Consider the following 115343-nt stretch of genomic DNA (forward strand, 5'->3'; position numbering starts at 1 on the left):
CCGATCCGCCGACCATCGACGAACTCGTGGACGTCGCGGTGCACATCTTCGGCAGATCACTGGGAAAACCGTGACACCTTGATCACAGTCCGCGAGTAGCGGTCTTATTTCGGGCCGGATTCTATATTCCGGTGCACCCGAAAGGCGCCTTACCGGAAACAGTGAGAGCGGGCAGCGGCTGATCGCTGCCCGCTCCGATATGTCGCCGCGTACGGCGTCGTGTCAGGCCACCGCCGCCTGCTGTGCCTCGACGGAAAGAACCCGATTCAGCCGGGTCACCGCCAGCACCCGCATGATCCGCGGTGGCACCCCCCGAAGGACGAGGCGGCGTTGCGCGCTGAGCGCGAGCCGATGCGTGCCCACCAGCACTCCAAGTCCGGTGGCGTCGATCATCTCCAGCTTGGAGAGGTCGACGATCAGGTCCCCTTCGCCGGCCTGGACGGCTTCGTGCAGGCGCGACCGCACGCCCGCCGACGTGCCCGCGTCGAGTCGCTCCCCGATCCGCACCACCTGTGCTCTTGGATTGCCCCGGACGCGCATGCCACCTCCTCAGTCACGCCGCGCTGTCGCACGCGGCGTGGTCGCTCTCTCTCGCGCAGAGCATCAGCCGAGGTAAAATCCCGGCAGTTACCCCCTACCCAGCTATCGGCAGCGACACGACCGCGCGGAGAAGAAACTCTCCGTCACCCGTCGGGCCGGCCGTGAACTCGCCGCCGACGTCCGCCACCCGTTCGGCCAGGCCGGCCAGGCCGCTGCCCAGATCCTCGCCGCGCCAACGATCGACCCCGTCATTGCGCACCCTGATCTCGGCCTCCTCATCGGTGAAGCGCACGAGGATGTCGCACTGGGTGGCCGCGCTGTGCTTGAGCACGTTGGTCACCGCCTCCCGGATGACGTAGGCGAACACCGGCGACACGCCTTCGGGAAGCTCGCCGAAGGGCAGACGCGTTTCGCATCGGACGCCCGCCGCTTCGAGGACGCCTTTAACGCTATTCAGCTCAGCGTTCAAGTCAAGCTCGCGGTAGCCGCGCACGGCCTGGCGCAGCTCCCGCAGCGCCTGCCTGGTCAGCGTGTTGACCTCGGACATCTCCGCGCCGGCGGCGGCGGCGTCACCGTCCGTCAGCTTGACCGCCAGCGCGGCCTTGACCGCGATGGCGGACAGTTGGTGCCCGACGAGGTCGTGCAGATCCCTGGAGAAGCGCAGCCGCTCCTCGGCGACCGCCAGCCGGGCGTGCGCCTGTTTGCCCTCCTGCGCCTGGACCGCGAGCTGCCAGATCCAGATCCAGACCCGGTTGGTCGGCGGGAAGCAGGCACAGAAGACGCCGTAGAGAACGGTGACGTAGAGCAGGACGCGGCCAGGGCCGTGCTCGCCGACGAGCACGGTGGACGGCTCGATGAGGTAGTTGCCGAAGCTCACCCCGACCCCGACCGCGAACACGCCGGCCGAAAGGACCGTGGCGGTCACCGCCGGCACGCCGAGCACCGCCACCGACAGCCAGGTGACGAGCACCATGCCCCAGCTCATCGGGTCGCCGCCACCGACCACGGCGGCGGCCAACGCCAGCGCGCCCGCCGCCACGACCTCTCTGGTGGCGTACCGGCTCACCAGCACGGCGACCACGATGCGCCGATAGAGCCAGGTGAAGCCGGCGGACATGAGCAGAGCGGGCACGACACGCAGCCAGTTCAGGTCCTCTCCGTTGATGGAGCGGAGGAGCAGTCGGATGACGATGAACAGCCACATCATCACGACGATCATGCTCAGCATGCGGAGGCTGTGCTGCCGTGCCCGTTCGATCGGATCCATTACCTGGCGCGCAGCACTTCGCCGAGCTTGACCCGGGCACCGGTGCGCAGCACGGCGCGCTCGTACACCTTCGCGCCGAAGGCGAGCGTGCCCGCCACGGCCAGCGCCATCAGCCCGACGGAGATCCCGACCTGCCACATCGGCACCTCGGTGGCCGCCATCCGCACCGGCATCACCATCGAGGAGAACGGCGGGATGAAGGAGACGATGGTGGCGACCGTGCCGGTGGGGTCGTTGGTGGCATAGAAGGCCACGAAGTAGGACGCCATGATGAGCATGGTCAGCGGCGACATCACGTTGCCGACCTCCTCCTGCCGGGAGACCAGCGAGCTGAGCGCGGCCGCCAGCGTGGCGAAGAAGGCATATCCGAGGATGAACCAGAGCAGGACACCCGCCACGATGCCGACCATGCCCGGCGGGAAGTCGGCGGCGAACCCGGAGGCGAACGAGGCCCCGAGCCCGACCACGAGGATCGTGGCCAGGTTGATCAGGCCGAGCACCCCGAGACCGATGATCTTTCCGCCCAGCAGCTGCCACGGCCGGACCGCGCTCAGCAGGATCTCCACGATCCGGCTGCCCTTCTCCTCGACCACGCCCATCGCCACCATCATGACCTGCCCGATGATGAGCATGAACAGCACCAGGACGAGGACCACCGCGATGCCGGTCCGCGCGGCCTCGTAGCGGGTGTCAGCGCCCACGGACTCCATCTGCAGCGGCTCGACCCGCACCCCCGCCGCGCCCAGCTTCGTCTCCCGGTGAATGCTCTGCATGAGCACGCCCAACTGGGAGTCGATCTCGCCGTCGGTGATCACCTTGGTGCCGTCGACGAGCACCGCCTCGACGTCACCGTCGAGCACCGCCTTGGTGGCCGCCTGCTCGTCCGGGAAGGAGCGCCACTCGAACTTCGCGTCCGGCGCCGCCGCCTCCAGCGGAAGCTGCTGGGAGTTCACGGTGCCCAGCGTGTATTCGTCGGGCCCGTCGAAGAACTTCGGCGCGAACGCCAGCGCCCCCACCAGCACGGCGGTGATCGCCAAGCTGATCAGGAACGCCTTCGTACGAATCTGCGTGCTTATCTCACGCCTGGCGACGAGCATCAACCCGTTCACGCCACGGCCTCCTTGAAGATCTCGGTAAGGGACGGCTGCTGAACGCCGAAATGCTCGACCCGGCCGGCCTTCACGGCGCGGCGCAGGATCTCCTGGTCGTCGCCGTGCGTGGTGAGCAGCACGTGCCGGTCGCCGGTGACGCTCACCTCACCAGGCAGGCCGTCGGCCCAGCCGGGGAGCGCCTCGCGGACCACGACCCGCAGCGTGCGGCTCTCGGCGGCGCGCAGGTCCTCGACCGTGCCGCTGGCCACCATCCGGCCCGCCGAGACGATGCCCACCGAGTCGCACAGCCGCTCGACCAGTTCGAGCTGGTGACTGGAGAAGATCACCGGCACACCGCCGCGGCAGCGCTCCTGCAGCACCGTGGCCAGCGCGTCCACCGCGATCGGGTCGAGCCCGGAGAACGGCTCGTCGAGGATGAGCACCTCGGGCTCGTGCACCAGTGCCACCGCGAGCTGGACGCGCTGCTGGTTGCCCAGGGAGAGCGACTCCACCGAACTGTTCCTGCGCTCGGTGAGCCCGAGCCGCTGCAGCAGATCGTCGGCGGCCTGCTTGGCCGCGCTCTGGCTCAGCCCGTGCAGCCGGCCGAAGTACTCGATCTGCTCGCCCGCCCGCATCTTCTGGTAGAGCCCGCGCTCTTCGGGCATGTAGCCGAACTTCTGCCGGTCGGTGTACGTCAGCGGCCTGCCCTGCCAGCTCACCGAGCCGGAGTCGGCCTTGAGCACACCCATGACGATCCGCATGGTCGTCGTCTTGCCGGCCCCGTTCGCGCCGACGAATCCGAACATCTCGCCCGGCCGTACGGCGAAGCTGATCCCATCGAGGGCGAGCTTGCCTTCCGGCGAGTCGGGGCCTCCGGCGAAGCGCTTGCGCAGTTCGCTGATCTCGAGCATCAGATCTTCTCCTCTGTCATGGGATAGATGGTGCCGTACGTGGCATTCGCCCTGGTAGTCGCGGAAATCAGCGGCCGGGGATGCGCTGCGCGTCCGTTCTGGATGACATTTGTCATTACGCTGAACTCATGACGCGCGCAGACAAGGACAAACCTGTCGTTCTCTCCCGGATCTACACCCGTACGGGCGACGACGGCACGACGACGCTGAGCGACCTGAGCCGCACGTCGAAGACCGATTCCCGGCTGGCGGCGTACGCGGATGTGGAGGAGGCCAACGCCCACCTGGGCCTCGCGATGTCACACGGCACCCTGTCCGCCGACCTCGTGGCGGTTCTCGTACGGGTCCAGAACGAGCTCTTCGACCTGGGCGCCGACCTCGCCACCCCGATCGCCGAGAACCCGGAGTTCCCGCCGCTGCGGGTCGAGCAGTCCTACGTCGACTGGCTCGAAGAGCAGTGCGACCGCTTCAACGAGGACTTGAAGCCGCTGCGCAGCTTCATCCTGCCGGGCGGCGACCCCGCCACCGCGGCCCTCCATCTGGCCAGGGTGACCGTCCGCCGGGCCGAGCGGACCACCTGGGCCGCGCTGCAGACGCACGAGGACATGAACCCGCTGACGGCGAGATACCTCAACCGCCTGTCAGACCTGCTGTTCATCCTGTGCCGGGTCGCGCACGCCGGCAGCGAGATCCTGTGGAAGCCGGGCGGGACCAGATAGGCACCAGCGACGCCCAGCCGGCGCAGGCGACGTCCAGATAGGCGCTGGGTGATGCCCGGACGGCGCTAGGCGACGTCCAGATAGGCGCTGGGGGGTGCGGACTCCAGCCAGGCGAGGAAGCCGGTCAGCGCGTCGTCGCTCATCGCCAGCGACAGATCGCGCGTCGAGCCCGAGCAGTCGATCGCGACCAGTCCACCGTCGAGCTCACGACGCCGGGAAACGACAAGGCCGCGCCTCGCGATAGCGTGGCGCGGCCGAAGTCGCACTCCCAGAACCGGGGTCCAGTGAAGCTCCCCGTCGGCGTAGCGGGCTATGCCACTGCGCCAGGCGCCGTCACCCACCCGGATGCGACAGGGGACGCTGCCACGACGGGCCAGCAGGAGATGGCGCGCGACCAGCAGGGCGGCGGCAAGCAGCACACATATCACTATCGTCGCTACCATGCCGCCCCCTAGACTCGCGATGATCAGACCTCTTCGCCCGCCGCACGCAGCCGGGCCCTCGCCCGCTTGGCCTCGATGGACGCGTCCGCGTCCTCCTGGTTGGCCTCGATCGAGGCCTGAGCCCGGTCGAGAGCGTCACGAGCAGCCGCGACGTCGACCTCGGAACCGAGCTCGGCCACCTCGGCCAGCACCGACACCTCGTTCTCGGCCACGGAGATGAAACCGCCGTGCACTGCGGCGACGAGGTCACCCTCGCCCTCCCGCTTCACACGCAGCACGCCGCCCTCAACGAGAACACCGAGCACAGGTGCGTGTTGCGGCATAATACCGATCTCGCCGTCCACGGTCTTGGCAATCACCATGTCGGCCTCGCCCGACCAGATCTCACGCTCGGGTGAGACAACCCCTACGCGTAGCTTCGCCACTTGTGTAGGTTCCTTTCCGATCAGGTGGTGGCTCGGCTGCGAACCGTGCCACCACCGTGTGGGGCGACTTAGCGGCGCTCGAGTTCCTTGGCCTTGGCCACGGCCTGCTCGATGCCACCGACCATGAAGAACGCCTGCTCAGGCAGGTGGTCGTACTCACCCGCGCAGAGGCCCTTGAAGGAGGCGATGGTCTCGTCCAGCGGCACGTTCTCGCCAGGCTGACCGGTGAACGCCTCGGCGGCGTACATCGGGTGCGACAGGAACCGCTCGATGCGACGGGCCCGCTGCACCGTGACCTTGTCCTCTTCGGACAGCTCGTCGATACCGAGGATCGCGATGATGTCCTGGAGCTCGCGGTACTTCTGCAGGATCCGCTTGGTCTCCTGGGCCACCCGGTAGTGCTCCTCGCCGACGATCGTCGGGTCGAGGATCCGGGAGGAGGAGTCGAGCGGGTCCACCGCGGGGTAGATGCCCTTCTCCGAGACCGGCCGCGAGAGCACGGTCTGCGCGTCGAGGTGCGCGAACGCGTTGTGCGGAGCCGGGTCGGTGATGTCGTCGGCGGGCACGTAGATCGCCTGCATGGAGGTGATCGAGTGACCACGCGTCGAGGTGATGCGCTCCTGGAGAACACCCATCTCGTCGGCCAGCGTCGGCTGGTAACCCACGGCCGAGGGCATGCGGCCCAGCAGCGTGGAGACCTCCGAACCGGCCTGCGTGAAGCGGAAGATGTTGTCGATGAAGAGCAGCACGTCCTGCTTCTGCACGTCGCGGAAGTATTCCGCCATCGTCAGAGCCGACAGCGCGACCCGCAGACGGGTGCCCGGGGGCTCGTCCATCTGACCGAAGACGAGCGCGGTGTCCTTGAGGACGTCCGCCTCCTCCATCTCCAGCCAGAGGTCGTTGCCCTCACGGGTGCGCTCGCCCACCCCGGCGAACACCGAGGTGCCACCGAAGTTGCGGGCGACCCGGCGGATCATCTCCTGGATGAGGACGGTCTTGCCCACACCCGCGCCGCCGAACAGGCCGATCTTGCCACCCAGGACGTACGGGGTGAGCAGGTCGATGACCTTGATGCCCGTGACGAGCATCTCGGTGCGCGACTCGAGCTGGTCGAACGGCGGCGACGGCCGGTGGATGCCCCACTTCTCGGTGATCTTGAGCGTGGCGGTCGGCACGTCCAGCGACTCGCCGAGCGTGTTCCACACGTGGCCCTTGACGACGTCGCCGACGGGCACCGAGATCGGCGCCCCCGTGTCGGCGACGGCCATCCCACGGACGACACCGTCGGTGGGCTGCATGGAGATGGCCCGGACGAGGTTGTCACCCAGGTGCTGGGCCACCTCCGCGGTCAGGGTCTTGGCCTCGCCACCGAGGGTCACCTCGAGGGTCAGCGCGTTGTAGATCGCGGGCATCGCCTCGACGGGGAACTCCACGTCGATGACGGGCCCTGTGACGCGAGCCACGCGGCCGACACCGGCCACGGGGGTCTCAACAGTCTCAACAGCCTCTGCAGTCATTTCACTCTTTCCCCGCTGCGGCGTCAGCGAGCGCGTTGGCGCCACCGACGATCTCGCTGATTTCCTGGGTGATCTCTGCCTGGCGAGCCTGGTTCATCTGCATGGTGAACACGCGGATCAGCTCGTTGGCGTTGTCCGTGGCGGACTTCATCGCCCGGCGGCGCGCCGCCTCCTCCGAAGCCGCGGACTCCAGCAGCGCCGTGAAGATGCGGGACTCCACGTAGCGCGGCAGCAGCGACTCCAGCACGTCGGCCGCGGTCGGCTCGAACTCGAAGTACGGAGGGATCGTCTCGGTCTCGGTCGCCTCGGTCTCCTCGACCTCCAGCGGCAGAATGCGCTTGACCACGACATTCTGCGTGAGCATCGAGACGAACTCGGTCGAGACGATGTGGATCTCGTCGATGCCGTTCTCGTCCTTGAAGGACTCGATCAGCGTCTCGGCGATCTCCTTGGCGTCCTTGTAGGCCGGAGCCCTGGAGAAGCCGACCCACTGGCCGCCCATCTCCCGGCTGCGGAAGCTGTGCCAGGTGACACCCTTCCGGCCGGTGACGAACGGCACCACGTCCATGCCGCGGCCCGCCAGCAGCCCGCGCAGGGCCTCGGCCTCGCGCAGCACGTTGGCGTTGAAGCCACCGCAGAAGCCGCTGTCGCTGGTGACGATGAGGACGCCCGCCTTGGCGGGGTTGTCCTTCGCCACGGTCAGCGGATGATCGACGCTCGCGGCGTTGCTGACGACGCCCGTGACGGCGCGAATGATCTCACGCTCGTACGGCAACGCCGCCTGCATCCGCATCTGCGCCTTCACGATCCGCGAAGAGGCGATGAGCTCCTGGGCGCGCGTGATCTTGGCGGTCGACTTGACCGACTTGATCCGCCGCCGCAGCAGCCTTAGCTGGGCACCCATCGGCTACTTCTTCTCCGCCGAGCGAACGACCTTGCGGATCTTCTCCTGGCCGACCTCTTCGGCCGCCAGAGGAGCCACAGGCTCGTCCTTCACCAGCAGTTCGCCGGAGGAGGTGGTGAAGCCCTTCTTGAACTCCGTGATGGCGTCCTTGAGCACGGTCACCGTGTCGTCGCCCAGCTGCCCGCTCTCGCGGATGCCGTCGAAGATGCCCTTGTGCGAGCTCTGGATGAACTCCAGGAACTCACTCTCGAAGCGCCGGATGTCCTCCACCGGAACCTCGTCGAGCTCGCCCGTGGTGCCCGCCCAGACCGACACGACCTGGTGCTCGGTCGGGAACGGGGAGTACTGGGGCTGGATGAGCAGCTCGGTCAGGCGCTGGCCGCGGTCGAGCTGGGCGCGGGAGGCCGCGTCCAGGTCGGACGCGAAGGCCGCGAAGGCTTCCAGGTCGCGATACTGCGACAGCGACAGCCGCAGCGTGCCCGCGACCTTCCGCATCGCCTTGGACTGCGCGGAGCCGCCGACTCGGGAGACCGAGATACCGACGTTGATCGCAGGCCGGATGCCGGCGTTGAAGTAGTCGGTCTCCAGGAAGCACTGGCCGTCGGTGATGGAGATGACGTTGGTCGGGATGAACGCCGAGACGTCGTTGCCCTTCGTCTCGATGATCGGCAGACCGGTCATCGAGCCGCCGCCCAGGTCGTCGGAGAGCTTGGCGCAGCGCTCCAGCAGCCGGGAGTGGAGGTAGAAGACGTCACCGGGGAACGCCTCGCGGCCCGGCGGGCGGCGAAGCAGCAGCGAGACGGCGCGGTAGGCGTCGGCCTGCTTGGTGAGGTCGTCGAAAATGATCAGAACGTGCTTGCCCTGGTACATCCAGTGCTGGCCGATGGCCGAGCCGGTGTAGGGGGCGATGTACTTGTAGCCGGCCGGGTCGGACGCCGGGGCGGCGACGATCGTGGTGTATTCGAGTGCGCCGGCCTCTTCGAGGCGGGAGCGCACCTGCGCGATCGTCGAACCCTTCTGGCCGACGGCCACGTAAACGCAGCGCACCTGCTTCTCGGGGTCACCCGAGGCCCAGTTCTCGCGCTGGTTGAGGATGGTGTCCACGGCGATCGCGGTCTTGCCGGTGCCACGGTCACCGATGATCAGCTGGCGCTGGCCACGGCCGATCGGCGTCATGGCGTCGATCGCCTTGATGCCGGTCTGCAGCGGCTGCTTCACCGGCTGACGCTGGACGACCGAGGGCGCCTGGAGCTCAAGGGCGCGAAGGCCCTCGGACTCGATCGCGCCCTTGCCGTCGAGCGGGTTGCCCAGGGGGTCGACCACGCGGCCGAGGAAGTTGTCGCCGACCGGCACGGACAGGACCTCGCCCGTCCGGCGGACCGTCTGACCTTCCTCGATGCCGCTGAACTCGCCCAGGACCACGGCACCGATTTCACGGGTGTCGAGGTTAAGTGCCAGGCCGCGCGTGCCGTTCTCGAACTCGAGCAGCTCGTTCGCCATCGCCGAGGGAAGGCCGGAGACATGGGCAATGCCGTCGCCGGCGTCGACGACGGTCCCGATCTCCTCGCGCGCGGCGCCTTCCGGTTCGTACGCCTGGACGAAGCGCTCAAGCGCGTCCCGGATCTCGTCCGGCCGGATCGTAAGCTCCGCCATCTCTACTCTGTCTCCCTATTCGCCTAGCCGGCCAACCGGCGGCGGACTTCTTCGATTCGTCCCACAATGGTGGTGTCGATGATTTCGTCGCCGATGCGGACCGAGAACCCACCGAGCACTCGTTTGTCCACCTCGACATTCAGGTGCACGTCGCGGCCGTAAGAGGAACGCAGCCACGCGATGAGCCGCTGCCTCTGCGCCTCCGACAACTCGACGGCGCTGCGCACCACCGCCACCAGGCGCTGACTCTGCTGCGACACGAGCCGGCCGAACTCTTCCAGGCCCGTTTCCAGGTTACGTCCTCGCGGATGCACCGCCACCTGCGTGATCAGGCGCAGGGTGGTCGGTGCCACCTTCTCCGCCAGCAGGTCGCGCAGCAGGTCCCGCTTGTCCGTCTCCGGGGCACCCGCGTCGGCGAGTGCGCTTCGCAGCTGCGGGTTGGCGGCCAGGATGCGGCCGAAGCGGAAGAGCTCGTCCTCCACCTCGTCGAGCTTGCGCTGGCCCTCGGCCTCGGCCGCCGCGGCGATGACGCCGAGACGCTCCAGCACGTCGGCCAGGTCACCGGCGCGCGACCACTTGGCCGAGACCGCGGCCTCGACGGTGGCGATCGCGGCCTCGCTGACCCGGCCGTCGAGCAGCGCGCGCACGGTGCGCGCCTTCTGCTCGGCGGGCCTGGCCTGGTCGGACAGGGCCCGGCGCAGGCCGTGCTCCCGGTCGAGCAGATCCGCGGCGGCGAACAGCTCGTCGGAGAGCGTGCCGAGGTCGGCGCTGCCGGCGACCACGTTGAAGCGCTCCTCGACCTCTGCCAGCGAGGTCCTGCTCAAGCCCCGCATCAACCCACCGCCTGCGCGTTTGAGCTCTCCAGCTCGTCAAGGAAGCGGTCGACGGTGCGGCGCTGCCTGGCCTCGTCCTCAAGGGACTCGCCCACGATCCGGCTGGCGAGGTCGGTCGACAGACGACCGACCTCGTTGCGGAGCTGGGCGAAGGCGGCCTGGCGGTCCGCTTCGATCTGGGCGTGCGCCGCCTCGACGAGACGACGGGCCTCGGCCTGCGCCTCCTCGCGGAGCTCAGCCTTGATCTGCGCGGCCTGCTCACGAGCTTCCTCGCGCAGGCGCGCCGCGTCGCGGCGGGCCTCTTCGAGCTGCTCGCTGTACTGCCGCTGCAGAACCTGCGCCTGCGCCTGGGCCTCCTCCGCCCTCTTGATGCCGCCTTCGATGGCGTCGGTGCGCTCGGCCAGCGTCTTCTGGATACGCGGGACGAGAATCTTGCCGACGACGAAGAGGACGACGAAGAACGAGAAGATACCGACGACGAGCTCGTAGGTGTGCGGGATCAGAGGGTTGGCACCCTCCTCCGCCGCCGCGAGGAGCGTAGCTGCCGTTTTCATGGATGCAGCCTTTCGTCAGGGATTCTTCTGGTCGTCAGATTGCCTGGAAGATGAACGGCGCGACCAGGCCGATCAGGGCGAGGGCCTCGGTGAGGACGAAGCCGAGGAGCATGTTCTGACGGATCAGGCCGTAGGCCTCGGGCTGACGCGCGATGGCCTGCACGCCCTGACCGAAGATGATGCCGACGCCGATGCCGGGGCCGATGGCGGCGAGACCGTAACCGATGGCGGTTACGTTGCCGGAGACCTCAGCGAGAACGTTCAGGCTGCTCATTGCTCGTTTTCCTTTACTGAACGGCCGGTGAAGTGGAGTCTCACCGGTCATGGATATTCCGGTATGTGGTTCTCAGTGATCCGCGTGCAGCGCGCCGTTGATGTACATCGCGGCCAGCATCGCGAAGAGGAATGCCTGCAGGAACTGGATGAACATCTCGAAGCCGGTGAGCACGATCGTCATGATCACACCGAGCACGCCGATGGGCGCGCCGAGCGGGGTCAGCGCCTCGAACAGGAACCAGAAGCCCACCATGCTGAAGAACGCCAGCAGCATGTGGCCGGCGAACATGTTCGCGAACAGTCGCACGGCGTGCGTGAACGGCGCGATGATCATGTTCGACAGGAACTCGATCGGGGCCAGCAGCGCGTAGATCGGCTTCGGCAGTCCCGGCGGGAACATCATGTTCTTGAAGTAGCCGACCGGGCCCTGATGCTTGACGCCCAGGTAGACCTTGAGCACGTAGATCGAGATCGCCAGCACGAGGGGGAAGGCGATGTGCGAGGCGACCGGGAACTGGAGCACCGGGATGACGCCCATGAGGTTCCAGACCAGCACCAAGAAGAACAGGGTGAGCAACAGCCCCATCCACCGGTCGGCGTCCTTGCCGAGGAAGGGCCGGGCGACCTGGTCACGCACGAACATGTAGCCGTATTCGGCGACGTTCTGCACACCTCTGGGCACCAGCTTGGGCTTGGCGAAGGCCGCCCAGCAGAAGACGATCACGATGACCGAGGCGAACAGGGCGAGCAGAACCGGCTTGGTGAACCAGTCGACCCCGGGAATGATGGGGGGCAGCGTGAAGAGCTCGTCAGGCGTGGGCGCCCCGAACTCTCCCGGTGGTGCTAGGACCGTCAGCGTACTCACGCGGCGTTCCCTTCAACGTCGTAGTTGATCACAACAAGAGTTTCCTCAGAGAAGCGGTCGCTGCGTCGGGCTAGCGACCGTGCCTCCGGTAGACCGCATAGCCGGCGAGCACCAGCCCCAGGACGATGCCTATGGGGAAGAACGCGGACCAGTCCAGCCACCGGTCCAGCAACCACCCGATGCCGCCGTAGACCGCCATCCCGGCGAGAAGATAGCTGGGGACCGACCACATGGCGTCGGCGAAGTCGCGACCGTCTGTTTCCGGTCGACGTTCTTGTTCGCTCATCGCGGCCCTGACGATAGCAGGCGAGTAGAGGACTAGTCATATCGGACCCCGTCCTGTTAGTAAGCCTCATCGGTCGCCCTGACCGGGGACCGTGGCTTCGGGGTCGACGTACAGCATCTTGGTCTTGATGAAGGCCCGGACCTCGAAACCGGTCCAGACGATCGTGCACACCACCACCGACCAGGCGAAGACCTGGGGGTTCCAGAGCGTGGTGTCACCGAACGTGACCAGCATCACCATGATGACGATGACTTTGACGAGATAGCTGACCATCGCGGCGATGGCCATCATCTGGGGGGACACCCGGGCGGCGTAGGAGATCGCCACCACGCTGATGCTGAAGAAGACGGCGACGAGCAGGGTGCCGATCAACGCGCCCAGCGCTCCTGCGCCACCGACCGTCAACTGGGCCACCACCACGGCAACCACTCCGACCGCCAGGGTCGGGATCGCGGCGCTCTTGAGTACGCGCACGTCGTTGGCTTGCATCGGTGCTCCATCAGCGTGTTATCAAGCGAGCGTTTGCTACCCCCTGAACTTGTGCATCCGGGGGCCCCTGCTCGTGAAAGATATCACAAGCGCACGGAAGACCGCTTTTACCTGCCGTTTCTAGTTCCCTGTCAAGGACGACTCGGAAAGGCAGGAATGACCGGATTATGCTCGGCGCTCGCCCGCTCCTGCGTCGGCCCGGACTCCGGCGGCATCCGCCGCCTGATCTCGGTCTCCGGCACGATCGGCGGCATCGGGCCGGTGGGCGGCCCGTCATCGTCGCCCGCCTGGTCACGCGCCGCCCTGACCCGGCGGCGCCACCGCGGCGCGGCCATCATCACCAGCACGCCGAGGGCGAGCAGGATCATCGGCGGGAACAGCAGCACCGGCACGCCGATCGTGGACATCGCCACGATGCCGAACGCGAACAGGAACGCCCACGCGTACATGATCAGCACCGACTGCCGGTGCGAGTGCCCGATGTCCATCAGCCGGTGGTGCAGGTGGCCCCGGTCCGGGGCGAACGGCGACATGCCGTAAGAGGTGCGCCGCACCACGGCGGTGATCAGGTCGATGAGCGGCAGCACCAGCACCGCGGCGGGCACCAGGAGCGGGGTCAGCACGCCGAACTTGTTGATGCCCTCGATGACCGACGGGTCGACCGGCGTCACCGTGACGATCGAGGAGGCGAGCACCAGCCCGATCAGCATCGCACCCGTGTCGCCCATGAAGATCTTGGCCGGGTGGAAGTTGTGCGGCAGGAAGCCCAGGCAGGTGCCGATGAGGACGGCGGCGATGGCCGCGGTCGTGGTGATGCGGTCACCGGTGATGCTCTGCTTGAGGAAGATCGAGTAGGCCCAGGTGGCCATGGCGGCGATGCACACGATCCCGGCGGCGAGGCCGTCGAGCCCGTCGACGAAGTTGACCGCGTTGATGGCCACCACCACGACGAGGATCGTGATGATCGTGCTCAGGGTGTAGTCGAGGCTGGTGGAACCGCCCCAGTCCTTCGGCAGCGGGATGTAGGTCAACCGCAACCCGAAAGAGACCAGCAGCCCCGCGGCGGCGATCTGACCGGCGAGCTTGATGAAGGGGTCCATGCCCCACCAGTCGTCCAGGAAGCCGGTCACCGTGATGACGCCGCCCGCCACGATGAGCGCCAGCACCGGGTCGCCCTCGGAGTCGGCGAGCGCCGCGCCGGTGTTGGTCAGCTCACCCGCCACCAGCAGGCCCGCGACGAGCCCGCCGTACATCGCCAGGCCGCCCAGCCGGGGCGTCGGGGTGGTGTGCACGTCACGTTCACGGATCTCCGGCGCGGCACCGATACGGATGGCGAAGCGACGCACCAGCGGAACGAGCAGATAAGTCACCGCGGCCGCGATGAGCGCCATGAACATGTATTCGCGCACAGACCTAGTTTCCAGGATGTTCCGGCCGCCTGTGACCGGAAAACGACTCAGAACAGCTTAATCTTCGCTGAGATATGGCTGATGGATGGACAGCAGCGCAGCCACTCTTGCCTGCACGTCCTCCACGGCTTCGGGCTTTCGGATGGCTCTGGCCACCAATGTGCCAATTTCCGCCATTTCCTGGGGCCCCAGCCCCTGGGTGGTGACACAGGGCGTGCCGACGCGGATGCCCGAGGTCACGGCCGCCGGCTCCGGATCGTACGGAATCGCGTTCCGGTTGAGGGTGATGCCCGCCGCCGCGCACCGGCGCTCCGCCTCGGCGCCGGAGATGGCCAGGTCGCGCAGGTCGATCAGCGCCAGGTGCGTGTCCGTGCCGCCGGAGACCGGCCGCATCCCTTCGGCGGCCAGCGACCGGCACAGGGCCTGCGCGTTGGCCACCACCTGCCGCGCGTAGTCGGCGAACTCCGGCCGCAGCGCCTCCCCGAACGCCACCGCCTTCGCCGCCACTGCGTGCATCAGGGGGCCGCCCTGAATGAACGGGAACACCGCCCGGTCGATCCTGGCGGCCAGCTCCGCCGTGCACAGGATGCCTCCGCCGCGCGGCCCGCGCAGCGACTTGTGCGTGGTGAAGGTGACGACATCCGCGTACGGCACCGCCGACGGTACGGCGCGGCCCGCCATCAGGCCGATCGGGTGCGCCGCATCGGCCAGCAGCCAGGCGCCCACCTCATCGGCGATCCCCCGCAGCACCCCGTAGTCGATCAGGCGCGGATAGGCCGTCGCGCCGCAGACGATCACCTTGGGCCGGTGCCGCAGCGCCAGGTCCCTGACCTCGTCGTAGTCGATCAGCTCGGTGTCGCGCCGCACCCCGTAGGCCGCCACGTCGAACCACCGGCCAGAGAAGTTGACCTTGGAACCGTGGGTGAGATGCCCGCCGTGCGGCAGCGCCATGGCCAGCATCGTGTCGCCGGGCTGCAGCAACGCCGCGTACGCGGCCAGGTTCGCCGACGCGCCGGAGTGCGGCTGGACGTTGGCGTGCTCGGCGCCGAACAACGCGCGGGCCCGCTCGATGGCCAGCCGCTCGGCCCGGTCCACGACCTCGCAGCCGCCGTAGTAACGCTTGCCCGGGTAGCCCTCGGCGTACTTGTTGCTCAGCGTCGATCCGAGGGCGGCCAGCACGGCGGGCGAGGTGAAGTTCTCGCTCGCGATGAGCTGGAGTCCGGCGCGCGCCCGCTCGACCTCGTCGAGCAGGATCCGCGCCAGCTCCGGGTCCTGCCGCTGGAGCTGGCCGAAGTCGGGGCCGTAGGTGGGTTCGACACCCATGACTCCACTGTACGAGCACGCGTCCGGTTTTTTCCAGGATGTCGGGACAGGTGGTGTTCAGGAGAACGCGTGTGGCGCTCCGATGGCGCTGGGGATCCACCGCGGGGTGTCGGCCGCCTCGTCGCTGATCGACGTGAGCACGGCCTGGCGGTACTGGCTGAGCCGGGTGCGCCACTCCTGCAGGTCCTCGACGTAGCGGGCGCCGACCGGCGCGTCCCACGTCTGCGGGCTTCTGGCGAGCTGGTAGGCCTTGTCCAGCGACGAGGTGAGGCTTTCCAGCAACGGCAGGACGCTCTGCCAGGCCGTCACGAGCCGCTGGTACTCGGGGTTGAACTCCCAGGCCCTCGGCTGACTGTCCAGCACGCCGCCGGACGTCGACGGCGGATTCTCCCCGGGCTGGCGCGGGCGTGGCGCGGGCGGATCCACGTACATCAGGCACTCCTCTCCGGTGTCTCCGGATCGACCGACCCATGCGGTCCACCGGGCTCGATGTCCACAGGGACCCACACTCCCTCTCGCCACTCCCCTGGCATCTCCACGTTCTGGACGCCCTGCGCGTCCCCGATCATCAGGCGGATCGCATCCGCGGTGAGCGGATCGACGTTCACCGACACCACGTCACCGCTGTCGTTCGCCCAGGCGCTCACGGCCGCCGGGGCGCCGGGGACCTCGTTCGCGCCCGTGCCGCCGTAGGTGGGCGGACTCTGCGTGCCCACCGGCTGGGTGGCGCTGTCCGGCGGCCGGGTGCCGCTGGCGGTGTCGGGCGGCCGGGTGCCGGTGGCGGTGTCGGGCGGCTGGGTGCCGGTGGCCGGTGGCGGGGTGCTGGTAGCGGTGTCCGGCGGCGGAGTCGGAGGCACCACCAACCCAGACCCATCGTTACGCGGCACCTGCCCTACACCGTCCTGCCTGCCGTTGTCCTGCCTGCCGTTGTCCTGCCTGCCGTTGTCCTGCCTGCCGTTGTCCTGCCTGCCGTTGTCCTGCCTGCCGTTGTCGTCTCGGACGTTGCCGTCCTGTCTTGCGTTGTCGTCCCGGCCGCCGTAGCCGTCCTGCCTGGGGTTGCCGTCCGGCCCGACATTGCCGTCCTGCCTGGGGTCGCGTACGTCCTGGTCGCGCGGCTGAGCGTCGCGTGAGGTCCCGCTGTCGCGACCGCTGCCGTTGTCCGAGCAGCCCTCCGACCCATCGGAGGCAGGTGGCTGCGTGGCCGACGGCTGATCCGTACCGGACGGCGGCGCCGTGCCGGTGGGCGGGTCAATGCGGTTGGGCTGGCCAGTGCCGGTGGGCGGATCATTCCGTACGGGCTGATCCGAACCGGTCGGCGGGTCGTTCCGGATGGGCTGATCCGAACCGGTCGGCGGGTCGTTCCGGATGGGCTGATCCGAACCGGTCGGCGGGTCGTTCCGGATGGGCTGATCAATTCGAGGGGACTGATCGTTGCCGGAGGGCCGATCCGGGTAGCCGTCCACCTGGCCGGACCTGCCATCCACTTGCGGCATGTCTATCGGCTGAACTTTGTCCAAATTCTTGAGCAGGCTGTCCAGCTGAGTGGCCGTCGGCGGGTCGAGCGGCACTTGGATCACTTTGACCCCGTCTACTTCGACGACCTGCGGCCTACTCGGATCGCGGTCATCCGGGTGATCCTTCGCGGGAGTGTCGGTGATTCCCCGATCCCGCACATTGTCATCGCAGACGTTCCCGTCCGGCTTACCGTCGTCGGTCTTGCCGTCGGGCTTACCATCGCCGACCTTGCCATCGGGCTTATCGTCGCCGACCTTCCCGTCCGGCTTACCATCACCGACCTTGTCGTCCGGCGTGCCGATGTCGACCCTGCCATCCGGCTTACCATCACCGGTCTTCCCATCAGGCTTACCGTCATCGACCTTGCCATCGGGCTTACCGTCGCCGGTCTTCCCGTCATCGACCTTGCCGTCCGGCTTTCCATCTTCGACTTTGCCGTCCGGCTTACCGTCGTCGATCTTCCCGTCCGGCTTACCATCACCGACCTTGTCGTCCGGCGTGCCGATGTCGACCCTGCCATCCGGCTTACCGTCGCCGGTCTTCCCATCGGGCTTACCGTCGCCGACCTTGCCGTCCGGCTTACCGTCATCGACCTTGCCATCAGGCTTACCGTCTCCGGTCTTTCCGTCGGGTTTGCCGTCGCCTGTGGGAGGGGGATCGTAGTCGTTTCGCTTGGGGTCGTCCGGGGTCGGGCGGGTGGCGTCGCGGTCGGTGACGCGCTTTTCCAGCACCCCCAGGCGAGCCGTGACGTCCTTGACCATCTTGTCCGCCGCGTCCGCCACCTGTGCCGGGCGGTGGGTGGTCTGGGTCGCCAGGCCGGCGCCGGTCATGATCTGACCGACGCGCCCTTCGACCCTGCGCAGCTCCTCCGCCGCCCGCTTGGCCTCGCCCAGCAGGTCGCGGACCAGCTTGGGATCCATGCCGTCGAACTTGCCCATGGGTCACTCCCGGACGTCGCTGCTCCGGGCTTCACCGTAATGTCGACCCGGCCGCTCGCGCAGCCGGGATAAGCAGACGGTATACGTCACTCGTCGGTGGCGACGTACCCGATGATGCCGCGGAGCTTCCCGACGGGGATCGCGCCGCTCCTGAGGAGACGGGGAACGGCCGTCGTCAGGTCCAGGATGGTGGACGGGGTGCTGTCGGTGGTCTTGCCGCCGTCGAGGTAGACGGCGACGGAGTCGCCGAGCTGCTCCTGCGCCTCCGCGGCCGTGACGGCCGCGGCCGAGCCCGAGCGGTTGGCGCTGGAGACCGCCATCGGGCCCGTCTCCTTGAGCAGGTCGAGCGCGACCGGGTGCAGCGGCATGCGCAGCGCCACGGTGCCCTTGGTGTCGCCCAGGTCCCACGACAGCGCCCGGTTGGCCTTGCAGACCAGCGTGAGCGGCCCGGGCCAGAAGGCGTCGATCAGGTCCTGGCCGTAGGGGCCGAGGTCCTCCACGAGCGCGCTGGCGGCCCGGACCGTGCCGACGAGGACGGGGGGCGGCATGTCGCGGCCGCGCCCCTTGGCCTCGAGCAGCGCGGTGACCGCCGCGGGCGTGAAGGCGTCGGCGCCGATGCCGTAGACGGTGTCGGTCGGCAGCACGACGAGCTCGCCGCGGCGGACGGCCGCGGCAGCCTCGACCAGGCCTTCGGCCCGCTGTTCGAGGTCGGTGCAGTCAAAGCTTCTTCCCACGGCGTGCATCCTAGTCCTGGCCTAGCTTGGCGGTGACGAAGCGGTCCCTGCGCGTCAGATCCTGGCGGAGTCGTACGTCACGCCAGCCGTTGTCCTCAGGGAAGGTGAGGTAAGCCGACCTGCCCTGCTCGTCGGCGTGCTCGACGACCACCCAGCCGCCGGCGCGCAGCAGCCGGCGGGCGGTGCGCTCGACCGCGCGCACCTCGCCGAGGCCGTCGTCTCCGGTGCCGTAGAGGGCGCGGGCGGGGTCGTAGTCGCGGACCTCGGGGTCGCGCGGGATCGCGCCGGGCGGGATGTAGGGCGGGTTGGAGATGACCAGGTCGACCTTGCCGTTGAGCTCGGGCAGGGCTTCGGCGAGGTCTTCGGGGTGCAGGTGGGTGCGGCCCTGGCCGTGCTCGGTGATGTTGCGCTTGGCCCAGCTGTAGGCGTCGGGGTCGACCTCGACGGCGTGCACCTCGGAGAGCGCGACCTCCTGGGCGATGGACAGCGCGATGGCGCCCGAGCCGGTGCCCAGGTCGACGACGATGGGCGCGGTGACGTCCATGGCGCGCAGCGTCTCGATGGCCCAGCCCGTCATGACCTCGGTCTCGGGGCGGGGGACGAAGACGCCCGGGCCGACCGCGAGCTCCAGGTAGCGGAAGTAGGCGTGGCCGGTGATGTGCTGGAGCGGCTCACGCGACTCGCGCCTGGCGACGCCTTCCCAGAACAGCGCGTCGAAGTCGGCGTCCTTGACGGTGTGCAGCTCACTCCTGCGCACGCCGTGGACGAACGCCGCGATCTCCTCCGCGTCCGTGCGCGGGGACGGCACACCTGCCTCGGCCAGCCGCGCGGTGGCGAGGGCGATCTCGTCCAGCAGAAATGTCATGAGTGTTGTGCGAGCTTCTCCGCCATTTCGGCGTCGATGAGGGCTTGGGTGACGGCATTGAGCTCACCGTCGAGAACCTGGTCGAGGTTATACGCCTTGAAGCCGACCCGGTGGTCGGAAATTCGGTTCTCGGGATAATTGTAGGTGCGTACGCGTTCGGAACGGTCGACGGTGCGCACCTGCGACTTCCGTTCGGCCTGCGCGGCGGCGTCGGCCTGCTCCTGGGCGATGGCCAGCAGCCGGGCGCGCAGGATGCGCATCGCCGACTCCTTGTTCTGCAGCTGGCTCTTCTCGTTCTGGCAGGAGACCACGGTGCCGGTGGGCAGGTGGGTGATGCGGACCGCGGAGTCGGTGGTGTTGACGCTCTGGCCGCCGGGGCCGCTGGAGCGGTAGACGTCGATGCGCAGCTCGTTGGGGTCGATCTGGACCTCGACGTCCTCCGCCTCGGGGTAGACGAACACCCCCGCGGCGCTGGTGTGGATGCGGCCCTGCGACTCGGTGACGGGCACGCGCTGCACCCGGTGCACCCCGCCTTCGAACTTGAGCCTGGACCACACGCCGTCGTCGCCCTTGGCCTTGATGGCGACCGCGACGTCCTTGTAGCCGCCCAGGTCGGAAGGCTGGCTGTCGATGATCTCGGCCTTCCAGCCGATGCGCTCGGCGTAGCGGAGATACATGCGCAGCAGATCGCCCGCGAACAGCGCGGACTCCTCGCCGCCCTCGCCCGCCTTGATCTCCATGATGATGTCCTTGTCATCATTGGGATCACGCGGGATCAGCAGATGCTTGAGCCGCTCCTCCAGCCGGGGGATGCGCTTCTCCAGCTCGGCGGCCTCCTCGGCGAACCCCTCGTCCTCACCGGCGAGCTCCTTGGCGGCGGACAGGTCGTCGCGGGTCGCCTCCAGCTCGCGGTAGGTGCCGACGACCGGGGTGAGCTGGGCGTAGCGTTTGCCGAGGGTGCGGGCCCTGCCCTGGTCGGCGTGCACGGCGGGATCGGCGAGCTGCGACTCCAGCTCGGAATACTCCTTGAGCAACTCGTCGAGGTTCACCGTGCATCCTTCGTCTTGCGTGTGGGCGGGGCCGTTTCACCAAGAACGCCGACCCGGCGCACGCGAGGGTGCGGCCGGATCGGCGTCGGTGAAGCTAGTTGCCCGAGGGCTTCTTGCCGAAGCGCTTCTCGAAGCGCGCCACCCGGCCACCGGTGTCCAGGATCTTCTGCTTGCCCGTGTAGAACGGGTGGCAGGCAGAGCAGACGTCGGCGTGGATCGCGCCGTTCTTGGCGGTGCTGCGGGTGGTGAAGGTGGCGCCGCACGTGCAGGTGACGTGCGTGACGTGATAATCGGGGTGAATGTCGCGCTTCATGGCTGTCCTTTCGGGTGCGGTCGCCGGGTCGCCAGCTGGTGCGTCAGATGCGCATGGGCGGGAGCCGGTACCGCAAAATTCGGTCAGCTACCAGTGTGCCAGATGGTTCAACCACCCAGGGCCACCAGCCATTCCCCCGGTCTTTATGGCGTCGGTCGCGGCGGTCACACTAGGCTCCGCCGCACCAAACATCACTTTTTCCGACTAAAAGGATCATTCATCTGATGAAGAGAAGGGTGCGGTCGCTGCTCGCGACCGCCACGGGGGTCGCCGTTCTTTTCGGAGGCGCAGGCCTCACCACCACCGGCAGCGCGTACGCCGCACAGCACGCGCTGACCACCGGGCCGGACTTCATGGGGGATGTCTCGGCCAGCGCGTACGTGCCGGTCCAGGGCGAGGCAGGAGCCAGCGTGACGCTCAAGCTCAGGGACCCGGCGACGGTCAGGCGGGTCACCGGCGTGATCGCGGCGCCGGGGAAGCCCGACCGGCCGGTCACGTTCGACTTCGAGCGCGACGCCGTCATCACCGGGAAGTGGACGATCGGCGAACGCGACCCGGCCGGCCGGTGGAAACTGACGGTCAACGTCGTCCGCCAGACCACCCAGGTCAACGACTTCACCGTCAAAGTGGCCGGCAAGCAGCGCATCACCTCCGCCTCCGTCACCCCCGACCCCGTCGCGCTGGTCCGCGGCAAGGACGTGAAGGTCCTGGTGGAGAGCACGATCGAGGGCTCCGGCATGGTGTCGGCCAAGCTCGTCAGCGACAGGAGCAGTCAGTACTACGACCTCGGCAACCTGGCTCTGGAGCCCGGCGGCCGTCACCGCGGCACCGCCTACTTCGGGGACGACAGCACCGCCGGCGCGTGGACGCTGGAGATCTACGCCACCCGCGGCGGCGAGGTCCTCAAGGGGGTGTCGCCCTTCACGGTGAAGGCGGCCGCCCAGGGCGCCTCCGGGAAGGCCGGGGCCAGGGTCACGATCGGCGCGGCCAAGAAGGTCAGGAAGGGCGCGTACTTCAAGGTGTACGGCAGGGCCTACCGGGGTGCCAAGCCGTACGCGAACAAGAAACTGAAGATCCACTTCAAGGCCAAGGGCGGCAGCACGTACAAGCTCGTCGCCTTCGTCAGGACGAACCGATCCGGCAGGTACGCCAAATCCCTCAAGGCGGGCGCGGACGGCTATTTCCGCGTCACGTCGCCGGGCACGCGGGCGACCCGCGCGGCCCTGTCCCCCCAGCGCCTGGTGGACGTGCGGTAGAACGGCCCGGAACGCGAAGAAGCGGCGGGGCGAACCCCGCCGCTTCCTCACCTCGCGCGCACTAGTCGCGGTCGTTGCTCACGGTGGTCTTCTGGACCTGAAGCAGGAACTCCGCGTTGGAGGAGGTCTCCTTCATCTTCTCCAGAAGAAGCTCCAGAGCCTGCTGCATGTCGAGGGCGTGCAGCACGCGGCGGAGCTTCCAGACGATCTGGAGCTCGTCCTTGGCCATGAGGATCTCTTCCTTACGGGTGCCGGACGCGTCGACGTCCACCGCGGGGAAGATCCGCTTGTCGGCCAGGGAGCGGTTGAGCTTGAGCTCCATGTTGCCGGTGCCCTTGAACTCCTCGAAGATGACCTCGTCCATCTTGGACCCGGTCTCGACCAGGGCCGTGGCGAGGATCGTCAGCGAGCCGCCGTTCTCGATGTTGCGGGCGGCGCCGAAGAAGCGCTTGGGCGGGTAGAGGGCCGTGGAGTCGACACCACCGGACAGAATGCGCCCGGAGGCCGGGGCGGCCAGGTTGTAGGCGCGGCCCAGACGGGTGATCGAGTCGAGCAGCACGACCACGTCGTGGCCCAGCTCCACCAGGCGCTTGGCGCGCTCGATGGCGAGCTCGGCGACGGTGGTGTGGTCCTCGGCCGGCCGGTCGAAGGTCGAGTGGATGACCTCGCCCTTGACCGAGCGCTGCATGTCGGTGACCTCTTCAGGCCGCTCGTCCACGAGCACGACCATGAGGTGGCACTCGGGGTTGTTGCGGGTGATCGCGTTGGCGATCGACTGCAGCACCATCGTCTTACCGGCCTTGGGCGGCGAGACGATGAGACCGCGCTGGCCCTTGCCGATGGGCGAGACGAGGTCGATGATCCGCGTGGTGAGGATGTTCGGCTCGGTCTCCAGGCGCAGGCGGTCCTGCGGGTAGAGCGGCGTCAGCTTGTTGAAGTCCGGCCGGTTGCGGGCCTGCTCCGGGTCCATGCCGTTGACGGTGTCGAGGCGGACCAGGGCGTTGAACTTCTCGCGCCGCTCGCCGTCGCGCGGCTGGCGGACGGCGCCGGTGATGACGTCGCCCTTGCGCAGGCCGTTGCGGCGGATCTGGGCGAGCGAGACGTAGACGTCGTTGCTGCCCGGCAGGTAGCCGCTCGTCCTGACGAAGGCGTAGTTGTCGAGGATGTCGAGGATGCCGGCGATCGGGATCAGCACATCGTCGTCGCCGATCACGGGCTCGGTGCTGTCGAAGCGCTCGCGGCCACGGCCACGGTTGCGCTCCCTGAACCGGCCACGGCGCCCGCGTCCGCCCCGCTCGTCGTCGTCGCCCGCGCCACCGCGCGGGTCGCTGCCACGACCGCCGGAGTCGGCAGCGCGCTCGCGCTGGTCGGTACGCCCGTCACGGCCGTCACGACCGCCATCACGGCCACCGTCGCGACCGCCGTCACGACCGTCCCGGCTGTCACGCACGTCACGCCCGCCATCACGGGAGCCGTCACGCACGTCACGCCCGCCGTCACGGGAGCTGTCACGGCTCTCGCCGCGACCCTCGCCGCGGTCGCTGACGCGGTCGCCGGCGCGGTCGTTGCCGCCACGCTCGCCGCGCTCACGGCGCTCGCCACGGCCGCGGCGCTCCCGGCGGCTCTCGCCACGGTCGCCACGCGGGTCGCCCTGCTGGGTCTCGGTGGACTGGGCCGGCTGAGTGGTCTGAGTGGCCGCAGGGGCCTGCTCGACGACCGGCTCGGCCGCGGCCACGACGGGCTCGGCGGCCGCGACCACCGGCTCGGCGGCGGCCTGTGCGACCGGCTCTTCCACGGTCTTGGTGCGGGAACGTTCCCGACGGGTGCGGGTGGGCCGCTCCGCGGCGGGAGCCGCGTCGGCGGCGACAGGCGCCTCGGTCGCGGTTGCCGTAGCGGGCGCGGCGTCCCCGATGCCGCCACCCTGCTTCTCCTGGATGGCCGCGATGAGCTGGCTCTTCCGCATGCGCCCGGTGCCGCTGATGCCCAGTTCGGCGGCCATCTTCTGCAGCTCGGGCAGCACCTTGGCGGACAGGCCGGTGCCGGAGCGACGCGCACGCGGCTTGGCCGCGGCACGGGTGGGGGTGTCGCCGGTCGCAGCAGGTGTGCCTGGTGCGTCGGAGAGGAGTTCGGTGGTGTCGCTCAACTAAAAGGTCCTTCCCAGGGGTCGGGCGCCGGATTCATTCGCCGGGCGTCCCGGATGTGCTTGCGATCCGGCGGGACAGACCGAACCGGGCTGCACTTTTGCGATCTTCGGCCGCCGCTGGGGACGGTCGCCACTCTTGGCAAGGGGCTCGTCCAGGTCGCCACAGGACGGTGACGAGTGGATGACAACCCCTAAGATTGCTGCCGCCAGCCGGATGTCGAGGTGATTCGAACGCGTGGATCCCCGTCGTCGCCGCCTCACGTTGGGCCTACCGGGTGTGGGCCAACCGGAGGCAACGGATTCCGGGGAGACAGCCGCGCTACTCACGCCTCGCGACGTGAAGCATGATGCAGCGATGTACGGCTGACAAGCACGCGCACCCAACAAGGGGGCATCTGGTGCGGCTATCAGCCTAACATCACCAGCGCACACGGCTATTCCCTGAAGGTCTAAAGAGGTATCAGCGTGTCTCGGGAACCTGAACGTTCGCGCCAACTGGATCGACGTCCATTAGCTGGATGTGCCAGTCATTACCCACTTCTGGCGCGATCAAATCCTGCGAATCCGATGTCGAAAACGCGAGGATCGTGGGACCCGCTCCCGAAACGACCGCGGGCACGCCCACTGCACGCAGACGTTCTACCAGATCCGCGCTCTCGCGCATGGCAGGCGCGCGGTAATCCTGATGGAGACGGTCCTCCGTGGCTGCGAGCAGCAACGCCCGCTCTGGCCGCTGGGTCAGCGCGGCGATCAGCAACGCGGCCCTGCCGGCATTGAAGGAGGCGTCCTTGTGGGGCACATCCTTCGGCAACAGGCCCCGGGCGGTCTCTGTGGCCAGCCGCGTCGCCGGAACGATCACTACAGGCCGGATACTCGCATCGGGAACCAGTTTCACCATACGTGGTGCGCCGCTGTGCTGCGTCCAGGCGATCGTCAGCCCGCCGGCCAGGCAGGGCGCGACGTTGTCCGGGTGCCCTTCCATCTCGTCGGCCAGCGCGAACACCTCATCATCGGTCAGGTCGCCGTTCCGCGAGAGCGCCCGTGCCGCGAGGATCCCCGCGCAGATGGCCGCGGACGAGCTGCCCAGGCCGCGGGCGTGCGGAATCCTGTTATGGCACCGCAACCGGATCCCGTCCGGCTGCGGCGTCCCCATCCGGTCGAAGGCCGCGCGCATCGCCTTGACGACGAGATGCCCTTCACCGGTGTCGAGCTCCCCGGCCCCCTCGCCGGTCACCACAACCTCTACGCCGCCGCCGTCGGCGAGTGAGGCGTCGATGTCGTCGTAGAGGCTCAGCGCCAGTCCCAGGGCGTCGTACCCCGGCCCCAGATTGGCCGACGTCGCCGGCACGCGGATGTGAACGGTCGTCATTCGTGAGCCTTTCTCGCCATTGTCCGCGTCATTCCTCTGTGAGGCCGCGATCAATTTCTCTATGGGCGTACGGAAACCCACCCATCGCGTACGGCAGCCGTACCCGGGAGGAGGTCACCGGCACGAGGGCGGCACATCCGCCCGCACGGTCAGGCGAGGCTGAGAGCGGCCGCGGCCGCGTGCACGTCGATGGGGATCGTGACCGGAGCCGGAGCGCCGGAGATGGCCCAGTCGGGGTCCTTGAGTCCGTTGCCCGTGACCGTGCAGACGATCCGCTGCCCGGGGGCGACGAGGCCGTCGGCGTGCGCCTGCAGCAGGCCGGCGACGCTCGCCGCCGAGGCGAGCTCCACGAAGACGCCCTCCTCCTGGGCCAGCAGCTTGTAGGCGGCGGCGATCTGCCGGTCGGTGACGGCCTTGATGACGCCGCCGGACTCGTCGCGGGCCGCGGTGGCGAGCTGCCAGGAGGCGGGGTTGCCGATGCGGATGGCGGTGGCGATGGTGTGCGGGTGCGTGACCGGCGCGCCGTCGACGATCGGGGCCGCGCCGCTGGCCTGGAAGCCGAACATGCGGGGGCGCGTGGCGGAGATGCCGTCGGTGGCGTATTCCTGGTAGCCCATCCAGTAGGCGGAGATGTTGCCGGCGTTGCCCACCGGGATGCAGTGGATGTCGGGCGCGTCCCCGAGCGTGTCCACGATCTCGAAGGCGGCGGTCTTCTGGCCCTGCAGCCGGAACGGGTTGACGGAGTTGACCAGCGCGATCGGGTAGTTCGACGAGAGCTTGCGGGTCATCTCCAGGCAGTCGTCGAAGGAGCCCTCGACCTGCAGCAGCGTGGCGCCATGGACGAGGGCCTGGGCCAGCTTGCCCATCGCGATCTTGCCGCGGGGCACCAGCACGGCGCAGGTGAGCCCGGCGCGCACGGCGTAGGCGGCGGCCGAGGCGGAGGTGTTGCCGGTGGAGGCGCAGATGACCGCCTTGGCGCCCTCCTCGACGGCCTTGCTGATGGCCATGGTCATGCCGCGGTCTTTGAAGCTGCCCGTCGGATTGGCGCCCTCGACCTTGAGGAAGACGTCGCACCCGGTGATGGCGGAGACGCGGTGCGCGGGCACCAGCGGGGTGCCGCCTTCGAGCAGCGTGACGACGGGCGTCTGCGGAGTGACCGGCAGCCGATCGCGGTACTCCTCGATGAGGCCACGCCAGGACCTGCCCATTGATATCTCCCTACCTGCGCTGTTGGGCACCGAGTCTACGGGGTCGGCAGGGTGGGCGCGGTGCCGCGTCCAGTGCGTGGACAGCGTCCGGAAGAACGTCATTATTCAGGAAAATCTCAGCATCTCTCGCTAGGGTTTCGCGGCAGGGGGTCACACGATGAACACGCGTCCTGCTATGCCGCAGAACGACTATTCCGCTCTGGTTCCGCCAGAGCTCGGCGCCTGGTCGCCCACCCTGTCCGTGAGCGTGGTCATCCCCGCGCACGGCGGGCCGCACCTGGATCTGACGCTGGCGGCGCTCGCCGCGCAGACCTACCCCGGCCACCTCATGGAGGTCCTGGTCGTGGACGACGGCAGCGAGCCGCCCATCCGCCTGCCGGAGCTGCGGCCGGACAACATCCGGGTGGTCCGGCCGGAGACCGGCTGGGGCATCTCCAACGCCGTCAACACCGGCGCGAAGGCCGCCGACGGCGAGATCATCCAGCGGCTCGACGCGGACATGGTGGCCTGCCGCGAGCACATCGAGGCGATGGCCCGCTGGCACCACGTGACCGACTACCTGGTCACCATCGGCATGAAGAAGTTCGTCGAGGCGCCGCCGCTCACCCCCGGCGAGGTCCACCGGGCCGGGCACCTGGGCGAGGTGTTCGACCTGGCGCAGGCCGCGAGCAGCTCCACCGAGGCGACGATCGCCAAGACCGACGGGCTACGCAAGAGCCGCAATCCTTACCACGTGTGCACAGGGCCGACCATCGCCCTGCCGAGAGAGATCTTCCACGCCGTCGGCGGCCTTGACCCGGGCGTGACCCGCGGCGGCGACACCGAGTTCGCCTACCGGCTGGCCATGCAGGGCGTGGTGTTCGTTCCGGAACTGGAGGCCCAGGCCGTGCACCTGGGGCTGCCGGCCCAGCACCGGGACCGGGAGCGCGCCGTACGGGCCGTGGAGCCGCACCTCGCGCAGCGCATCCCGCTCCGGCGCGACCTGCGCAAGGACCGGGGCCGCCGCTGGCTGGTCCCGTACGTCGAGATCGTGCTGGACATCGCCGGCACCGCCGAGTCGGTGGTCCGGCAGGCGGTGTCCGCGGCGCTCGACGGCAAGCTGCAGGACGTCGTCGTGACCCTGGTCGCGCCCTGGTCGCGGCTGCGCGACGGGCGGCGCTCGGTGCTGGAGGACCCCAGCTTCGACCTGCGGATGATGCGGGAGATCTACACGCACGACGACCGGATCAGGCTCATCGACGAGGCCGCGCCGACGCCCGCCCCCACGCCGTTCCGCTACCGGGGACCGGTGGACGTGCCGCTGCACCGGGCGACGCTGGAGCGCATGATCGAGACGGTGCAGAAGGACCTGACGGGCGTGCTGATCGTGGACCTGCCCGACGGCCGCACCGCCCGCCTGGAGCGGACCTCCGCACTGGCCCGCGCGCGGTTGCTCGCCGACCCCGGCGACGACCTGGACGACATCATCGACACCACCCATGGTGTACGGCATGTGCCCCCGGACCGCTATTGGCCGAAGCCCGCGCCGCCCCAGGCGCCGGCCGCGACGGCCCCCGCCCCGGAGCCGTTCGCCGTCGCCGCGGACACCGGCGAACGCACCCTGCTCGGCCGCCTCAAGTCCGCCCTACGCCCCAACTGAGCCCCGCCGCGCGCATCCCACGCTCAAGGGCGGTCCGGCCCGACGGATCCCGCCCCTCAAGACGGTCCTGGCCGTCCCGCGCCTCGGGACCGTCCCGGCCCGGCGGAGCCCACGCCTCGGGACCGTCGCGGCCCGGCGGAGCCCACGCCTCGGGGCGGTGTCATCTGCCGGTCCTCCGGCCCAGGGCGCGTCTGACCGTGGCCGTCATGACGGTGCGCAGGCTGTCCTGGGCGCGGTGGGCGGCGGCCAGTTGGCGGCGTAGCTCGGAGACCTCCTTGCGCAGGGCGCCGATGTCGCGCCGGTAGTCGACGGCGTCCTTGCGCCAGGTGCCCGCCTCCTCGCGCCACTTGGCGACCTGGGCCCGCAGCCGCTCGTTCTCCCCGGTCAGCCGTTCGACGTCGGCCTCGGCCTGGACCCTGGCGTTGTAGGCGCCACGGCGGCCCAGCGGCTTGGCCGGCTCGCGGGTGAAGCCGTAGGTCTCGCCGTCGACCCAGGTGACGGAGGAGACGTCGTCGACGACGTCGTCCAGGTCCTCCCGCGGCCCGGCGACGAGGCGGGCGCGGGCGAAGGCGGCCGGGCGCTCCAGGCGGGCGGCCACCACGCCGGCCGACGACTCGTCGAGCAGCACGTTGATCAGGCCGTGCTGCTCGGTGCGCGCCAGATCGAGCAGGCTCGCCAAGGAGTCCTCGCCGGGCGCCCAGCCGGGCGGCAGGCGCAGGACGTACGGGACGGCCAAGCCGACCTCGTCCGTGCCGGCGAACCGTACCCGGCTCTCGTGCTCGAAGTGGCCGTGCACCAGGACCAGGTCGAGGTTGGGGTCCTTGAGCGGGGCGCGGCGGTCCCGCTCCAGGCCGTCCCACGGGCCGACGATGACCACGCGCAGGTCGTGCTGCGTGCCGGCCAGGAGCGCGTCGACGGTGGCGCGCACGCTCTCGTAGCCGGCCGTGCCGTCCACCACGGCCTCGACGTAGGGGATCTTCCACTGGCGGCCGGGGTGGGAGCGCAGCCAGCGGTAGAGCGGGATGCGGTCGCCCACGAACGCGAAGCTGACCCGGTCGATGCGCTCCTTGTGCCGCATCCGCATGGTCGGGCCGAGGTGGTAGGCACGGGCTCGCGGCTCGGGTACGAAGACCGCGCCGGCCTGCCCCAGCCGGTAGCCCATCTCGGTGTCCTGACCGAGGATCAACTCGTCGTCCATGGGGCCCGCGAGCTCGAACAGCCGGGCGTTGACCGAGGTCGCGCCGCCCACGTGCAGGCTGAAGGGGCGCGGGGTGCGCTGGGTGAGCCCGTCGGTGCGCGCCAGCAGGTCGATGATCCAGCGGTGCGGCTCGGCGGGCTCGAAGTAGGACTCCAGGTCGTCCGGCAGCTCGGCGGGCAGCGGGGCCTCGCTGAAGCGCATGAACCCGCCGACGACGAGGTAGGGGGCGGTGTGGTGCCAGCGCATGTGGGCTTCGAGAGCCCCGGGGGTGAGCACCACGTCGGAGTCGAGCCAGTGGATGACGTCGCCGCCGGCCTCGGCCAGCCCGGCGTTGCGGGCGCTGGCCCGGCCGGGCGTCTCGCAGCGGATCAGCCGGGCGCCCGGCGGGCGGGTGGCGGGCAGCCGCAGCGGTGGCGTGCTGCCGTTGTCGACGACGATGACCTCGGTCAGCTCCGCCGGATAGCTCTGCCTGGCGAGCGCGGCCAGCACCAGGTCGAGCTTGTCCTGGCCGCCGAAAGCGGGCACGATCACACTGACGCGCAGCTCCGGGGTGAACCACTCGGGCGGGTCGAGGACGCGATAGTCGTTGCCGCGCACTCTCATGCGGTCTCCAGCAGGGTCGGCTCCATGCGTGACTCCGTCAGCAGGTCGGGCTCCATCAGCAGGCTCGGGCGAAAGCCGTACCACTGGTTGGTGGCGACTTTGAGGAAGTGCGCGAGCGGGAGCTGCCAGGTGTGCTGGTCGCTCAGCCCGCGGCGCAACATGTATCCGAGGCCGTGGGTGCGGTAAATGCGGGCTCCGGCCTCACGTGCGGCCTTGAGGAATTCGCGGTCCACCGCCCGAGGAAGCCCCGGAAATCCTCCAATATCGCGAAATTTCGCCACGGGCACCATGATCGTGCCGCCCGCGATGTGATCGGCCCACACCTCGCTCGGATAGGCCGCCCCGGACGCGAACGTCGTGCGCCTGATCGTGGTACGCAGCGGCTCCAGATAGAAGAACTCCCCCGAGGCGCCCACCACGTCGGCGCCCGAGTGATCGACCGCCATGATCAGGTCGGCCAGGTGGTCGGGGCCGTACCAGTCGTCGTCGTCCCACTTGGCCAGGTAGTCGCCGCCGGCCAGGGCCGCCGCCCGGTTGAGCACCTCGCCGAACGGCGTCTCGGCCCCGGCCTCGATCCAGCGCAGCGGCAGCGGGCACGCCTCGGCGGCCTGCCGGACCTCGTCGTAGGCGACCCCGTGCAGGCCGAGGATCACCTCCACCTCGACCCCGCGCTGCCGCGCCATCTGGGCGAGCGCGCCACCGACGAACCCGGGCCGCTTGGTCGCCATGACCACGCTGACCTTGGCGGTCGCGACCGGCTGAGCGGCCACCCTGCGCAGCCGTACGCTGTGCTCCTCGCGTCGCAGGTCGGCCAGGCAGCGCACGCTGTCGTCCGCGATGTGCTCGAGCCAGCTCCGGTCGGTGAGCAGGGCCGCCAGGTCGACGGGCACCCAGGCCGGCGCATAGGAGGCCGTCAGCGGCACCCCGGCGGCGGCCAGCCGCGCGAGCCCGCCGAGCGCGTCCTCGACCCCCGGCCACTCGGCGTCATGCGCCCCCTCGGCCCCGGACCGCGCGACGTCATGCGCGCCCCCCGATGGACGCCCGCTGTCGGGCACGCCCTCGGCGGTGGGCCAGTCGATGTCGAGGCCGCGCAGGGGGCGCAGCTGGGCGAGGTCGAGCGCCTGACCGTCGACGGCCCAGGCGCCCTGGTGCCAGTGCAGACGCGCCAGCCCCTGCTCCGGCGTGCGCAGGAAACCGGCTGGACTGAAGGTCATGCGTGCTGCTCCTTGACCTGCGGGACTTCGATCGGCGCCCACCCTACGCCGTTTTTACACGCGCGTAGACCCGTGGTTCGCTTCGCCATGACAAAGCGGTGATCATCACCCGCTCGACATTCCCCACGTAGGCATCTCGCCACATATGCCACGTTAGTGGCCGATGTTGTCTGAGGTGCCGCTTATGCCGTGCTTTATGGAAGTCGCTGCACGCGAAAGCCGCCGAGGGCGGACCCCGGTGAGAGCTACTCGTCGCCCTCCACCCGCATGACGCTCGCCACCGCCCGGACCACGTCCAGCTCGCGCAGGCCCTCCATGGTGGCCGTCAGGTCGGCGTCGGTGGCGCGGTGGGTGACGATGACGAGCTGGGCGTCGTCGCCGTGGCCCTCCTGCCGGACCGTCTGGATGGACACGTCGTGCTTGGCGAACAGCTCGGCCACCGTGGCCAGGACGCCGGGCTTGTCGGCCACGTCCAGCGCCACATGGCACCGGGTGACCGTCTCCCCGATCGGGTGCACCTTCAGGGAGGCGTAGGTGGACTCGTCGGGCCCTCGGGTGCCGGCCAGGCGGTTGCGGGCCACGGCCACCAGGTCGCCCAGGACGGCCGAGGCCGTGGGCGCGCCGCCCGCGCCCTTGCCGTAGAACATGAGCTCCCCGGCCGACTCGGCCTCGACGAAGACCGCGTTGTAGGCCTCCCTGACCCCGGCCAGCGGGTGCGTCCTGGGGATCATGGCGGGGTGGACCCGGACGCCGATCGAGCGGCCGTCATCGGAGCGGGCGCAGATGGCCAGCAGCTTGATGACGTAGCCCATCTCCTTGGCGGAGGCGACGTCGGTGGCGGTGATCTCGGTGATGCCCTCCCGGTGCACCTGCTCGGCCGTGACCCGGCTGTGGAAGGCGTGGCCGGCCAGGATGGCCGCCTTGGCCGCCGCGTCAAAGCCCTCGACGTCGGCGGTGGGGTCGGCTTCGGCGTAGCCGAGGGTCTGGGCCTCTTCCAGGGCGTCGGTGAACGACGCGCCGGTGGAGTCCATCTTGTCCAGGATGTAGTTGGTGGTGCCGTTGACGATGCCGAGGACGCGGTTGACGTGGTCACCGACCAGGGACTCGCGCAAGGGGCGCAGCAGCGGGATCGCGCCGGCGACGCTGGCCTCGAAGTAGAGGTCGCCGTGGCCGGTGCGGGCGGCCTCGTGCAGGGTGGCGCCGTCCTCGCCGAGCAGCGCCTTGTTGGCGGTCACGACGGACTTGCCCCGGGACAGGGCGGCGGTGATCAGGGTCCGGGCGGGCTCGATGCCGCCGATGACCTCGATGACGATGTCGATGTCGTCCCGGGTGACCAGCGACTCGGCGTCGGTGGTGAGCAGCGCGGGGTCGACCTCGACGTCACGCTTGCGGCCCAGGCGGCGGACCGCCACCCCGGCCAGCTCCAGCGGGGCGCCGATACGCGCGGCCAGGTCGGCGCCCTGCTCGTGGATGAGCCGGATGACCTGCGAGCCGACGACTCCACAGCCCAGGAGGGCCACCTTCAACGGTTTGCTCACAGTTGCCCTCTCAACAGGTCGTCTTCGGTCTCGCCCCGCACGATCACGCGGGCCTCGCCGTCCGCGACGGCGACCACGGCGGGCCTGGGCAGGTAGTTGTAGTTACTCGCCAGCGACCGGCAGTAGGCGCCGGTCGCGGCGATCGCGATCAGGTCGCCGGGAGCCAGGTCGGCGGGCAGGTAGCAGTCGCGCACCACCATGTCGCCGCTCTCGCAGTGCTTGCCGACGACACGGCTGAGCATGGGCGGGGCGGTGCTCTCGCGGCTGGCCAGCACGGCGGTGTACTCGGCGCCGTAGAGGGCGGTGCGGACGTTGTCGCTCATGCCGCCGTCGATGCTGACGTAGGTGCGCAGCCCTTCGACGTCCTTGACGGTGCCGACCTCGTAGAGGGTGATGCCGCCGGGGCCGACGATGGTGCGGCCGGGCTCGACGGCCAGGCGGGGCACGGGCAGCCCGGCGTCGGTGCAGACCTTGCGCACGATCTCGCGCAGCCCGTCGGCGACGAGCTTGATGTCGGGGGCCTCGTCGTCCTCGACGTAGGCGATGCCGTAGCCGCCGCCGAGGTCGAGCTCGGGGAGCACGACGCCGTGCTCCTCCTTGATCTGCACGAGCAGCGAGGCCAGGCGGCGGGCGGCCACCTCGAACCCGGCGGTGTCGACGATCTGGGAGCCGATGTGCGAGTGCAGGCCGACGAGCTCCAGCGAGGGCAGCGCCAGAATGCGGCGCACGGCCTCGGCGGCGGCGCCGCTGTTGAGCGACAGGCCGAACTTCTGGTCGTCGTGCGCCGTGGCGATGAACTCGTGGGTGTGCGCCTCGACCCCGGTGGTCACCCGGACCATCACCTTGGGCCGCTTGCCGTGCCGCTCGGCGAGGTAGCCCAGCCGGGCGATCTCCTCGTAGGAGTCGACGACGATGTGCCCGACGCCGGCCTCCAGCGCCCTGGTGAGCTCGGCGGCGGACTTGTTGTTGCCGTGCAGGGTGATGCGCTCGGCGGGGAAGCCCACGCTGAGCGCCACGGCCAGCTCGCCGCCGCTGGCGACGTCGACGCCGAGGCCCTCGTCCTGGAGCCAGCGGACGATCTCCTTGCACAGGAACGCCTTGCCGGCGTAGTGCACCTCGGACCCGGCGAAGGCGGTGGCGTAGTCGCGCATGCGGGAGCGTACGTCGTCCTCGTCGAGGACGTAGAGCGGGGTGCCGAACTCGCGGGCCAGCTCGCGGACGTCGAGGCCGCCGACCGTGAGCGCGCCCTCGACCCGGCTCGACGTTCGCGGCCAGATCGCGGGGTTGATCCGGTTGAGGTCGGCGGGCGCCAGCGGGGGGCGCTCGTGGGGCGGCGTCTCAGCGTGACGGTCCCCGGCAGGATGGGCGAATCGACTCACCCGAACGAGGCTATCCGAACCACCGTTCGCCCCGGACACGCTGCCCACGTATCGAGACACGATCACCGTACACGAGCGGATTTTTTACGCTTTTTCGCCGTTTGACCGAATATTTTTTATCTTTCCAAGGCTGACAGAAAGCCCTGACCTTCGGGCCGGGGGGTGAATGCGGTTCCCGTCAGGGGATGGCCCGCTGGTGGGCGGGGGTGGCGAGGAGCGCGTGGCGCGGACCACGAACGGTCAGGTTGATCGGCGCTGTTGGTCGATGTATGCCGCGTCGGTATTCGCCTAGCGCGGCCACGGGAGCAGTCGTTATTATGTTCGAGTTCGCTGAACGTATGCGGCCCATTGCACAGGGTTAGCAGTCGTGTGGTGCAGTCATGGAGGGGGTGGTGTTCGGTGAAGCTGCGCTACAACTACCGGTTGTATCCGGACGCGCCCCAGCAGGGGGCTTTGGCTCGGTTGTTCGGGTGCGTCCGGGCGGTGTGGAACGACGGGCTCGCCCGGCGTAAGGCCGCGTGGAAGAGCGACCGGAAGCGGATCGGCGGCACGGAGCTGCAGAAGCTGTGCATCACCGCCGCCAAGCGGACTCCTGAGCGGGACTGGCTCGGACAGGTGTCGCCGGTGCCGTTGCAGCAGTCGCTACGGGACCTGGACGTGGCCTACACGAACTTCTTCGCCTCGGTGTCGGGCAAGCGCAAAGGCCCGAAGGTGGGCCTGCCGGTGTTCAAGTCCCGCCGTGATCACCGCCAGTCGGCCCGGTTCACCCGCACCGCGTTCAGGCTCCGCACCGGCAGCCCCAGCGGTGGCATGCTGTATCTGGCGAAGATCGGTGAGATCGAGGTGCGGTGGTCGCGCGAGCTCCCCACCGCGCCGTCCAGCGTGACGGTCGTCAAGGACGCGGCGGGCCGTTATTTCGCATCCTTTGTCGTCGACGTGCCGGACGACGGCAAGATCCTTCCTCGCTGTGATGCGGAGACGGGGGTCGATCTCGGCCTGACCCACTACGCGGTCACCTCCAACGGCGAGAAGATCGCCAACCCCAAATGGCTGCGCCGCAGGGAACGCACGCTAAAGAAGCTCCAGCGTGCCCTGGCACGTAAGAAGAAGGGCAGCGCCAACCGCACCAAAGCCCGCATCAAAGTCGCCCGTCAGCACGCGAAGGTCAGCGATGCCCGCCGGGACTTCCTGCACCAGACCAGCACCAAGATCGTCCGCGAGAACCAAGCGGTGGCGGTCGAGGGCCTGGCCGTGCGGGGGCTGGCGCGGGGCAGGCTGGCCAAGAGCGTCAACGACGCCTCCTGGGGCACCTTCCTGCGCCTGCTGGAAGGCAAAGCCGCCCGCTACGGCCGCACCTTCATCACCATCGACCGCTGGTATCCCTCCTCCCAGCTGTGCCCCTGCTGCGGCCACCGGATCGGGAAACCCGGCCTGGACGTCCGCGCCTGGGACTGCCTCTCCTGCGGCGAACACCACGACCGAGACATCGCCGCCGCACTCAACATCCTGGCCGAAGGTATCCGCCTGAACGACTTGAACGATGTGAGGTCGGTGCATGACGTGGCCGCCGGGCTGGCGGACACCCGAAACGACTGTGAAGGGCAGGTAAGACCAGGTAAGGCGATCCCGACCCTGGCCCCGCCCGAAACCTCCACCGCGCACGCGGCGTAGAAGCAGCAGTAAACACCCCGCCGCGAGACGGGAGAACCCCGCCATCCATGGCGGGGAGAAGTCAAAACCGATCCGGCCCCACCAGCACATCCTGTACGGCCTGAGCCAGCCGCACCCTCGCCCCGTGCACCGCGCTGGGCTGCTCGTCCCCGATCGGCGCCGCCGGGGCGTGCTCGTGCGCGTCATGGTAGGCCAGCGCCAGTCGCACCAGGTAAGCCTCCCACCCCGGATCCCGGCTCGCCAGCCGCCCCGGCAGCTCCGCCAGCACCCTCAGCACGGCCCGGTCGTACGGATCGTCGAGCAGTTCGGGCCGGAAACCGCCCATCGGCACCCCGAGCTCCCGGGCCCACCGCCGCGCCGCCACCGCGCGGGCATGCCCGTAGCGCACCACGAAACCGGGGTTGTCCCAGGTCCGGGGGAAGTCCGGCCAGCCGGGATCCGGCAGGCCGAGCGGCTCGACCTCGGCCAGCAGCGCTCCCGGCACCGCCACCACGATCCGCAGGAACCCGTTGGGCCGCACCGCCACCTCCGCGACGCCGGGCAGCGACCGGACCCGCCCGGCCAGCTCGGCGGGCGGGATCCGCCGCCGCAGCGCGGCAGCGGACACGAAGGCGGCCTCGGCTTCCCACGTCCCCTCCGGCACCGCCGGCTCCCCGAGCACCACAGCCAGCCGCCCAGGCGTCACAGGGCCGGACTCGCCGGGAACCCCGGACATCACGGCGTCAGATGAGCGCGTGCGGCTCGGCGGAGCCGTACTCGACCAGGTGGGCGGCGCCGAGCAGCCAGCGGTCCTGCTCGCGGACCCGTACGTAGCCGAACCGGTCGGCGGAGAAGACCTTGATGCCGTCCTGGCGGCACTGGCGCATCATCACCTCGTCCCAGCCGTCGGTCAGGTCGGCGAAGCCCACCTCGCGCAGGGCGTTGCGGCGCGCGAGCAGCGTGGCCCCGGCGATCTCCGGCAGGTAGGCGTACTCGGCGTCCGGCTGCTTGAGCAGCGTGGCCTGCGGCTTGCGCAGGTGGGCGTAGAAGGCGGCCTTGCCGACGATGTCGGCGGTGCTGAAGAGGAAGGCGCGGCGCAGGTCGGCCAGGTAGTGGCCGCCGTAGACGTCGCGGGGGTCCATGACCGCGACCAGGTCGGCCTCGCACAGGTCGAGCCCGTGGCCGAGCATGGCGCCGACCGTCAGGTCGGGGCGCAGGCGGCGGAAGACCACCTCGGCGTCCGGCAGCATGTCGCGGGCGCGCTGCTCGGCCTCGGCGGGGCCGATGACGATGGCCTGCACCACCCCGCTCTGCCGGGCGAGCTGGGCCAGCGCGTGCTCCATGCGGGTGGCGTCGGGGATGACGAGCAGCACCGAGACGTCCAGCGTGGCGCGGGCGCCGGGCAGGCCGACCGCCTCCAGCATGGCGTCGATCCGGTCGCTCATCGTGCCGCCGCTGTAGGCCCGGCGCAGGGCCACGTGCGCCCGGCGGGTGTCGGGGTCGTCGCCGATCGGGGTGCCGCAGGCGGCGAGCTCGGTCAGCCGCCACTGCGGGGTGCCGGGCGGGCAGTCGACCGCGGCGGGCCAGCGGTAGGAGGTGAGCACGTCGGGGTAACTCAGGTGGCCGGGCAGCAGCTGGTCGAGGGTGAGCACCCGGTCGATGCGGCCGCCCGCCAGCGGCAGCGGGTTGTGCACCCGTGGCTGGACGCCGAACTGCAGGCGTGGCCAGCCGACCGTCAGATCGGTGGTGAAGCGGTGCTCGAACAGCTCGGCCGCGGCGGCGTAGGTGGCGACGTCGCCCTGCGTGTGCCAGAACACGGTGCGGATGCCCCGCTCGGCGCACCAGGCCAGCAGTGCCTTGAGCCCCTCCCCGGGCTCGCCCCGCAGCTCCTCGGCCCAGGGCCCCTGGCTCACGGACTCCACCATGAGCAGGTGGGGCACCTCCTGGGGCAGCACCCTGGCGAAGTCGCGCGGGGTGAAGCCGGTGCTCTGCCGCCACTCGTAGCGCAGCAGCGCCTCGACGTGCGGCTCGGCGATCACCGCCGCCGTGATGTGCGGCCGGGTGTTGGGGCCCGTCGGGACGCGGAACGGCTTGAGCTTGAACGAGGCGCCGCCGAGCGTCCTGGTCGAGGTGGTGGCCTGGAAGGCGGCGCCGGGGCGCTCCTCCTTGGCCTGACCGCCGGCGACCGGCTTGCGCTTGGGGGCGACGGGGCGTTTGACCGGCCTGGTGGCGCCCTTGAGCCCCTTGGCCAGGCGCATCGGGTTGCTCTTGCCGCTCTTGATGGCGTCACCGAGGCGGTTCCAGCGGGCCACCTTGATCGAGGAGAGCTTCCAGTTGGCCACCTCCGCCTGGTAGCGCTGCTCGGCGAGCTCCTTGCGGAGTTTGTCCACCGCGGCGCGTTCGTCCTCCAGCCGTTCCTCGGCCTCACTCAGCTTCTCGGACAGCTCCTTGGCCTCTGTGGCCCGGCTCTCCGCCTCGGCCAGCCTGCTCTGGGCGGCGGCCAGCAGCCTGGCCAGCTCCGCGGCGTGCTCTGCCTCCGCGACAGCATCTCGCAACGCCCTGCGCGTGCTTTCCAGCTCGATGGACACGTGGACCTCCGTCTCTCAGCCCGGCAAAGGATACTCTTTTGCCGGAAGCGGCTCGAAGGGATGAGATCCGGTGCAGTTCAACGTGCGGCCCTACATCTGTGGCGCTCTGGGCCGGGTCGACGAGGCCCTGCTCGGCAAACTGTCCGCCGCCGGGCCCCGGGTCAGGCCCGCCCTCCAGACGGCCGAGGCGGCGCTCTACAGCTCCACGCCGCTGCCGCCCTATCAGCGGGCCGGTGCGGCCTTCGCGTTCTCCTGGGGCGAGCGCAGGCCCGCTCTGGAGCGCGGCCAGCGCGTCGAGGACTGGATGTCGGTCGCGGAGACGTACGAGACTCCCGGTCTGATCGGCGACGGCTCCCGGATCACGCTGCACGCGGGCGCGCTGGGGCTGGTCGACGTCTATTACGTACGGGTCGGCGAGGCGGTCTACTTCTCCTCCCTGATCCAGCCGCTGATCTCGCTGGTCCCGATCGCGATCGACTGGTCGGCCTGGGCCTCGATCCTCCAGGTGACCTTCCCGCTGGGCGAGGCCACCCCCTACGCGGGCATCAGCCGGCTGCCGGGCTCCGGGGCGCTGGTGTGGGACCAGGGCAGGCTGGCCACCGAGCGCAGGCTGCCGCGCTGGCTGCGGCGCGAGCCCTACGAGGCGTGGACCAGCGCCGGCGAGATCGTCGAGCTGCTGCACGAGGTCTACAAGGACTACGACGGGCGCAAGCTGCTGGTGCCGATCAGCGGCGGCTACGACTCGCGGCTGCTGGGCAGCGTGGCCATGGCGCGCGGGTTCGACGTGGAGTCGTGGACGACGAGCCCCGACGACGGCAACGACACCGACATCGCCTTCGCCCGCGCCATCACCCGCGAGCTGGGCATCCCGCACCGGGTGATCATGCAGGACGCGGCGGACTACCCGCAGGACGCGCGGGAGGTGGCCCGCAGGCTCGAATACCTGACGCCGCACCACGCCTGGTACGCGCCGTTCGCCCAGCAGGTGCACCAGGCCGGCCGGGTGCTGGTCGACGGCCTGGCGGGCGGCCCGCTGCTGAAGAACTTCATGGTCAGCGGGGCCGCGCTGGAGGCGACCACACAGGCCGAGCGGTCGGCCGCGGTGCTGGGCTCGCTGAGTCTCGGGGCGCCGTCGCAGCCGATGCTGTCCAAGGCCGCCGCGCAGTGGATGGCGGAGACGGTGCAGGAGCAGTTCGCCGCCGCCACCTCGATGCTGCACGGGCACCGGGCGGAGCTGCCGCTGTCGGTGCTGCACACGCGGACCGTGCGGGGCATCGCGCGCTCGGCGGTCAACCTGGTGGGGCCGGAGTCGTCGTTCGCCGCGCCGTTCATCCATCCGGACTTCTTCGACGCGGCGCTCTCGGTGGGCGTGGCCCGCAAGGACAAGGGCCGCTTCTACCGCGAGGTGCTGCACGCGGCCAACCCCCGGGTGGCGGCGCTGCCGTCGACGAACGTGATCAAGCAGCCGCTCCGGCGCGTCCCGCTGCGCTCCACGGCCGCTCCCGCGCGCGCCTACTCGCACGAGATGCTGAGCGTGGTCGCCACGCGGGTGCCCGGCCTGCTGTCGGACGAGCTGCACGAGGTGATCGCGGGCGGGCCCGACGCGCTGACCCGGTTCAGCGGCTGGAACGACCGGTTCTGGGTGCGGGGGCTGGTCCTTTTCGGCCTTTGGCTCAATGACCACGAATCCGACCTGGACGACCTGTCTGCCCCCTTCTAGTTACAGGGAGAAGAACGGTCGGTAACATCACGATTACGCAGAGATCTCTTGGGTATTACAGCTCGCACAGCACAAGCGGGTTCCGGAAAGCCAACGGGCTGGTAGTGTTCGGCCCGTAAGCGCCGCACAAGCGGGCACCGGGTCACAAATCCGGTCCTGTCAAGGGCATGGGTTCGCAGGGATGACGACCCCAAGCGGCGCGGTCACCAGATAACAACGCCGGGGAAACCGGTGACTTCGTCCTGCCCACATCTCCTTCTGTGAGCGACATTATGATCAACGCATCCCCATCGCCGGATCCGGTCGCCGAGACCTTCGTCTCGGAGGACCCCTCCTGGTACAAGCGGGCGGTGTTCTACGAGGTTCTCGTCCGGGGGTTCAAGGACTCCAACGGAGACGGCACCGGAGACCTGCGCGGTCTCATCGACCAGCTCGGCTATCTCGAGTGGCTGGGAGTCGACTGCCTGTGGCTCCTGCCGCTCTATGAGTCGCCGCTGCGCGATGGCGGCTACGACATTTCCGACTACATGAAGATCCTCCCGGACTTCGGAGACTTGGGGGACTTTGTCCAGTTGATCGAGGCCGCGCACGAGCGCGGCCTGCGCATCATCACCGACCTGGTGATGAACCACACCAGCGACCGTCATCCCTGGTTCCAGGCATCCCGGCACGACCCCGAGGGGCCGTACGGCGACTTCTACGTCTGGGCGGACGAACCGACCGCCTACGGCGACGCACCGATCATCTTCATCGGCGCCGAGGAGTCCAACTGGACCTACGACCCGGTCCGCAAGCAGTACTACTGGCACCGTTTCTTCCACCACCAGCCGGACCTCAACTACGACAACCCGGCCGTGCAGGAGGCCATGCTGGAGGTCCTGCGCTTCTGGCTCGACCTCGGCATCGACGGTTTCCGCCTGGACGCCGTCCCCTACCTGTTCGAGCGGGAGGGCACCGCGTGCTCCGGCCTGCCGGAGACGCACGCGTACCTGAAGAAGGTGCGCGCCGAGGTGGACCGTCTCTACCCCGACCGGGTGCTGCTGGCCGAGGCCAACGGCTGGCCGGAGGACGTCGTCGAATACTTCGGCGATCCGACCGTCGGCGGCGACGAGTGCCACATGGCCTTCCACTTCCCGCTGATGCCGCGCATCTACATGGCGGTCAAGAAGGAGACGCGCGAACCGATCTCCGAGATCATGTCGCGCACTCCGAAGCTGCCCGACAGCGCCCAGTGGGGCATCTTCCTGCGCAACCACGACGAGCTCACGCTCGAGACGGTGACGGAGGAAGAGCGCGACTACATGCACAACGAGTACGCCAAGGACCCGCGCATGCGGGCCTACCTCGGCATCCGCCGCCGGCTGGCGCCGCTGCTGGACAACGACAGGGACCGCATCGAGCTGTTCACGGCCCTGTTGCTGAGCCTGCCGGGCTCGCCGGTCATGTACTACGGCGACGAGATCGGCATGGGCGACAACATCTGGCTGGAGGACCGGGACTCGGTGCGCACGCCGATGCAGTGGAGCCCGGACCGCAACGCCGGCTTCTCCACCGCCGACCCGGGGCGCCTCTACCTGCCCGCCGTGATGGATCCGATCTACGGCTTCCAGGCGGTCAACGTGGAGTCGCAGCAGCGCAATGAGGGCTCACTGCTCCATTTCACCCGCAGGATGCTGCAGATCCGCCGCAACCACCCGGTCTTCGGCGTCGGGGCCTACACCGAGATGTGGTCCTCCAACCCGAGCGTGCTCACCTACGTCCGCGAGGACGGCGACGACGTGATGCTCTGCGTCAACAACCTGTCGAAGTTCCCCCAGCCGGTGGAGCTCGATCTGCGCAGGTTCGAGGGCATGACGCCGATCGAGGCACGCGGCGGGGTGCACTTCCCCGAGGTAGGGCCGCGGCCCTACCTGCTCACGCTGCCGGGCCACGGCTTCTACTGGTTCGCGCTCAAGCGTGAGGGCGGCGTCAACGTGCCGTAACCGGCACCTGGGCACGGGCCGCGCGACGGGCCGGGATGAGCGCCACGGCGAGGGCCGTGCCCACGGCGACCAGCACGGCGATCGACAGGGACAGACCAGAGGGTGGGCGGCCGATTCCGGCCCCCACCCCACTGGTGTGTCCCTGCAGGTCGATCAGCCAGGTCACCACCGACGCGCCGGCCGCCGCCCCTACGGCGACGCCCAGCACCACCAGCAGGCCGGTGCCGGTCACCAACGTGGCCATGACCTGCCGCGGCGTCAGCCCCATCGCCTTGAGCACGGCCAGGTCGAAGGCGTGGTCGCGGAGCCCGAGCGCACTGGCGGTGAGCAGGTTGGCCAGCCCGATCAGGGCGAGCACCGCGATCAGCGCCACGATGAGCACCCGGATGATGGCCAGCCGGTCGGCCGGGTTGACCACCGCCTGCACGTCCAGCCCTTCGCTCGACTGGGCGAGCAGCCTGGCCGCCACCTCTCCCCGGTCCGCGCCGGGCTTCAGCGCCAGCGCGTAGAACTCGGGCGGCACGGAGTCCTTCGGCGCCAGGCTGTCCAGCCCCACCGACAGCACCTCGCCGTCCAGGTCCGGCTCGATGGCCCGGCCCACGATCCGTACGATCAGCGGCGAACCGCCCACGGTGAGCCGTACCCGGTCGCCGATCCGCACACCGAGCAGGTCGAGCAGCCCCTGACCGGCGACCGCCTCCCCCGGCTCGCCGTACATCCGGCCTTCGACCACCGGGAAGGGGTACGGGTCCGCCGAGCCGCCGATGGCCCGCACCCGCACCGAGCGGCCTTCACCGGCGGCCAGGGCGTTCACGTCGGCGGCCGGATAGACGGCCCGCACATCCTTGTCGGCCTTGACCAGCTGTTCGGCCGCGGCCGATTCGAGCTTGCCCGGTCCGACGTGCAGGGCGGCGTGCTGGCCCACCTGGTCGGGGTGGTTCGCGAAGTTGTCCAGCGTGGCCCACACGCCCAGCCCGATGGTAATCATCATCATCGGCACGGCGAGCCCGAACGCGGTCAGGAACGCGGGCACCCGTCTGGTGAAGGCGTCCCGGCTGCCCAGGACGAGCGCGGGCGGCAGGCGTACCAGCAGAGCGAGCTTGGCCAGGCGGGACAGGTGGCCGCGCAGGGGTTGCGCGGGGGCGGCCGGGATCGGCGGGGTGCGACCGCCGCGCCAGGCGGGCAGCCCGACGGCGGCGAGCACCACCAGCGCGGTGCCCGCGACGATGGACAGGACCGGCATCGGCGCGACGGAGGTCGCGCCGAGCAGCGCCACCGCGAAGCCCCAGCCGGCCAGCGTGCCGAGCGCGAGGCCGAGCAGGCCGAGCGCGCCGTGCTCGACCACGAGCAAGAGGGCCACCTGCGCGGCGGTGAAGCCCATGGACTTGAGCGTGGCCAGGTCGCGGAGCTGGCCGAGCACCCGGCCGCCGGCCGCGTTGGCCAGCGCGAGCGCGGCGGCCACCAGCCCGACCACGCCGAACAGCGCCAGCAGCGTGCCGAGCAGCCGGTTGTCCAGCTCCATCGCGGCCCGGACCTCACGCCAGGTGTAGAGGCGCTGGACCTGGTCGTCCAGCGTGACGACGACCCGCTGGGAGACCACCTGGGCGGCCTCGGCGTCGGCCAGCCGCAGCCCGGTCACCCATTCGCTGCGGCCCAGCATCGGCTCGATCCGGTCGAGCGTCTGGGGCAGCACCCAGGCCAGGCCGGGCGCCCACGCCGGGTAGAAGCCCTGCTCGGCGGAGTCGGCGATGCCGCGTACGTAGAGCGGGTGGCGTTCGCCGCTGAGGGCGATGATGGCGAGCGGCTCGCCGATCCGCAGGCGCAGCGCGCGGGCGAAGGAGCGCTCCACCACCACGCCGTCGGCCTGCGCGGGGTCCAGCCAGCTGCCCTCGGCCACCACCGGGTGCGCCACCTGAGGGGGTGTGGCGGGCATCGCGCGCAGCGCCGCGGGCTGCTTCTTGCCGTCCCGCACGACCGTGACGGGCGCCGACCGGTAGGGGCCGGCCATCTGGGTGACCCCGTCGAGGCTCCGGGTGCCCGCCACCTGGGCGGAGTTGTCCTTGGTGTAGAACCAGACGTGCGCGCCGTCGGTCTGGGCGAACAGGCTGCGCCATGGGTTCGTGCCGTCTTCGAGCAGGGTGACGGCGGTGATCAGGGCGGCCACGATGCCGGCCACGGCGAGCACGGTCAGCGTCGCCTGGCCCCTTCTGGCTCGCAGGTCGGCCCGGATCCAGCGGCCGCCCGCGCGTGCTGTGCTCATCGGAGGTCGATCACCGCGCCGGCCGTCCCGGTGCGCCGGCGGGCGATCCGGCCGTCGTCCACGATCTCTCCGTCCAGCAGGCAGATCACCCGGTCCGCCAGGCCGGCCACCCGGGCGTCGTGGGTGACCATGATGATCGTCTGGCCGTCCTTGTGCACCTTGCTGAGCAGGCGGAGCACGTCGCGGGTGTTGCGGCTGTCGAGGTTGCCCGTGGGCTCGTCGGCCAGCAGCACGCTCGGCTCGTTGGCCAGCGCCCTGGCCAGGGCGACCCGCTGCTGCTCGCCGCCCGAGAGCTGGGCGGGCGAGGCGTCCGCGCGGTCGGTGAGGTTGAGCGCGCCGAGCAGGTGCTCCCTGCGCTCGCGGGCGACCCGGGGCGAGGCCCCGCCCAGCAGTGCGGGCAGCTCGACGTTGTCGGTCACGGTCATGTTGGCGACCAAGTTGAAGAATTGGAAGACGAACCCGATCTTCTTCCGGCGTAAGAGCGCCCACGCGCTCTCGGAGAGGGTGTCGGCGCGCTTGCCGTCGACCCAGATCTCGCCGCTGGTGCGCGCGTCCAGCCCGCCGAGCATGTGCACGAGCGTGGACTTGCCGGACCCTGACGGGCCCATCACGGCGATGAACTCCCCCGGCTCCACCACCAGGTCCACCCCTCGTACGGCGTGCACGGGGACCGCGCCGCCGGAGTAGACCTTGACGAGATTGACCGTCTTCAGCACGGCATGGGTCATGCCAGGTCCTCCTGACACCGTTCGAGCCACTCGAGATCGGCTTGCAGGTGCAGCATGGCACCTTCGATCAGCAGTGTCGCCACCCGATCGTCCGGCTCGGTCTCGTCGAGCAGGGCGTTGAGGTCGCCCATGAGCGACAGGTAGTGGCGGCGCTGGCGGTTGATCAGCGCCATCCGGTCCGCGATGCCGGTGAGCGGGGCCAGGACCAGCTTCATGAAGAACTCGTCGCGGACCCGCGGACCCTCCGTAGGCTCATCCACCCATAGAGTGAGCACGTCGCGGCCTTTGGCGGTGAGGTAATAGACCTTCTTGTTGGGCCGGTTGGACTGCTCGACGTCCACGGCCCTGATGAGGCCGTCCTTCTCGAGCCGGCCCAGCGTCACATAGATCTGCCCGATGTTGGGCGATGGATAGGCGCTGCCGAAGGTCTGCTCGAGCGCCTGTTTGAGCTCATAGCCGTGGGCAGGCTCCTTCGCCAGAAGCGCAAGCAGGTGAAGCCGCACACCTCACCTCCCCGTGTGTTACGGATGCGTTACGTGGACACCCGTTGACCACCAGATTACTAGCTGCCTAACATGAATGCATCTACCTAACATGTATGTAATAACCAAGAAACCGGAGCTCAATCGGGTGATTCGCTCGTTGTCAGTCGCGATGGCCGCCCTCCTGGCGGCAGGATGCTCGACGGCGGGCCAAGATGGCGGCAGTGCGACCGGAGCCAGCGGAACCGGCCCGATCACCTTCGCCACGGGGCGCGACACCACGGCATACCTGCAACCCTTGCTGGATCGCTGGAACCAGGCCCACCCGGCCGAAAAGGTGACGCTGCTCGAACTACCCGAGGTCGCCGACGAGCAACGCGCTCAGATAGCGGCCAACCTGCAGGCCCACAGCAACCGCTACGACGTGCTCGGACTGGACGTCGTATGGACGGCGGAGTTCGCCGACAACGGCTGGATCATCCCCTTGGAGCGCGGGTTGTTCCCGCTCGACAAGTTCCTGCCGCCTGTCGTGGACACCGCTATCTATCAGGACAAACTCTGGGCGGTCCCCTATACGAGCAACGCGGGCCTGCTCTACTACCGCACCGATCTGGTGAAGAAGCCGCCGCGCACCTGGGCGGAACTTCGCCAGCAAGCCCTAGCAATCACGAAAAAGCATGACATCGAGGGTTACGCCGGGCAGTTCCTCGCCTACGAGGGCCTGACCGTCAACTTCTCCGAGGCTGTGCAGTCGGCGGGCGGGCAGATCCTCAGCCCCGACGGCTCCACGGTGACCCTCGACCCCGCCAAGGCCGCCATCGCGCTGGACTTCCTCAAGCAGGGCCTGCGCGAGAAGTGGATCCCCGAGGAGGCCTTGGACTACAAGGAGGAGGAGTCCCGCCTGGCCTTCCAGGAAGGCCGGCTCGCCTTCGCCCGCAACTGGCCGCACGCCTATGGCCCGGCCAGGGTCAGGCTCGGCGACAAGGTGGCGGTGACCAGGCTGCCCGGGCTCAACGGGCCCGGATCCAGCGCGCTGGGTGGCAGCAATCTCGCCATCAGCGCCTTCTCCAAGCACCAGCACACCGCACAGGAGTTCATCCGCTACTTCACGAGTCTGGAGAACGAGCGCCGCGTGCTCACCGAAGGGTCCTTCCCGCCGGTGTGGACCGAGCTCTACGACGATCCCGAGCTGATCGAACGCTTTCCGTACCTGCCCGTACTCAAGGAGAGCATTCTGGCCGCCAAGCCGCGTGCGGCGGGCGCCAACTACAACCAGCTCAGCCTGGTGATCGCCAGCACGGTCGCCAAGGCGCTCAAACCCCAGTCTTCCGAGTCCGCCGATGATGTGGCGGCCTCGTTGAAAGCCGAACTCGAAGAGATCATCAAAACCCAGTGAGGCAGCAATGCGAAAAGGCAGAGCAGTAGCGATCCTGGCGGGGTTGGCGGTCGCCGTCACCGCTTGTGGCGGTAACGCGCCGACGACCACCCAGCCGTCGGGAGAGGCGTCGCCCACCCAGGCGGCCGCCAAGACGCTCGAGGGCGTCTCACTCGAGGTCGCCGCCAAGTGGACCGGTGAGGAGCAGAAGAACTTCGAGCAGGTGCTCAAGGCCTTCTCCGACAAGACCGGCGCCAAGGTCACCTACGCCTCCACCGGTGAGGACACCGGCGCCTACCTCGGCCCGCGCATCCAGGGCGGCAGCCCGCCCGACGTGGCGATCCTCCCGCAGCCGGGCCTGGTCCAGCAGTACGCCGACCAGAAGGCGCTCAAGCCGCTCACCGGGGACGTCACCAAGGAGATCGACGCCAACTACACGCCGTACTGGAAGGAGCTGGGCTCCGCGGACGGCCAGGTCTACGGTGTGCTGATCAAGGCGGCGCACAAGTCGCTGGTGTGGTACCGCTCGGCGGCGTTCGAGGACGCCGGCGTGCAGCCGCCGACCACCTGGGACGAGCTGATCAAGGCCTCGCAGACCATCGCCGACTCCGGCACTCCGCCCTTCTCCTTCTGTGGCGCCTCGGGCTGGACGCTGACCGACCTGTTCGAGAACGTCTACCTCTCGACCGCGGGCCCGGAGAAGTACGACCAGCTCTCCAAGCACGAGATCCCGTGGACCGACGCCAGCGTGGCCACCGCGCTGGAGAGGATCGCGGACATCACGGGCAAGAAGGAGTTCCTCGCCGAGGGCAACAGCGGCGCGCTGCAGACCGACTTCCCGACCTGTGTGACCAAGGTCTACGGCCAGGACAAGGCCGCCATGGTCATCGAGGCCGACTTCGTGGCCGTCACCGCCGTCGAGTCGGGCGCGAAGGTCGGCGAGGAGGCCAAGTACTTCCCGTTCCCGAAGGTCGGCGACACCGCCCCCGTCGTGCTCGGCGGCGACGTCGCGGTGGCCATGAAGGACTCCCCCGGCGCCATGGCGCTGCTGCAGTTCCTGGCCTCGAAGGAAGGCGGCGAGGTCTGGGCCAAGCTGCCCGGCTACCTGTCCCCCAACAAGAACGTCTCGCCTGACAACTACCCGGACCCGCTGACCAAGGCCCTCGGCCAGACGATCATCTCCGCCGGCGACGCGGTCCGCTATGACATGTCCGACCTGGCGCCGAGCGCGTTCGGCGGCACCGACGGCAAGGGCGAGTGGAAGGTTCTGCAGGACTTCCTGCGCAAGCCGACCGACATCAAGGGCGCCCAGGAGGCGCTCGAAGCCGAGGCCAAGAAGGCCTGGAAGTAAAGAGGGTAAGGCCGTGACCGAAAGGTTGGACGGCCCGCAGGCCCCGCCCGAGGAAACCTCGGGCGGGCCCGCCTCGGGACCCGCTGATACCCCCCGTAAGCAACGACGCCTCGGCCCATCCCCGATGATGGCCGTCGCCTTCCTGCTTCCCGCCGCCCTGCTGCTGGGAATCTGGGTGGTCTATCCGATCGTCTACTCCATCTTCCGCAGCCTGTTCGACGCGCCCGGTGACGGGTTCGTCGGGCTCGGCAACTATGTGACGATCTTCACCGATGACGGCATGCTCAAGACCATCCGGAACAACCTCATCTGGGTGGTCGCCGCGCCGATCATGGTCACCGCACTGGGTCTGATCTTCGCGGTCATGACCGAGCGCATCAAGTGGGCGACCGCGTTCAAGCTGATCGTCTTCATGCCGATGGCCGTCTCCCTGATGGCCGCCGGCGTGATCTTCCGCCTCGTGTACGACGAGGACCCGGACAAGGGCGTGGCCAACGCCATCCTGACCACCGTGCACGACACGTTCTCCTCCTCCCAGGGCTACCCGGGCGCCCGGCCGCGTGAGGGCGACCAGTCCGCGGTCGCCGCGGGCGACGACGGCGCGGTCGTCACCAAGCAGCCGGCGCAGGCCGGCCAGCCGGTGCTGATCCCGATCGTCGGCGTCAAGCCGGAGTTCATGCCGGCCGCGGCTCAGCCCGCCGCCGCCGTCACGGGCGGCGACGAGCTCTCCGGCACCGTCTGGTTCGACTTCACCCCCGGCGGCGGCGGCGTGAGCGGCGCCGTGGACACCACCGAGAAGGGGCTGCCCGGCATGACCGTGGAAGCGGTCAGCAACGGCCAGGTGGCGGGCACCGCCACCACGGCCGAGGACGGCTCCTTCCGCTTCGAGGGCCTGCCCGCGGGCTCCTATGTCGTACGACTACCGCAGGCGAACTTCGAGGGCGCCTACAACGGCCTGACCTGGCTGGGCCCGACGCTCATCACACCGGCGATCATCGGTGCGTTCATCTGGGTCTGGGCCGGCTTCGCCATGGTGCTGATCGCGGCGGGGCTGGCGGCCATCCCGCGTGATTCGCTGGAGGCCGCCCGCATCGACGGCGCCACGGAATGGCAGGTGTTCAGACGCATCACCGTGCCGTTGCTCTCACCGGTGCTGCTCGTCGTCTTCGTCACGATGATCATCAATACGCTGAAGGTGTTCGACCTGGTGTTCATCATCGCGCCGGCGTCGGTCCAGCCGGAGGCGAACGTGGTCGCGCTGGAGATGTGGCGCGTGGCGTTCGGCGGCGGGAACAACCAGGGGCTCGGCAGCGCGCTGGCCATCTTCCTGCTCATTCTGGTCCTGCCCTTCATGATCATGAACATTCGCAGGTTCAGGAGGGAAGACACATGACGACCGCGACGGCCCCGGCTCCCGCGCCGACGCACGCGGGAGCGCCACAGAGAGGCCTGGTCGGCCGGATCGTCGACCGTCTGGGCGGCGGCGCCCTCCAGGTCGTGATGGTGCTGCTCGGCCTGTTCTGGCTGGTGCCCACACTCGGCCTCCTGGTGGTCTCGCTGCGCACACCGGAGGTCAACGCCGCCGAGGGCTGGTGGACGATCTTCACCAAGCCGGCCGAGATCACCTTCGAGAGCTACAGCAGCCTGCTGGCCAGTGGCTTCACCGCGTCCTTCTGGAACACGGTGGCGATCACGGTGCCGACCACCGTCCTGGTGATCGGGATCGCCGCGATGGCGGCCTACGCGTTCGCCTGGATGGACTTCAAGGGCCGCGACACGCTCTTCCTGATCGTGGTCGGGCTGCTCATCGTGCCGATCCAAATCGCGCTCATCCCGGTGGCCGTGATCTACGGAGGCGTCGGGATCTTCGGCACGATCCCGGGCGTGGTGCTGTTCCACGTCGCCTTCGGGCTGCCGTTCGCGATCTTCCTGCTCCGTAACTTCTTCGTCGGCATCCCGTCCTCGCTGCTGGAGGCGGCGCGGATGGACGGCGCGCCGGAGTGGAAGATCTTCGTTCAGATCGTGTTCCCGCTGGGCAAGCCCGCCATCGCCTCGCTGGGGATCTTCCAGTTCCTCTGGGTCTGGAACGACATGCTCATCGCTCTGGTCTTCGCCAACACCGAGAGCCAGCCGATGACCAAGGCCCTGCAGTCTCAGATGCGGCAGTTCGGCACCAACATCGACATCCTGTCGTCCGGTGCCTTCATGTCACTGATCATCCCGCTGATTCTGTTCTTCGCCTTCCAGCGCTACTTCGTCCAGGGCATGATGGCCGGCTCTGTCAAGTAGCCCCTGTGGGCGCCCGCTTCCCCCGGGGGCGCGGGCGCCCACCTTTATGATCATTCTCCCCTGTTCGGTACGCATGCCGTACCAGAGCTGACTAAGCTCACCGGCCATGACCGGTCGTCCCCTGAACGAAGTCGTCGAAGCCGGATGGGCCGAGGCTCTCGCGCCCGTGTCCGAGCGGATCTCCCAGATGGGCGAGTTCCTGCGCAAGGAAATCGCCGAAGGCAGGCAGTACCTCCCTGCGGGCGCACATGTGCTGCGCGCCTTCAACCAGCCCTTCGACGAGGTGAAGGTGCTGATCGTGGGCCAGGATCCTTATCCCACGCCGGGCCACCCGATCGGCCTGTCGTTCTCCGTCGCCGCCGACGTGCGGCCGCTGCCGGGCAGCCTGCTCAACATCTACAAGGAGATGGAGAGCGACCTCGGCCTCCCCCGGCCGGCCAACGGCGACCTCACGCCCTGGGCCGAGCAGGGCGTGCTGCTGCTCAACAGGGTGCTGACCGTGATGCCGGGCAAGCCCGCCTCACACCGCGGCAAGGGCTGGGAAGAGGTCACCGAGCAGGCCATCCGCGCCCTCGTGGCCCGCGACAAGCCGATGGTGGCGATCCTGTGGGGGCGCGACGCGCGCAACCTCGCGCCGATGCTCGGCCAGGTGCCGCGCATCGAGTCGGCCCATCCGTCGCCGCTGTCGGCCCGCAACGGCTTCTTCGGCTCCCAGCCGTTCAGTCGCGCCAATCACCTTCTCGTCCAGCAAGGCGCGGCTCCTGTGGAGTGGAAGCTGCCCTAGGCTCGTCGCCATGAGTGATGCACAGAAGTTCCTACGCCTCACGGTCGAGCTGACCGTCGAAGTGCTCGACGTTGACGCCCTCCAGGCCGCGGCACTGGCCGAGATCCGGCACCCCGATGCCGAGCTCACCGACGAGGAGCGCGCCGAGCAGGCGGAGCTGGTCTCCGCCGACGAGACCGGCGCCTCCGCGCTGCAGTGGCTGATCGAGCCCGAGCATGTGCTGCAGCTCGTCGAGCACATCGACGAGATCGAGCCGCGCGAGGCCGTGCTCGGGGTCGAGCCCTCCGATGGTCCTAGCGAAGAAGAGGAAGAGGAAGAGCACATCCACGATTGACCGGTCCGCGCGCGTTGTGGCGCCGGCCCGGTCACCCGCCGAGGCTGAGCGGGCCGGGGATGTCGGCGTCGTCACCCGACTCCCCGGGACCGGACCCTCTTGCCGTGGAGCCTCTCGCCACGGGCCCTCTGGCCGTGGAGCATCTCGCCCCGGAGGCCGGCCGTACCGGAGCTGACCTAGGCCACCCGTACCGGAGCTGAGCGAGGTCGGCCGTACACCGGAGCTGAGCGAGGTCGGCCGTACACCGGAGCTGAGCGAGGTCGGTCGGCGGGTGCTCGCTAGGATCGAAGATCTTCAGGGCCAGCTGAGTGCCGCCGGCCTCGCGCAGCCGACCGCCGATGAGCAGGAGCGGCTCGGGCAGCGGCTCCTGGCCTTGCTGGTCGGCGCGGACGGTCCGTGCCGGGAGCCTCAAGGGGGCGCATCGTGATCGTGGCATTCTCCATCACCCCGCTCGGCGTCGGCGAAGGCGTCGCCGAGCCCGTCGCCCGGGCCGTCAAGGTCGTACGTGAGAGCGGCCTGCCCAACCACACCGACGCCATGTTCACCACGATCGAGGGTGACTGGGATGAGGTGATGGGGGTGATCAAGAACGCCGTGGACGCCGTGGCCGAGGTGGCGCCCCGCGTGGGGCTGGTGCTCAAGGCCGACATGCGCTCCGGGGTCACGGACGGCATGACGAGCAAGGTCGAGTCACTGGAGCGCCACCTGAGCTGAGCGACGCCTCCTCTCTCCCATCTCCTATAACGCGATATGTCGTGAATCAAGACGCGATATGTCTTGACCGTCTGCTGAGACGCGACATATCGTTTCTTCGTCAACGCGATATTACGCGTACCGGAGGTAGGAGATGCAGAGACACCAGCGAGTGCCCGTGCTCGTCGTAGGCGGCGGTTACGCGGGGTTGAGCGCGGCGATGATGCTGGCCTGGCGCAAGGTGCCCGTCATGCTGGTCGAACGGCATGCCGGCACGGCGATCCAGCCCAAGGCGTTCGGCGTGGGGCCGCGGGCCGTCGAGCTGATGCGGCCGGTCCCCGGCCTCGAGCGGACGCTGAGCGAGATCTGGGCGGGCATCGGCGACACCATGCGCATCGCCATCGCCACCGACCTGAGCGACCCGAACCCTCAGATGATCATCAGCGATGAGAAGGAGGCGTTCGCCTTCCTCGCCGACGCGACACCCGCCGCGCAGGTCGGCGCGCCGCAGGCCGAGGTGGAGCGCGTGTTGCGCGCCAAGGCGGAGGAGCTCGGCGCCGACCTCCGCTTCTCCACCGAGCTGATCTCCCTTGAGCAGGACGGCGACGGCGTGACCGTGATGATCCGCGCCGGCGGCGAGGACACCCTTGTGCGGGCCGACTACGTGGTGGCCGCCGACGGCTTTCGAAGCCCGCTGCGCCAGGCCCTCGGCATCCCGGTCGAGGGGAAGGGTGAGCTGGGGGAGATCTGCTCGATCATGTTCGACGCCGACCTGTCCGGGCTGGTGCGCGAGCGCGAGGTCACGCTCTGGTACCTGCAGAACGACGCCTTCACCGGAGTGATCGTGACCGGCACCGGGGTGGGTGCGCATGTCCTGGGCGTCAACTACTCGCCCACGGCGGGCCAGAACGAGGACGACTTCACCCCGGAGCGCTGCGCCGAGCTGGTCCGGCTGGCCGTCGGCGTCCCGGACCTGGACGTACGGGTCCTCGACAAGACCAGTTTCGCCATGGCGCACATTCTCGCCGAGCGTTACCGCGAAGGCCGGGTGTTCCTGGCCGGCGACGCCGCCCACACCATGCCGCCGACAGGCGGGCAGGGCGGCAGCACCGCGCTCCAGGACGGCTGCGACCTGGCCTGGCGCCTCTGGCTGGTGGTCACCGGTCAGGCCGGCCCGGACTTTCTTGACACCTACGACGCCGAACGCCGCCCGATCGGCGTCCTCACGGCCGACGCCCAACTGGCGAACCTGGGACAGCGCATGCCCCCGTCCGTCCGCATCGGCTACCCGGAGCCCCTCGAAGACCCCCTGCGGGCGATGCTCGGCTGCCGCTGTCACTCCACCGCGATCATCGACGAAGCCGGCGACGACGGGTCCCTGCTGGAGGACTCCCTGAACCCGGTGGGCCGCCCGGGCAGCCGAGCCCCGCACCTGCCGCTCGACCGGGAGGGTCAGCGGATCTCCGCCATCGACCTGTACGGCTCGGAGTTCGTCCTGCTGGCAGATCGGCAGTCGTGGGCGGAGTCGGGCCGCCTGGTGGCGGAGCGGCTGGGCGTACGGCTTCGGACGATCGTGCTCGGCGCGGAGGTGGTGGACGTCGAGGGGCGCTGGCGGGAGCGCTACGGCGTCGGTGAGGGCGGCGCCGTGCTGGTCCGCCCCGACGGCTACATCGCCTGGCGCTCCCCGGCACCGGACGCCGCCCCGGCGGACACCCTGGAGAGGGTGCTGCGGCAGATCCTCAGCCGCTGACACCTGACGCTCCCGGCTGGTCAATTAAGTTCCCAAAAGAGACTTATCCGGATATATTCGCCAGATGAGCCGGCAACTGCGTGCGCAAGATGCCCAATGCTCGATCGCCCAGGCAGCCGCCGTCATCGGCGACTGGTGGAGCCTGCTCATCGTGCGCGAGGTGGCCCGCGGGCACCGGCGCTTCGAAGATCTGCTCGGGGAGCTCGGCATCTCCCGCAAGGTCCTCACCGAACGGCTGAAACACCTGGTGGAGCATGGGGTGCTGACCCGCGACCCCTATCAGACCCGGCCAGTACGCCATGAGTACGTCCTGACGGACACCGGCTGGGCGCTGGCCCCTTTGCTCATCACCATGCAGGACTGGGCGGACCGCTGGCTCCTCGGCGACGGCACCCTCACCGCCCTACCGGAAAGCCACGACACCGAGACCGCCCGCGTCCACGGCCTCCTCGGCACCCGCATCCCCACTCCCCTCCTCCTCCCGGCCACCCGCCCCTCCCCGCCGTCCACCGAGCCCGGCCACCGTGAAGCAGCTGAACTCAACCCACAGGTCCACCCCCAACCAGCCCACACCTCGCCAAACCTCCACCCCGGCGCAACACCGCGCCCGGACGGCAGGGCGCAGGTCGGTTCAGGGGTGGTCGGCGTAGCGGGGGCGGGGTGGAGCGGGGCGAGTGATGTGGTCGCCGATGCGGGAGCCACGGTGTTGTTCGGCTATCCGGCGACGGGTACGCCCGGCGCCCTGCCGCCGCATTGGGGGGACATCCCCGGCACGATGGGGTGCACTCTGGAGAACCGCCTCTTCCGTGACAGGCTGCCCGAGTTCGCCGTCGAAGGGATCGCCGTACACGGGGTGAGCACCCAACGGCCCGACGAGCAAGCCGCCTTCGCCGAGGCCGAGGGCATCACGTTCCCGCTGCTCTCCGACATGGACCTGAGGCTGGCGGCGGCACTCAGGCTGCCCACCTTCCGCGCAGGTCAAGCGATACGCCTCAAACGCCTCATTTTGGTGGTGGACCGGCTGCGCGTCGTACGCCATGTCATCTTTCCCGTGCTCGACATCCCCACGGCCATCACGCAGTCCCTGACGGCAGCCCGCGCCGTCACCCAAGGCCGCCACACGCACTGAAGGACGCAGGCAGCGATCAGCAGCTCCTTTCCTGGCCTCGCGTGCCATCGCGCATCTCCAGGCTCCGCAGGACACCGGCGCAGCCTTTCGCCTTGGCTGGAAATGGTGCACGAACGACCGTTCGCGGACGTTCCGCACCAGGCCTAATAAGCCGGGTCGCAGGTGGTGACTTCGCTGAGCTGGTTTGTCGGCGGAGTCCTCTAAGCTCCGTAGCCTGTGATCAACTATGAGGGCGAAGGCAGGTCCGGTGGCACGTCTCATCCGTGGTCTCGACAACACGGTGCTGGTGGAGTTCGGGGAGCTCGCCATCTTCTTCGAACGCAACGACGGTGACATCCTCCTGGAGAGTCCTGGCGACGGCGATCTAGCCCACATTCGCCTGGAAGCCTGGGACTCGCCACCACCTGAGCCGGACACCGCCTGGGTCCCCGTCGAGAACACCACCATCGAGGGCGGCACCGGCTTCGTGGCCGTCGGCTCGGTCGCGGAGGACGCGACCGAGCGCTTCGTCATCGGCCCACCCCACTTCCTGTACGGCCTGACCGCGCACTCCCAGCCCGCGGGGGAGCTTCCGGCGACCGGATCGGAGGAGGAGTTGGAGCAGGCGTACGAGAGCCGGGAGCCCGAGCGGTGGCTGATCAGGTTCTGGCCGATCCGGGATGCCTTCGACCCTGCCAGACACGCCCGCCCCGACCACGTCGACAGCCTGCCGACCGCAGACGCAGACCCCCAGGACTTCCCCCCGAACGCGACACCCCCGACTCCCCAGTCACAGAGCTTCCTCCCCGACCTGAAACCGCCGACCCACCAGGCAGCCTCAAGGGTTCCGGCCACCGACGTACAGGTCTTTCCTCCACACGCGAGAACCCCGGCCTCCGACCTCCAGATCCGCCCACCGACCCAGGGAGCTCCGACACCAGGCTTACCGGACCAACCGCCGGTCCAGGGAGTCTCGACACCGGGCCTACCCGACCTCCCACTGACCCAGGAGGCTCGGGCACCAGGCTTACCGGACCATCCGCCCGCCCAGGGGGGTCCGACACCGGGCCTACCCGACCTCCCACTGACCCAGGAGGCTCGGGCACCAGGCTTACCGGACCATCCGCCCGCCCAGGGGGTTTCGGCATCGGGCGTATCGGACCACCCGCCGACCCAAGGAGTTCCGGCATCAGGCTCACCTGCCCTCCCGCCGGCCCGGGGGGTTTCGGCATCGGGCGTATCCGACTTTTCGCAACATGCGAGGACCTCGGCTGCTGAGGGGCGGGACTCCTCGTCGGACATGTGGACTCCGGCCGTTCCGCCACGTGCTGCGGTGCCGGGGGGAGACGCCGTGCCTTCAGCGGGCCTCGACGGCGTAGAGCAGCGGCCTCTACCGGTCAAGGTGCCGGTCTCTGAGGCGGCGGACTGGCCGGCGGCTCGGGTCGCGCGCGAACAGGCCGTGCTGGAGGAGCAGCTCGCGGAGCAGGGGGCGACCATGGCCGATTTCTTGGCCGCCAAAGGGCTCCCTCCGGACACGCCGTTCGACCGGATGGCGAAGACGGTGCGGCAGCGGAGCCTGGGTGAGATGGCGGAGCGCGAAGGGTGGCCGGACTGGTGGAGGGCGCTGGCAAGGCGATATCCCGACCTCGGCCCGCAGTGGCGGTCGAACTCGCATGAAGCTGTGGACTGGCCTGTTGAGCGCCGCCATGAGTTGGCACGAGCTCTGGTCGCCCGCATCCGTACCTCCACGATCCTGAATCGGGACGATGCCCGTACGTTCGTCACTGACATCCGCGTCAACAAGGCCGAGCCCGGCGACACCTGCCGAGGCTGGCGCTGGGAGAGCGCTGGAGCCCCGGACCACGAGACGCTGACCGTGAACCGCCGGGTGGTGTACGAGGACGTGATGAGCGGCACGACCCTGGTCACCGGCATCGTCACCGTCCTGTGGCGTGACCAGGAGGGCCATCACGTCCGCGACGCCGAGCCGGTCGAAGCCGCTCGTCTCATCTGCGCCGAGGCAGTCTGGGCAGCCTCCACCCAAGGCCCCGCCAACCGTGAATGGCGCACCCCCTCCACGACCACCCACCTCCCGGCCACACCTCACCCCCCGCAAACCGCCCAACCACCCGTCGAAGATGGATCCCCTGTCCCGAGACAGCCCTCCCCCACAGCCCAGCACCCCGTAACGAGGCAACCCCCGACCACAGCCCAACACCCCGTGGCAGGGCAGCCCCCCACCACCGGCGAGCGCCCATCACCGCACGGCCCTCCGCCACAGACGGGCACCCCGCCGCAGACGGGCACCCCGCCGCAGACGGGCACCCCGTCACAGGCGGGCACCCCGCCGCAGGCAGGCCCTCCGCCGCAGGCGGGCACCCCGTCACAGCAGAACTCCCCGTCACCAGCGCCAAGCGCCCCGCCCGAAAGCAGTCCCCAGGCCACCGGCCAGCGTCCCGTCACGGGGCAGCCTCCCGCCGCCGGCGGGCGACCGGTCACGGAGCAATTCCCGCTACCGGCGAGCTTTCCGTCGCAGGGCGACCGCCAGGCGAACGTCCAGTAGCCGGGTGGCCTCATTGGGCCGGCCCAGTTCAACGGGCGGGCCTATGCGGCGAGGGCCGGTGATGGGTGGCAGTCGATGGAGGCCAGGGAAGCTCGACTCGTTTCCGGGAGCCAGTCGTTGAGGCCGTCTGGGAAGTCCGGGGGTGGGGCGACTTTGAGGCAGGTGGTCTGGTCGGTGCCGTCTGCGGGGGCGACCTTGAGGCGGGTGGTGACGCCGGGGCGGCCTGGCTCGGGGGAGCCGGTTTCGCAGGGGGTGAGGCGGACGGTGAAGGGCGTTGGGTCGTGGTCGCCGGGCGGGGAGGGCTCTATCCGCAGGTGGTCGTCGATGGTGCGCTGCCTGGCGTCAGGGTGCGCGGTGACGAAGGCCAACTGGTCGGCGACCAGGCGGTGGGCGACCAGGCGCAGCAGGCCGGTGGCGCACTCGCGGTGGGTGCAGGCCGCGCCGTCCAGGGTGATCTCGGGCAGGGCGAAGCGCCGGAGTCCTCGCGAGGTGACGCTCAGGCCATCCCAGGCGTCTGGCTCAGCTGCGCGAGGGCCCCAGCCCGGCTCCGGTCCTTGAGAGTCCCGGTCCCGCCCCAACCCACGGGAGTCAAGGTCCAACCCCAACCCACGGGGGTCAAGGTCCGACCCCAACCCACGGGGGTCAAGGTCCAACCCCAACCCACGGGGGTCAGGGTCCGACCCCAACCCACGGGAGTCCCGGCGCGGCTGCAGCCCTTGGGGGTTCCAGGCTGGCTCTGATGTGTCGGTGCTTTGGGGTGGGGTGTTGGCCCAAGGGGGTGGAGGGGGGTAGGGGAGGGTGTCTTGGGAGTGGATGGACCAGCTCAGCCAGTTGTCGCCCAGATCGAAGTCCACCGGCTCCCCCTCCGCCCTTTCGCAGGCGGGCACGGCCGTGCTGCTCAGGGGGTCGATCAGCAGGCCGTCGTACTCGCGGGCCAGGGCGCGGGCCGTCGCGCGGGCGAGCTGCAGGCTGCCGGGCAGCTCGTGCGGTGCGGCCGTCGTCGAGATGACAAGGTGCTGCCCGGAGCGGCGCGGCAGGCGCCGCTCGGCAGGCGTGAGGCTGGTCCAGCCGGGTCTCCATGGTGTCGGATGGTGGGTGACCAGCAGCGCCGGGCTGCCGATCGCTCTTATGGCAGCCCTTCTGTGGGATGCGCCCACCCGCCATGGCACGGCTGTGACGTCGAACGGGATCCGCTCGGCGACGACGACGAACAGGGACGTCAACGCGTAGGGCAGCGAAAGGACGATCTTCATAAGAGCCTCCGGCGTTCGATGAGGCACTCAGGATCGGCAATGCCCGGTCAGCGGCGTGGCGCCGAACGGCGTTCTGTGGATGACGAGAGGTTGTCCACAGCCAACCGGAGGGACGGTCAGCGTGCCCACATGGGGCCGAGGTACGCGCCGCCGGTCGCGTCGAGCACGTTGCCGGTGATCCAGCGAGCGTCGTCCGAGGCGAGGAAGGCGACCGCGTCGGCGATGTCGGCCGGCCGGCCGATCCTGCCGAGCGCGGTCAGATCCGTCAGGACGGCACGGAGCTCCGGGCTGCGCAGAGTGTCGTTGACCTCGGTGTCGGTGCTGCCGGGGCGCACCGTGTTCACCGTGATGCCGCGTCCGCCGAGCGCGTTCGCCAGCGTCCGGCTCATGACCTCCAGCGCGCCCTTGGTCATCGCGTACGCGATCTGACTGGGCAGGGCGATCCGGGTGGCGAGCGAGGAGATGTTGACGATGCGCCCGCCGTCGGGCATCAACGGCAGCGTCGCCTGGACGAGGAACAGCGGCGCCTTCACATTGATCGCGAAGACCTCGTCGAACCGCTCGGACGTCAGCTGGTCGACCGACCCGGCCGACCACACCGTCTCCAGGTTCCCGCAGGCCGCGTTGTTGACCAGGATGTCCAGCGGCCGCCCGCGCAGGCCGGCGGTCAGGCCGGTGAGCAACGTCCCCACGTCACCGTCCGTGCCGAACTCCGCCTGGACGGGGAAGGCTTCGCCACCGGCCTGTTCGATCGCGGCCACCGTCTCCTTGGCCGCGTCGGCGTGCCGGCTGTAGTGCACCGCCACCAGCGCGCCGTCCGTGGCCAGTCGCTGGGCGATGGCTCGGCCCATTCCCCGTGAGGCGCCGGTCACCAGCGCGGTCTTGCCCTTGAGGTCCGCCCTGCTCTTGAGGTCTGTCATGCCCTTGAGGTCCGTCATGTCGGTCTCCCGTCAGTGATGAGGCGATGACCACGAGGCTGGCGGGGACCGCTCACCATACGGTCACCATCCGCACACCGGCCCTTCACCGCCCACGGGCGTCGACCGCGGCCAGAGCGTCGGCCGAGGCGGCGGTGCTCGGGAGATCTCCGTACGCGCGCGCGATGGCGAGGGCCTGCCGATAGCACGAGCGGGCCTGGTCGGCGTCCCGTTCGGCCTCCGCGACCCGGCCGAGGCCGAAGAGGATCCGGTAGCGCGTCAACGCGGCGCCCATCGAGGCCCGGCCGCAGCCCCGCAACGCCCGGTCGTACAGGTCACGGGCGGCCGGCAGCTCGCCGCGCAGGCGCGCGAGGTCCGCGAGGCCGCGCAGGGCGCCGGCCTGGGTCTCGGGCGTGCCGGTACGGCGGGCGAAGTCAACGGCGCGCTCGTACTCCGCCTGCGCGGGGAGCAGCCGACCGGCGTCGGTCAGCCTGTCGGCGTTCCTGACGAGCAGCCTGGTCAGGTCCTCCACCGCGCCCAGCCGCCCCGCCAGGTCGATGGCCTCTGCCATCAGCGCGGTGGACTCCGTCTCGTCCGCCAGTCCGGCCAGTTGCTTCAGTACGGTGAGGACTCCCCATCGGTCCCCGATCTCCCGGAATCCCGCCAGCGCGGCGCGCAACGCCGGCTCGGCGGTGTCCCGATCGCCGCCGAACAGGCCCTTGACCCCCGATTCCATGCTGGTGAACGCTCGCGACCATGGATCGGCGGGCGTCTCCTCGTCCACGCGGGGACCGTTCATCATGAAGCGCAGGACGCGCAGGAACGGGTATCGGAGAGGCTGATCGGCGAGGCGCTCCAGCCGATCGCGCAGGAGCTGATCGTGCGCGTTGTCGGCGGCGGCGGCGTGCGCCACGCAGAGCGTGTACTCCTCTTCGAGACCCGCGGGCGGCTCGTCGCCGATCGTCACGAGCAGGCCGGCGGCCACCGCGGTCCGCTCGCCGGGCAGCCCGCGCAACTGTCCCTGCCACGACAGAGCGGCGAGCAGGCGGAGCCCGAGCGTGGGGTCGGCCGCCGCCGCCCAGTGGAGCGCCGCGTGGAAATTGCCACGTTCGGCGTCGAGGCGGGCCAGCCACTCCAGCTGATCAGGGCCGCGCAGGCACGGCTCGGCGGCCTGGGCCAGGTCGAGGAAGTAGGCAGCGTGGGCGGCGCGCACCTGTTCCCGCTCGCCGTCGTCGGCCAGCCGCTCGGCGCAGTACGCATGGACGGTCTCCAGCATGCGGTATCTGCCTCCGCCCGCCTCCACCAGGGACTTGTCGACGAGGTCGGCGAGCAGTTCGACGGCTTCGCCCTCGGACGGCCCGCAGACCCGGGCGGCCGCGTGCAGCGATGCGCCGCCGCTGAACACCGTCAGCCGCGCGGCCAGCGCCTGCTCGGGGCGGCTCAGCAGATCCCAGCTCCAGCCGACGACCGAGCGGAGCGTCCGGTGCCGGGGCGCCGCGGAACGATCGCCGCGCGACAGGAGCCGGAACCGGTCGTCCAGCCGGGCCTCGACCTCTTCGAGTGTCAGCGACCGCAGCCGCGCGGCCGCGAGCTCGATCGCCAGCGGCAGTCCGTCGAGTGCCCGGCAGATCCGTGCCACCGCGTCGGCGTTGGCGTCGCTGACCAGGAACCCGGGCCGCACGGCGGCGGCCCGGTCGGCGAACAGTCGCGCGGCCGGATGGCCGCCGCCGTCCAGGGGCAGCGGCGGGACAGGGTGCAGCGTCTCCCCGGTGATGCCCAGCCTCTCCCTGCTGGTGACCAGGATCCGCAGGTCCCGGCAGGCCGCCAGCAGCCGGCGGGTGAGCGCGGCGACCTCGGCGACGACGTGTTCGCAGTTGTCCAGCACGAGCAGCACCCGGCGTTCGGCCAGCCCGGCGATCAGCCGCTCCACGGGGTCGAGCGGACCGGACAGCGAAGGCACCAGCCCGGCCTCGCGCAGGCCCAGCGCGTTGATCAGCGCCTGGGGAACGGCCGCGCCGTCGGCCAGGGCGGCAAGGTCGACGAAGCGGACCTCATCCTGTTCCCGTCCGGCGGCCTCGACCGCCAGCCGGGTCTTACCGACTCCGCCCGGCCCGGTGAGCGTGACCAGGCGTCGCTCGCCGAGCAGCGCGCGGACGCGTTCGAGGTCGCCGTCGCGCCCCACGAAGGTGGTGAACTGCGCCGGGACCCCGCCTCCCACCGCTTCGGCGGGCGCGGGCCCGGCGCGCAGCATCGCCAGGTGCACATCGCCGAGCTCCGGGGAGGGATCGACGCCGAGCTCCTCGGCCAGCGTCCGCCGCGCGTCTTCGAACACCAGGAGCGCCTCGGCCTTGCGGCCGCTTCCGTACAGGGCCCGCATGAGCTGTCCGCGCAGCCGCTCCCGGAGCGGATGGGCCGCTACGATCTCCGGCAGCTCCGCCGCCAGGTCGTGGTGCTCACCGCGCGCCAGCCGCGCCTCCACCAGGTCCTGGAGTACGGCCAGCCGCAGCTCCTCCAGCCGGGCGGCCTGCTCCCCGGCGAAGGGCGCGTCGATGACGTCGGCCAGCGCCGGCCCCCGCCACAGCTCCAGGGCCTCGCCCAGCAGCCGGGCGGCGCCTTCGTGGTCTCCGGCGGCGAGCGAGCGCCGCCCTTCACCGGCGAGCCGCTCGCATCGGTGGACGTCGACGTCATCGGGATCGGCGAGCAGCAGATACCCGGCGGGACCGAACTGGAGCCGATCCCCGGTCTCGCCCGCGGCCCCGAGCCGGCGACGCAGCCGGGACACCTGGGACTGCAGGGCGTGCGCCGCGCCACTCGGCGCCCCCGGGCCGTACAGGCCCTCGACGAGTGGTCGCACGGCCACCGTCCGGCCCGCGTTCAGCAGCAGGATCGCCAGCAGCGCACGCGAGCGCGGTCCGCCGACGGCGACCGTCTCGCCGTCGGCCGACCACACCTCCACGGCCCCCAGGACCCCGAATCGCACGGCAGGCGGTCAGGAGCCGGGCAGGTCCGTGGCGCGGGGAAGGGCGCATTCCCCTGTCCGGGCCCTGTGCCGCACGGTCACCACTCCCCCGTCGATCGGTCTGTCGCGCAGCAACCCTATGGCCGGTGCTCAGGTGTCGGGGCGGTGGATCACCAGGGACTGGCCCGGCAGGCGGGCCCCCTCCGGCGTCTCGGACATGTTCTCGTCGGAGGCGAGCAGCACCACGCCCAGCGGGATCGGCAAGGTGAGGGACTCCGGGGAGAAGTTCACCGACACCGCCAGCGACCCCCGCCGCATGACCAGCCATCGGTCGTCCGGGTCGTGGTCCACCCGGACCCGGTCCAGGCGCGGGTCCGACAGCTCGGGCAGCGCCCTGCGCAGGGCCGTCAGGTCGCGGTACCAGCACAGCAGCGACCAGTGCTCCTCGTCCTTCAGCTCGGACCAGTCGAGCTTGGAGCGCAGGAACGTCTCCTCCTCCGACGGGTCGGGCGCCTCCCAGGCGTAGCCGAAGCCTTCGAACTCGCGCTGCCGGCGCCCGCCCTCGCTGTCGCGCAGCTCCGGATCGACATGGTCGGAGAAGAACAGGAACGGCGCCCTGGCCCCCCACTCCTCCCCCATGAACAGCATGGGCGTGAACGGCGAGGTGAGCAGCAGCCCGGCGCCGAGCTTGAGCTCCGGGATCGGCAGCCGGTCGCCCATGGGCCGGTTGCCGATCTGGTCGTGGTTCTGCAGGCAGGCGACCAGCCGGTGGCCGGGCACGCCGGCGAAGGACCGGCCGTGGGCGCGGCCGCGGAAGCTCGAATGGCCGCCGTCGTGCATGACACCCGAGGTCAGCACCTTGGCCAGGGCGGACAGCCCGGCGAAGTCGGCGTAGTAGCCGTGGTGCTCGCCGCTGACGGCGGTGTGCAGCGCGTGGTGCACGTCGTCGTTCCACTGCGCGGTCATGCCGTACCCGTCGGCGTCACGCGAGCGCACCATGCGGGGGTCGTTCAGGTCGGACTCGGCGATCAGCGTGAGCGGCCGGCCGACCGAGCAGGACAGGACGTCCACCTCGTCGGACAGCTCGGCCAGCAGGTGGGTGGCGCGGCGGTCGTGCAGCGCGTGCACCGCGTCCAGGCGCAGCCCGTCGACGTGGTAGTCGCGCAGCCACTGCAGGGCGTTGTCGATGAAGTAGCGGCGCACCACGTCGGATCCGGGCCCGTCGAGGTTGACCGCCTCGCCCCAGTAGCTGCCCGCGAATCCGGAGAAGTACGGACCGAACGGGTGCAGGAAGTTGCCCGACGGCCCCAGGTGGTTGTAGACGACGTCGAGGATGACGCCGAGGCCGGCCTGGTGGCAGGCGTCGACGAGGGTCTTGAGCCCGTCGGGGCCACCGTAGGTGTGGTTGACCGCGTAGAGGTCGACGCCGTCGTAGCCCCAGTTGCGGCTGCCCGGCACCGGCGCGACCGGCATGATCTCCACGAGGTCGACGCCCAGCTCGGTCAGGTGCTGGAGTTTCTCGGCGGCGGCCTCGAACGTCCCCTCCGTGGTGAACGTGCCGATGTGCAGCTCGTAGATGACGCTGCCGCGCAGGTCGCGGCCCTTCCAGCCGTGGTCGGTCCAGGTGAAGTGGGCGTGGTCGTAGACGGCGCTGGGGCCGAAGATGCCCTCGGGCTGCCAGCGTGAGCGGGGGTCGGGGTAGGGGCCGTCGCCGTCGAGCACGAAGCCGTACCTGGTGCCGTGCCCGGCTTCGGGCACCGCGGCGGACCACCACCCGTCCTGGCCGGGGGACATCGGGCGCCGTCCGCCGGGGACGTCGAGCTCGACTGCCGTGACCGTGGGTGCCCACACCTCAAAGATCATGTCTCTCCAGGAGTGCGACGGGATGCTTGCCGAGCAGGTGAGCCAGGGGGGTCAGCCCGGTGTGCTGACCGCCGCCGAGCAGGTCGCGCCAGTGACCCGGGGGCAGCGCCAGCGTGGTGGCGCCCCATCCGCTCTCGGCCAGGCGGACGGGCAGGCGGGTGGCGACCGCGACGGCCTGCGGCCCGCCGCTCTCGCCCCGGACGAAGGCGATCACGTGCTCCGCCGCCTCGCCTCGCGCCTGCAGCGGCGTGTACGGCGCGGCGTGGCCAAGGCGCCGGCGCAGCCGCAACGCCTGACCGGTGACCAGCAGCTTGACCCGGTCCCAGTCCGAGGCGGGGGTGCGCGGGAAGGTGACGGGACGCCGGTTGTCCGGGTCGACCAGGGAGAAGTCGGTCGTCTCGTTGCCCTGGTAGACGTCCGGCACCCCCGGCATCATGAGCTGGAGGAGTTTGGCGCTCAGCGAGTTGGACCTGGCGAAGCCGTCGATCCGCTCGGTGAAGCGGCCCACCGGCAGCCGGACGGCGGCCGCGGCGAAGTCGCGCAGCCCCTGCTCGTAGCCGGGGTCAGGACGGACCCAGGAGATGGCGGTCTTGGCCTCGCGCGCCGCCTTGAGCAGGTAGTCGGCGAACCGCTCGGCCGAGATCGGCCAGGCGGCCATGAGGTTCTGCCAGGCGAGGTAGTCGAGGTGCGGATCGAAGCTGAGCTCCGCCGACCACTGCGACACCGCCTCGGCCCACTCCTGCGGCATCTCCGACAGCACGGCCAGCCGGGCCCGTACGTCCTCCGACCGTTTGGTGTCGTGGGTGGACAGGGTGGTCATCGACTCCGGTCGCATCTCCGTACAGAACTGGTGGAACTCCTCCACCGAAACGCCGAACCGGTCCGGCTCGCCGCCCACCTCGTTCAGGCAGGACAGCGGGAACCACCGGTACAGCGCGGTGTCCTCCACCCCCTTGGCCATGACCGGCCCGCAGGCCTGCTGGAATCGGGTGATCACCTCGGCCGATCCGTACAGGACCTGCTGGACGAGGGGCCGGACGGCGGGAGAGCAGGTGGCGGCGGCGGCTTCGACGATCTTGACGGACTCGGGCGGCGGCGGCTCGCCCGGCACCACGTAGGCCCGGTAGACCGGCATCGCGGCCAGCAGTTCGGCGACCGCCTCGGGCGGGCAGGCGGCGGCGCGGGCCAGCCGCCTGACCTCGGCGCCGAAGAACAGGTCGATGACCTCGCGCTTGGCCCGCATGACCACGGGCAGGTAGTCGTCCGGCTCCCCGGTCAGCCGGCTGAACAGCTCGATCAGCGGCGTCTTGCCCTCGGGGTCGACGAACAGCCCGTTGACGCGGTTGAGCACCTCGTAGCCGGTGGTGCCGTCGCACGCCCAGTCGTCCGGCAGCCGCTCCTCGCCGATGAGGATCTTCTCCACGACCGTCCACACCCCGCCGGACCTGGCGCGCAGCCGGTCGAGGTAGCCGCGTGGGTCGGCGAGGCCGTCGGGGTGGTCGATCCGCAGCCCGTCGGCCAGCCCTTCGTCGAGCAGCCAGAAGATCACCTCGTGCGTGGCGAGGAACACCGCCGGGTCCTCGACGCGTACCCCGATCAGGGTGGACACGTCGAAGAAGCGCCGGTAGCCGGGCCCCTCGCGCCAGTCGACGAGCCGGTAGTGGCCGGGGTGCGGGAAGGTGTGCTCGTGGTAGCGCAGCAGGTCGCCGTCGACCACCGGCTCGGTGTCGTCGCCCAGCACGGGCAGCGCCACCTTCCCACCGCCGCCCTGAACGTTGTCGTCCCAGTCGATGTCGAACCAGCTCGCGTACGGCGAGCCCCGGCCGTCCCGCAGCACCGACCAGAGCTGGGCGTTGCCGGTGTTCATGTGGTTGGGGACGAGGTCGAGGATGACGCCCAGGTCGAGCGTGGCCAGCTGCTCAGCCATCTCGCGGAAACCCTTGGCGCCGCCGAACTCCTCCCGGATCCTGGAGTGGTCGGTGACGTCGTAGCCGTGCCGGGACTCGGCGGTCGCCTGGAGGATCGGCGACAGGTAGAGGTGGCTGACGCCCAGCTCGCGCAGGTAGCCGGCGGCCTGCGCCACCTGGGCGAAGCCGAAGTCCGGGGTCAGCTGCAGGCGGTAGGTCGAGATCGGCCTAGACACGGCGCAGCACCCGCATGCTGCGTCCGGGCACGTCCACGCCCTCACCGGCCCGGCACATCCGCACGTCCAGCCCGATCGGCATGGCGGTGTCGATCTCGGTCTGCCACATCTCGCCGTAGTCCTTCGGGATCGTGAACTTGATGGTGTCGTGGTGGGCGTTGAACAGCAGCAGGAACGAGTCGTCCCGGATCGGCCTGCCCCGCCGGTCGGGCTCGGTGATGGCCTCGCCGTTGAGGAAGACGGCCAGCGACTTGGCGTAGCCGACGTTCCAGTCGCTGTCGGTCATCTCCTCGCCGGTCGGGGTCAGCCAGGCGATGTCGCTCAGGCCGCGCACCGGCTTGCCGTAGAAGAACCTCCTGCGCCGGAAGACCGCGTGCTTCTTGCGCAGCGCGGCCAGACCTTGGGTGAACTCCAGCAGCAGCCAGTTCTCCCGGACGTCCGACCAGTCCACCCAGGTCAGCTCGTTGTCCTGGCAGTAGCCGTTGTTGTTGCCCTGCTGGCTGCGGCCCAGCTCGTCGCCGTGGGAGAGCATCGGCACGCCCTGCGACAGGAAGAGCGTGGTGAGGAAGTTGCGTTTCTGCTGCTCGCGCAGCGACTCGGTGGCCCAGTCCGCCGGGCCTTCCGCGCCGCAGTTCCAGGACCGGTTGTCGTCGGTGCCGTCGCGGTTGTTCTCCTTGTTCGCCTCGTTGTGCTTGTGGTCGTACGAGACGAGATCCTGCAGGGTGAAGCCGTCGTGGCAGGTGACGAAGTTGATCGAGGCGGCGGGGCGGCGGCTGTCGGCCTGGTAGAGGTCGCTCGACCCGGTGAAGCGGGAGGCGAACTCGGGCATCGTGGCCGGCTGGCCGCGCCACAGGTCGCGGATGGTGTCGCGGTAGCGGCCGTTCCACTCGGTCCACCGCGACGGGAAGTTGCCCACCTGATAGCCGCCCGGCCCGACGTCCCACGGCTCGGCGATGAGCTTGACCTGCGACAGCACCGGGTCCTGCTGGACCAGGTCGAAGAACGCGCTCAGCCGGTCGACCTCGTGCAGCTCGCGCGCCAGGGTCGAGGCCAGGTCGAAGCGGAAGCCGTCGACGTGCATCTCGATGACCCAGTAGCGCAGCGAGTCCATGATCATCTGGAGCACGTGCGGGGAGCGCATGAGCAGGCTGTTGCCGGTGCCCGTGGTGTCCATGTAGTAGCGCTTGTCACCGTCGACCAGCCGGTAGTAGTCCGGGTTGTCGATGCCCCGCAGGCCCAGCGTCGGCCCCAGGTGGTTGCCCTCGGCGGTGTGGTTGTAGACCACGTCGAGGATGACCTCGATGCCCGCCTCGTGCAGCGCCCGGACCATCGCCTTGAACTCCAGCACCTGCCCGCCGCGCTGCCCCTGGCTGGAGTAGCGGTTGTGCGGGGCGAAGAAGCCGATGGAGTTGTAGCCCCAGTAGTTGGCCAGCCCGCGCTCCTCCAGGATGTGGTCGGTGACGAACTGGTGCACCGGCATCAGCTCCAGCGCCGTCACGCCGAGCTTGGTGAGGTGGTCGAGGATCTCCGGGTGGCCGAGCGCGGCGTACGTGCCGCGCAGGTGCTCGGGGATCTTGGGGTGGCTGATCGTCAGGCCGCGCACGTGCGCCTCGTAGAGCACCGTGTCGTGGTACGGCGTCGCGGGCGGCCGGTCGTGCCCCCAGCCGAAGAACGGGTTGATCACGATGGAGCGCGGCACGTAGGGCGCCGAGTCCATGTCGTTGCGGGTGTCCGGCGAGCCGAAGCGGTAGCCGTAGACCGCCTCGTCCCAGTCGACCCCGCCCTCGATCGCCATCGCGTACGGGTCGAGCAGCAGTTTGGCCGGGTTGCACCGCAGCCCGCGGGCCGGCTCGTAGGGGCCGTGCACGCGGTAGCCGTAGCGCTGCCCCGGGCCGATGCCGGGCAGGTAGCCGTGCCAGATGAACCCGTCCACCTCGGTGAGCTGGACCCGTGACTCCCGGTTGTCGTCGTCGAACAGGCACAGCTCCACGGAGTGCGCCACTTCGGTGTAGAGCGAGAAGTTCGTCCCCGCGCCGTCGTAGGTCGCCCCGAGTGGGTACGGGTCCCCCGGCCACACCTCGATCATCGAAGCTCCCTCACGGTCTTTCCCATGGTGTGTCCTCTCGCTCCACCGGACAACCCCGGTTTCGTACGCCCGCCCGACGGCAATCTCTTACCTTCCCCGCGCCTCGCACCGATCACGCCGCACCCCCTCGGGACCGGCTGACCGCCGAGGTCTTTACCTGCCCCCACGATCGGCGTTTGACCATCTCTTGACCCGCTATATTCCGATGCCATGGGCGGATTCAAGAACCTCATTCTGCGTGGCAACATCGTGGAGCTGGCGGTCGCGGTGATCATCGGGGCCACGTTCAGCGGGCTCGTGCAGGCGTTGGTCACCGACCTGGTGACGCCGCTGATCGGCGCCGTCACCGGCGGGCGGCAGCCGAACTTCGCCGAATACTCCTTCACCGTCAACGGCAGTGAATTCATGTACGGCGACTTCCTCAACCACCTGATCACTTTTCTGATCATCGCGGCGGTGGTCTACTGGCTGATCGTGCTGCCGATGACCCGGCTGATCGGGCTGCTCGACCGGAACAAGTCCGCCACGACGAAGCAGTGCCCCGAGTGCATCAGCGACGTCCCGGTGGAGGCGCGCCGCTGCATGTACTGCACCGTCGAGCTGGTCCCCGGTTCGGAGACACCGTCCACCCCCTAGCCCGCCCATGTCCGTACTTGGCGGGATCGGTGGGCGGGAGCGCCACGCGGGTGAGGGTCTGGTGGGACGAGGGTTTCGCGTTCTTCCGCCCCCTACCTACGCAGATGCGGCGCGGGTTCGACAAGATGGACGCGTGAGCGTTGAGTTGATGGTCTGGGACGAGCCCGCGCCGATCTCCAGGGACCAGGCGCGAGCCGCCTACCTGGAGGTCAAGAAGACCGAGCCCGTCACCGGGCAGTTGCCGGACCTCGCCAAGGAGCTGCCCGGACTCGTCACCGTCTACCAGGATCAGGTGCTGGTGACGATGGATCTGGACGCGATGGACGAGATGTCCGGCCAGGTGTTCACGCTCGCCCGCGCGCACGGGGTGGCCTGTTACGACCCGCAGCGCGACCTCGTGCACAACGTCGCGCCGCTCGGCGTATATGAGGGGATGCAGCTGCACACCGGCGACGGCCTGATCGTGACCGACCCCGACCTGGGCCTGGTGCGCGACGTGCTGGCCACCATGTCGCCGCAGAACCCGTTCGTCGCCCTGGTGAACTTCGGGCGGCACTTCATCCAGGTCTCGCCCGGTTACGAGCTCGAGTACAAGGAGAAGGGGCTCATCAGGACCGAGGTGGCCGAGCTCGACGAGGTGCAGCGGGCCTTCCAGGAGTACGCCACGGGCGAGCGCGGCTTCCTCGGCCGGCACGAGTGGACGGCCTGAGTGGACGACCCGACGCGCTAGGCGCGCGGAGCGAGCGCCGGCACCCGGGCGCGGACCAGCCGGACGACCGGCGTGACGGCGCCGACCAGCAGGAGCGTGAACAGCGGCGCGAGCAGCAGGCCGATCAGCGCCCCGGCGAGCACGTCGTGCGGGTAGTGCACGCCGACGAAGACCCGCGAGAACGCCATGACCGCGGCGAGCGGGAAGACCACCCAGGCCAGGGTGCGCCAGATCAGCGTGAGCGTCGCGGCGGCGCCGACGGCGATGACCGAGTGGTTGCTCGGGAACGACCAGTCGCCCACGGGCGGGCAGGCGGCGATGGTCGCGACCCCGCCCCGGCACGGCCGCTCCTCCATGATGAAGATCTTCAGGATCTCGCTGCTGACGTACGCGCACACGATTCCCGCCGGGCCGGCGAGGGCGAGCGCCAGGTCTCGGGCCGGGGCGTACCGTGCCCGCCACCACGCCAGCACGAACAGCGCCGCGAAGAGGAACAGCCCGGCGTCGGTGCCGACTTCGGCGAGCGTGTGCAGCCATCCGGGCGTGGTGAGAGCGAAGTCGACGATGTCGCGGTACAACGGGTGTCCAATCTGTTAACAGCCGATGGACAAGACCTTACGAGTGGATCTTTGTGGATGCCTCGTTCTTTCGGCTGTTTACCCCTTGTGCGACCCGAGGAATGCTGCGTATCCCCACCCCAGAGCGGGTATGGGGGCTCTCGTGATCGGAGGGCAGGTGATCGTCGGCTACACCGACGATTCAGGCGGGCGGGACGCGCTGGCTCTGGGCGCCGCCATCACCCGGGTCACCGGCGGCGAGCTCACGGTGGTGGCGATCTACCCGCCGGGCAGCCCCGGCCTGGCGGTCGAGGCACAGGCCAGCCTGGCGAACGCGGCGGTCAACCTGGAGAACGTACCGGCCGAGTTCATGGCGTACGAGAGCAGGGGCGCCGGTCGCGGGCTGGCGGTGCTGGCCAGCCGGATCAGGGCGGATCTCGTGGTGGCCGGGTCGGCGGACGGCGGGGCGCACGGCCGCATCCAGCTCGGCAGCACCACCGACCATCTGCTGCATCTGTCGCCGGAGGCGGTGATGCTGGCGCCCGCCGGCTATCTGCCGCCGGACGGCCCCACCCGGCTCACCCTCGCCTACGTGCACCGCCCGCAGTGCGACGCCGCGGTCGCGCGGGTGGCGCAGGCGGCGCTCCGGCTGGGGGTGCCGCTCCGGCTGATCACGTTCGACCTGCGGACCGAGGACCGGGGACGGCTCAGGGACGATCTCGCCCTGGCCGTCCGGCAGGCGTGGGAGGACAGCGGCATCGAGGCCGAGGCGGAGGTGGCCGAGGGACACGACGTGGCCGGCGCCGTGGCCGCGGCCGAGTGGCTGCCCGGCGAGCTGCTGGTCTGCGCGGCCAGCGAGGACGCGCAGCCGCACCGGGTGTTCATCGGCGAACTGGCCATGAAACTGCTGCGCGCCTCACCGTGCCCCGTCGCCGTCCTGCCCCGCGGCTTGGCCTGACTCCGACGCCCACGCCTGCTCGTACGACTCCGGAAGGCCGCCGGGCTAGCGGCTGCGGCGGGCCACCTGCTCGTACATGTCCAGGTAGCGGTCGGCCATGACCGCCGGGGAGAAGCGGGCCCGGGCCTCGCGGCGGCACTCCTCGGGGTCGAGCTCGTCCACCCGCAGGACCCACTCGACCAGCTCCTCTTCGGTGTCGGCGAGGAAGCCGGTGCGGCCGTGGTCGATGATCTCGGGCATGCAGCCGCGGCTCAGCGCGACCGGCGGCACGCCGAGCGCCATGGCCTCCACCACGGCCGTGCCGCCCGGCTCGTCCCACTGGATGGGGAACAGGGCCGCGCGGGCCGTGCCGTAGAGGGCGTCGCGCTCGTCGCCGCCCAGGGAGCCGACCCACCTGATGAGGTCGCCGTCGAGGTAGGCGCTGAGGTGGTCCAGGTAGTAGCGGACGTCGGCGTGGCCGTGCAGCGGGTGGTAGGGGTCCTGGGTCACGACGTCCAGCTCGGCCTGGCTGTCGAGGCCGCTCACCGGACCGGCGAGCACCAGCGGCAGGCCGAGCTTCTGGCAGACCCGGGCGGCCACGTGCTGGCCCTTGAGCCCGCAGACGCGGCCCATCACCACGAGGTGCTCGCCCCGCTCGAACCGCAGGTCACGGTCGGCCAGCGGGGTGGCCAGGTGCACCGCGCCGAGCGCGACGTCCCGCACCGCCCGGGGCGCGCGGGCGAGCTGGGAGTGCGAGACGCCGTTGACCGCGATCGACTGCGGGAACGACCGGTAGAAGGCGGCGTGCTTGCGCAGGTCCCAGTGCAGGGTGTGCAGGACGGGCGGGCCGCCCAGGGCCGACAGGACGCCGGGCCCGACGACCTCCAGGTGGTCGTGCACCAGGTCGATGTCGTCGCGACGGCTCAGCTCCGCGGCCACCCGCGCCTGGTGGGCGTGCGCGATGCCCATCACCTGGTTGTACGGCTTCTGCAGGTGGGCGAACTGCCCCTGCTCGAAGACGCTGATCAGCTCGTCCACGTCGAGGGTGCTCGACCCCACCGAGGCCAGGATGATCCGGACCCCGCGTTCGCGCAGTGGCGGGATCAGCGTGGCGACGACGTTCTCGATCCCGCCGTAGCCGGGCGGTGGGACCGACAGCCAGGGTCCCGCGTTGACCAGGACGTTCATGCCACATCCTCCTCCAGCACGAGGGAGGCCAGGGGAGGTCGTTCGGCCACGGCCACGTCCACCAACTCGGCGTCCCCGTCGAGCCCGAACTGCAGCAGCGAGTGGGAGGGCGGCTCCGAGGTGAGCACGCGCCCCTGGCGCTCCAGCCGGGACCAGGCGGTGGCCATGATCTGCCCCGCCATGCGGCCCAGCGCGGCCACCGACTGGTGGCTGTGGGTGCGGGAGCCGAGGTCGACCTGCGCCATGGCGTCGAGCCCGACCAGGTGCAGAAGGTCGACCAGGAGGCCGAACTCGACGCCGTACTCGGTGACGAACGGCACCTGCTCCAGGATCTCGCGGCGGGCGGCGTACTCACCGCCGAGCGGCTGGGCGAAGCCGGACAGCTCCGGCCAGAACATGTTCAGCAGCGGCCTGGCGACCAGCTCGGTGACCCGGCCGCCGCCACCGCGCCTGGCCACGCCGTCCTCGCCGATGAAGGGCCGTTCGTAGGCGGCCTTGACGAACTGGATGTTCCGGTTCATGAGCAGCGGCCCGAGCAGGCCGGAGACGAAGTGGGAGCCGAAGTTGCGCAGGTCGGCGTCCACGAAGACGATGATGTCCCCGCGGGCGGCGGCCAGGCCCTTCCACAGCGCCTCGCCCTTGCCGGTCAGGGGTGGGAGCTGGGGCAGCACCGCGCCCTGGGCCACCACCCGCGCTCCCGCCGCGGCTGCCCGCACCGCGGTCGCGTCGGTGGAGTTCGAATCAACGACGATGATCTCGTCCACGAGCGGGGTACGCTCCACGAGGTCACGGCGGATCACGGTGACGATGTCGCCGACGGTCGACTCCTCGTCACGCGCCGGCAGCACGACGCTCACCGTGGTCGTCCCCTTGGCGGGGAGCAGGGCCTCGAGCGGCCATTGCATGGCCGTGCTCGAATGCGGCCCATACCACTCCCTGACCCTTGCCAAGGCGCGCAGATCTGTCTCCATGCATTCATCCCCGATCTTTTCAGGTCACGGTCGGCGACATCTGCCCTATTCATGCGTCTTCGAACATGGTTGTTTGTTTTCTGCTGACCGTGGGATATGCCGGGTTATGATCCCCATTACCCGTATCGGCATGGTAGGTGCCGGTAATGTCGCGGCCAGGCATGCTGAGGTCCTGTCTGGTTTCGGCGACGTTAAAATCGTCGGAATCGCTGACACAGATCCGCGCAGGGCCGAAACACTGGCGTCGAAGCACGACTCCCCCGCCTACGGCGGCTACACCGACCTCCTGGAGGCCGGTGGCCTGGATGCCGTTTACGTCTGTGTGCCGCCTTTCGCCCACGGCACCCCGGAACTCGACATCCTGGCCTGCGATATCCCACTTTTTGTGGAGAAGCCACTTTCGCTGGACCTTGCCACCGCGGAGAAGATCGCCGACGAGATCGACCGGCGCGGGCTGCCGTCCGCCGTCGGCCACCACTGGCGTTACCTCGACATTCTCGACCAGGCACGGGAGCTGCTGGCCGGCCGGCCGGTACGCCTGGCCATGGGCCACTGGCTGGACAAGGTGCCCCCGGTCGGGTGGTGGCTGGATCCCATGATGTCCGGCGGCCAGACCGTCGAGCAGGCGGTCCACGTCCTCGATCTGGCGAGACTGCTGGTGGGTGAGGTGAGCATGGTGCACGCGGTGCCCGCCGAGAACCGGGTGGACGGCGAGATCGACCACGCCACGGCGGCGGTGATGCGGTTCACGGACGGGGCGACCGGGCTGCTGGCCACCACCTGCCTGCTGCGGCACAAGCACCGGGTGGGGCTGGAGGTGCACGCCGAGGGCATCGCGCTCGACCTGAGCGAGACGGAGCTGGTCGTGGACGGCGAGCGGCAGGTTCAGGACGGCGGAAAGGCCAAGACGATGGTGGACCGCGCGTTCGTGGACGCCGTCCAGGGGAAGGAGGCCGACGTGCGGGCCCCGTACCGGGAGGCCCTGAAGACCCACCGGCTGGCGCTCGCGCTGGCGCGGTCGGCACGGGAGCGGGAGCCGGTGATGCTCGATGGGTGACCAGGGCGCGCGGCCTGCGATCGGCAAGTCGATGGGCAGAGTGTTGAGCATCGACGGGCCCGGCGAGGTGACGCTGGTCGAGGACAAGCTGGCCGAGGTGCCCGACGGCGGGTTCCGGGTCGAGACGAGGCACAGCGGGATCTCGGCCGGCACCGAGCTCACCTACGTCAAGGGGGACAATCCCTACCTGACCTCCACCTGGGATCCCGCGCTCGGGCTGTTCCGTGAAGGCACGCCCTCGGTGGCCTATCCCGTGCGCGGCATCGGATACATGCAGGTGGGCAGGGTGGTCGAGACCCGGACGCGGGCGGTGCGCGAGGGCAGCACGGTGGCGATGGCCTACGGGCACCGCACCGGCTACGTGGCCGACCCCCTGCAGGACCGCTTCGTGGAGCTGCCGGACGACCTCGACGCGCTGCTCGGCATCTACGTCGCCCACATGGGCCCCATCTGCGCCAACGGCCTGCTGCACGCCGCCGCCGACCTGCACGGCCCGAACGTCCGCCGGCTCGGCGACGGCGTGCACGGGCGGCGGGTCGTGGTGATGGGCGCGGGCGTGGTCGGGCTGCTGACGGCGTCGTTCGCCATCGCGTACGGCGCGGCGGAGGTCGTGGTCGTGGACGAGACCCCCGACCGGCTCGCCGTCGCCGCGGCGCTCGGCGCGAACGTACTGGCCGCCGACGACGACCCGGCCGTGGAGCTGAAGCGGCGCTGGCGGCACGGACCCAACGACCGGGGCGCGGACGTGGTGTTCCAGTGCCGGGGGCAGGCGCGGGCCCTGGCGCTGGCGCTGAAGCTGCTGCGCCCGCAGGGCACCGCGGTCGACCTGGCCTTCTACACCAAGGGCGCGGACGAGGTCCGGCTGGGCGAGGAGTTCCACCACAACGGGCTGTCGCTGCGCTGCGCCCAGATCGGCCGGGTGCCGCGCGGGCTGGCGCACGCGTGGGACAGGGAACGCCTGTCCCACGAGACGATCGGCCTGCTCAGGCAGCGTGGCGGCCTGCTACGCCGGCACGTGATCACCGATGTCGCCGGCTTTGCCGAAGCTCCCCGCCTGCTGGCCGAGCTCGCGAGCCGGCGACGCCACGCCGTGCAGGCCGTGCTCAGCCACCACGTCGAGGATGAGGGCGGCTGACCAGCTGAAGTCGCGAGATCCGTGCCCCCGCAGGGTGACCGGGTCGAAGTATTCACGGAAGCCGGACCGTACGACCGCGTTGATCATGTTGTCGGCGAGCGAGGCGGCCAGGTCGGACCGGCGGTCCTTGAGGCCCTGCCAGACCAGCCAGGTGAGGTTGATCCAGCTCGGCCCGCGCCAGTAGCGGACCGGGTCGAACTCCGGGGCGGTCGGGGCGAAGCTCGGCAGCACCCCGTCCTTGAGGCCGAAGTGGTCGAGCCCGGTGCCGATCAGCGCGTGCGCGATCTCGCGCGGCAGGCCGGGCAGGATGAGCGGGACCAGGCCGGCCGCGCTGCTGGAGCGGATCAGGTAGCCGGTGCGCAGGTCGCGGGACTGGAAGATGCCGTCGTCGTAGAGGTGCTCGACCATGGCGGCGGTGATCGCGGCGGCTTCGGCGCGGTGCGGCTCCGGGTCCAGCCCGCACGCGGCCGCGATGTCGGCCAGCGCCAGCTCGGCGGCCCCGTACGCGGCGTTGAACAGCGGGTCCTCGACGTGGAAGGCGCCCGGCTCGCGGTAGCCGGAGTCGCGGTAGGCGGTGGCCAGCGCGGTGTAGCGGTCGTAGTCGCGGTCGGTGGGCCGCTCCTCGGCGCTGACATGGGTCAGGTCCCTGCGGCGGTAGCCGGTGGCGTCCGTCTCGACGGCGCTGAGCGGCCGGTCCCAGGCGGGGCTGTTGTCCATGCCCGACTCCCAGGGGTGCACGATCGAGATCAGCCCCTCCGGCGAGCGCCTGGCGGTGCGCAGGAACTCCTGCTGGGCCACCAGCTTGGGATAGATCCTGCGCAGGAAGGCCAGGTCGGGCTCGGCCTGGTGGACCCGCCAGGCGGCCAGCGCGTGCACGGGCGGCTGCACGATGCCGGAGGTGGCCGCGCCGGAGGGCGAGCGCGCCTGCCAGAACTCCGGGCCGGGGAAGTAGGCGCCTTCGGGCACCGCGGGGTTGAACACGATGTGCGGCACCCTGCCGTCGCTCCACTGCGCCCCGAACAGCGACAGCAGCTCGGTCCTGGCCCGCCTGGGCGACAGGTGGGCGTTGCCGATGGCGATGAAGGCGGAGTCCCAGCTCCATTGATGGGGGTAGAGCCGGCGCGAGGGGACCGTGTGCCCGCCGTCCCAGTTGTCGATCAGTACACGCACCGCATCGCGGAGGATCATAGGAACTTCCTGATGAAGGCCGCCGTCTGGGGAAGAACGATCTCGGGCTCACCGCGCAGGCGGCATTCGAGCGCCAGGTAGCCCTCATAGCCGACGGCGTCGAGGGTGGCGAGCTGCGCGCCCCAGTCGAGGTGGCCGGTGCCCGGCTGGTTGCGGTTGGACTCGCTGATCTGCATGTGCGCGAGGTAGGGGGCGGCCTCGATCAGCGAGCGGCAGGGGTCGTCCTCCTCGATGTTCATGTGGTAGGTGTCGCCGACGACCCGGATCGAGTCCTGGGCGCAGTAGGAGACCGCGTCGGCCAGGGTGTTGACCATGTGGTTCTCGTAGCGGTTGAGCGGCTCCAGCATGATCAGGACGCCGTTGCGCTGCGCGTGCTCGCCGAGGATGCCCAGCGCCTCCGCCAGCACCTCACGGTCCTCCTGGGCGCTGCGCGGCGGGACGAACGGCGGCAGCCGCAGCGAGAACTGGCCCCAGGAGGCCGGGGTCATCACGCCGACGCCGCCGAGCTCGCCGATGACCGAGAGCTGCGACCTGAGCTGCTGGATCGCGTCCGTGCGCTTGGCCGGGTCGAAGTCGCCGATGAAGTGCGGCATGTCCACGCACACGGTCGGCATGACGACGCCGTCCGCCAGCGCCCGCTTGAGCTCGGTCAGCCGGCCCGCGAAGTGGAAGTCACCCTTTCCGCGCAGTTCGATGGCGTCGAACCCGGCCTCGACCGCGAACGCGAACTTCTCCTGCAGGGACCGGCCGGGCAGGAGCTGCTCCTGGGCGGCGAGCTTCACTGTGACTCCTCGAAGGTGAAGACGAGCTGGAGCACCTCTGACGGGTGCTTGTCGATCAATTCGAAGGCGGCGGCGGCGGCGTCCACGGGGACGACGTGGCTGATCAGGTCGGTGACGTCGATGTCACCCCGGTGCACCGTCTCCATGAAGGTGCGCTGCAGCCGCTCGACGTCCCAGCGGTGGGCGAGCCAGGAGGCGACCCCGCCGATCTGGGAGGAGACGAGCTGCACCTGGTTGTGGTGGAACTCCTCGCCGAGCCGCAGCCCGACGCCGTCGCCCTGGTAGAAGCCGGCGGCCACGACCCGGCCGCCCTTGCGGACGGTCCTGACGGCCTCGTGCAGGCCCAGGCTGCTGCCGCTCAGCTCGATGGCGGTGTCGGCGCCCTCGATCCGCTTGCGGATGAACTCGGCGACCGATCCGGACCGCACGTCGAACGTCTCGGCAGCGCCGTACTGACGGGCGAGCTCCAGGCGGGCCGGGATGGCGTCGGCGGCGACCACCCGCGCGCCGCTCAGCACGGCCAGGCGGGTGGCGAGCAGACCGATGACGCCCTGGCCGAAGACGGCGACCTGGTCGCCGAGGTGGATGTCGGCGGCGTGCACGGCGTTGAGCGCGATGGCGCCGACGCGGGCGAAGACACCGGCGATCGGGTCGGCGCCGGGTGGCAGCACGTGGCCGACGAGCTTGGCGGCGGGGACCACGGCCTCGCCGCGGTGGCCCCAGATGCCCCAGACGAGGCTGCCGACGGGCGGGTCGGCGACGTCGGGCGCCGCCTCCACCACCTCACCGACCTCCTGGTAGCCCCAGCCGCTGAGCGGATAAGCGTGGGTGTTGCCGTCGAGGAACAGGCGCTGGTCGGTGTCCCACTTGCGGTTGAGATAGGGGTTCGTCCCCCGATAGGCGGTCAGCTCGGTGCCGGCGGAGACTCCGGAGAACAGCGTGCGCACCCGCACGCTCCCCGGGACAAGCTCGGCGGGCTGTTCCAGGCTGACGGAGACAAGGCCTGGCTCTTGAAAGGTGATGACGCGCATTTCCCACACTTATGCCTATTGATCAAACAAAAGTCGATCAATTACGGGTTGTTGGCAAACCATAGTCGCGCCCGGAACACTCGTAAGTCTACGACTTCCGTCGAGTCTCCTGACGAAAATGGGGGTTCAGACGGTGTGTCTTCTGGAAAGGCACCTTACCCGGCATACAACCCCAGGTCATGCGCCTAGATTCCTTACGCGACATCCTTCGCAAAGAGGTGACTCCCGCTTTGCCTGCGCCGTCGGCATCCTGAACATTCCGCGCCCCGCCAAAGAGACGCAGGTGAAGCCCGATGTCGGCGTGACCACCGGGAAGCCGTGGACGACCGGGCGCACGCACCGCACGTTGCGCCGTCTTCTCCGGGGGTACGTGCGGGCGTATCCCCGTTCAGAGGAGCGTGCCATGCCGAAGCGGGTCACCGCCGTCCTCTCCGCCGCCCTGCTCGCGACTACCTGCCTGGCTGCCTGTGGCGACGACGGCCAGCAGGCGGCCGGCAACCAGATCACCGTCTGGACCGAGGAGAACCTCGAAGACCGGATGGCCGTCCAGAAACAGATCATCGCCGAGTTCACCCGGAAGACCGGAATCAAGGTCGACCTCGTCGGAGTCGCCGAGGACCAGTTCAGTCAGGTGATCACCTCCGCCGCCGCGGCGGGCGAGCTGCCCGACGTGATCGGGGCGCTTCCCCTCGCCTCGGTCCGCGAGCTTGAGGCCAACGACCTGCTCGACACCGAGACCGCCGGCCGGATCGTCGACCGGCTCGGGCGCGACACGTTCTCGCCACGCGCCCTGGAGCTCGACAGCGCGGCGGGCAAGCCGCTGGCCGTGCCCAGCGACGGATGGGCGCAACTCATCCTCTACCGCAAGGACCTGTTCGAGCGGGCCGGACTGCGCCCGCCCGACACCTACGAGGCGCTGCAGGCCGCGGCCGCGAAGCTGAACACCGGCGGGATCGCCGGCATCACGCTGGCGGTCGCGCCGAAGGACGCCTTCACCGCGCAGAGCTTCGAGCACGTCGCGCTGGCCAACGGCTGCCAGCTGGTGGACGACGCCGGCAACGTCACCCTCGACTCGCCCGCGTGCGTCAGGGCCTTCGAGTTCTACGCCGGCCTGGCCAAGAACTATTCGGTCAAGGGCATCCAGGACGTCGACTCCACCAGGGCCACCTACTTCTCCGGCAAGGCCGCCATGATGATCTGGTCGTCGTTCGTCCTGGACGAGCTGGCCGGACTCCGTAAGGACGCCCTGCCCAGTTGCCCCGAATGCCGCGAAGATCGGCAATGGCTGGCGAAGAACACCGGGGTCGTCACCGCGCTGAAGGGCCCCGACGGCAGCGCGCCCGCGCAGTACGGCGAGATCGTCTCCTGGGCGGTCCTACGCGACTCCGCCACCGACCCGGCCACGACCTTCGTCTCCTACATGATGAACGAGGGCTACGAGCGCTGGCTCGGCATGGCGCCGGAGGGCAAGTTCCCCACCCGCAAGGGGTTCGCCGACAAGTGGACCCGGCTCCCCGCCGGCGTCGACACCAAGAAGCCACTGGCCGACATCTATCCGGCCGAGGTGCTCGACGCGCTGCGCACCAGCCCCGACACGTTCGAACGCTGGGGCATCCCGCAGGGCCAGGGCAAGCTCGTGGGCGCCACGATGGGCGAGCTGCCGGTGCCCACGGCGCTGAGCGGCCTGGTGGACGGCTCACTCACCGCCCAGGCCGCGGCCGCCCAGGCCAAGACCGAGGTGGAGACCATCAAGCGCGGGATCCGCGAGTGATGCGCGGGCGGACGCTGCGCGAGCAGGAGGGCCGGGCCGGGCTGGCGCTGATCTCGCCGACCCTGGTCATCACGCTGGTCGTGGTGGTCCTGCCGCTCCTGTGGGCGATCATGCTGGCGTTCCAGGACGTACGGCTGATCAACATCCGCCAGGTGGGGCTCTTCGGCGGCTACACGCTGGAGAACTTCACGTACGTGCTGGCTGAGCCGGGATTTTGGACCGCCCTGGTCAACACCATGATCTACACCGTGGCGGGCACCGGGCTGTCGATCGTGATCGGGCTCGTCGCCGCGCTGGCCCTGCGCGACAGGTTCCGGGGCAGGACCCTGGTCAGGGCCTCGATCCTGATCCCGTACGTGGCGCCGGTGGTGGCGGTGACGTTCCTGTGGCAGACGATGCTGAGCCCGCAGTACGGCATCGTGAACACCTGGCTGAGCGAGCCGATCGCCTTCCTCACCCAGGCCAGGGGCACCTTCCTCGGCGTCGAGGTGCCGGTGGCGCTGCTCACCGTGATCGCGTTCGAGGCGTGGCGTTACTTCCCCTTCGCCTTCCTGTTCATCCTGGCCAGGATCCAGGCGCTGCCCGCCGAGCTGGACGAGGCCGCGGTGGTGGACGGGGCGACGCCGACGCAGCGCTTCCGCTACGTGATGCTGCCGCAGCTGTGGCGGATCATCGCGCTGCTGGCGGTGCTGCGGTTCGTGTTCACCTTCACCAAGTTCGACGACGTCTATCTGCTGACCGGCGGCGGCGCGGGCACGGAGGTGGTCAGCGTGCGCGTCTACAACTTCCTGACCGCCCGCGACGACATCGGCGCCTCGGCCGCCCAGGCCATCGTGCTCGCGGTGGTGCTGGTCGTGTTCCTGGTCATCTATCTGAAGTTCTTCGCGGGAGGCGAACGTGACCAGGGATAGGTTCGAGCGCGCCCTGTTCAGGGCGCTCCGGCCGCTGGTGATCGCCGTGCTCTTCGCGATCACCGCGTTTCCGCTCTACTACATGGTGATGCTGTCCTTCCGCGACATCCAGGAGCTCATCCTGGAGCCGGGCTCGCTGTGGCCGCGTGACTTCACCCTGGACACGTACACGAACGTGCTGGGCCGGCAGGGCTTTCTGATCTTCATGCGCAACAGCGCGATCGTCGCGGTCGTCTCGGTCGCGGTCACGCTGCTGATCTCGATCCCCGGCGCGTACGCCGTCGCCCGGCTGCGCTTCTTCGGCCGCCGGCAGGTGCACTTCCTGTTCCTGGCCGTCTACCTGTTTCCGGCCATCGTGCTGGCCATCCCGCTCTTCGTGCTGTTCACCATGCTCGGGCTGCGCGGGTCGCTGTTCGGCCTGATCCTGGTGTACATCGCGCAGACCGTGCCGGTCACGGTATACATGCTCCGCAACTACTTCGAAACGGTGCCGCAGAGCGTGGAGGAGGCGGCCGCGATCGACGGGTGCACCCGCCTGTCGACCATCTGGCGGGTGGTGCTGCCGCTGTCCAAGCCCGCGCTCATGGCCACCGGACTGTACGCGTTCATGATCGCTTGGAACGAGTTCCTGTTCGCCCTGCTCTTCCTGGTGGAAAAGCGGGACAGTTGGACCGTTTCCCTGGGACTCTCGCAGCTGGCGGGCAGCATCGAGATCCCGACAACGGTTCTCATGGCGGGATCCGTGGTGCTGACACTGCCCATCGTGGTCGTGTTCTTCGCCGGCGAGAGACTGCTGACGGAGGGCCTCACCGCAGGGGCCGAGAAGGGATAGACCATGCTGACGGCAGGGCAGGTGCTCCAGCTCATCCGCGACGGCTCCTGCCCGACGCGCAGAGAACTGATCGAGTTCACCGGTCTGTCCCGGTCGACCATCACCGACCGGGTGGACCGGCTCATCGAGGCCGGCTTCATCCACGAGTCCGGCGTCGGCACCTCCGGCGGCGGGCGGCCGCCCTCGGTGCTCGACATCGACGCCACCAGCCGCCTGGTGCTGGTGGCCGACCTGGGGGCCGGCCACGCGCGGGTGGCGCTGACCGACCTCGCGGCCCGGCCGATGGCCGAGGAGCACACCGAGATGCGCATCGAGCTCGGGCCGGACGCCGTCCTGTCCTGGGTGCGCGAGGCCTTCGAGCGGCTGCTCGACCGCGCCGGCCGGACCGCCGAGCAGGTGTGCGGCATCGGCCTGGACCTGCCCGGCTCCCTGGACCACGGCACGGGCCGGGTCATCAGGTCGTTCCTGATGCCCGGCTGGGACGACCACCCGATCAGGGAGCTGCTGCGGGAGCGGTTCGACGTGCCGATCCTGGTGGAGAACGACGCCAACGCGATGGCGCTGGGCGAGTGGTGGTCCTGCTGGCGCTCCTGCGAGTCGCTCATCCTGGTCAAGGTGTCCACCGGCATCGGCACCGGCATCGTGCTGGGCGGGCGCGTCTACCGGGGGGTGGAGGAGGCCGCCGGCAACATCGGCCACGTCCGCCTGCACGAGACCGACGACCGCGTGTGCACCTGCGGCTCGCGCGGCTGCGTGGCCTCGCTGGCGAGCGGCTCCGCCATCGCCGCGGACCTGGGGCAGAGCAGCAGCCGGGACGTGGTCCGGCTGGTGCACGCGGGAGACCCCGCTGCCATCGCGCGCACCCAGGAGGGCGGCCGCACCCTGGGCGTCGTGCTGGCCACCGCGGTCAGCCTGCTGAACCCGGGCGTGCTGGTGCTGGCCGGTGACATGGCGGCGACGGGAGAGCACTATCTGACGGGCATCAGGGAGAGCGTCTACCGCCGGAGCCTGCCGTACACCACCCGCAATCTGGAGATCGTGCCGAGCTCGCTGGGCGAGCGGGCGGGCATCGTGGGGACGGCCGTCACCGTCATGGAGCACGTGCTGTCCCCCACGGCCGTCGACGCGGCCCTGGCCGAGCTCACCCCGTCACGCGGGCGTGCCAGGACCAGCGCGGCCGGCTGAGAGCCCGGCCGAGAGCGCCGCCTCCAGCGCGGGCCTGGCGGCGGTGAGCGAGGGACCGTACCACGTGAGCAGTCGCCCGCTCACCAGCGCGCAGGGCAGGCCGGGGAAGGACTCAGGGCCGTCGGTGGCGGAGAAGGCGTACGGCTCGTCGGGCAGCACCACCAGATCCGGGCCGGCCGCCACCAGTTCCGGCAGCGGGATCTTCGGATAGCGCTCGGGGTGGCCGGCGTAGAGGTTGTCCACGCCCAGCCTGGCGAGCACGTCACCGGTGAAGGTGTCGCGGCCCGCCACCATCCACGGGCGCCGCCAGATCGGGATGACCGCGCTCCTCCTCGGCCCGTCGTACGGCGCCCGCCAGCTCTCCTCGGCCCGGTCGAGCCAGCCGGGACGGCCGGTCCGGCAGGCCCCGGCGAACATCCGGGCCAGCGAGGCGAAGGCCTCCTCCAAGGTCTCGATCCTGGTCACCCAGACGGGCACGCCCGCCGCGCGCAGCGCCTCGATGTCCGGGGCGCGGTTCTCCTCGGCGTTGGCCAGGACGACGTCCGGGCGCAGCCGCCTGATCAGCTCGACGTCGGGGTTCTTGGTGCCCTTGACCCGGGTGACGTCCAGGTCGGCGGGGTGCGAGCACCAGTCGGTGACGCCCACCAGGGCGCCGGGGAGCGTCGCGGCCACCGACTCCGTCAGCGACGGCACCAGGGACACGATGCGCGTCACGGTCTCGGGGACCGGCACGACCGCGCCGGTGTCGTCAACTTGTTCGCTTGACACGGAAGAACTCTATGCGTCACGACCATGGACTGGGAGATTGCCGGGAATTGCGCTACAAGTGAGGATAGAGATCCGTAGAATCCTGAAAAAGAATCACATTCTCTTGAATCGGGGGATCGTCGGTTGGAGCGAGACTCGCTGGGCTTTGATCCGAACACGCCCAACGTCGCCCGCCTGTACGACTACTACCTTGGGGGCAAGGACCACTTCCCGGCGGACCGCGAGGCCGCCGAGAAAATTCTCGCGGTGGCCCCCGAGTTGCGAGCCGCCGCACGCGCCAACCGGGCCTTCCTGGGGCGAGCCGTACGGTTCCTGGCGGGCGCCGGGATCCATCAGTTCCTGGACATCGGCACCGGGCTGCCCACGCAGGGGGCCGTGCACGAGGTCGCCAACGAGATCCTGGGCAACAGCAAGGTCGTCTACGTGGACGTGGACCCGGTGGTCCTGGTCCACGCTAGAGCGCTGCTCGAATCGGCCGAGGACACGAGGGCGGTGGAAGGCGACCTCAGAGCACCCCAGGAAATCCTGAAAAATCCGGATGTCACGGAGGTCATCGACTTCACCAAGCCGGTCGGGATCCTGCTGGTCGCCGTCATGCACTTCATCGACGAGGCCGACGACCCGCAGCAGATCATCCGTACCCTGCGCGAAGCCATGGCGCCGGGCAGCTACCTCGTGCTGTCCCACGGCACCAGCGACGCCCGCGCCGCGGCCGTCAGCAAGGGCACCGAGGTCTACAAGAACGCCACCTCGCGGCTCTTCCTGCGCGACCGCAAGCGGATCGAGGCCCTGTTCGAGGGCTTCGAACTGCTGGAGCCAGGGCTGGTCTGGCTGCCGGAGTGGCGGCCCGACGAGGCCGACCGGATCGACTTCATCGAGCACCCGGAAGCCTCGCTCGTCGTGTGCGGCGTGGCCAGAAAGAGCTGACGTGCGGATCGGCCTGGCGGTTCCCCAGTACGGCCGGTTCGCCTCGCTGGGCAGCCTGCGCCTGGTCGCGTGGGAGGCCGAGGCCATGGGCTTCGACTCCCTGTGGGTGGGTGACCGGCTGCTGACGCCGCTGGAGCCCAGGGACCGCTATCCGGGCGGCGACGGATTGATCCCGAAGGAGCACGGCGTCTTCCTGGACCCGTTCGCGGTGCTGACGGTCGCCGCCTCCCTCACCTCCCGGGTCCGGCTGGGCGCCAGCGCGCTGAACGCCTGCTGGTACGCTCCCCCGCTGCTGGCCCGCTCGCTCACCACCATCGACCGGCTCAGCGACGGCCGGCTCGACGTCGGCCTCGGCCTCGGCTGGTCCTCCGACGAGTACGCGGCCGTCGGCGTGCCGTGGCAGTCCAGGGCCGCCCGCTACGAGGCCACGCTGGACGCGCTGGAGGCGATCTGGCACAGCGATCCGGTGGCCTACTCCACCGAGCTGTGGACCGTGGCGCCCAGCCACATCCACCCCAAGCCCGTCGGCCGCCCGCCGCTCTACCTCGCCGGCTTCGCGCCCGACGCGCTCTCCCGCATCGGGCGCAGGGCCGACGGCTGGCTCACCGCCGCACTGCCACTGCCCATGCTCATCCCGATGTGGGATGCCGTACGGCGCAGCGCCGAGGCCGCCGGCCGCGACCCGGAGGCGCTGCGGATGGTGATGCGGGCCAACCCGATCATCACCCGTGCGGGCCAGGGGACGCCGCCGGTGAGCGGCACCGTGGCGCAGATCGCCGGCTATCTGGCCGAGGCGGCGGCGGCCGGGGTCCACGAGATCTTCCTGGACCTCCAGCTCACCGCCAGGGACGACCAGCACCTGCTCAAGCTGGCCGAAGAGTTCAGGTCCCACCTGACCTGACCACTCCGGAGCCGCCCGCCGACCCTCGCGCCAGGGCCGCTCCGGCGTCGTCAGACGTTGCGCCTGTACTGGCCGCCCGCTTCGAACAGGGCCTCGGTGATCTGGCCCAGCGAGCACACCCGGGCCGCCTCCATCAGCACCTCGAAGGCGTTGTCCTCGGACATGGCCGTCTCGCGCAGCCGGGCGAGGGCGGCGGGCGCCTCGTCGCGGTGACGCTCGTGGAAGGCGTGCAGCCGGTCCAGCTGGGAGCGCTTCTCCTCCTCGGTCCCCCTGGCCAGCTCCAGCTGGTGCGGCTCCTGCTGGTCGGCGCCGTCCGGGCCGCGGAAGGTGTTGACCCCGACGATGGGCAGCGAACCGTCGTGCTTGCGGGTCTCGTACAGCATGGACTCGTCCTGGATGCGGCCGCGCTGGTAGCCGGTTTCCATCGCGCCCAGCACGCCGCCCCGGTCCGACAGCCGCTCGAACTCGCTCAGCACCGCCTCCTCCACCAGGTCGGTGAGCTCGTCGATGATGAACGACCCCTGCAGCGGGTTCTCGTTGCGGGCCAGACCCCACTCGCGGTTGATGATGAGCTGGATCGCCATGGCCCGGCGCACCGAGTCGGCCGACGGGGTGGTGACCGCCTCGTCGAAGGCGTTGGTGTGCAGGCTGTTGCAGTTGTCGTAGACGGCGATCAGGGCCTGCAGAGTGGTGCGGATGTCGTTGAAGTTCATCTCCTGGGCGTGCAGGGAGCGGCCCGAGGTCTGGACGTGGTACTTGAGCTTCTGCGACCGTTCGGCCGCGCCGTACCTCTCCCGCATGGTGACGGCCCAGATGCGGCGGGCCACCCGGCCGAGCACGCTGTACTCGGGGTCCATGCCGTTGGAGAAGAAGAACGACAGGTTGGGCGCGAAGTCGTCGACGTTCATGCCGCGTGCCAGGTACGCCTCCACGTAGGTCAGGCCGTTGGCCAGGGTGAAGGCGAGCTGGCTGATGGGGTTGGCGCCGGCTTCGGCGATGTGGTAGCCGGAGATCGACACCGAGTAGAAGTTGCGCACCCTGCTACGGATGAACCACTCCTGGATGTCGGCCATCATCCTGAGCGAGAACTCGGTGGAGAAGATGCAGGTGTTCTGCCCCTGGTCCTCCTTGAGGATGTCCGCCTGCACGGTGCCCCGGACGGTGGCGAGCGTCCTGGCCCGCAGGTCACGCGCTTCTTCTTCGTACGGGGCCCGCCCGTGCTCGGCCTGGAAACGGTCCATCGCCTGGTCGATGGCGGCGTTGAGGAAGAAGGCGAGGATCGTGGGGGCCGGGCCGTTAATCGTCATCGACACCGAGGTGTTGGGCGCGGCCAGGTCGAAGCCGTCGTACAGGGCCTTCATGTCGTCGAGCGTCGCGATCGACACCCCCGAAGTGCCGACTTTTCCGTAAATATCGGGGCGCAGGTCGGGGTCGTTCCCGTACAGCGTCACCGAGTCGAACGCGGTGGACAGCCTGGTCGCGGGCTGTCCCTCCGACAGCAGCTTGAAGCGCCTGTTGGTGCGGAACGGGTCGCCCTCGCCGGCGAACATCCTGGTCGGGTCCTCGTCGTCCCGCTTGAACGAGAACACCCCGGCGGTGAACGGGAACCTGCCCGGCAGGTTCTCCGCCCGCAGGAACCGCAGCAGCTCGCCGTGGTCGGTGTAGCGGGGCAGGGCCACCCGGGGAATGCGGTTGCCGGAGAGCGTCTCGCGCCACAGCGGCGTGTGGATCTCCCGGTCGCGCACCTTCACGACCAGCTCGTCCGCGGTGTACTGCTCCTTCGTCGCGGGCCAGGAGTCCAGCAGCGCCCGGCTCTCCTCGCTCAGCTCCCGCTCGGCCCGCTCGCTCAGCTCGGCCAGCCGGGCGTCGGCCGCGCCCTCCCCGTCCCCGTTACGAGCACCGTCACCGGCACCGTCCAGCAGCGCGCGCACCTCGGTGAGCTGCTGCCGGCGGCGGGCGACCTCCGCCTGCGCCCGCGTCTCGGCGTGGTAGCCGCGCACCGTCTCGGCGATCTCCGCCAGGTAGCGCACCCGTGACGGCGGCACGATCGCGGCCGACGCCTGCGAGGTGCGGCCGCGCACCGCCGCCAGCAGTCCCGGCCCGGCCGGCAGGCCCTTGTCCACCAGCAAGTCCTTGAGATGGTGGTAGAGGGCGGTGACGCCGGCGTCGTTGTAGCGGGCCGCGATCGTGCCGAAGACCGGCATCTCGTCCGGCGAGACGCCGAACGCCTCGCGGTTGCGGACGAGCTGGCGGCGCACGTCGCGCAGGGCGTCCTCGGCGCCGCGCCGCTCGTACTTGTTGATCACGACCGCCTCGGCGAAGTCCAGCATGTCGATCTTCTCGAGCTGGGAGGCCGCGCCGAACTCGGGCGTCATCACGTAGATGGGCACGTCCACGTGCGGCACGATCCCGGCGTCGCCCTGGCCGATGCCGGGCGTCTCCACCACGACCAAGTCGTACCCTGCGGCCCGGCAGGCGGTGATGACGTCGTCCAGGCAGGCGGGCACCTCGTTGGGGGCGCCTCGGGTGGCCAGCGAGCGGAAGTAGGTCTGCGGGCTCAGGCTGTTCATCCTGATCCGGTCGCCGAGCAGCGCGCCGCCGCCGCGCCTGCGGGTGGGGTCGATCGCGATGATGGCGATGCGCAGCTTGTCGTCGTTGTCCACCCGCAGCCGGCGGACCAGCTCGTCGGTGAGCGAGGACTTGCCCGAGCCGCCGGTGCCCGTGATGCCCAGCACCGGCGCGGAACGGCCCGCCGCCCGCAGCCCCTCGACGAGCTCGGCGGGGGCCCGGCCGGACTCGATCAGGGTGATCGCGCGGGCCAGGGCCGGCTGGTCGCCCGAGACCACGGCCTCCACGGTGGGCGCGCCCCCCGGCTCGACGTCGCACTCCTCGATCAGCTTGTTGATCATCCCGGGCAGGCCGAGCCGCTGGCCGTCCTCGGGCGAGAAGATCCGGGTGACGCCCCGGGAGTGCAGGAGGTCGATCTCTTCGCGCACGATGACGCCGCCTCCGCCGCCGTACACCTTGACGTGGCCGGCGCCGCGCTCGCGCAGCAGATCCACCAGGTAGGAGAAGAACTCCACATGCCCGCCCTGGTAGGAGCTGATCGCCACGCCCTGCACGTCCTCCTGGATGGCGGCGGTGACGATCTCGTCCACCGACCGGTTGTGCCCCAGGTGGATCACCTCGGCGCCCTGGGTCTGCAGAATCCGTCGCATGATGTTGATCGCGGCGTCGTGGCCGTCGAACAGCGCTGCCGCTGTGACGAAACGGACCGGATGGACGGGAACGTGCACGCCTGATCACTCCTTCACGGGGCCTACAACCGAAGATACTAGGACGTCCTACTATTTCCCAAGGGCTGATGGGTAGTAGTGCCCTCGGAGGTGAGGCCATGCGTGCGATCACGCTGATTCCCGGCAAACAGGGCACGCTCGGGGTGACCGAGGTGCCGGAGCCGGAACCCAAGCCGAGTCAGTTGCTCGTCCAGGGTCTGGCCCTGGGCATCTGCGGGACCGACCGGGAGCTGAACTCCGGGGAGTACGGCTGGCCGCGGGCCGAGCCCATGATCCTCGGTCACGAGTCGCTCGGGCGGGTGCTCCAGTCGCCGGAGGGCTCCGCCTACTCCCCCGGCGACCTCGTGGTGGGCGTGGTCCGCCGGCCCGACCCCAAGCCGTGCCCCGCCTGCGCCAGGGGCGAGTTCGACATGTGCCGCAACGGCGAGTACACCGAGCGCGGCATCAAGGAACTGGACGGCTACGGCAGCGAGCGGTGGGTCGTCGAGGCCGGCTACGCGATCAAGATCGACCCCGCCCTGGGCGGGCTCGGCGTCCTGGTCGAGCCCGCCTCCGTGGTGGCCAAGGCCTGGGAGCACATCGAGGCCATCGGCTCGCGGGCCTGGTTCGGGCCGCAGAACGTGCTCGTCACCGGCGCCGGGCCGATCGGGCTGCTGGCCGCGCTGCTCGGCAAGCAGCGCGGACTCGACGTACACGTCCTGGACCGCGCCACCGAGGGCATCAAGCCCGCCCTGGTGGCCGCCCTGGGTGGCACCTACCACTCGGGGGACGGCATCGAGTCCATCGGCTTCAAGCCGGACATCATCGTCGAGGCCACCGGATCACCCAAGCTCGTCGTGGAAGCCATGCTCAACACCGCGGCCGCCGGCATCGTCTGTCTCACCGGCGTCTCCAGCGGCGGGCGGCTCATCCGGACGGACGCGGGCCAGATCAACCGGGACATCGTGCTGGAGAACGACGTGGTCTTCGGCACCGTCAACGCCAACCTGCGCCACTACCGCGCCGCCGCCGCCGCGCTGGCGAAAGCGGACCAGGACTGGCTGTCCCGGCTCATCACCCGGCGCCTGCCCCTGGACCAGGCCCCGGCGGCCTTCGAGCCGGGCGAACACGTCAAGGTGGTCATCAACCTGGAAACCTGACCGACCCCCGCACCGCTCAGTCTCTCGGTTCGTACGGTCTGCGTCTCGTGGGGGTGCGGGCCGCCGGGGGCCGGGTCTTGGTGGCCACCGGGCCGGAACGCGGCTCAGGGGCCGCAGGAGTGCCCCTCGACGCACCGGCCTCGGTGCGGGCGCGGGTCCGTGGGCGCGGGACTTCAGGCGGGAAAGGCCGGGCCGGGGGCGGCGTGGAAGATGGCTCGTTCCAGGGCCAGTGGAAGCGGCGGTGGTGACCACGGCGACGGCCGGCGAGGCGGAGCGAGACCACGACGGTGGTGGCGACCATGACCACCAGCAGGGCCAGCGGCGACCCCAGGACGTCCAAGGGTGAGCTCTCCCGTGCCCCTGAGCGCTCGCCCAGCGGGAACGGCTGATCGGTGGACCGGATCTCCTCCGGGGCGGCGTTGGCCTTGACCACGCGCGGCAGGCCGTACCCGACGACCTTGTCCGTCTCGCGGACCTTGCGCTTGAGCCAGACGCGGTCCACGTTCGCCTCGATGGTGTGGATCTTCTTGCCCTCGACCCGCTCGACGATGCCCACATGGTCGATGCCCTTGTAGCTCTTGCCGCCCTTCCAGTCGAAGAAGACCAGGGCTCCGGGCTCCGGCCGCTGGGACCAGGCGTCCTTCTTGATGAACCAGACCGCGTGCGAGGGGGTCCAGGCGAACTGACCGACATAGTCGGTGACGCCCGCCTTGTCGGCGGCCCAGGCGATGAACATGTCACACCACGGCGCGTCTTGATACTGCGGATCCTTGAGGCGGTCCGCGTACCAGTGGCCGAACTTGGTGTGTTCGCCCTTCTTCTCCCGGTAGCCGAGTTCTTCGCGGACCGTTTTCAATAACTCTTCAGCGATCGGGTCCAGCTTGACTCCCCCCAGAATGTGGCAGATCACGATGAACTGTAATAGCGGCATCGCGAACGTGCGCGGGACACACGGAGAGTGTCAAGCTATGAGCCGAAATATCGGTCTTGGGGCTGTTGGGGGTGGTGAGACAGATGGTGCGGTCAGCAGCCGGCGCCCACGCGGAAGATGTGCGTGTCGCCCGCGCCCGGCGTGACCACGTCCGCGACGATCACCGTCACGTTGTCCGGCGAGCCGCCCTCGTTGGCAAGGTCGATGAGCCTCTGGACGGCCAGGGCCGGGTCTGTCACCGTGGTCAGCACCTCGTGCAGGACCTCGGGCCCGAGCACGGTGGTGAGCCCGTCGGAGCAGAGGAGGTAGCGATCATCCGGCTCGGCCTCGCGCAGCGCCATGTCAGGCTCCGCCCTGCCCTCGCTGCCCAGCACCCGCAGCACCATCGAGCGGCGGGGGTGCACGGCGGCTTGGTCCTCCGTGATGCGCCCTTCGTCCACCATCGACTGGACAAGTGTGTGATCCTTGGTCATCTGATAGAGCGCACCATCGCGAAGCAGGTAGCCGCGGGAGTCACCGAGATGAGCAAGGGCGAACCGGTAACCGTCCCAGAGCATGGCGGTCACCGTGGTCCCCATCCCCCTGCGCGCGGGGTCGATGTCGGCCAGCTCGACCAGCCTGCGCGCGGCCTCGTGCACGGCGCCTTCGAGCACGGACTCAAGGTCGGTGCCCGTCTCGGGAAGCGTGGCATCCAGCTCGCGCATCACGGCGATGGCCGCCGAGCTCGCCAGCTCACCGGCCGCATGCCCACCCATCCCGTCAGCCACCACGAGCAACCGGCCGGACGCGTAGCCAGAATCCTCGTTCTGCTCCCTGCGGCGGCCCACGTCTGATCCGGCGGCATAGCGGATGTTCTGCTTCATAACCAGCAGTAAATCACTGGTTGAAAGACTTCACAAGCAGATGCGCTGAAGACTGGGTTGAACTACTGTGGCCTTCATGAGCCACGACCCGACCCTGAACGCCGGGGACATCGCCCGGCTCGCCGGTGTCGGGCGCGCGGCGGTGAGCAACTGGCGCCGCCGCCACGACGACTTCCCGCCGCCGGTCGGCGGCACCGCCCATCAGCCCCTCTTCTCCCTGCCCCAGGTCGAGGCCTGGCTGCGCCGCTATGGGAAGTCCTACCAGGTCTCCCTGGGAGATCGGGCGTGGCAGCGCCTGAAAGCCGCAGGCGATTTGCGCCTCGGCGCGGCGGTCGCTCAGGCGGGGGCGCACCTGACCACCGGCGAGAGCAACCTGGAGCCCGAGCTGGCCGCGCTCGTGTCGGAGTTCGCGGACCGGCACGGCGCGCTGACGGCGTACGAGTTCCTCGTCGAGCGCTACCTCGAAGCCCACTCCCGGCAGCTCTCCGTCACCCGCGACGACATCGCCGAGCTGATGGTCCGCCTGGTCGACATCGCCCCCGCCAACAGCCCTCCCCCGGCCGCCGGCCATCCCGAGATCCTCGACCCCGCCTGCGGGGTGGGGACGCTGCTGCTCGGAGCCGGCTCGGCGCGGGTGCTCGGGCAGGAGCTCAGCGAGGCGTCGGCGGGGATCGCGGCGGCCCGGCTGCGGCTGCGCGGCGCCGAGGCGGCGATCGTGACGGGCGACGCCATGCGCTACGACGGCTTCGCCGGGCAGAAGGCCGACGCCGTGGTCTGCGACCCGCCGTTCAACGAGCGCGCGTGGGGTTACGAGGAGCTGGTCGGCGACCCTCGCTGGGAGTACGGCCTGCCGCCGCGCGGGGAGCCCGAGCTGGCCTGGGTGCAGCACTGCCTGACGCACGTCAAGCCCGGCGGCCTGGTCGCGATCCTGATGCCGCCCGCCGCCGCCAGCCGCAAGGCGGGCCGCCGCATCCGCGCCAACCTGCTGCGCGCCGGGGCGCTGCGGGCGGTGGTGGCGCTGCCGGGCTCCGACCTGTGGCTGCTGCGCCGGCCGGCCGCCGGCGAGCGCCCGCCGTCCGACGTGCTGATCCTGGACGCGGCGGCCGACCTGGCGGTCGTCGAGCCGGCCTGGCGCGCCTACCTGGAGGACGGTTCCGGCCAGTCCGTCCGCATCATCGACCTGCTGGCCGACGAGGTCGACATGACGCCGGCCCGTCACCAGCGCCGCGACGACCTGGGCCGGGCGTTCACCGAGACCCGCGAGCGCTTCCTGGCCGCCGCCGCTCTGCCGCCCGACCTCAAGGTCCTCGACCAGCCGCTCGACCAGCCCGTCACCACGGTCGGCGACCTGATCAAGGAGGGCCTGGTGACGGTGGTCCAGGCGCCGCCCAGGATGGCCGTCGGCGACGGCGACGTCCCGGTCCTCACCGTCGACGACGTGGCCAACGGCACGCCGGCGTCCGGGCTGGCCTCGCTGTTCAAGGGCCTGGTCACGGTCCGGCCGGGCGACGTGGTGGCCTCCTACTCCAGCGTGCGGGTGATGGCCGAGGGAGGCTACGCGCTCGGGCCGCATCTGACCCTCTACCGGGTGGACGCGCGCAGGCTCGACCCGGACTTCCTGGCGGGGTTCCTGCGGGCCGCGGGCAGCCGCGCCTCCACCGGCTCCAGCAGGTTCGACGTACGCCGCACGCGCCTGCCCAGGCTGTCACTCAAGGAGCAGCGCGCCTACGGCGAGGCGTTCAGGCGGCTCGCGGTGCTGGAGGACGCGCTGCGGGAGACGTCGGCGCTGGGCCAGACACTGATCCGGCTGGGGCTCGACGGGTTGACCGACGGCCACCTGCACCCGCAGTCCTGACGGTGTAGTTTTTCCGAAAGACGGCGGGAGGGGGCTAATGGTCATCGGGGACCGCTATGCGCTCGATGCCCTTCCCCTCGGGCAGGGCGGCATGGGCGCGGTGTACGCCGGCCATGATCGCCATCTGGACCGCAGGGTCGCGGTCAAGCTCCTCAGGCTGCCCAGCGGCCCTGACCAGGAGCTGGAGCGCAGGTTCATCCGCGAGGCGCGCATCCTGGCCAGGCTGGAGCATCCCGGCGCGCCCGTCCTCTATGACTTCGGCACCCACGAGCAGCGGCTCTATCAGGTGATGCAGTTCATCGAGGGCGTCACGGTGGCCGACGTGGTGAGCGAGCACGGCCCGCTGCCGGTGCCCTGGGCCGCCGCCATCGCCGCCCAGGCGTGCGCGGTGCTCTCGGCCGCGCACGCGTTGTCGATCTGCCACCGCGACCTCAAGCCGACCAATCTCATGCTCTGCCCCGACGGCAGCGTCAAGGTGCTGGACTTCGGCCTGGCCATGCTGCGCGACGCCGACGTGACGACCTTCACCAGGGTCGGGCAGATCCTGGGGACGCCCGCGTACATGGCGCCCGAGCAGATCCAGCACGGCGTCGCCGAGCCGCGCAGCGACCTCTACGCGCTCGGCTGCGTGCTGCACGAGATGCTGACCGGGCGGCAGCTGTTCACCGGGCCCACGGACTATGTGGTGTTCGAGAAGCAGGTGAAGCAGCGCCCGCCGGCCGTTCCCGGGGTCCCCCGCGAGCTGGGCACGCTGCTGGCCCAGTTGCTGGAGAAGAAGCCGGGCGATCGGCCGGCCGACGCCGACGAGCTCTATCGGCGGCTGGAGCCTCTGGCGGTGTCGCTGCCGATGCTGCCGGGATTCCTCACGCAGGCGCCGAGTCCGGGCCGGATGTACGCCCGCATGGTCGGCCGCGTCCTCAACGGCTAGGGACCACCGTCCCGGCCGGAAACTCCCTGCTCATGTGGGAGCGCTCCCCACCCGGAGAGTTTGAGAGACCGCTCTCTCGGTAACGGCGATTGTTATCGCACAATCGTTGACAGCCCCTGGTTATGGCCGCGAATCTGGCGAGAGAGCGCTCTCTCAGTCACCCCCTTGGCACGAATCCAGGAGAGTTCCATGACCTCCCGTTTCCGGCGAATCGCCGTACCCTTGATCACCGCGTCGGCACTCGCGCTCGCGACCGCCGCGTGCGGCGGCAGCGACACCGCGTCCGGCCCCGCGTCCGACGGCGCCGCCGCGTCCGCGGAGAAGATTCAGCTGAAGGTCGGGCTCTTCGGTGACCTCGGCTTCAAGCCGCTGTACGAGGAGTTCAAGAAGACCCACCCCAACGTGGAGATCGTCGAGAACATCACCCAGTTCAACGACCACCACAACAACCTCGTCAAGCGCCTGGCGACCAACGCGGGAGCGGCCGACGTCGAAGCGGTAGAGGTCGGCTACATCAGCACCTTCACCGCCCAGCCGCAGAAGTTCCACGACCTCAAGCAGTACGGCCTCGACAAGCGGCAGGGCGACTACCTCGACTGGAAGTGGCAGCAGGGCCTGAGCAAGCAGGGCGGGCAGGTGCTCGGCCTCGGCACCGACGTCGGCGGGCTGGCCATGTGCTACCGCAAGGACCTGTTCAAGAAGGCCGGGCTGCCCGAGGACCGCGAGAAGGTCGCCGCGCTCTGGCCCACCTGGGAGGACTACATCGCCACGGGCAAGAAGTTCGCCGCGGCGGACGTGGCCGGCGCCAAGTTCGTGGACGCCCCCGGTGAGATCTTCCGCGCGATCGTGAACCAGGCCCCGACAGGCCTGTACGACCCGCAGGACAACCTCGTCGTGGACTCCAACCCGGACGTCAAGAAGGCCTGGGACCTGTCCAACCAGATCACCGCCGAGGGGCTGACCGCCAAGCTCGCCGCCTTCACCCCGCCGTGGAACACCGGCTTCGCCAAGGGCTCGTTCGCCACGATCATCTGCCCGGCCTGGATGACCGGCTTCATCCAGGAGCAGGCCAAGGACGCCACCGGCAAGTGGGACATCGCCACCGTCCCCGGCGGATCGGGCAACAGCGGCGGCTCCCACCTGATGGTGCCCAAGCAGAGCAAGCACCCGAAGGAGGCCGCCGAGCTGGTCGACTTCCTCACCACCAAGGACGCCCAGGCCCAGATCTTCAAGGAGGAGGGCATCTTCCCGTCGATCCCGGCGCTCTACGACGACCCGTCGATCCAGAGCTTCACCAAGCCGTTCTTCGGTGACACGCCCATCGGCAAGATCTACTCCGAGGCCGCCAAGGCGCTCAAGCCGCAGCACCTCGGCCCGAAGGAGGCCGACGTCCGCACGGCCATCGGCAACGGCCTGGGCCGGGTCGAGCAGGGCAAGCAGACCCCGGACGAGTCGTGGGCGCAGGTGCTCGAGGACGTCAAGAAGATCAAATGAGTACTTTCCCCCTCGCGGTCACCCGACCACGTAGGCGGAGCATGCGGCACACCCTCGACACGAGGGTGTCGCCGTACGCCTACGTCGCCCCCTTCTTCCTGCTGTTCGGCGCGTTCGGCCTCTTCCCGCTGTTCTATACGGCCTGGGTCAGCCTGCACGAGTGGACGCTGCTGGACGAGGAGCAGACGTTCATCGGGCTGAAGAACTACGAGACGCTGCTGGCCGACGGCTACTTCTGGAACGCCACGTTCAACACGCTGTCGATCGGCGTGCTGTCGACCGTGCCGCAGCTGGTGCTGTCCATCTGGCTCGCGCACCTGCTCAACCGGCGGCTGCGCTTCCAGACGCTGTTCCGGATCTCGCTGCTGCTGCCGAACGTGACCAGCGTGGTGGCCGTCGTGGTGATCTTCAGCCAGCTGTTCGGCCGGGACTTCGGGCTGATCAACTGGATGCTGTCGCTGGTCGGCGTCGGTCAGATCGACTGGGCCGCCGGGACCGCGACCTCGCACATCGCGCTCTCCGTGATGATCATGTGGCGGTGGACCGGCTACAACGCGCTCATCTTCCTGGCCGCGATGCAGGCCGTGCCACGGGAGCTGTACGAGGCCGCGACCCTGGACGGCGCGAGCGGCGCCACCCAGCTGCGCCGGATCACCATCCCGATGATCCGGCCGACGATCATCTTCGTGGTCATCGTCTCCACCATCGGCGCCATGCAGGTCATCGCCGAGCCGATGCTGTTCGGCACGAGCAGCGGCGGCGGCGGCGGCCTGGTGAGCGGCGGGCCGGACCGGCAGTTCCAGACGCTGGCGCTGTACGTCTACGAGCAGGCCTTCACCGTGTTCGACTTCGGCTACGCCTCGGCGGCGTCGTGGGTGATGTTCCTCATCGTGGTGCTGGTCGCCGGCGTGAACTTCCTGCTCAGCAGGCGCGTGAAGGGTGGTCTGCTGTGAGACTGCGCTATCTGACGCTGACCGCGGTGGCCTTCTTCTCGGCCTTCCCGCTCTACTACAGCGTGGTCGTGGCCTCCCGGCACAACTCGGCGCTGGCCGAGGTGCCGCCGCCGCTGCTGCCCGGCGGCAATTTCTTCGCCAACGTGGCCCGGGTCTTCGACACCGTGCCCTTCGGGCTCGCGCTGCTGAACTCGGTCATCGTGGCGGGGTCGATCTCGCTGGCGGTGATGTTCTTCTCGACGTTGGCCGGGTTCGCCTTCGCCAAGCTGCGCTTCCGGGGCAAGAACGTGATGCTCGTCATCACGGTCGCGACCATGATGGTGCCCGCCCAGCTCGGCATCATCCCGCTCTACATGCTCATGATCAAGCTGGAGTGGACCGGCACCAACTACGCGCTGATCGTGCCGGCGCTGGTCAACGCCTTCGGCGTGTTCTTCATGACGCAGTATCTGTCCAGGGCGCTGCCGAACGAGCTGCTGGAGGCGGGGCGGGTCGACGGGTGCACGACCTGGGGGCTCTTCTGGCACGTCGTGCTGCCCGCCGCCCGGCCCGCGGCGGCCGTGCTCGGCATGCTGACCTTCATGTCGGCCTGGAACGACTACTTCTGGCCGCTCGTCGTCCTCACCCCGGACAATCCGACGGTCCAGGTGGCGCTGTCGACACTCGCCAGCGGGTACGTCAACGACTACGTGCTGGGGCTGGCCGGGACCGCGATCGGCACACTGCCGCTCGTCCTCGTCTTCGCCCTGTTCGGTAAGCAAATCATCGGCGGAATCATGCAAGGAGCGGTCAAGGGATGATTTTCCCGGAAAACTTCGTCTGGGGCGCCGCAACGGCTTCCTACCAGATCGAGGGGGCGGTCAAGGAGGACGGGCGCGGCCAGTCGATCTGGGACACCTTCTCCCATGCCCCCGGCAACGTGGCGGACGGCGACACAGGGGACGTCGCCTGCGATCATTACCACCGTTACCAGGACGACGTCGAGCTGATGCGTGAGCTGCGGCTGGCGGCCTACCGGTTCTCGGTGGCCTGGCCGCGCATCCAGCCCGACGGGCAGGGGCCGGCCAACCCGCGCGGGCTGGCGTTCTACGACAAGCTCGTGGACAAGCTCCTGGAAGCCGAAATTTCGCCGTACATCACGCTTTATCACTGGGATCTTCCCCAAGCGCTGGAGGACCACGGCGGCTGGGCGAACCGCGACACCGCCTACCGCTTCGCCGACTACGCCCAGCTCGTCCACGACCGGCTGGGCGACCGGGTGCACGACTGGGCGACCCTGAACGAGCCGTGGGTCGCGGCCTTCCTCGGCTACGGCAACGGCGTGCACGCCCCCGGCCGCAAGAACCCGGCCCACGCCCTGCGCTCGGCCCACCACCTGATGCTGGGCCACGGCCTGGCGGCGACCCGGCTGCGGGAGCTCGGCGCGCGGAGCATCATGCTGGTGGTCAACTCCTCCCCGGTGCTGACCCCGGCCCAGGTCAACGACCCGCAGGCGGTCGCGAGCGAGGCGGACGCGGCCGCCGTCGACCGCATCCACGCGCTGCTCACCAGGCAGTTCCTCGACCCGGCGGTCTACGGCCGCTACCCCGAGGAGGTGCTGGCCGCAGCGGAGCGCAACGGCGGCACCGAGCACATCCAGGACGGCGACCTCAAGATCATCAACGCACCGATCGACCTGGTCGGGATCAACTACTACAACCCGTGCGTGGTGCAGGCCGGTCCCGGCCGGCCCGCCGACGCGGCCTGGCCGGGCTCGGAGGACGTCGAGTTCGCCGCGGCGGACGCGCCGACCACCGCGATGGGCTGGCCGATCGTCCCCGACGGCCTGTCCCGGCTGCTGGTACGGCTCTCGCAGGACTATCCGCAGGTGGGCCTCATGGTCACGGAGAACGGCGCGGCCTTCGACGACGTCGTGCAGGACGGCCGGGTGCACGACGTGGACCGGGTCTCCTACCTGCGCGGACACCTGCACGAGGTGGGCCGGGCCATCGAGCAGGGCGCCGACCTGCGGGGCTACCTCGTCTGGTCGCTGCTGGACAACTTCGAGTGGGCGGAGGGCTACCGGCGCCGGTTCGGCATCGTGCACGTGGACTACGCGACGCAGACCAGGGTGCCCAAGGACAGCGCGCTGTGGTACCGCGACGTGATCGCCGCGAACGGCCTGTAGATTCCTTCCGTGCTCTCCTGTTTGATGCAGTCATGAGACGTCCGACCCTGGAGGCGGTCGCCGCCCGGGCGGGCGTCTCCCGGGCCACCGCCTCCCGTGTCGTCAACGGCCAGACGACCGTGGCGCCGCAGATCCGCGACGCGGTGCAGCGCGCGATCGACGAGCTGGGCTATGTGCCCAACTCGGCGGCGCGCAGCCTCGTCACGCAGCGGACCGACTCGATCGCCCTGGTCGTCTCCGAGCCCCCCACCAGGGTGTTCTCCGAGGACCCGCTGTTCTCCACGGTGATCCGCTCGGCCAGCTACGAGCTGGAGGCGGTCAACAAGCAGGTCGTGCTGATGCTCGCCTCCTCGGCCGAGAGTCACGCCCGGGTGGAGCGTTACATCGCCGGCGGGCACGTGGACGGCGTCATGCTCATCTCCATGCACGGCGCCGACCCGCTCCCGTCCGCGCTGTCCCGCCTGCGCGTCCCGGTCGTCTCCTACGGCCGTCCCGCCGTCCCCGTCGAGATCCCGTACGTCGACAACGACAACGTCGGCGGGGCCGAGACCGCGGTGCGTCACCTCGTCGGCCTCGGCCGCCGCCGGATCGCCACGATCGCCGGCCCGCAGGACATGATCGGCGGCCAGGACCGGCTCACCGGCTACCGCAACGTGCTGCACGACTCCGACCACCGCTCGATCGTGGCCGTCGGCGACTTCACCCGCGAGTCCGGCGCGGTGGCCATGCGCCAACTCCTGCGCGACGACCCGTCGCTGGACGCCGTCTTCGTGGCCAACGACCTGATGGCGGTCGGCGCCCTGCAGTCGCTGCGCCAGGCGGGCCGCCGGGTGCCCGACGACGTGGCGGTGGTGGGCTTCGACGACATCGAGGCCGCCCGCTACACCGAGCCGCCGCTGACGACCGTGCGCCACCCGATCGCCGAGCAGACGGCGGCCATGGTCGGCCTGCTGCTGCGCCTGTTCGGCGAAGGCCCCGCCGTCCCGGTGATCCTGCCCACCGAGCTGATCATCCGCGAGTCGGCCTGACCAGGTGGGCGCGTTCGGGCGCGCGGGTCATGCCAGCCGAGAAAGTCCAGGTTGTCGGCTGAGATCCCGGGCACGGCCAGGCGTTGGGCCTCTCCTTTGGAGCAGCTGACGAACGAGGTCCGAACGACGGATTCGGCAAGGGCTACGACAGGCCACCATAACCTCAGCCTTTAAAGCTCTCTAGAACCATAATGCGACTATATGTCCCACCAAAACCCGGCCCCATCTTGACTTGCAGGACACACCCAGTTTCGGCCAAAGTCATCCGGCCGCCTAACCTGCCGAAACGGCAGCCGGAGAGATCAATCCATCCGGATGGACGCGAACACCTTCATCCATATTTGGGCGCATACAACTTCTGCACAATTCAGGAAGGTAATTCTCGTATAGTTTAGTGGCATGTGTGGGATCAGCGGCCACCTGGCCAGACGTGGTACCGCGCGTAGCGACCTCGTGCGCACGATGACAGAAGCACTGAAGCACCGCGGGCCCGATGGCATGAACTTCTACGACACACCCGAGGTGTCACTGGGGTTCAACCGTTTGGCGATCATCGATCCTGGCGGGTCCTGGCAGCCATTCATCAACCACGACTCCACAATCGTCCTGATCGTCAACGGTGAGATCTACAACTATCGGGAGCTTCGGAAGGATCTCCTCAGTAAGGGGCACGTCTTCCGGAGCGAAGGGGACTGCGAAGTCATCCTGCACCTCTATGAGGAGCACGGAACGCTGTTCCTCGATCGACTTCGCGGAATGTTCGCACTCGCGCTATGGGATGAACGGATGGGGCGGCTCCTCCTGGCGAGAGACCGCATGGGAGAAAAACCGTTATATCTGCGCGAGTCCCCTGACGGACTCCTCTTCGCCTCGGAGGCCAAGGCGCTGATCGCAGCGGGCGTCGATGTCGAGTTGGAGCCGCGAAGCGTCAACGCGTACTTTCATCTCGAATACGTTACCGAGCCCGACAGCATCCTGCGCGGCGTGCGAAAGGTTCCCGCCGGCCACCTCATCACTGTGCACACGAAAGACTGGGCGATCCACGATCGTCCGTACTGGCTGCTCAATGCGGCCGAAGCGCGCGCGGACAGGCCGGATCACGTCATCGCCGATTTGCTGCGGGAGCTGTCACCACTCGTTGCCCATGCCGATCAACCGATCGGAGTCGCGCTCAGTGGTGGGATCGACTCAAGCATCGTGGCCGCATTGGCCGCGCGAGACGCCGATATCCGCCCGAAGGCCTTCAGCGTCGGATACACCGGCCACCGCGGTATCGACGAACGGGAACTCGCCCGATCCTTCGCCAACGAGCTCGATATGGAGTTCCACGAAATCGAACTCGGGCCGGCCTCGGTTGTTCGGCTGTTCCCCCAGGTCGTCGCCGCGTGGGATGACCCGATCGCGGACATGGCCGGAATCTGCTACTTCGCCGTGATGCGCTCCGCCCGGGAGGCGGGCGTCCGTGTGATGTTGCAAGGTCAGGGTGCTGACGAGCTGTTCTGGGGCTATCCCTGGGTGCGTGAGGCGATGCGACGCGCCGACCGTGGGAGCGCGCCCATCTTCTATGAGCTGGATCCCGATTTTCGCGAAGCCCGAGATGACGGCCCGCGATATTACGGCGAGGCCATGCGGGGACTCACGCCACCGCTCTTCCCGCCCACGCCCCCCGATCAGTTGATCATGTCAACCTATCTCCGCGAGAACGGGATCGCTCAAGGTGACCGGCTGAGCATGGCCAACTCGGTCGAGCTCCGGCTGCCATTTGTCGATCACCATCTCGTCGACGCGGTGATCGGGCTTCGTAAAGCCACACCCGATCATCACGAGCCGCCTAAGCACCGGCTCCGGGAAGCGGTCAGATTTCTCCTGCCGACCGCGATCATCGATCGCCCCAAACGTAGTTTCTCCCCACCGATCAAACAGTGGTACGAGATCTTGTTCGCCTCTTATGGAGAACTGCTCCTCGAAGGCGAACTGGTCCGCCGCGGCATAATCTCGCCTGCCGCCGCCCGCGAGTTGACCAAGGCACATTTTCCTCCGGGTGGAGGCTCTCCCTTCGCTTTCAAAGCCCTCGCACTGGAAATGTGGTGCCGGCACAACCTTTTACGGAGAGGAGCACGTCCTTGCTGATCACAGTGGTGGGGCTGGGTTATGTCGGGCTCACGGCCGCGGTCGGGCTCGCGGAATCCGGTCACAAGGTGATCGGAATCGACCACAATCCTGACCGCATCGAGCTACTTCAGCGAAAAATCATCCCCTTCCACGAGCCTGGTCTGGAAGCGGCGCTGAGCACGGTGGCGATCGACTTCCGCACCGAGACGACCGAACTCACCGACGCGGTCATCGTGGCTGTCTCCACGCCTTTGCTGCCCGGCGACGAGGTCGACACCCGGGAAGTACGCAAGGTGATCGGCACCGTGATCTCGAGTGTCCAGGCGCCCTCGTTGATCATCGTCAAGAGCACGATTCCGCCCGGCACCAGTGACGAACTGGTCAACGAATTCCCCGAACTCAGAGAGCGGTACATCCATAATCCCGAGTTCCTGAGTCAGGGCCAGGCCCTCGCCGACTGGCGCACGCCCGATCGCCTGGTGCTGGGCCTGTGGAATCAAGCACTGCTCCCCCTCGTCGAAGAGCTCTACCACGACCTTTCCGCTCCCCGGGTCGTCACCGCCCCCCGGGAAGCCGAAATGGTCAAGTACGCCAGCAACGCGTTTCTCGCCACGAAGATCAGCTTTGCGAACGAGATCGCCCGCTGGTGCGAAACACACCAAATCAACGTCGACGATGTGATCAAAGGCGTGTCGCTCGATCCTCGAATGGGTCAGGGCTTCTGGCGGCCGGGCCTTGGCTACGGCGACTCCTGCCTCGGGAAGGATGTCGCCCTGCTGACCCGGCGGGCCCGCGATTCCGGCCGAACCATGTTATTGCTCGAATCGGTGACCGAAGTCAACACCCGGCAACAGATGTTCCCGATGTATCTCGTCCATGACATCAGCCCGGCCCCCGATGTCGCGGTCCTGGGTCTGCTCTACGAACCAGGAAGCGACGACATGCGCGCCGCGCCGAGCCTACGGCTGCTTCCCGCACTGGCCGCGCGGGCTGCCCGGCTGCGCGTATGGGACCCGGTGCTGACCGCCGAGACGGTGCAGGCGCTCTTCCCCGGTGTCGATCAGGTGGAGGACGTCACAGCAGCCGTTACCGGCGCGACCGTCATCATCGCGCTGACCGAGTTTCCCGAGGTCACTGGGCTTGACTGGCACACGGTGGCTCAGGCCGCCGCCCCCGGCTGCCTGGTCATAGACGCGAAGAACATGCTGGATCAGACCGGCGTCATCAGTGCGGGACTGACGTACCGGGGCGTCGGACGGGTCCCCGCCGATGTGGAGGAACCATGACACTCCTGGTACGAACGATCAGGCTTCCGGAACGCGACGACCTGCCGGACGAGTCCCCCGCGCACTGGTCTTGCGTCGTTGACGACGTGGAGATCAGGGCCGATGACCGATGCTCTGTCCATGAGACGGCCGCCGGCGTCTGCGTGCTCGACGGATGGTTGTGCGGTGGAGAAGGCGCCGCCGGGCTCTACGCCAGCTATCAGAACGGCGGCATAGAGGCAGCTGTCTCACGAGACGGTCATTTCACGGCAGTCGTGCTCGACCGTGTTCGGCATGAACTGCACCTGCTCAACGACACCGGCGGCTTCGGGCACGCCTATCTCTGGACGTCCGGTCACCAATTCGGCTACAGCACCGATCTCCGGCGCCTCGCCTGGAACGGCATCTCGCTGTCCCACGAGGGAATGGCTCTCTACCTGGCCTTCCAATACGTGCCCGCGCCGTACACCATCTTCGAGGACATCCGCCGACCGCAACCAGGGACGGTCATCACCCGTCGGCACGGCCGGCTTTCAGAAAGGCACGTCGATCATCGCCCGCCATCGGCCGACGATCTGATCGGGGAATCGGAAGAGCCCGAGCCACTGCCAACGGAACCCTTCTTCGAGGTGCTCACCACCGCCCTGCGGGAACGGACTGCGGACGTCGAACGGCTCGGCATGACACTCAGCGGCGGAATCGACACCAGCACCAACGCCGTCCTGCTGACACGCCGGCTAGGCCGCAGGCCGGTGGCTTACACCGCGTCGTTCGCCGAGGCGGGATACGACGAGTCGGACTACGCCGCGCTGGTGGCGGATCATCTCGGGCTGGAGCACATCGTGATTCCGGTACGGCCGTCCGATCTGCACGTGCTGCCGCGACTGGTGCGAGACTTCGAGACTCCCAACGCCGACCAGGCGGCCTTCGCCACCCACCTGCTGGCCACAGCGGCAGCCGAACGATGTGACCTGATGGTGACCGGCGAGGGCGGCGACGAGGTACTGGGATTTCCGATGTCACCCTCCGATGACATCCACTGGGCTAGCTTGCCCGGCGATTCGACGGCACTCGCCCGGCTCTACCTGAACCGAATTCGGCTGGCCGACGAGACATTGCATCAACGGTTCTCGAAGAGCCTGGACGTACCAGCCGATCTGCCCGTTCGCGTGCTGGCCGGGATCTACGAGGAGCACCGCGCCCGGTCCGGACTCGATCGCCTGCTGTTCGGCCAGTGGCGCACGTGGCTGACCGAGGGCGTCTACATGAAGGACACTCGGGTGTTCGGCGGCGCCGGAATGGACACCGCGCTCCCCTTCGCCGACCCCAGAGTGCTGCGTTTCGTCGCCTCCTTACAGGCCCGGGCACGCTACGACGCTCTGGACGGCAAGGAACTGCTCCGATCGGGTATCCGCGGCCACCTGCCTCCCTCCATCCTCACCCGGGCGAAGCACAAGTTCTGGATCCCCTTCGAAGAGTGGTTCCGCGGCCCTCTCCGCGACCAACTACACGATTCCCTCCTTTCTCGTCAAATCATCTCAGACACCTTCGAACACGACATAGTTCGCAAATTGGTAGAGGAACACGACGATAATGTATCGGACCACAGTCGAGTGTTATGGTCCCTGATCTTTCTATACTTCTGGCTGGACAATCTTCCGTCTATGCGATCTCAATGAGCTACGGAAAGGCCAGGAGGCTACATTGCGGGCACTCACTATCATTCCCGGACACGCAAACTCCGCTGCGATTACCGAGCTGGAAGATCTCGACCCCAAACCGGATCATCTCATCATCCAGGGCGTATCGCTCGGGATATGCGCGACCGACCGGGATCTCGCCTCCGGCCTTTTCGGAATGGCGGCCAATGGCCATGACCACCTCGTCCTCGGACATGAATCAGTAGGACGCGTCATCCACGCACCCGTGGGCTCCTCCTGCGCCCCTGGCACACTCGTGACCGGCTATGTCCGCTTCCCCGACCCCATCCCCTGCTCCGCCTGCGCGGCAGGGGAGTCCGACATGTGTGTCAACGGCGCCTACACCGAGCGTGGCATCAAGGGCCGGGATGGATTCGGGTCGGAGATGTGGACGTCCCATCCCGATGACGTACTGGCGATTCCGTCGTCCATGGTGAGCACCGGCGTGCTCGTGGAACCTGCCAGTGTGGCCGCCAAAGGCTGGGCCCACATCGACGCCATCGGAAAGCGGGCGTGGTTCGCCCCCCGCGTCGTACTCATTTCCGGCGCGGGGACGGTTGGGTTGATGTGCGGACTTCTCGCCGCCGGGCGCGGGCTGGAAGTCCACCTGTTCGATCGATTGAAGTCGGGGCCACGGCCACTTCTCGCCCGCGGCCTTGACGCCCATTACCACACCGGGGATATCTCCACGGTGATGCAGAAGATCTCGCCCGACATAGTCATAGACACGACGGGAGCAGGCGATGTGGTGACCGAGGAGATAAAAGGTCTGAACCGAAACGGAATTCTCTGCATCATCGGCTTTTCTTGGCCTCCGCTCGATCTCTCGGTGGACGCCAACCACCTCTACCGCGAGATGGTGATGAGAAACAACGTGACCTTCGGGATCGTCAATGCCAGCAGAGAACATTTCAAAGCGGCGGCCGAGGCGCTCGCCAACGCCGAGCAGGGTTGGCTGGAAGAGTTGATCACCAGAAGACTGCCACTCTCCCGGGCCGTGGAGGGTTTGCTCATCCGTGACGACGACATAAAGACAATAATAGAAATAGGCGGATGAGCTGATATGGATGTGACAGTCGGTGACATAGTCGGCAATGTTGCCGCCAGCATAGTCGTTGCATTAGCCGCCTTCACCGTAGGACTACTCGCAGAGCGTTACCGAGGCAGAAGGGCACTGGACCACATGAAGTGGCTTGTCGGGCGTGCCCAGAACGTGCAGATCGTACTGCCGAGTTTCGGCATCGAAAGCCTGCCCATTCCCCACCTCGGCGTAGAGGCCAGGTTCCCGGCGAACGTCATGTTGATGCCGATGGCGGAAGGCGTCGCCATCGCGAAGCTCACCGACGGCATTCGAGCCGTCAGTCGCAGATGTTCTTTCCGTATGCACCCGGCGACAGAATACGACTCCTCGGCCGCCATGACATTTTGCATCGGCGGTCCGAGCGTCAACGCCGTGTCACGCAAAATCATCGAGGAGCAGTTCTCCGAGTTCGAGATCCTCTACCCCGAGCATGAGGGCCGATACGGCTCGACACATTTCCGCCCCCGCCGTGACACCGAAGACACCCTCCGGGAGGACTACGGTTTCGTCTTCGTTCACTGGCGCAGCCCCACCGAGTGCAGCGTCATCCTTTGCGGCGTTTGGGCCATGGGAACGGACATGGCGGCAAGGGGTCTGCTGGAACTCGGGAAGCATCACGATGCGCTGGCGCTCCTGCGTGAGCGCAAGAACTGCCTCTTCACCTACTACGGCAAGGTCGAAGGGGTCATCGGCGGAGAGATCTCGCTCATTGAAACCCGCATCCTCTGACCGACATATCTGACGATCATGCGAGGTCGGGGACAGCCATTGATGAAATGCGCTATCGCCCCATAGAAGATGCTGTGATTCCGCAGGCTCCGGGTTCAGATGGTGAAGTCGCGGAGCAGGCCCGAGTAGCGTTTGGGCAGCGGGTGGGCGTACTCCCCTCGGGTGCTCGTGCGCAGGCCGAGGGCGACCAGCGACTCCACGAGCTTGGTGGCCGCCGCCACGCCGTCGATCACCGGGACGCCCAGGTCCCGCGAGACCTCCGTACAGAAGTCCGCCATGCCCGCGCAGCCCAGCACGATCGTGTCGCTGCCGTCGGTCTCCAGCGCGGTGGCGCACAGCTCGGCCACCACCTTGCGGGCGTCGGAGGCGGGGTCGTCCAGGTCCAGGACCGGGATGTCACAGGCGTGCACGCCCCGGCAGGCGGCGCCGAAGCCGTACTCACGGGCCAGGTGCCAGGCGCGGCCGACCGTTCTGGACAGGGTGGTGACGACGCTGAAGCCGCTGCCGACCAGGGTGGCCGCGTGCATGGCCGCCTCGGCGATCCCCACCACCGGACCGGCGGCCAGCTCACGGGCCGCGTGCAGGCCCGGGTCGCCGAAGCAGGCGATGACGTACCCGTCCACGCCGTCGCGCTCCCCGGCCGCGATCTCCGCGAGCAGCCCCGGCACGGCCAGCGCCTCGTCGTAGTGGCTCTCGATGGAGGCCGGCCCCATGGCGGGGCTGACGGCCGTGATGACGGTGGCAGGCGCCGCGACCGCCCGGGCGCAGCGGCCGATGGTCTCGGTCATGGCCCGGGCGGTGTTGGGGTTGATCACCTTGATGTGCGCCATCAACCGTCCTGCACGCTGATGGAGATCCGCGGCGTACGGCGTTCCAGCGCGATCAGCGCCACGAAGCCGAGCCCGCAGCCGATGAACCAGCTGTAGTCGGAGATCCAGCCGTAGTCGGCCGTGGTGACGCCGAGGTCGATCAGCATCTTCGGCAGGAGCACCGAGGCCATCGCGGGCACGCCCGCGGCGACGGTCGCCCAGACGGCGTTGGGGTTGAACCCGCCGCGGAACCAGTAGCGGCCGTCCGGGTTCATGGTGAACATGTCGTCCACGATGACCCGCTGCCGCGCGCAGATGTAGTAGCCGGCGATCAGGATGCCGAACAGCGGCCCGATGAGCGCGCCGAGCAGGCCCAGCGTGTAGTGGATGGCGTCCGGGTTGCTGTACCAGTTCCACGGCGTGAGCAGCACCGAGCCGACGGCCGCGATCATGCCGCCGGTGCGCCAGCTGATCCGCTGCGGGCTGACGTTGGAGAAGTCGAACGCCGGCGAGATGAAGTTGGCCACGATGTTGATGCCGACCGTCGCGATGACGAAGGTGAGCCCGCCGAGCAGGATCGCGAACGGCGTGTCGATGCGCTCCACGGTGTGGATCGGGTCGGTGATGAGCTCGCCGAAGACGGGCACGGTGGCCGAGGCGGTGATCACGGTCAGCACGGAGAAGAACAGGAAGTTGATCGGCAGCCCGAGGAGGTTGCCCCGCTTGACGGCCTCGAACGATCCGGCGTACCGGGAGAAGTCCCCGAAGTTCAGCATCGGACCGGAGAAGTACGACACGACCAGCGCGATCGCGCCGAGCATGACCGGGATGGACTCGGCGAAGCCGAGGCTCTCCCCCTGGGAGAGGTCGAGGCTGATGTTCTCCCAGCCCGCCTGGCTCACCAGGTAGACGGCCAGCGCCAGCATGACGACGTAGACCGCCGGCCCCGCCCAGTCGATGAACCGCCGGATCGACTCCATGCCCCGCCAGAAGACGGCTGCCTGGGCCACCCAGAGAATGGCGTAACAGATGTAGCCGAGCGCGGACAGCCCGAGGAAGGTCGGCGTGTTCAGCGCGGCCGTGGCCGGCCAGAACTTGAGGAAAACGATGATCAGGGCCTGCGAGGCGAGGTACGTCTGCACGCCGTACCAGGCGATGGCGATGACGCCGCGGACGATGGCGGGGATGTTCGCGCCGAGCACGCCGAAGACGGCCCGGTTGATCACCGGGTACGGCACGCCCGTGACCTGGCTCGGCTTGGCCACCAGGTTGCAGAACACGTTGACGATGACGATGCCGGCGACGAGCGCGAACAGCACCTGCCAGCTCGCCAGCCCGAGCGCGAACAGGCTGCCCGCGGTGACGTAGCCGCCGACGCTGTGCACGTCGGACATCCAGAAGGCGAAGATGTTGTACGACGACCAGGTCTGCTTCTTCAGCGGCGCCAGGTCCTCGTTCGCGAGGCGGGGGTCGTAGTCGGGCTCAGGCTCGGTGAGGGGGCGGGGGGCGGGAGGCTCGATCATCGCGGCATCCTGGGGGGATAGATTGCTGCTGTGGATTGCCCTGCCTGTTAAGTAACCACTTAACACTGGCCGTTAACCTATGTCTGTACACGCGGGCCCGAATTGCGGCCGTGTTAAACCCTTGTGACAACCAGTGCGGAGCACATGACAGACCTGGAAGCGGTCAGCAGCGAGTTCCTGGGCAGGCGGCTACGTGAGCTCCGCCTGCGGTCGGGCAAGTCGCTGCGCGCGGTGGCGCGCGAGCTCGGCATCTCGGCCAGCGCGGTCTCCCAGATCGAGCGGGGCCAGATGCGTCCGTCGGTGAGCAGGCTGATCGCCTTCGTCTCCGCCATCGACGTCCCCCTGGCCGCCGTGTTCGACCAGCCGGACAGCCCTGACCAGGAGCCCACGCAGACCTTCGCGATCCGGCGCTCGTGGGAGGTCTCACCCATCCGCCTCGACGGCGGCGTCACCTTCCGCCGACTCTCCCCCGTGCCGGCCCCCGACGTGGAATTCTTCGAGTCGACCTACCCGCCGGGCGCGGTCTCCACGGCACACGGCCAGTTCCTCAAACACGACGGGTACGAGGTCGGCACGGTGACCTCGGGTGAGCTGACCATCGAGTTCGAATCCGAGCTGGTCATCCTGGCCCCCGGCGACTCGATCACCTTCCCCTGCACCCGCCCCCACATCATCGGCAACCGCTCCCCCGACACGACAGCGGTGGCCACCTGGCTGATCGTCCACCGCAGCATCTGAAGGCCCAGCCCCCGCCGCCTGCAAAGGCGCGGTTCTCGCCGAAGGACGCGCTGCGCGCGGGGCGGCTCGGGCTGTGCTTGCGAACGACGACGGGCCAGGGCGATCAGCCGGGCCACGCGCGGGCGCGATGGTTGTGGATCAGCGTGGCCTGCTGGGAGAGCGTCGCGGCGTACAGGCCCGCAGCTTTCGCTCCTTTATATAGGGAGCTTATATAGGTTGCTGATAGAATGCGGAGCATGTCCCTGATTCCGTCGCCTACCGGCCTGGACGTCGAAGCGCTGGACCTCGCCATGGAGCAGTTCACGGCGGCGTTCATCCGCCTGGCGTCGGTTGAGCAGATGAGCTTTACCACCTTGGGTGTCCTGCACACTCTGGCGGGCGCCGGACCGATGCGGCTGTCTGAACTGACGGCGAGCGAGCGAGTCACCCAACCGGCGATGACGCAGCTCGTCACCCGGCTCGAGCAGGACGGCCTGGCCGTGCGGTCCCCGGACCCCTCGGACCGCCGGGCGGTGCTGGTGCAGGTCACGCCCGCCGGTGCCAAGGTGGTCGAATCGCGGCGAAAGGAGCGCATCGGCCGCCTGGCCGACCTGGCCGGCCGGCTCGACGCGCACCACCGGCAGGCACTCGCCGCGTCGCTGCCCGCGCTCCTCGAAATGGCCCGGCTCGCCGCCCGACCACCCAGTGGGCCGACGGCACCGCTTCGCCCCGCCCAGTAAGGAACCACGCCATGACCACCCCGCACGGCTTCCCCCTGGAGCCCACCCCGATCCATGTGCCCGACGAGGTCCTCGATGACCTGCGCGCCCGTCTCACACTGACCCGTCCGCCGCTGGACGAGGGAAATGCGGACTGGTCCTACGGCGTCCCGGACAGCTATCTCCGCGAGCTGGTCGCCTACTGGCGGGACGACTACGACTGGCACAAGGCCGAGGCCGCCATCAACGCCTACGAGCACTACCAGGTGAGCGTCGCCGGTGTCCCGGTGCACTTCATGCGCAAGCCCGGCCGCGGCCCCCGCCCGATCCCGTTGATCCTCACCCACGGCTGGCCGTGGACGTTCTGGCACTGGTCTAAGGTGATCGACCCGCTCGCCGACCCGGCCGCGTTCGGCGGTGACCCCGCCGACGCGTTCGACGTCATCGTGCCGTCCCTGCCCGGATTCGGCTTCCCCGGCCCGCTCACCGGCTTTCCGGACGTCAACTTCTGGAAGGTCTCCGACCTCTGGCACACCCTGATGACCGAGACCCTGGGATACGAGAAGTACGCCGCCGGGGGCTGCGACATCGGCGGGATCGTCTCCAGCCAGCTCGGCCACAAGTACGCCGACGAGCTGTACGGCATCCACATCGGCTCTGGGTTGCCGCTCGACTTCTTCACCGGCCCCCGCGCCTGGGACTTCGCCCGGAATCGGCCCCTCACCGACGACCAGCCCGCCGATGCCCGCGCCCGCATCATCGAGCTGGACCACCGCTCGGCGTCCCACCTCACCGTGCACATGCTCGACGGCGCCACCTTGGCCCACGGGCTGAGCGACTCACCCGCCGGACTGCTCGCCTGGCTGCTGGAGCGCTGGAACGCCTGGAGCGACAACGGTGGCGACGTCGAGTCCGTCTTCACCAAGGACGACCTGCTCACCCACGCCACGATCTACTGGGTGAACAACTCCATCGCCACGTCGATGCGTTACTACGCCAACGCCAACCGCTACCCCTGGGCCCCCGCCCACGACCGCGCCCCGGTCGTGCAGGCCCCGGTCGGCCTCACCTTCGTCACGTACGAGAACCCGCCCGGCATCCACACCGCCAACGAGCGCGTCCGGGCGTTCAAGACCGGCCCGCAGGCCGACTGGTTCAACCACGTCAACGTCAACGCCCACGACCACGGCGGCCACTTCATCCCCTGGGAGAACCCCGACGCCTGGGTGAGCGACCTGCGCCGCACCTTCCACGGCCGCAGGCCCTGACCGACCCTGCGAAACAGACCGGGGCCCGCGAACGCAGCATGTTCAGAAGCCGGCGCCGGGGCCGCGTCACCACCCGCGTGCGAGGCATGGCAAGATCGCGGCCATGTCCCTCAGCGTTCCCCGCCTCCGGATCGGCTCGACCGAGATCATCGCTCTCGCCGATGCTGAGGGCCCATTCTTCTCCCCGCGCGCCGAGGCCTTCCCCGAGGCCACGGCCGCTCAGTGGGCCGAGGCCGACCGCTACGACCCGGGCGCGGTCGACGCCGAGGGCCGCTGGCGGCTCCAGTTCCGCGCGTACGCGATCCGCAGCGACAAGGGCCTCACCATCGTGGACGCCGGGATCGGTCCAGCGGACAGCCCGGCCCGCTCGTGGGCGCCCGTGCCCGGTACGCTCCCCGAATCGCTCGCCGCCGCGGGCATCGACCCGGCTGAGGTCGACACCGTGGTGCTCACGCATCTGCACACCGACCACGTCGGATGGGCGGTCGTGACGGAGGCGGCCGTCCCATCAGCGGGCGGCGGCGCGACGAGCGACCGCCGCCCCTACTTCCCGAACGCCGAATACCTGCTCCAGCGGGCCGAGTTCGACGCCCTCGACGCGCTCAACCCGCAGCTTCGCGAGACCCTCACCGACCCCCTCGTGGCGGCCGGTCGGCTCCGGCTCCTCGACGGGGACACGCCGCTGCGCGCCGGGCGCACGGTCGCCACGCCCGGTCACACGCCCGGGCACCAGAGCGTGCTGGTCGCCGACGGGCGCGAGCTGGCGCTCGTCACCGGCGACCTCCTGGTGCACGCGCTCCAACTGCTCCACCCCGAGCTCGCCTACGCGCACGAGATCGACCCCGAGGCGGCCAGGCACTCAAGGAAGCGCCTGCTCGGCCGCGAAACCGCCACCACGCTGCACCTGGCGACACCGCACCTGACGGAGCCGTTCATCTCGGCGTGATCGCGTCCGCGGACTACGACCGCATCGGACTGCTCACCATCTGTCGGCCAGGATCTGGGCGAACAGATCCGGGCGCTGCAGGGGGATGCCATGGCCGCAGTCCGGCACGGAGATCAGCCGGCTGCCCGGAAGAGAGCCGTGGATGGCGCGGGCGGAATCACGCATCAGCTTCCGTTCCCGATCCCCCACCATCACCAGCGCCGGGTTCTTGAAGTCGGCCCAGCCGGCGGGGATGGTGAAGCGGACGTTCTCGCCGACGGAGGCGAGAAGAGTCGCACGGCTCATACGAGCGCTGTCGCGAAGGTAGTCGGCCAGAAGCTCCTCCGGGATGAACAACTCCTTCGCCTGAAGCCTCGCGAACCACCGTTGCCGGGCGAGCGGTGCGGTCGCGGCGAGGAGCCCCAGGGTCGCGCGCGGGAACCGAAGAGGCTCGGCCTGCGCGCTCACGATCACGGCATCGGTGACCAGATCGGGCCGTGTCGCGGCGAGGAGTATCGCGAGCTGCGCACCCAACGAGAACCCGGCGACCATCGCGCCGTGCGGCGCGCGCTCCTCCAGCACTCGCGCCACAGCTTGAACGGTCTCCTCATGCGATCGATACGCTTCGCCCGCACTGCGGCCATGGCCAGGAAGGTCAGGAACGATCACATGAGCCGTCGTTCCGAGCCGCTCCAGCACCGGACGCCACATCCACCCCGCAACGCCACCACCATGCAGCAACACAAGAGCGGGAGCGTGTACGTCTCCGGCCTCCAGGACATACATGCCCTAGATCCTCTCATCGGCAAGGACCTGGCCATCACTCCGTTCCGTGGGATCTCACGGCCGAACAGCCCAGTCAGCGCGTCGGTCCGACCGCCGGTGCCCGCTCCCGGACGCCTGCCACCTCCACGCCCGGCGTGCGGTAGTACGGATCGGCGTCGAGGATGCGGGCCGGGCCCTGTTTTGCCCCGGTTGCGGGTGTGTGGAGCCTTTTGGTTACGCGAGAAT

General features: G+C 69.3%; 101 protein-coding genes and 2 pseudogenes (2 of these 103 only partly in view). 48 read left to right on the plus strand and 55 right to left on the minus strand.

Annotated features, from left to right (window positions below; all coding sequences use genetic code 11):
• Positions 1-74, plus strand: the final stretch of a protein-coding gene (locus tag IEY87_RS10880; RefSeq protein WP_225276925.1) for a TetR/AcrR family transcriptional regulator. The gene continues 469 nt to the left of window position 1, outside the view; only the last 74 of its 543 coding nucleotides appear in the window; its start codon lies off the left edge, out of view; its stop codon occupies positions 72-74.
• 148 nt (positions 75-222) lie between these two features.
• Here the strand turns inward: IEY87_RS10880 and IEY87_RS10885 are convergent, their stop codons facing one another.
• The 4 genes from IEY87_RS10885 to IEY87_RS10900 all read right to left on the minus strand — a co-directional run bounded on the left by IEY87_RS10885 (position 223) and on the right by IEY87_RS10900 (position 3809).
• Complete coding sequence (locus tag IEY87_RS10885) at positions 223-540, minus strand: STAS domain-containing protein (protein ID WP_189138430.1); 318 nt, start codon at positions 538-540, stop codon at positions 223-225.
• Between the two features lie 94 nt (positions 541-634).
• The gene (locus tag IEY87_RS10890; RefSeq protein ID WP_189138431.1) at positions 635-1768 is read right to left on the minus strand and encodes a sensor histidine kinase; all 1134 of its coding nucleotides are present in this window, start codon (positions 1766-1768) and stop codon (positions 635-637) included.
• Between the two features lie 38 nt (positions 1769-1806).
• The gene (locus tag IEY87_RS10895; RefSeq protein WP_189138432.1) at positions 1807-2916 is read right to left on the minus strand and encodes an ABC transporter permease; all 1110 of its coding nucleotides are present in this window, start codon (positions 2914-2916) and stop codon (positions 1807-1809) included.
• On the minus strand, positions 2913-3809 hold the full coding sequence (locus IEY87_RS10900) for an ABC transporter ATP-binding protein (protein ID WP_189138433.1): 897 nt from the start codon (positions 3807-3809) through the stop codon (positions 2913-2915). Before IEY87_RS10900 ends, IEY87_RS10895 begins: the two co-directional genes overlap by 4 nt.
• Positions 3810-3937: 128 nt before the next feature.
• Between IEY87_RS10900 and IEY87_RS10905 the strand changes: the two genes are divergently transcribed.
• Complete coding sequence (locus IEY87_RS10905) at positions 3938-4528, plus strand: cob(I)yrinic acid a,c-diamide adenosyltransferase (protein WP_189138434.1); 591 nt, start codon at positions 3938-3940, stop codon at positions 4526-4528.
• A 65-nt stretch (positions 4529-4593) separates the two neighbouring features.
• On the opposite strand, the gene IEY87_RS10910 is transcribed toward IEY87_RS10905, so the two are convergent.
• From IEY87_RS10910 to rpmE, 19 genes are all read right to left on the minus strand, one after another.
• Positions 4594-4947 (minus strand): DUF2550 family protein, encoded by a 354-nt coding sequence (locus IEY87_RS10910; protein ID WP_229699322.1) that lies wholly within the window; start codon positions 4945-4947, stop codon positions 4594-4596.
• A 47-nt stretch (positions 4948-4994) separates the two neighbouring features.
• Entirely contained in the window at positions 4995-5396 is a 402-nt protein-coding gene (locus IEY87_RS10915) for a F0F1 ATP synthase subunit epsilon (protein ID WP_189138436.1), read from the minus strand.
• A gap of 68 nt (positions 5397-5464) precedes the next feature.
• Entirely contained in the window at positions 5465-6913 is a 1449-nt protein-coding gene (gene atpD / locus IEY87_RS10920) for a F0F1 ATP synthase subunit beta (RefSeq protein ID WP_189138437.1), read from the minus strand.
• 1 nt (position 6914) lies between these two features.
• A complete protein-coding gene (locus IEY87_RS10925; RefSeq protein WP_189138438.1) occupies positions 6915-7817 on the minus strand; it encodes a F0F1 ATP synthase subunit gamma in 903 nt (300 codons plus the stop codon).
• 3 nt (positions 7818-7820) lie between these two features.
• On the minus strand, positions 7821-9470 hold the full coding sequence (atpA, locus tag IEY87_RS10930; protein WP_189138439.1) for a F0F1 ATP synthase subunit alpha: 1650 nt from the start codon (positions 9468-9470) through the stop codon (positions 7821-7823).
• 23 nt (positions 9471-9493) lie between these two features.
• On the minus strand, positions 9494-10303 hold the full coding sequence (locus IEY87_RS10935) for a F0F1 ATP synthase subunit delta (protein ID WP_189138440.1): 810 nt from the start codon (positions 10301-10303) through the stop codon (positions 9494-9496).
• The gene (locus IEY87_RS10940; protein WP_189138441.1) at positions 10303-10857 is read right to left on the minus strand and encodes a F0F1 ATP synthase subunit B; all 555 of its coding nucleotides are present in this window, start codon (positions 10855-10857) and stop codon (positions 10303-10305) included. Before IEY87_RS10940 ends, IEY87_RS10935 begins: the two co-directional genes overlap by 1 nt.
• A 34-nt stretch (positions 10858-10891) precedes the next feature.
• Positions 10892-11131 carry an ATP synthase F0 subunit C gene (gene atpE / locus IEY87_RS10945; RefSeq protein WP_189138442.1) on the minus strand — a complete coding sequence of 80 codons (240 nt, stop codon included), beginning with the start codon at positions 11129-11131 and terminating at the stop codon, positions 10892-10894.
• A gap of 72 nt (positions 11132-11203) precedes the next feature.
• Positions 11204-11998 carry a F0F1 ATP synthase subunit A gene (gene atpB / locus IEY87_RS10950; RefSeq protein ID WP_189138443.1) on the minus strand — a complete coding sequence of 265 codons (795 nt, stop codon included), beginning with the start codon at positions 11996-11998 and terminating at the stop codon, positions 11204-11206.
• A gap of 70 nt (positions 11999-12068) precedes the next feature.
• A complete protein-coding gene (locus tag IEY87_RS10955; protein ID WP_189138444.1) occupies positions 12069-12284 on the minus strand; it encodes an AtpZ/AtpI family protein in 216 nt (71 codons plus the stop codon).
• A 66-nt stretch (positions 12285-12350) separates the two neighbouring features.
• Entirely contained in the window at positions 12351-12773 is a 423-nt protein-coding gene (locus tag IEY87_RS10960) for a Cg1360 family ATP-synthase-associated protein (protein ID WP_189138445.1), read from the minus strand.
• Positions 12774-12904: 131 nt separating this feature from the next.
• Positions 12905-14182, minus strand: coding sequence for a glycosyltransferase family 4 protein (locus IEY87_RS10965; protein WP_189138446.1), 1278 nt, complete (start codon positions 14180-14182; stop codon positions 12905-12907).
• A 57-nt stretch (positions 14183-14239) separates the two neighbouring features.
• Complete coding sequence (glyA, locus tag IEY87_RS10970) at positions 14240-15505, minus strand: serine hydroxymethyltransferase (protein ID WP_189138447.1); 1266 nt, start codon at positions 15503-15505, stop codon at positions 14240-14242.
• Positions 15506-15562: 57 nt separating this feature from the next.
• Positions 15563-15937, minus strand: a complete 375-nt coding sequence (locus IEY87_RS10975; RefSeq protein WP_189138448.1) for a hypothetical protein — start codon at positions 15935-15937, stop codon at positions 15563-15565.
• Positions 15937-17850, minus strand: a complete 1914-nt coding sequence (locus IEY87_RS10980) for a hypothetical protein (RefSeq protein WP_189138449.1) — start codon at positions 17848-17850, stop codon at positions 15937-15939. Before IEY87_RS10980 ends, IEY87_RS10975 begins: the two co-directional genes overlap by 1 nt.
• Before the next feature lie 194 nt (positions 17851-18044).
• Positions 18045-18692 (minus strand): L-threonylcarbamoyladenylate synthase, encoded by a 648-nt coding sequence (locus tag IEY87_RS10985; RefSeq protein WP_225276926.1) that lies wholly within the window; start codon positions 18690-18692, stop codon positions 18045-18047.
• 10 nt (positions 18693-18702) lie between these two features.
• Positions 18703-19557 (minus strand): peptide chain release factor N(5)-glutamine methyltransferase, encoded by an 855-nt coding sequence (gene prmC, locus IEY87_RS10990; RefSeq protein ID WP_189138451.1) that lies wholly within the window; start codon positions 19555-19557, stop codon positions 18703-18705.
• Positions 19554-20606: a peptide chain release factor 1 gene (gene prfA, locus IEY87_RS10995; RefSeq protein WP_189138452.1), complete on the minus strand. Its 1053-nt coding sequence runs from the start codon at positions 20604-20606 to the stop codon at positions 19554-19556. Before prfA ends, prmC begins: the two co-directional genes overlap by 4 nt.
• 94 nt (positions 20607-20700) lie before the next feature.
• A complete protein-coding gene (rpmE, locus tag IEY87_RS11000) occupies positions 20701-20919 on the minus strand; it encodes a 50S ribosomal protein L31 (protein WP_189138453.1) in 219 nt (72 codons plus the stop codon).
• 224 nt (positions 20920-21143) lie between these two features.
• On the opposite strand from rpmE, the gene IEY87_RS11005 reads away from it, so the two are divergent.
• Entirely contained in the window at positions 21144-22175 is a 1032-nt protein-coding gene (locus IEY87_RS11005) for a hypothetical protein (protein WP_189138454.1), read from the plus strand.
• A gap of 61 nt (positions 22176-22236) precedes the next feature.
• Here IEY87_RS11005 and rho read toward each other — a convergent pair whose 3' ends face one another.
• The 3 genes from rho to thrC all read right to left on the minus strand — a co-directional run bounded on the left by rho (position 22237) and on the right by thrC (position 26895).
• Complete coding sequence (rho, locus tag IEY87_RS11010; RefSeq protein WP_189138455.1) at positions 22237-24318, minus strand: transcription termination factor Rho; 2082 nt, start codon at positions 24316-24318, stop codon at positions 22237-22239.
• A 460-nt stretch (positions 24319-24778) separates the two neighbouring features.
• On the minus strand, positions 24779-25687 hold the full coding sequence (gene thrB, locus IEY87_RS11015) for a homoserine kinase (RefSeq protein WP_189138456.1): 909 nt from the start codon (positions 25685-25687) through the stop codon (positions 24779-24781).
• Positions 25688-25836: 149 nt separating this feature from the next.
• On the minus strand, positions 25837-26895 hold the full coding sequence (gene thrC / locus IEY87_RS11020; RefSeq protein WP_189138457.1) for a threonine synthase: 1059 nt from the start codon (positions 26893-26895) through the stop codon (positions 25837-25839).
• A gap of 157 nt (positions 26896-27052) precedes the next feature.
• Between thrC and IEY87_RS11025 the strand changes: the two genes are divergently transcribed.
• Positions 27053-28534 carry a glycosyltransferase family 2 protein gene (locus IEY87_RS11025; protein WP_189138458.1) on the plus strand — a complete coding sequence of 494 codons (1482 nt, stop codon included), beginning with the start codon at positions 27053-27055 and terminating at the stop codon, positions 28532-28534.
• Between the two features lie 160 nt (positions 28535-28694).
• Here IEY87_RS11025 and IEY87_RS11030 read toward each other — a convergent pair whose 3' ends face one another.
• The 4 genes from IEY87_RS11030 to lysA form a co-directional block, all read right to left on the minus strand.
• Complete coding sequence (locus IEY87_RS11030; protein ID WP_189138459.1) at positions 28695-30335, minus strand: glycosyltransferase family 2 protein; 1641 nt, start codon at positions 30333-30335, stop codon at positions 28695-28697.
• Entirely contained in the window at positions 30332-31549 is a 1218-nt protein-coding gene (locus tag IEY87_RS11035; protein ID WP_189138460.1) for a glycosyltransferase family 2 protein, read from the minus strand. Before IEY87_RS11035 ends, IEY87_RS11030 begins: the two co-directional genes overlap by 4 nt.
• A gap of 245 nt (positions 31550-31794) precedes the next feature.
• Positions 31795-33069, minus strand: coding sequence for a homoserine dehydrogenase (locus IEY87_RS11040; protein ID WP_189138902.1), 1275 nt, complete (start codon positions 33067-33069; stop codon positions 31795-31797).
• Between the two features lie 14 nt (positions 33070-33083).
• A complete protein-coding gene (gene lysA, locus IEY87_RS11045; RefSeq protein ID WP_189138461.1) occupies positions 33084-34466 on the minus strand; it encodes a diaminopimelate decarboxylase in 1383 nt (460 codons plus the stop codon).
• Between the two features lie 399 nt (positions 34467-34865).
• Between lysA and IEY87_RS11050 the strand changes: the two genes are divergently transcribed.
• On the plus strand, positions 34866-36137 hold the full coding sequence (locus tag IEY87_RS11050) for an RNA-guided endonuclease InsQ/TnpB family protein (protein ID WP_189138462.1): 1272 nt from the start codon (positions 34866-34868) through the stop codon (positions 36135-36137).
• Between the two features lie 61 nt (positions 36138-36198).
• Here IEY87_RS11050 and IEY87_RS11055 read toward each other — a convergent pair whose 3' ends face one another.
• Positions 36199-36852, minus strand: a complete 654-nt coding sequence (locus tag IEY87_RS11055) for an anticodon-binding protein (RefSeq protein WP_225276992.1) — start codon at positions 36850-36852, stop codon at positions 36199-36201.
• 7 nt (positions 36853-36859) lie between these two features.
• On the minus strand, positions 36860-38704 hold the full coding sequence (locus tag IEY87_RS11060; RefSeq protein ID WP_225276927.1) for a hypothetical protein: 1845 nt from the start codon (positions 38702-38704) through the stop codon (positions 36860-36862).
• Between the two features lie 70 nt (positions 38705-38774).
• Between IEY87_RS11060 and IEY87_RS11065 the strand changes: the two genes are divergently transcribed.
• Positions 38775-40424: an asparagine synthetase B family protein gene (locus tag IEY87_RS11065; RefSeq protein WP_189138463.1), complete on the plus strand. Its 1650-nt coding sequence runs from the start codon at positions 38775-38777 to the stop codon at positions 40422-40424.
• 272 nt (positions 40425-40696) lie between these two features.
• The gene (treS, locus tag IEY87_RS11070; protein ID WP_189138464.1) at positions 40697-42406 is read left to right on the plus strand and encodes a maltose alpha-D-glucosyltransferase; all 1710 of its coding nucleotides are present in this window, start codon (positions 40697-40699) and stop codon (positions 42404-42406) included.
• On the opposite strand, the gene IEY87_RS11075 is transcribed toward treS, so the two are convergent.
• The 3 genes from IEY87_RS11075 to IEY87_RS11085 are packed head-to-tail and all read right to left on the minus strand — an operon-like array spanning position 42393 to position 45897.
• Positions 42393-44666 (minus strand): FtsX-like permease family protein, encoded by a 2274-nt coding sequence (locus IEY87_RS11075; protein ID WP_189138465.1) that lies wholly within the window; start codon positions 44664-44666, stop codon positions 42393-42395. The two genes, treS and IEY87_RS11075, sit on opposite strands and share 14 nt — an antisense overlap.
• On the minus strand, positions 44663-45394 hold the full coding sequence (locus IEY87_RS11080; RefSeq protein ID WP_189138466.1) for an ABC transporter ATP-binding protein: 732 nt from the start codon (positions 45392-45394) through the stop codon (positions 44663-44665). The genes IEY87_RS11075 and IEY87_RS11080 overlap by 4 nt, the downstream gene beginning before the upstream one ends.
• The gene (locus IEY87_RS11085) at positions 45391-45897 is read right to left on the minus strand and encodes a PadR family transcriptional regulator (protein ID WP_189138467.1); all 507 of its coding nucleotides are present in this window, start codon (positions 45895-45897) and stop codon (positions 45391-45393) included. The genes IEY87_RS11080 and IEY87_RS11085 overlap by 4 nt, the downstream gene beginning before the upstream one ends.
• Positions 45898-46036: 139 nt before the next feature.
• Here IEY87_RS11085 and IEY87_RS11090 point away from each other — a divergent pair, with 139 nt between their 5' ends.
• From IEY87_RS11090 to IEY87_RS11115, 6 genes are all read left to right on the plus strand, one after another.
• Entirely contained in the window at positions 46037-47272 is a 1236-nt protein-coding gene (locus tag IEY87_RS11090; RefSeq protein ID WP_225276928.1) for an ABC transporter substrate-binding protein, read from the plus strand.
• 7 nt (positions 47273-47279) lie between these two features.
• On the plus strand, positions 47280-48602 hold the full coding sequence (locus IEY87_RS11095; protein ID WP_189138468.1) for an ABC transporter substrate-binding protein: 1323 nt from the start codon (positions 47280-47282) through the stop codon (positions 48600-48602).
• 13 nt (positions 48603-48615) lie between these two features.
• A complete protein-coding gene (locus IEY87_RS11100) occupies positions 48616-49995 on the plus strand; it encodes an ABC transporter permease subunit (RefSeq protein WP_189138469.1) in 1380 nt (459 codons plus the stop codon).
• Positions 49992-50891, plus strand: coding sequence for a carbohydrate ABC transporter permease (locus tag IEY87_RS11105; RefSeq protein ID WP_189138470.1), 900 nt, complete (start codon positions 49992-49994; stop codon positions 50889-50891). The genes IEY87_RS11100 and IEY87_RS11105 overlap by 4 nt, the downstream gene beginning before the upstream one ends.
• A 106-nt stretch (positions 50892-50997) precedes the next feature.
• Positions 50998-51675 (plus strand): uracil-DNA glycosylase, encoded by a 678-nt coding sequence (locus tag IEY87_RS11110; RefSeq protein WP_189138471.1) that lies wholly within the window; start codon positions 50998-51000, stop codon positions 51673-51675.
• A gap of 10 nt (positions 51676-51685) precedes the next feature.
• Positions 51686-52009 carry a hypothetical protein gene (locus IEY87_RS11115; protein ID WP_189138472.1) on the plus strand — a complete coding sequence of 108 codons (324 nt, stop codon included), beginning with the start codon at positions 51686-51688 and terminating at the stop codon, positions 52007-52009.
• Positions 52010-52040: 31 nt separating this feature from the next.
• On the opposite strand, the gene IEY87_RS11120 is transcribed toward IEY87_RS11115, so the two are convergent.
• On the minus strand, positions 52041-52421 hold the full coding sequence (locus IEY87_RS11120) for a hypothetical protein (RefSeq protein ID WP_189138473.1): 381 nt from the start codon (positions 52419-52421) through the stop codon (positions 52041-52043).
• Between the two features lie 11 nt (positions 52422-52432).
• Between IEY87_RS11120 and IEY87_RS11125 the strand changes: the two genes are divergently transcribed.
• The 6 genes from IEY87_RS11125 to IEY87_RS47140 all read left to right on the plus strand — a co-directional run bounded on the left by IEY87_RS11125 (position 52433) and on the right by IEY87_RS47140 (position 59353).
• Complete coding sequence (locus tag IEY87_RS11125) at positions 52433-52723, plus strand: MTH1187 family thiamine-binding protein (RefSeq protein ID WP_189138474.1); 291 nt, start codon at positions 52433-52435, stop codon at positions 52721-52723.
• A 133-nt stretch (positions 52724-52856) separates the two neighbouring features.
• Positions 52857-54452 carry an FAD-dependent monooxygenase gene (locus tag IEY87_RS11130; protein WP_189138475.1) on the plus strand — a complete coding sequence of 532 codons (1596 nt, stop codon included), beginning with the start codon at positions 52857-52859 and terminating at the stop codon, positions 54450-54452.
• Between the two features lie 64 nt (positions 54453-54516).
• Complete coding sequence (locus IEY87_RS45610) at positions 54517-55581, plus strand: winged helix-turn-helix transcriptional regulator (RefSeq protein ID WP_225276929.1); 1065 nt, start codon at positions 54517-54519, stop codon at positions 55579-55581.
• Between the two features lie 1330 nt (positions 55582-56911).
• Complete coding sequence (locus tag IEY87_RS11145) at positions 56912-58123, plus strand: hypothetical protein (protein ID WP_189138476.1); 1212 nt, start codon at positions 56912-56914, stop codon at positions 58121-58123.
• Between the two features lie 425 nt (positions 58124-58548).
• Positions 58549-58863, plus strand: a complete 315-nt coding sequence (locus tag IEY87_RS47135; protein WP_225276993.1) for a DUF1720 domain-containing protein — start codon at positions 58549-58551, stop codon at positions 58861-58863.
• A 73-nt stretch (positions 58864-58936) separates the two neighbouring features.
• Positions 58937-59353, plus strand: coding sequence for a hypothetical protein (locus IEY87_RS47140; protein WP_189138479.1), 417 nt, complete (start codon positions 58937-58939; stop codon positions 59351-59353).
• 139 nt (positions 59354-59492) lie between these two features.
• Here IEY87_RS47140 and IEY87_RS11165 read toward each other — a convergent pair whose 3' ends face one another.
• The 5 genes from IEY87_RS11165 to glgX form a co-directional block, all read right to left on the minus strand.
• Positions 59493-60314: an SDR family oxidoreductase gene (locus IEY87_RS11165; protein ID WP_225276930.1), complete on the minus strand. Its 822-nt coding sequence runs from the start codon at positions 60312-60314 to the stop codon at positions 59493-59495.
• A gap of 85 nt (positions 60315-60399) precedes the next feature.
• The gene (locus tag IEY87_RS11170) at positions 60400-63273 is read right to left on the minus strand and encodes an ATP-binding protein (protein WP_189138480.1); all 2874 of its coding nucleotides are present in this window, start codon (positions 63271-63273) and stop codon (positions 60400-60402) included.
• Between the two features lie 129 nt (positions 63274-63402).
• A complete protein-coding gene (treZ, locus tag IEY87_RS11175) occupies positions 63403-65115 on the minus strand; it encodes a malto-oligosyltrehalose trehalohydrolase (RefSeq protein WP_189138481.1) in 1713 nt (570 codons plus the stop codon).
• On the minus strand, positions 65105-67258 hold the full coding sequence (gene treY, locus IEY87_RS11180) for a malto-oligosyltrehalose synthase (RefSeq protein WP_189138482.1): 2154 nt from the start codon (positions 67256-67258) through the stop codon (positions 65105-65107). Before treY ends, treZ begins: the two co-directional genes overlap by 11 nt.
• A complete protein-coding gene (gene glgX / locus IEY87_RS11185) occupies positions 67251-69344 on the minus strand; it encodes a glycogen debranching protein GlgX (RefSeq protein WP_189138483.1) in 2094 nt (697 codons plus the stop codon). Before glgX ends, treY begins: the two co-directional genes overlap by 8 nt.
• 210 nt (positions 69345-69554) lie before the next feature.
• Here glgX and mscL point away from each other — a divergent pair, with 210 nt between their 5' ends.
• Both mscL and IEY87_RS11195 read left to right on the plus strand, forming a co-directional pair.
• Positions 69555-69980, plus strand: coding sequence for a large conductance mechanosensitive channel protein MscL (gene mscL / locus IEY87_RS11190; protein WP_189138484.1), 426 nt, complete (start codon positions 69555-69557; stop codon positions 69978-69980).
• Between the two features lie 133 nt (positions 69981-70113).
• On the plus strand, positions 70114-70689 hold the full coding sequence (locus tag IEY87_RS11195) for a hypothetical protein (RefSeq protein ID WP_225276931.1): 576 nt from the start codon (positions 70114-70116) through the stop codon (positions 70687-70689).
• Between the two features lie 17 nt (positions 70690-70706).
• Here IEY87_RS11195 and IEY87_RS11200 read toward each other — a convergent pair whose 3' ends face one another.
• Positions 70707-71267, minus strand: a complete 561-nt coding sequence (locus IEY87_RS11200) for a phosphatase PAP2 family protein (RefSeq protein ID WP_189138485.1) — start codon at positions 71265-71267, stop codon at positions 70707-70709.
• Positions 71268-71409: 142 nt separating this feature from the next.
• On the opposite strand from IEY87_RS11200, the gene IEY87_RS11205 reads away from it, so the two are divergent.
• Positions 71410-72204 carry a universal stress protein gene (locus IEY87_RS11205; protein WP_225276932.1) on the plus strand — a complete coding sequence of 265 codons (795 nt, stop codon included), beginning with the start codon at positions 71410-71412 and terminating at the stop codon, positions 72202-72204.
• A 45-nt stretch (positions 72205-72249) separates the two neighbouring features.
• Here the strand turns inward: IEY87_RS11205 and IEY87_RS11210 are convergent, their stop codons facing one another.
• Positions 72250-73371, minus strand: coding sequence for a glycosyltransferase (locus IEY87_RS11210; protein ID WP_189138486.1), 1122 nt, complete (start codon positions 73369-73371; stop codon positions 72250-72252).
• Positions 73368-74342, minus strand: coding sequence for a glucosyl-3-phosphoglycerate synthase (locus IEY87_RS11215; RefSeq protein ID WP_189138487.1), 975 nt, complete (start codon positions 74340-74342; stop codon positions 73368-73370). The genes IEY87_RS11210 and IEY87_RS11215 overlap by 4 nt, the downstream gene beginning before the upstream one ends.
• A 130-nt stretch (positions 74343-74472) precedes the next feature.
• On the opposite strand from IEY87_RS11215, the gene IEY87_RS11220 reads away from it, so the two are divergent.
• Entirely contained in the window at positions 74473-75399 is a 927-nt protein-coding gene (locus IEY87_RS11220; protein WP_225276933.1) for a Gfo/Idh/MocA family protein, read from the plus strand.
• Positions 75392-76534, plus strand: a complete 1143-nt coding sequence (locus tag IEY87_RS11225; RefSeq protein ID WP_225276934.1) for a zinc-dependent alcohol dehydrogenase — start codon at positions 75392-75394, stop codon at positions 76532-76534. Before IEY87_RS11220 ends, IEY87_RS11225 begins: the two co-directional genes overlap by 8 nt.
• Positions 76535-76543: 9 nt before the next feature.
• Here the strand turns inward: IEY87_RS11225 and IEY87_RS47145 are convergent.
• The 3 genes and pseudogenes from IEY87_RS47145 to IEY87_RS11240 form a co-directional block, all read right to left on the minus strand.
• Positions 76544-77722 (minus strand): annotated as a pseudogene (locus IEY87_RS47145) (MGH1-like glycoside hydrolase domain-containing protein); the annotation flags it as partial.
• The gene (locus tag IEY87_RS11235) at positions 77719-78504 is read right to left on the minus strand and encodes a sugar phosphate isomerase/epimerase family protein (RefSeq protein WP_189138489.1); all 786 of its coding nucleotides are present in this window, start codon (positions 78502-78504) and stop codon (positions 77719-77721) included. The pseudogene IEY87_RS47145 and the gene IEY87_RS11235, both read right to left, overlap by 4 nt.
• Positions 78501-79451, minus strand: coding sequence for a zinc-dependent alcohol dehydrogenase (locus tag IEY87_RS11240; protein ID WP_225276935.1), 951 nt, complete (start codon positions 79449-79451; stop codon positions 78501-78503). The genes IEY87_RS11235 and IEY87_RS11240 overlap by 4 nt, the downstream gene beginning before the upstream one ends.
• A gap of 487 nt (positions 79452-79938) precedes the next feature.
• Here IEY87_RS11240 and IEY87_RS11245 point away from each other — a divergent pair, with 487 nt between their 5' ends.
• From IEY87_RS11245 to IEY87_RS11260, 4 genes are read left to right on the plus strand one after another with little or no spacing between them, the layout of a single operon-like run.
• On the plus strand, positions 79939-81306 hold the full coding sequence (locus IEY87_RS11245) for an ABC transporter substrate-binding protein (RefSeq protein ID WP_189138491.1): 1368 nt from the start codon (positions 79939-79941) through the stop codon (positions 81304-81306).
• Positions 81306-82217 (plus strand): carbohydrate ABC transporter permease, encoded by a 912-nt coding sequence (locus IEY87_RS11250; protein WP_189138492.1) that lies wholly within the window; start codon positions 81306-81308, stop codon positions 82215-82217. Before IEY87_RS11245 ends, IEY87_RS11250 begins: the two co-directional genes overlap by 1 nt.
• The gene (locus IEY87_RS11255) at positions 82204-83049 is read left to right on the plus strand and encodes a carbohydrate ABC transporter permease (RefSeq protein WP_189138493.1); all 846 of its coding nucleotides are present in this window, start codon (positions 82204-82206) and stop codon (positions 83047-83049) included. Before IEY87_RS11250 ends, IEY87_RS11255 begins: the two co-directional genes overlap by 14 nt.
• A gap of 3 nt (positions 83050-83052) precedes the next feature.
• Complete coding sequence (locus tag IEY87_RS11260) at positions 83053-84234, plus strand: ROK family transcriptional regulator (RefSeq protein WP_189138494.1); 1182 nt, start codon at positions 83053-83055, stop codon at positions 84232-84234.
• Here IEY87_RS11260 and IEY87_RS11265 read toward each other — a convergent pair.
• Positions 84199-85002 (minus strand): helical backbone metal receptor, encoded by an 804-nt coding sequence (locus tag IEY87_RS11265; RefSeq protein WP_189138495.1) that lies wholly within the window; start codon positions 85000-85002, stop codon positions 84199-84201. The genes IEY87_RS11260 and IEY87_RS11265 overlap by 36 nt on opposite strands.
• Before the next feature lie 123 nt (positions 85003-85125).
• Between IEY87_RS11265 and IEY87_RS11270 the strand changes: the two genes are divergently transcribed.
• Positions 85126-85929 (plus strand): SAM-dependent methyltransferase, encoded by an 804-nt coding sequence (locus tag IEY87_RS11270; RefSeq protein WP_189138496.1) that lies wholly within the window; start codon positions 85126-85128, stop codon positions 85927-85929.
• A 1-nt stretch (position 85930) separates the two neighbouring features.
• Positions 85931-86830, plus strand: coding sequence for a TIGR03619 family F420-dependent LLM class oxidoreductase (locus IEY87_RS11275; protein ID WP_189138497.1), 900 nt, complete (start codon positions 85931-85933; stop codon positions 86828-86830).
• 50 nt (positions 86831-86880) lie between these two features.
• Here IEY87_RS11275 and icmF read toward each other — a convergent pair whose 3' ends face one another.
• Positions 86881-90126, minus strand: coding sequence for a fused isobutyryl-CoA mutase/GTPase IcmF (gene icmF / locus IEY87_RS11280; RefSeq protein ID WP_189138498.1), 3246 nt, complete (start codon positions 90124-90126; stop codon positions 86881-86883).
• A 98-nt stretch (positions 90127-90224) separates the two neighbouring features.
• Between icmF and IEY87_RS11285 the strand changes: the two genes are divergently transcribed.
• The gene (locus IEY87_RS11285) at positions 90225-91265 is read left to right on the plus strand and encodes a glucose 1-dehydrogenase (protein WP_189138499.1); all 1041 of its coding nucleotides are present in this window, start codon (positions 90225-90227) and stop codon (positions 91263-91265) included.
• A gap of 16 nt (positions 91266-91281) precedes the next feature.
• Here IEY87_RS11285 and IEY87_RS11290 read toward each other — a convergent pair whose 3' ends face one another.
• Positions 91282-92175 carry a CHAP domain-containing protein gene (locus IEY87_RS11290; protein ID WP_225276936.1) on the minus strand — a complete coding sequence of 298 codons (894 nt, stop codon included), beginning with the start codon at positions 92173-92175 and terminating at the stop codon, positions 91282-91284.
• 113 nt (positions 92176-92288) lie between these two features.
• Positions 92289-93059: a PP2C family protein-serine/threonine phosphatase gene (locus IEY87_RS11295; protein ID WP_189138500.1), complete on the minus strand. Its 771-nt coding sequence runs from the start codon at positions 93057-93059 to the stop codon at positions 92289-92291.
• A gap of 76 nt (positions 93060-93135) precedes the next feature.
• On the opposite strand from IEY87_RS11295, the gene IEY87_RS11300 reads away from it, so the two are divergent.
• The 7 genes from IEY87_RS11300 (at position 93136) to IEY87_RS11330 (ending at position 101484) form a co-directional block, all read left to right on the plus strand.
• Positions 93136-94914, plus strand: a complete 1779-nt coding sequence (locus tag IEY87_RS11300; protein ID WP_189138501.1) for an N-6 DNA methylase — start codon at positions 93136-93138, stop codon at positions 94912-94914.
• A gap of 37 nt (positions 94915-94951) precedes the next feature.
• A complete protein-coding gene (locus tag IEY87_RS11305; RefSeq protein WP_189138502.1) occupies positions 94952-95842 on the plus strand; it encodes a serine/threonine-protein kinase in 891 nt (296 codons plus the stop codon).
• A 189-nt stretch (positions 95843-96031) separates the two neighbouring features.
• Positions 96032-97336, plus strand: coding sequence for an ABC transporter substrate-binding protein (locus IEY87_RS11310; RefSeq protein ID WP_189138503.1), 1305 nt, complete (start codon positions 96032-96034; stop codon positions 97334-97336).
• The gene (locus tag IEY87_RS11315) at positions 97333-98289 is read left to right on the plus strand and encodes a carbohydrate ABC transporter permease (RefSeq protein WP_189138504.1); all 957 of its coding nucleotides are present in this window, start codon (positions 97333-97335) and stop codon (positions 98287-98289) included. The genes IEY87_RS11310 and IEY87_RS11315 overlap by 4 nt, the downstream gene beginning before the upstream one ends.
• Positions 98286-99089, plus strand: a complete 804-nt coding sequence (locus IEY87_RS11320; RefSeq protein WP_189138505.1) for a carbohydrate ABC transporter permease — start codon at positions 98286-98288, stop codon at positions 99087-99089. Before IEY87_RS11315 ends, IEY87_RS11320 begins: the two co-directional genes overlap by 4 nt.
• The gene (locus tag IEY87_RS11325; RefSeq protein ID WP_189138506.1) at positions 99086-100456 is read left to right on the plus strand and encodes a GH1 family beta-glucosidase; all 1371 of its coding nucleotides are present in this window, start codon (positions 99086-99088) and stop codon (positions 100454-100456) included. The genes IEY87_RS11320 and IEY87_RS11325 overlap by 4 nt, the downstream gene beginning before the upstream one ends.
• A gap of 32 nt (positions 100457-100488) precedes the next feature.
• Entirely contained in the window at positions 100489-101484 is a 996-nt protein-coding gene (locus tag IEY87_RS11330) for a LacI family DNA-binding transcriptional regulator (protein ID WP_189138507.1), read from the plus strand.
• 17 nt (positions 101485-101501) lie between these two features.
• Here IEY87_RS11330 and IEY87_RS47150 read toward each other — a convergent pair.
• Positions 101502-101651: pseudogene (locus tag IEY87_RS47150) on the minus strand (FBP domain-containing protein); the annotation flags it as partial.
• Between the two features lie 232 nt (positions 101652-101883).
• Here IEY87_RS47150 and asnB point away from each other — a divergent pair.
• The 5 genes from asnB (at position 101884) to IEY87_RS11360 (ending at position 108371) form a co-directional block, all read left to right on the plus strand.
• Complete coding sequence (gene asnB / locus IEY87_RS11340; protein WP_189138508.1) at positions 101884-103614, plus strand: asparagine synthase (glutamine-hydrolyzing); 1731 nt, start codon at positions 101884-101886, stop codon at positions 103612-103614.
• On the plus strand, positions 103608-104882 hold the full coding sequence (locus IEY87_RS11345) for a nucleotide sugar dehydrogenase (protein WP_189138509.1): 1275 nt from the start codon (positions 103608-103610) through the stop codon (positions 104880-104882). The genes asnB and IEY87_RS11345 overlap by 7 nt, the downstream gene beginning before the upstream one ends.
• Entirely contained in the window at positions 104879-106540 is a 1662-nt protein-coding gene (locus IEY87_RS11350; RefSeq protein ID WP_189138510.1) for an asparagine synthetase B family protein, read from the plus strand. The genes IEY87_RS11345 and IEY87_RS11350 overlap by 4 nt, the downstream gene beginning before the upstream one ends.
• A 25-nt stretch (positions 106541-106565) precedes the next feature.
• Entirely contained in the window at positions 106566-107618 is a 1053-nt protein-coding gene (locus IEY87_RS11355; protein WP_189138511.1) for an alcohol dehydrogenase catalytic domain-containing protein, read from the plus strand.
• 126 nt (positions 107619-107744) lie between these two features.
• Entirely contained in the window at positions 107745-108371 is a 627-nt protein-coding gene (locus IEY87_RS11360) for a hypothetical protein (protein ID WP_189138512.1), read from the plus strand.
• 95 nt (positions 108372-108466) lie between these two features.
• On the opposite strand, the gene IEY87_RS11365 is transcribed toward IEY87_RS11360, so the two are convergent.
• Positions 108467-109201 (minus strand): aspartate/glutamate racemase family protein, encoded by a 735-nt coding sequence (locus IEY87_RS11365; RefSeq protein WP_189138513.1) that lies wholly within the window; start codon positions 109199-109201, stop codon positions 108467-108469.
• Positions 109201-110703, minus strand: coding sequence for an NCS1 family nucleobase:cation symporter-1 (locus IEY87_RS11370; protein WP_189138514.1), 1503 nt, complete (start codon positions 110701-110703; stop codon positions 109201-109203). The genes IEY87_RS11365 and IEY87_RS11370 overlap by 1 nt, the downstream gene beginning before the upstream one ends.
• 144 nt (positions 110704-110847) lie before the next feature.
• Between IEY87_RS11370 and IEY87_RS11375 the strand changes: the two genes are divergently transcribed.
• From IEY87_RS11375 to IEY87_RS11390, 4 genes are all read left to right on the plus strand, one after another.
• On the plus strand, positions 110848-111441 hold the full coding sequence (locus tag IEY87_RS11375) for a helix-turn-helix domain-containing protein (protein ID WP_189138515.1): 594 nt from the start codon (positions 110848-110850) through the stop codon (positions 111439-111441).
• Between the two features lie 236 nt (positions 111442-111677).
• Positions 111678-112160, plus strand: a complete 483-nt coding sequence (locus tag IEY87_RS11380) for a MarR family transcriptional regulator (protein WP_189138516.1) — start codon at positions 111678-111680, stop codon at positions 112158-112160.
• Between the two features lie 11 nt (positions 112161-112171).
• Complete coding sequence (locus tag IEY87_RS11385) at positions 112172-113407, plus strand: epoxide hydrolase family protein (protein ID WP_189138517.1); 1236 nt, start codon at positions 112172-112174, stop codon at positions 113405-113407.
• A gap of 103 nt (positions 113408-113510) precedes the next feature.
• On the plus strand, positions 113511-114353 hold the full coding sequence (locus tag IEY87_RS11390) for an MBL fold metallo-hydrolase (protein WP_189138518.1): 843 nt from the start codon (positions 113511-113513) through the stop codon (positions 114351-114353).
• 33 nt (positions 114354-114386) lie between these two features.
• Here the strand turns inward: IEY87_RS11390 and IEY87_RS11395 are convergent, their stop codons facing one another.
• Complete coding sequence (locus IEY87_RS11395; RefSeq protein WP_189138519.1) at positions 114387-115118, minus strand: alpha/beta fold hydrolase; 732 nt, start codon at positions 115116-115118, stop codon at positions 114387-114389.
• A gap of 223 nt (positions 115119-115341) precedes the next feature.
• Here IEY87_RS11395 and IEY87_RS11400 point away from each other — a divergent pair, with 223 nt between their 5' ends.
• Positions 115342-115343 carry a 2-nt sliver of a magnesium and cobalt transport protein CorA gene (locus IEY87_RS11400; protein WP_189138520.1) on the plus strand. 1000 nt of this gene lie beyond the right edge of the window, so a 2-nt sliver of its 1002-nt coding sequence is all that appears in the window; the start codon is cut by the window's right edge — 2 of its three bases fall inside, at positions 115342-115343; its stop codon lies beyond the right edge, outside the window.

Source organism: Nonomuraea glycinis (genome assembly GCF_014646515.1).
Lineage (GTDB): Bacteria > Actinomycetota > Actinomycetes > Streptosporangiales > Streptosporangiaceae > Nonomuraea > Nonomuraea glycinis.

What these genes read in the sequence shown, in the direction of transcription:
- IEY87_RS10885 (WP_189138430.1), bottom strand. Translation starts at nt 540, where the DNA reads ATGCGCGTCCGGGGCAATCCAAGAGCACAGGTGGTGCGGATCGGGGAG.
- IEY87_RS10890 (WP_189138431.1), bottom strand. Translation starts at nt 1,768, where the DNA reads ATGCTGAGCATGATCGTCGTGATGATGTGGCTGTTCATCGTCATCCGA.
- IEY87_RS10900 (WP_189138433.1), bottom strand. Translation starts at nt 3,809, where the DNA reads ATGCTCGAGATCAGCGAACTGCGCAAGCGCTTCGCCGGAGGCCCCGAC.
- IEY87_RS10905 (WP_189138434.1), top strand. Translation starts at nt 3,938, where the DNA reads ATGACGCGCGCAGACAAGGACAAACCTGTCGTTCTCTCCCGGATCTAC.
- atpD (WP_189138437.1), bottom strand. Translation starts at nt 6,913, where the DNA reads ATGACTGCAGAGGCTGTTGAGACTGTTGAGACCCCCGTGGCCGGTGTC.
- IEY87_RS10925 (WP_189138438.1), bottom strand. Translation starts at nt 7,817, where the DNA reads ATGGGTGCCCAGCTAAGGCTGCTGCGGCGGCGGATCAAGTCGGTCAAG.
- atpA (WP_189138439.1), bottom strand. Translation starts at nt 9,470, where the DNA reads ATGGCGGAGCTTACGATCCGGCCGGACGAGATCCGGGACGCGCTTGAG.
- IEY87_RS10935 (WP_189138440.1), bottom strand. Translation starts at nt 10,303, where the DNA reads ATGCGGGGCTTGAGCAGGACCTCGCTGGCAGAGGTCGAGGAGCGCTTC.
- IEY87_RS10940 (WP_189138441.1), bottom strand. Translation starts at nt 10,857, where the DNA reads ATGAAAACGGCAGCTACGCTCCTCGCGGCGGCGGAGGAGGGTGCCAAC.
- atpE (WP_189138442.1), bottom strand. Translation starts at nt 11,131, where the DNA reads ATGAGCAGCCTGAACGTTCTCGCTGAGGTCTCCGGCAACGTAACCGCC.
- IEY87_RS10955 (WP_189138444.1), bottom strand. Translation starts at nt 12,284, where the DNA reads ATGAGCGAACAAGAACGTCGACCGGAAACAGACGGTCGCGACTTCGCC.
- IEY87_RS10960 (WP_189138445.1), bottom strand. Translation starts at nt 12,773, where the DNA reads ATGCAAGCCAACGACGTGCGCGTACTCAAGAGCGCCGCGATCCCGACC.
- glyA (WP_189138447.1), bottom strand. Translation starts at nt 15,505, where the DNA reads ATGGGTGTCGAACCCACCTACGGCCCCGACTTCGGCCAGCTCCAGCGG.
- IEY87_RS10975 (WP_189138448.1), bottom strand. Translation starts at nt 15,937, where the DNA reads ATGTACGTGGATCCGCCCGCGCCACGCCCGCGCCAGCCCGGGGAGAAT.
- IEY87_RS10980 (WP_189138449.1), bottom strand. Translation starts at nt 17,850, where the DNA reads ATGACCGGCGCCGGCCTGGCGACCCAGACCACCCACCGCCCGGCACAG.
- prmC (WP_189138451.1), bottom strand. Translation starts at nt 19,557, where the DNA reads ATGACATTTCTGCTGGACGAGATCGCCCTCGCCACCGCGCGGCTGGCC.
- rpmE (WP_189138453.1), bottom strand. Translation starts at nt 20,919, where the DNA reads ATGAAGCGCGACATTCACCCCGATTATCACGTCACGCACGTCACCTGC.
- IEY87_RS11005 (WP_189138454.1), top strand. Translation starts at nt 21,144, where the DNA reads ATGAAGAGAAGGGTGCGGTCGCTGCTCGCGACCGCCACGGGGGTCGCC.
- thrB (WP_189138456.1), bottom strand. Translation starts at nt 25,687, where the DNA reads ATGACGACCGTTCACATCCGCGTGCCGGCGACGTCGGCCAATCTGGGG.
- thrC (WP_189138457.1), bottom strand. Translation starts at nt 26,895, where the DNA reads ATGGGCAGGTCCTGGCGTGGCCTCATCGAGGAGTACCGCGATCGGCTG.
- IEY87_RS11025 (WP_189138458.1), top strand. Translation starts at nt 27,053, where the DNA reads ATGAACACGCGTCCTGCTATGCCGCAGAACGACTATTCCGCTCTGGTT.
- IEY87_RS11030 (WP_189138459.1), bottom strand. Translation starts at nt 30,335, where the DNA reads ATGAGAGTGCGCGGCAACGACTATCGCGTCCTCGACCCGCCCGAGTGG.
- IEY87_RS11035 (WP_189138460.1), bottom strand. Translation starts at nt 31,549, where the DNA reads ATGACCTTCAGTCCAGCCGGTTTCCTGCGCACGCCGGAGCAGGGGCTG.
- IEY87_RS11055 (WP_225276992.1), bottom strand. Translation starts at nt 36,852, where the DNA reads ATGTCCGGGGTTCCCGGCGAGTCCGGCCCTGTGACGCCTGGGCGGCTG.
- treS (WP_189138464.1), top strand. Translation starts at nt 40,697, where the DNA reads ATGATCAACGCATCCCCATCGCCGGATCCGGTCGCCGAGACCTTCGTC.
- IEY87_RS11075 (WP_189138465.1), bottom strand. Translation starts at nt 44,666, where the DNA reads ATGAGCACAGCACGCGCGGGCGGCCGCTGGATCCGGGCCGACCTGCGA.
- IEY87_RS11080 (WP_189138466.1), bottom strand. Translation starts at nt 45,394, where the DNA reads ATGACCCATGCCGTGCTGAAGACGGTCAATCTCGTCAAGGTCTACTCC.
- IEY87_RS11095 (WP_189138468.1), top strand. Translation starts at nt 47,280, where the DNA reads ATGCGAAAAGGCAGAGCAGTAGCGATCCTGGCGGGGTTGGCGGTCGCC.
- IEY87_RS11105 (WP_189138470.1), top strand. Translation starts at nt 49,992, where the DNA reads ATGACGACCGCGACGGCCCCGGCTCCCGCGCCGACGCACGCGGGAGCG.
- IEY87_RS11110 (WP_189138471.1), top strand. Translation starts at nt 50,998, where the DNA reads ATGACCGGTCGTCCCCTGAACGAAGTCGTCGAAGCCGGATGGGCCGAG.
- IEY87_RS11115 (WP_189138472.1), top strand. Translation starts at nt 51,686, where the DNA reads ATGAGTGATGCACAGAAGTTCCTACGCCTCACGGTCGAGCTGACCGTC.
- IEY87_RS11130 (WP_189138475.1), top strand. Translation starts at nt 52,857, where the DNA reads ATGCAGAGACACCAGCGAGTGCCCGTGCTCGTCGTAGGCGGCGGTTAC.
- IEY87_RS45610 (WP_225276929.1), top strand. Translation starts at nt 54,517, where the DNA reads ATGAGCCGGCAACTGCGTGCGCAAGATGCCCAATGCTCGATCGCCCAG.
- IEY87_RS47140 (WP_189138479.1), top strand. Translation starts at nt 58,937, where the DNA reads ATGGACCAGCTCAGCCAGTTGTCGCCCAGATCGAAGTCCACCGGCTCC.
- IEY87_RS11165 (WP_225276930.1), bottom strand. Translation starts at nt 60,314, where the DNA reads ATGACGGACCTCAAGGGCATGACAGACCTCAAGAGCAGGGCGGACCTC.
- treZ (WP_189138481.1), bottom strand. Translation starts at nt 65,115, where the DNA reads ATGATCTTTGAGGTGTGGGCACCCACGGTCACGGCAGTCGAGCTCGAC.
- glgX (WP_189138483.1), bottom strand. Translation starts at nt 69,344, where the DNA reads ATGATCGAGGTGTGGCCGGGGGACCCGTACCCACTCGGGGCGACCTAC.
- mscL (WP_189138484.1), top strand. Translation starts at nt 69,555, where the DNA reads ATGGGCGGATTCAAGAACCTCATTCTGCGTGGCAACATCGTGGAGCTG.
- IEY87_RS11210 (WP_189138486.1), bottom strand. Translation starts at nt 73,371, where the DNA reads ATGAACGTCCTGGTCAACGCGGGACCCTGGCTGTCGGTCCCACCGCCC.
- IEY87_RS11215 (WP_189138487.1), bottom strand. Translation starts at nt 74,342, where the DNA reads ATGGAGACAGATCTGCGCGCCTTGGCAAGGGTCAGGGAGTGGTATGGG.
- IEY87_RS11220 (WP_225276933.1), top strand. Translation starts at nt 74,473, where the DNA reads ATGGTAGGTGCCGGTAATGTCGCGGCCAGGCATGCTGAGGTCCTGTCT.
- IEY87_RS11225 (WP_225276934.1), top strand. Translation starts at nt 75,392, where the DNA reads ATGGGTGACCAGGGCGCGCGGCCTGCGATCGGCAAGTCGATGGGCAGA.
- IEY87_RS11245 (WP_189138491.1), top strand. Translation starts at nt 79,939, where the DNA reads ATGCCGAAGCGGGTCACCGCCGTCCTCTCCGCCGCCCTGCTCGCGACT.
- IEY87_RS11250 (WP_189138492.1), top strand. Translation starts at nt 81,306, where the DNA reads ATGCGCGGGCGGACGCTGCGCGAGCAGGAGGGCCGGGCCGGGCTGGCG.
- IEY87_RS11260 (WP_189138494.1), top strand. Translation starts at nt 83,053, where the DNA reads ATGCTGACGGCAGGGCAGGTGCTCCAGCTCATCCGCGACGGCTCCTGC.
- IEY87_RS11285 (WP_189138499.1), top strand. Translation starts at nt 90,225, where the DNA reads ATGCGTGCGATCACGCTGATTCCCGGCAAACAGGGCACGCTCGGGGTG.
- IEY87_RS11295 (WP_189138500.1), bottom strand. Translation starts at nt 93,059, where the DNA reads ATGAAGCAGAACATCCGCTATGCCGCCGGATCAGACGTGGGCCGCCGC.
- IEY87_RS11300 (WP_189138501.1), top strand. Translation starts at nt 93,136, where the DNA reads ATGAGCCACGACCCGACCCTGAACGCCGGGGACATCGCCCGGCTCGCC.
- IEY87_RS11305 (WP_189138502.1), top strand. Translation starts at nt 94,952, where the DNA reads ATGGTCATCGGGGACCGCTATGCGCTCGATGCCCTTCCCCTCGGGCAG.
- IEY87_RS11310 (WP_189138503.1), top strand. Translation starts at nt 96,032, where the DNA reads ATGACCTCCCGTTTCCGGCGAATCGCCGTACCCTTGATCACCGCGTCG.
- IEY87_RS11315 (WP_189138504.1), top strand. Translation starts at nt 97,333, where the DNA reads ATGAGTACTTTCCCCCTCGCGGTCACCCGACCACGTAGGCGGAGCATG.
- IEY87_RS11325 (WP_189138506.1), top strand. Translation starts at nt 99,086, where the DNA reads ATGATTTTCCCGGAAAACTTCGTCTGGGGCGCCGCAACGGCTTCCTAC.
- IEY87_RS11330 (WP_189138507.1), top strand. Translation starts at nt 100,489, where the DNA reads ATGAGACGTCCGACCCTGGAGGCGGTCGCCGCCCGGGCGGGCGTCTCC.
- asnB (WP_189138508.1), top strand. Translation starts at nt 101,884, where the DNA reads ATGTGTGGGATCAGCGGCCACCTGGCCAGACGTGGTACCGCGCGTAGC.
- IEY87_RS11350 (WP_189138510.1), top strand. Translation starts at nt 104,879, where the DNA reads ATGACACTCCTGGTACGAACGATCAGGCTTCCGGAACGCGACGACCTG.
- IEY87_RS11360 (WP_189138512.1), top strand. Translation starts at nt 107,745, where the DNA reads ATGAAGTGGCTTGTCGGGCGTGCCCAGAACGTGCAGATCGTACTGCCG.
- IEY87_RS11365 (WP_189138513.1), bottom strand. Translation starts at nt 109,201, where the DNA reads ATGGCGCACATCAAGGTGATCAACCCCAACACCGCCCGGGCCATGACC.
- IEY87_RS11370 (WP_189138514.1), bottom strand. Translation starts at nt 110,703, where the DNA reads ATGATCGAGCCTCCCGCCCCCCGCCCCCTCACCGAGCCTGAGCCCGAC.
- IEY87_RS11375 (WP_189138515.1), top strand. Translation starts at nt 110,848, where the DNA reads ATGACAGACCTGGAAGCGGTCAGCAGCGAGTTCCTGGGCAGGCGGCTA.
- IEY87_RS11380 (WP_189138516.1), top strand. Translation starts at nt 111,678, where the DNA reads ATGTCCCTGATTCCGTCGCCTACCGGCCTGGACGTCGAAGCGCTGGAC.
- IEY87_RS11385 (WP_189138517.1), top strand. Translation starts at nt 112,172, where the DNA reads ATGACCACCCCGCACGGCTTCCCCCTGGAGCCCACCCCGATCCATGTG.
- IEY87_RS11390 (WP_189138518.1), top strand. Translation starts at nt 113,511, where the DNA reads ATGTCCCTCAGCGTTCCCCGCCTCCGGATCGGCTCGACCGAGATCATC.
- IEY87_RS11395 (WP_189138519.1), bottom strand. Translation starts at nt 115,118, where the DNA reads ATGTATGTCCTGGAGGCCGGAGACGTACACGCTCCCGCTCTTGTGTTG.